Annotated in this window: 99 protein-coding genes and 3 pseudogenes (2 of these 102 cut by a window edge); 74 read left to right on the forward strand and 28 right to left on the reverse strand. The window is 40.6% G+C overall.

Going from position 1 to position 115343, the window contains the following annotated elements; translation table 11 throughout:
• Positions 1 to 683, reverse strand: the 5' portion of a protein-coding gene (locus IGJ28_RS13875; RefSeq protein WP_003125592.1) for an ROK family transcriptional regulator. It extends 484 nt beyond the left edge of the window; only the first 683 of its 1167 coding nucleotides appear in the window; the start codon lies at positions 681 to 683; its stop codon lies off the left edge, out of view.
• A gap of 250 nt (positions 684 to 933) precedes the next feature.
• Between IGJ28_RS13875 and xylB the strand changes: the two genes are divergently transcribed.
• The 8 genes from xylB to rbsK all read left to right on the forward strand — a co-directional run bounded on the left by xylB (position 934) and on the right by rbsK (position 10449).
• Positions 934 to 2430, forward strand: coding sequence for a xylulokinase (xylB, locus tag IGJ28_RS13880; RefSeq protein WP_219645140.1), 1497 nt, complete (start codon positions 934 to 936; stop codon positions 2428 to 2430).
• 96 nt (positions 2431 to 2526) lie between these two features.
• Positions 2527 to 3834: a xylose isomerase gene (xylA, locus tag IGJ28_RS13885; protein ID WP_003125594.1), complete on the forward strand. Its 1308-nt coding sequence runs from the start codon at positions 2527 to 2529 to the stop codon at positions 3832 to 3834.
• 532 nt (positions 3835 to 4366) lie between these two features.
• Positions 4367 to 5173 carry an alpha/beta hydrolase gene (locus tag IGJ28_RS13890; RefSeq protein ID WP_252711550.1) on the forward strand — a complete coding sequence of 269 codons (807 nt, stop codon included), beginning with the start codon at positions 4367 to 4369 and terminating at the stop codon, positions 5171 to 5173.
• Between the two features lie 296 nt (positions 5174 to 5469).
• On the forward strand, positions 5470 to 6495 hold the full coding sequence (locus IGJ28_RS13895) for a LacI family DNA-binding transcriptional regulator (RefSeq protein ID WP_081131946.1): 1026 nt from the start codon (positions 5470 to 5472) through the stop codon (positions 6493 to 6495).
• A gap of 233 nt (positions 6496 to 6728) precedes the next feature.
• A complete protein-coding gene (gene rihC, locus IGJ28_RS13900) occupies positions 6729 to 7646 on the forward strand; it encodes a ribonucleoside hydrolase RihC (RefSeq protein WP_081131945.1) in 918 nt (305 codons plus the stop codon).
• Positions 7647 to 7657: 11 nt separating this feature from the next.
• On the forward strand, positions 7658 to 9028 hold the full coding sequence (gene dcuC, locus IGJ28_RS13905; RefSeq protein ID WP_003125600.1) for a C4-dicarboxylate transporter DcuC: 1371 nt from the start codon (positions 7658 to 7660) through the stop codon (positions 9026 to 9028).
• Between the two features lie 4 nt (positions 9029 to 9032).
• Positions 9033 to 9533 carry a GNAT family N-acetyltransferase gene (locus tag IGJ28_RS13910; RefSeq protein ID WP_081131994.1) on the forward strand — a complete coding sequence of 167 codons (501 nt, stop codon included), beginning with the start codon at positions 9033 to 9035 and terminating at the stop codon, positions 9531 to 9533.
• A 4-nt stretch (positions 9534 to 9537) separates the two neighbouring features.
• Positions 9538 to 10449, forward strand: a complete 912-nt coding sequence (rbsK, locus tag IGJ28_RS13915; RefSeq protein WP_113849332.1) for a ribokinase — start codon at positions 9538 to 9540, stop codon at positions 10447 to 10449.
• Positions 10450 to 10597: 148 nt separating this feature from the next.
• Here rbsK and IGJ28_RS13920 read toward each other — a convergent pair whose 3' ends face one another.
• Positions 10598 to 11689, reverse strand: coding sequence for a GntR family transcriptional regulator (locus IGJ28_RS13920; RefSeq protein WP_096710731.1), 1092 nt, complete (start codon positions 11687 to 11689; stop codon positions 10598 to 10600).
• A gap of 199 nt (positions 11690 to 11888) precedes the next feature.
• Here IGJ28_RS13920 and IGJ28_RS13925 point away from each other — a divergent pair, with 199 nt between their 5' ends.
• From IGJ28_RS13925 to IGJ28_RS13950, 6 genes and pseudogenes are all read left to right on the forward strand, one after another.
• Complete coding sequence (locus tag IGJ28_RS13925; protein ID WP_103300226.1) at positions 11889 to 12776, forward strand: carbohydrate ABC transporter permease; 888 nt, start codon at positions 11889 to 11891, stop codon at positions 12774 to 12776.
• Positions 12777 to 12789: 13 nt separating this feature from the next.
• Positions 12790 to 13656: pseudogene (locus IGJ28_RS13930) on the forward strand (carbohydrate ABC transporter permease).
• Positions 13657 to 13674: 18 nt separating this feature from the next.
• Complete coding sequence (locus IGJ28_RS13935; RefSeq protein ID WP_155853066.1) at positions 13675 to 14934, forward strand: ABC transporter substrate-binding protein; 1260 nt, start codon at positions 13675 to 13677, stop codon at positions 14932 to 14934.
• Positions 14931 to 15974 (forward strand): glycoside hydrolase family 76 protein, encoded by a 1044-nt coding sequence (locus IGJ28_RS13940; protein ID WP_003125607.1) that lies wholly within the window; start codon positions 14931 to 14933, stop codon positions 15972 to 15974. Before IGJ28_RS13935 ends, IGJ28_RS13940 begins: the two co-directional genes overlap by 4 nt.
• Positions 15975 to 16181: 207 nt before the next feature.
• The gene (locus tag IGJ28_RS13945; protein ID WP_113849336.1) at positions 16182 to 17471 is read left to right on the forward strand and encodes a glycoside hydrolase family 125 protein; all 1290 of its coding nucleotides are present in this window, start codon (positions 16182 to 16184) and stop codon (positions 17469 to 17471) included.
• A gap of 12 nt (positions 17472 to 17483) precedes the next feature.
• Positions 17484 to 18353 (forward strand): ROK family protein, encoded by an 870-nt coding sequence (locus tag IGJ28_RS13950; RefSeq protein ID WP_252711785.1) that lies wholly within the window; start codon positions 17484 to 17486, stop codon positions 18351 to 18353.
• A gap of 177 nt (positions 18354 to 18530) precedes the next feature.
• Here IGJ28_RS13950 and mgrA read toward each other — a convergent pair whose 3' ends face one another.
• On the reverse strand, positions 18531 to 19529 hold the full coding sequence (mgrA, locus tag IGJ28_RS13955) for an L-glyceraldehyde 3-phosphate reductase (protein ID WP_113849338.1): 999 nt from the start codon (positions 19527 to 19529) through the stop codon (positions 18531 to 18533).
• A 176-nt stretch (positions 19530 to 19705) separates the two neighbouring features.
• Positions 19706 to 20920, reverse strand: coding sequence for an amidohydrolase family protein (locus IGJ28_RS13960; RefSeq protein WP_252711548.1), 1215 nt, complete (start codon positions 20918 to 20920; stop codon positions 19706 to 19708).
• 153 nt (positions 20921 to 21073) lie between these two features.
• Between IGJ28_RS13960 and IGJ28_RS13965 the strand changes: the two genes are divergently transcribed.
• The 4 genes from IGJ28_RS13965 to IGJ28_RS13980 all read left to right on the forward strand — a co-directional run bounded on the left by IGJ28_RS13965 (position 21074) and on the right by IGJ28_RS13980 (position 27904).
• Complete coding sequence (locus tag IGJ28_RS13965) at positions 21074 to 23212, forward strand: glycoside hydrolase family 65 protein (protein WP_438845454.1); 2139 nt, start codon at positions 21074 to 21076, stop codon at positions 23210 to 23212.
• A gap of 382 nt (positions 23213 to 23594) precedes the next feature.
• Complete coding sequence (locus tag IGJ28_RS13970) at positions 23595 to 24386, forward strand: MurR/RpiR family transcriptional regulator (protein WP_029486465.1); 792 nt, start codon at positions 23595 to 23597, stop codon at positions 24384 to 24386.
• A gap of 4 nt (positions 24387 to 24390) precedes the next feature.
• Complete coding sequence (locus IGJ28_RS13975) at positions 24391 to 25833, forward strand: glycoside hydrolase family 1 protein (RefSeq protein WP_252711546.1); 1443 nt, start codon at positions 24391 to 24393, stop codon at positions 25831 to 25833.
• A gap of 235 nt (positions 25834 to 26068) precedes the next feature.
• Positions 26069 to 27904 (forward strand): beta-glucoside-specific PTS transporter subunit IIABC, encoded by a 1836-nt coding sequence (locus IGJ28_RS13980; protein ID WP_438845455.1) that lies wholly within the window; start codon positions 26069 to 26071, stop codon positions 27902 to 27904.
• Between the two features lie 397 nt (positions 27905 to 28301).
• Here the strand turns inward: IGJ28_RS13980 and IGJ28_RS13985 are convergent, their stop codons facing one another.
• Positions 28302 to 29174 carry an AraC family transcriptional regulator gene (locus IGJ28_RS13985; protein ID WP_029486470.1) on the reverse strand — a complete coding sequence of 291 codons (873 nt, stop codon included), beginning with the start codon at positions 29172 to 29174 and terminating at the stop codon, positions 28302 to 28304.
• 316 nt (positions 29175 to 29490) lie between these two features.
• Here IGJ28_RS13985 and IGJ28_RS13990 point away from each other — a divergent pair, with 316 nt between their 5' ends.
• The 7 genes from IGJ28_RS13990 to IGJ28_RS14020 all read left to right on the forward strand — a co-directional run bounded on the left by IGJ28_RS13990 (position 29491) and on the right by IGJ28_RS14020 (position 38823).
• Positions 29491 to 30864: an ABC transporter substrate-binding protein gene (locus IGJ28_RS13990; protein ID WP_252711545.1), complete on the forward strand. Its 1374-nt coding sequence runs from the start codon at positions 29491 to 29493 to the stop codon at positions 30862 to 30864.
• A gap of 12 nt (positions 30865 to 30876) precedes the next feature.
• On the forward strand, positions 30877 to 31806 hold the full coding sequence (locus tag IGJ28_RS13995) for a carbohydrate ABC transporter permease (protein WP_252711544.1): 930 nt from the start codon (positions 30877 to 30879) through the stop codon (positions 31804 to 31806).
• Complete coding sequence (locus tag IGJ28_RS14000) at positions 31803 to 32633, forward strand: carbohydrate ABC transporter permease (protein WP_003125619.1); 831 nt, start codon at positions 31803 to 31805, stop codon at positions 32631 to 32633. The genes IGJ28_RS13995 and IGJ28_RS14000 overlap by 4 nt, the downstream gene beginning before the upstream one ends.
• A 41-nt stretch (positions 32634 to 32674) precedes the next feature.
• On the forward strand, positions 32675 to 34468 hold the full coding sequence (locus tag IGJ28_RS14005; protein ID WP_252711543.1) for a glycoside hydrolase family 2 protein: 1794 nt from the start codon (positions 32675 to 32677) through the stop codon (positions 34466 to 34468).
• A gap of 171 nt (positions 34469 to 34639) precedes the next feature.
• Positions 34640 to 35722, forward strand: a complete 1083-nt coding sequence (locus IGJ28_RS14010; protein ID WP_003125621.1) for a dipeptide epimerase — start codon at positions 34640 to 34642, stop codon at positions 35720 to 35722.
• A gap of 2 nt (positions 35723 to 35724) precedes the next feature.
• On the forward strand, positions 35725 to 37146 hold the full coding sequence (locus IGJ28_RS14015) for a transglutaminase-like domain-containing protein (RefSeq protein WP_252711784.1): 1422 nt from the start codon (positions 35725 to 35727) through the stop codon (positions 37144 to 37146).
• Positions 37147 to 37179: 33 nt separating this feature from the next.
• Complete coding sequence (locus IGJ28_RS14020) at positions 37180 to 38823, forward strand: peptide ABC transporter substrate-binding protein (protein WP_252711542.1); 1644 nt, start codon at positions 37180 to 37182, stop codon at positions 38821 to 38823.
• A 70-nt stretch (positions 38824 to 38893) separates the two neighbouring features.
• Here IGJ28_RS14020 and IGJ28_RS14025 read toward each other — a convergent pair whose 3' ends face one another.
• Positions 38894 to 39829, reverse strand: a complete 936-nt coding sequence (locus IGJ28_RS14025; protein WP_155853053.1) for a response regulator transcription factor — start codon at positions 39827 to 39829, stop codon at positions 38894 to 38896.
• 270 nt (positions 39830 to 40099) lie between these two features.
• Here IGJ28_RS14025 and ptcA point away from each other — a divergent pair, with 270 nt between their 5' ends.
• The 8 genes from ptcA (at position 40100) to IGJ28_RS14065 (ending at position 49167) form a co-directional block, all read left to right on the forward strand.
• Positions 40100 to 41128 carry a putrescine carbamoyltransferase gene (ptcA, locus tag IGJ28_RS14030; RefSeq protein WP_176332949.1) on the forward strand — a complete coding sequence of 343 codons (1029 nt, stop codon included), beginning with the start codon at positions 40100 to 40102 and terminating at the stop codon, positions 41126 to 41128.
• Positions 41129 to 41351: 223 nt separating this feature from the next.
• Positions 41352 to 42770, forward strand: coding sequence for an APC family permease (locus tag IGJ28_RS14035; protein ID WP_438845456.1), 1419 nt, complete (start codon positions 41352 to 41354; stop codon positions 42768 to 42770).
• Complete coding sequence (aguA, locus tag IGJ28_RS14040) at positions 42724 to 43821, forward strand: agmatine deiminase (protein ID WP_081132132.1); 1098 nt, start codon at positions 42724 to 42726, stop codon at positions 43819 to 43821. The genes IGJ28_RS14035 and aguA overlap by 47 nt, the downstream gene beginning before the upstream one ends.
• A gap of 10 nt (positions 43822 to 43831) precedes the next feature.
• Positions 43832 to 44761 (forward strand): carbamate kinase, encoded by a 930-nt coding sequence (arcC, locus tag IGJ28_RS14045; protein WP_252711541.1) that lies wholly within the window; start codon positions 43832 to 43834, stop codon positions 44759 to 44761.
• Between the two features lie 204 nt (positions 44762 to 44965).
• Positions 44966 to 46324 carry a guanine deaminase gene (guaD, locus tag IGJ28_RS14050; RefSeq protein ID WP_081132130.1) on the forward strand — a complete coding sequence of 453 codons (1359 nt, stop codon included), beginning with the start codon at positions 44966 to 44968 and terminating at the stop codon, positions 46322 to 46324.
• Positions 46314 to 47657: a uracil-xanthine permease family protein gene (locus IGJ28_RS14055; protein ID WP_252711540.1), complete on the forward strand. Its 1344-nt coding sequence runs from the start codon at positions 46314 to 46316 to the stop codon at positions 47655 to 47657. Before guaD ends, IGJ28_RS14055 begins: the two co-directional genes overlap by 11 nt.
• A gap of 386 nt (positions 47658 to 48043) precedes the next feature.
• Positions 48044 to 48643 (forward strand): LysM peptidoglycan-binding domain-containing protein, encoded by a 600-nt coding sequence (locus tag IGJ28_RS14060; RefSeq protein ID WP_103300243.1) that lies wholly within the window; start codon positions 48044 to 48046, stop codon positions 48641 to 48643.
• A 140-nt stretch (positions 48644 to 48783) separates the two neighbouring features.
• Complete coding sequence (locus tag IGJ28_RS14065) at positions 48784 to 49167, forward strand: MmcQ/YjbR family DNA-binding protein (protein WP_103300244.1); 384 nt, start codon at positions 48784 to 48786, stop codon at positions 49165 to 49167.
• Between the two features lie 86 nt (positions 49168 to 49253).
• On the opposite strand, the gene IGJ28_RS14070 is transcribed toward IGJ28_RS14065, so the two are convergent.
• Entirely contained in the window at positions 49254 to 49910 is a 657-nt protein-coding gene (locus IGJ28_RS14070; RefSeq protein ID WP_438845457.1) for a TetR/AcrR family transcriptional regulator C-terminal domain-containing protein, read from the reverse strand.
• A gap of 116 nt (positions 49911 to 50026) precedes the next feature.
• On the opposite strand from IGJ28_RS14070, the pseudogene IGJ28_RS14075 reads away from it, so the two are divergent.
• Positions 50027 to 51735, forward strand: a pseudogene (locus IGJ28_RS14075) (ABC transporter ATP-binding protein).
• Between the two features lie 2 nt (positions 51736 to 51737).
• The gene (locus IGJ28_RS14080; protein ID WP_003125639.1) at positions 51738 to 53507 is read left to right on the forward strand and encodes an ABC transporter ATP-binding protein; all 1770 of its coding nucleotides are present in this window, start codon (positions 51738 to 51740) and stop codon (positions 53505 to 53507) included.
• Between the two features lie 85 nt (positions 53508 to 53592).
• On the opposite strand, the gene IGJ28_RS14085 is transcribed toward IGJ28_RS14080, so the two are convergent.
• The 3 genes and pseudogenes from IGJ28_RS14085 to IGJ28_RS14095 form a co-directional block, all read right to left on the reverse strand.
• The gene (locus tag IGJ28_RS14085; protein WP_195957414.1) at positions 53593 to 53883 is read right to left on the reverse strand and encodes a rhodanese-like domain-containing protein; all 291 of its coding nucleotides are present in this window, start codon (positions 53881 to 53883) and stop codon (positions 53593 to 53595) included.
• Complete coding sequence (locus IGJ28_RS14090; RefSeq protein WP_003125642.1) at positions 53858 to 55522, reverse strand: FAD-dependent oxidoreductase; 1665 nt, start codon at positions 55520 to 55522, stop codon at positions 53858 to 53860. The genes IGJ28_RS14085 and IGJ28_RS14090 overlap by 26 nt, the downstream gene beginning before the upstream one ends.
• Position 55523: 1 nt before the next feature.
• Positions 55524 to 55834 (reverse strand): annotated as a pseudogene (locus IGJ28_RS14095) (rhodanese-like domain-containing protein).
• A gap of 152 nt (positions 55835 to 55986) precedes the next feature.
• Between IGJ28_RS14095 and IGJ28_RS14100 the strand changes: the two are divergent.
• A complete protein-coding gene (locus IGJ28_RS14100; RefSeq protein WP_156247686.1) occupies positions 55987 to 56256 on the forward strand; it encodes a metal-sensitive transcriptional regulator in 270 nt (89 codons plus the stop codon).
• A gap of 278 nt (positions 56257 to 56534) precedes the next feature.
• Here IGJ28_RS14100 and IGJ28_RS14105 read toward each other — a convergent pair whose 3' ends face one another.
• Positions 56535 to 57323: an L-threonylcarbamoyladenylate synthase gene (locus tag IGJ28_RS14105; protein ID WP_003125646.1), complete on the reverse strand. Its 789-nt coding sequence runs from the start codon at positions 57321 to 57323 to the stop codon at positions 56535 to 56537.
• Between the two features lie 396 nt (positions 57324 to 57719).
• Between IGJ28_RS14105 and IGJ28_RS14110 the strand changes: the two genes are divergently transcribed.
• From IGJ28_RS14110 to IGJ28_RS14135, 6 genes are all read left to right on the forward strand, one after another.
• On the forward strand, positions 57720 to 58556 hold the full coding sequence (locus IGJ28_RS14110) for a YitT family protein (RefSeq protein ID WP_029486479.1): 837 nt from the start codon (positions 57720 to 57722) through the stop codon (positions 58554 to 58556).
• 260 nt (positions 58557 to 58816) lie between these two features.
• Positions 58817 to 59494, forward strand: coding sequence for a L,D-transpeptidase (locus IGJ28_RS14115; RefSeq protein ID WP_252711536.1), 678 nt, complete (start codon positions 58817 to 58819; stop codon positions 59492 to 59494).
• A 47-nt stretch (positions 59495 to 59541) separates the two neighbouring features.
• Positions 59542 to 59847 carry an MGMT family protein gene (locus IGJ28_RS14120; RefSeq protein WP_003125650.1) on the forward strand — a complete coding sequence of 102 codons (306 nt, stop codon included), beginning with the start codon at positions 59542 to 59544 and terminating at the stop codon, positions 59845 to 59847.
• Between the two features lie 121 nt (positions 59848 to 59968).
• Positions 59969 to 60370, forward strand: a complete 402-nt coding sequence (locus tag IGJ28_RS14125; RefSeq protein WP_252711535.1) for a VOC family protein — start codon at positions 59969 to 59971, stop codon at positions 60368 to 60370.
• 315 nt (positions 60371 to 60685) lie between these two features.
• Positions 60686 to 61195 (forward strand): hypothetical protein, encoded by a 510-nt coding sequence (locus IGJ28_RS14130; protein ID WP_005470580.1) that lies wholly within the window; start codon positions 60686 to 60688, stop codon positions 61193 to 61195.
• A complete protein-coding gene (locus tag IGJ28_RS14135; protein WP_113849356.1) occupies positions 61192 to 62502 on the forward strand; it encodes a glycosyltransferase family 2 protein in 1311 nt (436 codons plus the stop codon). The genes IGJ28_RS14130 and IGJ28_RS14135 overlap by 4 nt, the downstream gene beginning before the upstream one ends.
• Before the next feature lie 76 nt (positions 62503 to 62578).
• On the opposite strand, the gene IGJ28_RS14140 is transcribed toward IGJ28_RS14135, so the two are convergent.
• A complete protein-coding gene (locus IGJ28_RS14140) occupies positions 62579 to 63349 on the reverse strand; it encodes an ABC transporter permease (RefSeq protein WP_003125655.1) in 771 nt (256 codons plus the stop codon).
• The gene (locus IGJ28_RS14145) at positions 63342 to 64277 is read right to left on the reverse strand and encodes an ABC transporter ATP-binding protein (RefSeq protein WP_003125657.1); all 936 of its coding nucleotides are present in this window, start codon (positions 64275 to 64277) and stop codon (positions 63342 to 63344) included. The genes IGJ28_RS14140 and IGJ28_RS14145 overlap by 8 nt, the downstream gene beginning before the upstream one ends.
• A gap of 360 nt (positions 64278 to 64637) precedes the next feature.
• On the opposite strand from IGJ28_RS14145, the gene IGJ28_RS14150 reads away from it, so the two are divergent.
• The 3 genes from IGJ28_RS14150 to IGJ28_RS14160 all read left to right on the forward strand — a co-directional run bounded on the left by IGJ28_RS14150 (position 64638) and on the right by IGJ28_RS14160 (position 69480).
• Positions 64638 to 65339, forward strand: a complete 702-nt coding sequence (locus IGJ28_RS14150; protein ID WP_252711534.1) for a YcjF family protein — start codon at positions 64638 to 64640, stop codon at positions 65337 to 65339.
• A 647-nt stretch (positions 65340 to 65986) separates the two neighbouring features.
• The gene (locus IGJ28_RS14155; RefSeq protein ID WP_438845459.1) at positions 65987 to 67510 is read left to right on the forward strand and encodes a helix-turn-helix domain-containing protein; all 1524 of its coding nucleotides are present in this window, start codon (positions 65987 to 65989) and stop codon (positions 67508 to 67510) included.
• 449 nt (positions 67511 to 67959) lie between these two features.
• Positions 67960 to 69480 (forward strand): flavocytochrome c, encoded by a 1521-nt coding sequence (locus IGJ28_RS14160; protein ID WP_252711533.1) that lies wholly within the window; start codon positions 67960 to 67962, stop codon positions 69478 to 69480.
• A gap of 91 nt (positions 69481 to 69571) precedes the next feature.
• Here IGJ28_RS14160 and IGJ28_RS14165 read toward each other — a convergent pair whose 3' ends face one another.
• Both IGJ28_RS14165 and IGJ28_RS14170 read right to left on the reverse strand, forming a co-directional pair.
• Positions 69572 to 70147, reverse strand: coding sequence for a CDP-alcohol phosphatidyltransferase family protein (locus tag IGJ28_RS14165; protein WP_103300253.1), 576 nt, complete (start codon positions 70145 to 70147; stop codon positions 69572 to 69574).
• A 130-nt stretch (positions 70148 to 70277) separates the two neighbouring features.
• A complete protein-coding gene (locus tag IGJ28_RS14170) occupies positions 70278 to 70718 on the reverse strand; it encodes a DUF1761 domain-containing protein (protein WP_252711532.1) in 441 nt (146 codons plus the stop codon).
• Positions 70719 to 70985: 267 nt separating this feature from the next.
• On the opposite strand from IGJ28_RS14170, the gene IGJ28_RS14175 reads away from it, so the two are divergent.
• Positions 70986 to 71297: a YxeA family protein gene (locus tag IGJ28_RS14175; RefSeq protein WP_369914311.1), complete on the forward strand. Its 312-nt coding sequence runs from the start codon at positions 70986 to 70988 to the stop codon at positions 71295 to 71297.
• Between the two features lie 296 nt (positions 71298 to 71593).
• Here the strand turns inward: IGJ28_RS14175 and IGJ28_RS14180 are convergent, their stop codons facing one another.
• A complete protein-coding gene (locus IGJ28_RS14180; RefSeq protein ID WP_156247683.1) occupies positions 71594 to 71914 on the reverse strand; it encodes a hypothetical protein in 321 nt (106 codons plus the stop codon).
• 190 nt (positions 71915 to 72104) lie between these two features.
• Here IGJ28_RS14180 and IGJ28_RS14185 point away from each other — a divergent pair, with 190 nt between their 5' ends.
• Together IGJ28_RS14185 and IGJ28_RS14190 are read left to right on the forward strand one after the other, a co-directional pair.
• A complete protein-coding gene (locus tag IGJ28_RS14185) occupies positions 72105 to 72563 on the forward strand; it encodes a DUF5626 family protein (protein WP_003125665.1) in 459 nt (152 codons plus the stop codon).
• A gap of 21 nt (positions 72564 to 72584) precedes the next feature.
• Positions 72585 to 73103, forward strand: coding sequence for a helix-turn-helix domain-containing protein (locus tag IGJ28_RS14190; RefSeq protein WP_438845551.1), 519 nt, complete (start codon positions 72585 to 72587; stop codon positions 73101 to 73103).
• 818 nt (positions 73104 to 73921) lie between these two features.
• Here the strand turns inward: IGJ28_RS14190 and IGJ28_RS14195 are convergent.
• A complete protein-coding gene (locus tag IGJ28_RS14195; protein WP_103300255.1) occupies positions 73922 to 74590 on the reverse strand; it encodes a DUF421 domain-containing protein in 669 nt (222 codons plus the stop codon).
• Positions 74591 to 74827: 237 nt separating this feature from the next.
• Here IGJ28_RS14195 and IGJ28_RS14200 point away from each other — a divergent pair, with 237 nt between their 5' ends.
• From IGJ28_RS14200 to IGJ28_RS14210, 3 genes are read left to right on the forward strand one after another with little or no spacing between them, the layout of a single operon-like run.
• Positions 74828 to 76141 carry an ABC transporter substrate-binding protein gene (locus tag IGJ28_RS14200; protein ID WP_005470601.1) on the forward strand — a complete coding sequence of 438 codons (1314 nt, stop codon included), beginning with the start codon at positions 74828 to 74830 and terminating at the stop codon, positions 76139 to 76141.
• Positions 76142 to 76170: 29 nt separating this feature from the next.
• Entirely contained in the window at positions 76171 to 77043 is an 873-nt protein-coding gene (locus IGJ28_RS14205; protein ID WP_252711531.1) for a carbohydrate ABC transporter permease, read from the forward strand.
• Between the two features lie 16 nt (positions 77044 to 77059).
• Positions 77060 to 77875: a carbohydrate ABC transporter permease gene (locus IGJ28_RS14210; protein WP_003125672.1), complete on the forward strand. Its 816-nt coding sequence runs from the start codon at positions 77060 to 77062 to the stop codon at positions 77873 to 77875.
• Between the two features lie 120 nt (positions 77876 to 77995).
• Here the strand turns inward: IGJ28_RS14210 and IGJ28_RS14215 are convergent, their stop codons facing one another.
• A complete protein-coding gene (locus tag IGJ28_RS14215; protein ID WP_021150289.1) occupies positions 77996 to 78133 on the reverse strand; it encodes a hypothetical protein in 138 nt (45 codons plus the stop codon).
• A gap of 425 nt (positions 78134 to 78558) precedes the next feature.
• Between IGJ28_RS14215 and IGJ28_RS14220 the strand changes: the two genes are divergently transcribed.
• From IGJ28_RS14220 to IGJ28_RS14245, 6 genes are all read left to right on the forward strand, one after another.
• On the forward strand, positions 78559 to 80178 hold the full coding sequence (locus IGJ28_RS14220) for a C40 family peptidase (protein WP_103300257.1): 1620 nt from the start codon (positions 78559 to 78561) through the stop codon (positions 80176 to 80178).
• 131 nt (positions 80179 to 80309) lie between these two features.
• Positions 80310 to 81068: a DeoR/GlpR family DNA-binding transcription regulator gene (locus IGJ28_RS14225; protein WP_103300258.1), complete on the forward strand. Its 759-nt coding sequence runs from the start codon at positions 80310 to 80312 to the stop codon at positions 81066 to 81068.
• Between the two features lie 19 nt (positions 81069 to 81087).
• Positions 81088 to 82482, forward strand: a complete 1395-nt coding sequence (locus tag IGJ28_RS14230; RefSeq protein ID WP_081132118.1) for a M24 family metallopeptidase — start codon at positions 81088 to 81090, stop codon at positions 82480 to 82482.
• A gap of 74 nt (positions 82483 to 82556) precedes the next feature.
• On the forward strand, positions 82557 to 83393 hold the full coding sequence (locus IGJ28_RS14235) for a Cof-type HAD-IIB family hydrolase (RefSeq protein WP_081132117.1): 837 nt from the start codon (positions 82557 to 82559) through the stop codon (positions 83391 to 83393).
• A 150-nt stretch (positions 83394 to 83543) separates the two neighbouring features.
• Entirely contained in the window at positions 83544 to 84494 is a 951-nt protein-coding gene (locus IGJ28_RS14240) for a hypothetical protein (RefSeq protein ID WP_003125678.1), read from the forward strand.
• A 238-nt stretch (positions 84495 to 84732) separates the two neighbouring features.
• Complete coding sequence (locus IGJ28_RS14245) at positions 84733 to 86394, forward strand: peptide ABC transporter substrate-binding protein (RefSeq protein WP_003125679.1); 1662 nt, start codon at positions 84733 to 84735, stop codon at positions 86392 to 86394.
• A 264-nt stretch (positions 86395 to 86658) separates the two neighbouring features.
• Here the strand turns inward: IGJ28_RS14245 and IGJ28_RS14250 are convergent, their stop codons facing one another.
• Positions 86659 to 87234 (reverse strand): polymer-forming cytoskeletal protein, encoded by a 576-nt coding sequence (locus IGJ28_RS14250; RefSeq protein WP_252711530.1) that lies wholly within the window; start codon positions 87232 to 87234, stop codon positions 86659 to 86661.
• 782 nt (positions 87235 to 88016) lie between these two features.
• Here IGJ28_RS14250 and IGJ28_RS14255 point away from each other — a divergent pair.
• Positions 88017 to 88217, forward strand: a complete 201-nt coding sequence (locus IGJ28_RS14255; protein WP_003125681.1) for a cold-shock protein — start codon at positions 88017 to 88019, stop codon at positions 88215 to 88217.
• 225 nt (positions 88218 to 88442) lie between these two features.
• Here IGJ28_RS14255 and IGJ28_RS14260 read toward each other — a convergent pair whose 3' ends face one another.
• Both IGJ28_RS14260 and IGJ28_RS14265 read right to left on the reverse strand, forming a co-directional pair.
• Positions 88443 to 90227 (reverse strand): ABC transporter ATP-binding protein, encoded by a 1785-nt coding sequence (locus IGJ28_RS14260; RefSeq protein WP_103300262.1) that lies wholly within the window; start codon positions 90225 to 90227, stop codon positions 88443 to 88445.
• Positions 90208 to 91950, reverse strand: coding sequence for an ABC transporter ATP-binding protein (locus IGJ28_RS14265; RefSeq protein WP_438845460.1), 1743 nt, complete (start codon positions 91948 to 91950; stop codon positions 90208 to 90210). Before IGJ28_RS14265 ends, IGJ28_RS14260 begins: the two co-directional genes overlap by 20 nt.
• Positions 91951 to 92032: 82 nt before the next feature.
• On the opposite strand from IGJ28_RS14265, the gene IGJ28_RS14270 reads away from it, so the two are divergent.
• The gene (locus IGJ28_RS14270; protein WP_113849365.1) at positions 92033 to 92872 is read left to right on the forward strand and encodes a MerR family transcriptional regulator; all 840 of its coding nucleotides are present in this window, start codon (positions 92033 to 92035) and stop codon (positions 92870 to 92872) included.
• A 282-nt stretch (positions 92873 to 93154) separates the two neighbouring features.
• Here the strand turns inward: IGJ28_RS14270 and IGJ28_RS14275 are convergent, their stop codons facing one another.
• Both IGJ28_RS14275 and IGJ28_RS14280 read right to left on the reverse strand, forming a co-directional pair.
• Positions 93155 to 94441, reverse strand: a complete 1287-nt coding sequence (locus tag IGJ28_RS14275; protein WP_252711527.1) for a metallophosphoesterase — start codon at positions 94439 to 94441, stop codon at positions 93155 to 93157.
• 123 nt (positions 94442 to 94564) lie between these two features.
• Complete coding sequence (locus tag IGJ28_RS14280; RefSeq protein WP_081132113.1) at positions 94565 to 94822, reverse strand: hypothetical protein; 258 nt, start codon at positions 94820 to 94822, stop codon at positions 94565 to 94567.
• Between the two features lie 136 nt (positions 94823 to 94958).
• Between IGJ28_RS14280 and IGJ28_RS14285 the strand changes: the two genes are divergently transcribed.
• The gene (locus IGJ28_RS14285) at positions 94959 to 96296 is read left to right on the forward strand and encodes a CHAP domain-containing protein (protein ID WP_081132112.1); all 1338 of its coding nucleotides are present in this window, start codon (positions 94959 to 94961) and stop codon (positions 96294 to 96296) included.
• 537 nt (positions 96297 to 96833) lie between these two features.
• Here IGJ28_RS14285 and IGJ28_RS14290 read toward each other — a convergent pair.
• Complete coding sequence (locus IGJ28_RS14290; protein ID WP_252711526.1) at positions 96834 to 98978, reverse strand: HelD family protein; 2145 nt, start codon at positions 98976 to 98978, stop codon at positions 96834 to 96836.
• 354 nt (positions 98979 to 99332) lie between these two features.
• Between IGJ28_RS14290 and IGJ28_RS14295 the strand changes: the two genes are divergently transcribed.
• From IGJ28_RS14295 to IGJ28_RS14345, 11 genes are all read left to right on the forward strand, one after another.
• Positions 99333 to 100370, forward strand: a complete 1038-nt coding sequence (locus IGJ28_RS14295) for an oxidoreductase (protein ID WP_138371127.1) — start codon at positions 99333 to 99335, stop codon at positions 100368 to 100370.
• A 141-nt stretch (positions 100371 to 100511) separates the two neighbouring features.
• Positions 100512 to 100829, forward strand: a complete 318-nt coding sequence (locus IGJ28_RS14300; RefSeq protein ID WP_113850285.1) for a PadR family transcriptional regulator — start codon at positions 100512 to 100514, stop codon at positions 100827 to 100829.
• Positions 100830 to 100833: 4 nt separating this feature from the next.
• Complete coding sequence (locus IGJ28_RS14305) at positions 100834 to 101673, forward strand: hypothetical protein (protein WP_252711525.1); 840 nt, start codon at positions 100834 to 100836, stop codon at positions 101671 to 101673.
• A gap of 122 nt (positions 101674 to 101795) precedes the next feature.
• The gene (locus IGJ28_RS14310) at positions 101796 to 102743 is read left to right on the forward strand and encodes a tocopherol cyclase family protein (protein WP_252711524.1); all 948 of its coding nucleotides are present in this window, start codon (positions 101796 to 101798) and stop codon (positions 102741 to 102743) included.
• A gap of 78 nt (positions 102744 to 102821) precedes the next feature.
• Entirely contained in the window at positions 102822 to 104801 is a 1980-nt protein-coding gene (locus tag IGJ28_RS14315; protein ID WP_252711523.1) for a S9 family peptidase, read from the forward strand.
• Between the two features lie 320 nt (positions 104802 to 105121).
• Positions 105122 to 105274: a 50S ribosomal protein L33 gene (rpmG, locus tag IGJ28_RS14320; protein WP_081132107.1), complete on the forward strand. Its 153-nt coding sequence runs from the start codon at positions 105122 to 105124 to the stop codon at positions 105272 to 105274.
• Between the two features lie 57 nt (positions 105275 to 105331).
• Entirely contained in the window at positions 105332 to 105451 is a 120-nt protein-coding gene (locus IGJ28_RS14325; RefSeq protein WP_021150266.1) for a putative metal homeostasis protein, read from the forward strand.
• A gap of 31 nt (positions 105452 to 105482) precedes the next feature.
• Positions 105483 to 105662 carry a 50S ribosomal protein L32 gene (rpmF, locus tag IGJ28_RS14330; protein WP_195957431.1) on the forward strand — a complete coding sequence of 60 codons (180 nt, stop codon included), beginning with the start codon at positions 105483 to 105485 and terminating at the stop codon, positions 105660 to 105662.
• 16 nt (positions 105663 to 105678) lie between these two features.
• Positions 105679 to 106077 carry a hypothetical protein gene (locus IGJ28_RS14335; protein WP_170081569.1) on the forward strand — a complete coding sequence of 133 codons (399 nt, stop codon included), beginning with the start codon at positions 105679 to 105681 and terminating at the stop codon, positions 106075 to 106077.
• Positions 106078 to 106277: 200 nt separating this feature from the next.
• Positions 106278 to 106505 carry a hypothetical protein gene (locus tag IGJ28_RS14340; RefSeq protein ID WP_003125702.1) on the forward strand — a complete coding sequence of 76 codons (228 nt, stop codon included), beginning with the start codon at positions 106278 to 106280 and terminating at the stop codon, positions 106503 to 106505.
• A gap of 226 nt (positions 106506 to 106731) precedes the next feature.
• Positions 106732 to 107133: a NusG domain II-containing protein gene (locus IGJ28_RS14345; protein ID WP_195957432.1), complete on the forward strand. Its 402-nt coding sequence runs from the start codon at positions 106732 to 106734 to the stop codon at positions 107131 to 107133.
• 77 nt (positions 107134 to 107210) lie between these two features.
• On the opposite strand, the gene IGJ28_RS14350 is transcribed toward IGJ28_RS14345, so the two are convergent.
• The 4 genes from IGJ28_RS14350 to IGJ28_RS14365 form a co-directional block, all read right to left on the reverse strand.
• On the reverse strand, positions 107211 to 107486 hold the full coding sequence (locus tag IGJ28_RS14350) for a hypothetical protein (protein ID WP_086269038.1): 276 nt from the start codon (positions 107484 to 107486) through the stop codon (positions 107211 to 107213).
• Positions 107487 to 107621: 135 nt separating this feature from the next.
• Positions 107622 to 108767, reverse strand: coding sequence for a cation:proton antiporter (locus tag IGJ28_RS14355; RefSeq protein ID WP_005470619.1), 1146 nt, complete (start codon positions 108765 to 108767; stop codon positions 107622 to 107624).
• Between the two features lie 187 nt (positions 108768 to 108954).
• The gene (locus IGJ28_RS14360; protein WP_003125709.1) at positions 108955 to 109767 is read right to left on the reverse strand and encodes an alpha/beta hydrolase fold domain-containing protein; all 813 of its coding nucleotides are present in this window, start codon (positions 109765 to 109767) and stop codon (positions 108955 to 108957) included.
• Positions 109768 to 111342, reverse strand: a complete 1575-nt coding sequence (locus IGJ28_RS14365) for a PucR family transcriptional regulator (protein WP_081131580.1) — start codon at positions 111340 to 111342, stop codon at positions 109768 to 109770.
• A 116-nt stretch (positions 111343 to 111458) separates the two neighbouring features.
• On the opposite strand from IGJ28_RS14365, the gene fdrA reads away from it, so the two are divergent.
• The 3 genes in view from fdrA to IGJ28_RS14380 are tightly spaced (at most 15 nt apart) and all read left to right on the forward strand, a layout consistent with a single transcriptional unit that may run on beyond the window.
• A complete protein-coding gene (gene fdrA, locus IGJ28_RS14370) occupies positions 111459 to 114467 on the forward strand; it encodes a DUF1116 domain-containing protein (protein WP_103301027.1) in 3009 nt (1002 codons plus the stop codon).
• On the forward strand, positions 114460 to 115266 hold the full coding sequence (locus tag IGJ28_RS14375) for a DUF2877 domain-containing protein (RefSeq protein ID WP_103301026.1): 807 nt from the start codon (positions 114460 to 114462) through the stop codon (positions 115264 to 115266). The genes fdrA and IGJ28_RS14375 overlap by 8 nt, the downstream gene beginning before the upstream one ends.
• Before the next feature lie 15 nt (positions 115267 to 115281).
• Positions 115282 to 115343: the 5' portion of an MFS transporter gene (locus IGJ28_RS14380; protein WP_060814492.1), read on the forward strand. Its footprint extends 1189 nt past the window's final position; only the first 62 of its 1251 coding nucleotides appear in the window; it begins with the start codon at positions 115282 to 115284; its stop codon lies off the right edge, out of view.

Raw genomic sequence — 115343 nt, forward strand, 5'->3', positions numbered from 1 at the left:
CCTGTCTGTAAACGTCCATTTACAATGATGCCGACACCGATGCCGCTATGAATACTGACACTGAGCAGATTAGTTGAATCAGACGAAAAGCAATACTCTCCTAATGCAGTCAAATTTGCTTCATTTTCGATATAGACTGCGGTATGGTATTTCTGACTAAGGGGAGAGACCAAATCAATGTGTTCCAGATCATAATAGGGTGTAAAAGTGATGTTCTCCTGATTAACGATACCGTGGATCGCTAAACAAATACCAACCAATCCATGGGTAGTAGGAGGCATCTTGGGGGTAAATTCTGCCATTATCGAATCAATCGTGGTGAATACGTTGTCTTTTGTAATCAAGATATCTTGTTTTTCCAAAATGGCTATTCGTTGACCATTGATATAAGATAGCATGCCATTGACATAATTATAACCAATATCAAACGTAATCGCTAAGCTGCTTTGATGATTGAACTGAAGCTGGATAGGTTTGCGTCCGCCAATCGATGTGGAATCACCAATTCCTACTTCTTTGACAAAATCGGTTTCAATCAATTTTTTCATTATTTGCGAAACAGAGGCTTTGTTAAGATTCGTTAAGTTGGAAACTTCAGCTCTAGAAATATGTTCGTTATCAATGATGGTTTTCAGGACGGCAGCTTCATTCTGCTCTCGGATGCCCATTTTGTTAATAATCATAGTATCTCCTTCTTCGTCTATAGTAATGTTAGTTTACCGTGCAAATTAATAAAGTGCAAGTTTATCTGTAAAAGGAGATATTCCTCAGTTAGGTGCTTAAAAAAGTCTCAAATAACTGTTGAAAGCGCTTGACAAAAATGGATGGGTCGTTTACTATCCAATTAGTTAGTTTTTTAAGCAAATTAACCTAAAAGCAATATTTTGTAAACCATAACAAATAAGAATTTCATCAGTAGCAAAGGAGAAGAATATGGCTTATTTACTAGGACTGGATCTAGGAACGAGTTCTTTGAAAGGATTGGTTTTTGATCACTCAGGGAATCTGATTGATACTGCTAGTGCAGACTATCCATTGTCGTCCCCCCGACCTGGATTCAGTGAGCAAGATCCTAATCATTGGCGTCAAGCGGCTCATGCAGTCATTAAAGCGTTGATCGATAAAGTGCCTGAGTTGCGCAAAGAATTGATCGGCATCAGCTTTTCAGGACAAATGCACAGTTTAGTCTTGCTAGACGAACAAAACAAGGTCATTCGACCAGCAATTTTGTGGAACGATGTTCGGACGACGAAGCAATGTCAGCGAATCATGGAAGAGATGCCAGAGATTCTTTCAATCACAAAGAACATTGCACTAGAAGGATTCACATTACCTAAAATCTGTTGGGTTCAAGAACATGAGCCTGAGAACTGGCAGAAGGTCCAGCACTTGATGCTGCCGAAAGATTTCTTAGCATTGTGGCTATCAGGTACCTATTCAATGGATTATTCGGATGCAGCTGGGACATTACTACTGGACAGTGAGAAGAGCTGTTGGTCTGCAGAAATCCTCAACAAGTTTGCTATTCCAGAAGAAATCTTACCGACACTTTTTGAATCAGCAGCTGAAGTCGGGACACTGGTCCCTGATTTACAAACAGAATTTGGCTTTGAAAAAGAAGTCAAAATCTTTGCTGGCGGCGCCGATAACGCATGTGCCGCGCTAGGATCTGGGATTATTGACGAAGGCATTGGGATGGTATCGATCGGTACTAGCGGTGTATTCTTATCTTTTGAAGCGCAGAAGGTTGATTACCAAGGGAAATTGCATGTTTTCAATCATGCAGTGGCAAAAAAACAATACTCGATGGGTGTCACACTAGCTGCCGGTAACTCACTAAGTTGGTACCGAGATACATTCGCAGAAGGAGTAGACTTCTCCGAATTGCTAGCAGATATTGGGGAGGTTTCTCCCGGAGCAGATGGCCTGCTGTTCACCCCTTATATTGTTGGTGAACGAACTCCTTATACGGACAGCACTGTCAGAGGAAGCTTCATAGGGATCGATACCCATCACCGACGTCGGCATTTCAGCCGAGCGGTCTTGGAAGGCATCACTTTTTCTCTGAAAGACTCTCAACTGATCATGGAAGAAGAAGCAAAACGGAAATTTAGCAAAATCGTTTCTGTTGGTGGGGGTGCGAAAAACAAAGAGTGGCTACAGATGCAGGCGGATATTTTTGCTGCAGAGATCACAACATTATCCACAGAGCAAGGTCCCGGCATGGGGGCCGCGATGTTAGCGGCAATCGGAAGCGGACTTTATCCTGACGAAGCGGCTTGTGTGAAGGCTTTTGTAAAGTATGGGTCAGTAATCCAGCCAATCGCAGAAAATGTAACGGAGTATCAACGGATCTATTCTGTTTATCATAAAGTGTATCAACAAACAGCACCTCTTTGTCGCGAATTGGCAGCATTGCAGTCAGAGTAATCAACGAAAGAATCGCCACTACTAAAGGTTTCATGTAACTTATTTTAGAAGTAAGTTAGTTTGTTATGTTAAAAAACTAAAAATGGAGGAACCAAAATGAATTATTTTCCAACGATTGATAAAATCAAGTATGAAGGTCCAGAAACGGCCAATATGTTTGCTTTTCGGCATTATGATGCAGAAGAAGTAGTCCTAGGCAAGAAAATGAAAGACCATTTACGGTTTGCGATTGCCTACTGGCATACTATGACACAAGATGGTTCAGATCCTTTCGGAGCACCGGTCAATCAGCGCACTTGGTTCGGTGAAACGGAAATGGAAACCGCGAAAAATCGAGTAGAAGCATTCTTTGAAATTTGCGAGAAGCTAGGCGCTGAATTCTTCTGTTTCCATGATGTTGATGTAGCACCTGCTGGTGAAACTTTAGAGGAGTTCTTCCAAAATTTAGATGTGATCACAGACCTGATCAAAGAAAAGATGGATCAAACAGGCATCAAATTGTTATGGAACACAGCCAATATGTTTTCTCACCCACGATTTAACAACGGTGCTGCTTCAACGAACAATGCAGAAGTCTATGCCTATGCAGCTGCCCAAGTCAAAAAAGGGTTAGATATCTCTAAAAAACTAGGCGGCGAAAACTACGTCTTTTGGGGTGGTCGTGAAGGGTACGAAACGTTATTGAACACAGATATGAAATTCGAACAAGACAATATTGCCCGCCTATTTAAAATGGCAATTGCTTATGGAGAAAAAATTGGTCACAAACCGCAATTTCTATTAGAACCTAAACCAAAAGAACCGTCGAAACATCAATATGACTTTGATGCCGCGACGACGATGGCCTTTATCCAACATTATGGCTTAGAAGGCGACTTCAAGTTGAATCTTGAAGCCAATCATGCAACTTTAGCTGGGCACACGTTTGAACATGAAATTGCTGTTGCTCGTAGCTATAATGCATTAGGATCTTTAGATGCTAACCAAGGAGATATGCTTCTAGGATGGGACACCGATGAATTTCCAACGAATGTTTTTGACTCAACGCTGGCATTATACGAAGTATTGGAAAATGGCGGTATCGCACCAGGCGGGATCAATTTTGACTCCAAAGTCCGTCGTTCATCTTTTGAAATGGAAGACTTGCTATTGGCACATATTGCTGGGATGGATACCTATGCACGAGCATTGAAAGCCGCAGCAAAAATCAAAGAAGATCGTTTCTTAGATGAATTGAAGGAAAAACGCTATGCCTCATTTAACGTAGGGATCGGCGCAAAGATCGTGGCAGATCAGGAGGATCTTGAAAGCTTAACGGATTACGCATTGGCACATGATCAAGTGGAGCTGGAATCTAGCCACATTGAATACGTGAAATCTCGTTTGAATGATTACTTGATTTAATGAAATAGGCTGTGACATAAGCCGAAACAGATAACTACCTAATTGCTACCAGAGAAGTCAGCAAGTTATGGCTTTTTGAGGCAAATCGACCATTTTCGTCAGGAGGCGACCCTTCTGATCGGGTAATTATTTGTTCAACTTATGCCACAGTTTTTTTTATGAAAAAAACAAAAATCTGTTATGTATGATTGAAAATATGATACGATCATATGTAATCGTTTTATTGTGATTGCTGGGAAGGATTATGAACAGGTCTTACAGCAAATGGGATTCTTTTTCCTCGGGATTTTCATGGGGCGATTGCTGCCGCGTACCAGATTGAAGGAGCCTGGAATGAAGGGGCAAAGGACTTTCGATCTGGGATACCTATTCTCAAATTGTCGGCAACCCCTTTGAAAAAACCAAGAGAAATTCGCCATCGATCCTTCCTTGACTTGACAAGTAACTACAGCTGGTCTAAAAATCTAGTATACTCATCTACAAATCAAAGAACCAGTTGTTAGCAAAATTATCATGAAATGAGGCAATTACTATGATCCATGAAGTGATCCAACCGTTTTCTAAAAGTGAAGCAACGCTTACTACCTATGCGATTGACAACTCTGAAGAGATGGAGCAGGATCGGTTGCGACCGGCAATCATTATTTGTCCTGGCGGAGGCTATGAGTTTTTATCAGACCGTGAGGCTGAACCCATAGCAATCAAGATGATGAGTTTTGGGTTTCAGGCATTTGTTCTCCACTATAGTATCAAGCCCCATGTGTACCCATTAGCATTGCAAGAGCTTGCTGCGAGCGTTCAATTGATTCGCCAAAATCATTCACAGTGGCACGTTGATCCGGAGAAAATCATTGTCGCAGGCTTTTCGGCTGGTGGGCATTTAGCAGCAAGTTTGGGCGTATTTTGGCAAGAAGACTTTTTAACAGAAACATTGTCAGGAGCCAATCACGAATGGCGCCCAAATGGGTTGTTGCTAAGTTATCCAGTTCTTTCAAGCGGTGAATTTGCTCATGAAGGGTCTTTCCGTGCTCTTTTAGGAAACCGTTATGAAAAACAAAAGGCGCAGCTTTCCCTTGAAAAGCAAGTAAGTCGCAACACACCACCAACATTTTTATGGCACACATTGGAAGATGATCTGGTACCGGCAGAAAACAGTCTCTTGTTTGCAAAACAACTGCGTAAGTTTGACATTCCTTATGAATTACACATTTTTCCTAGAGGTGGGCATGGTCTAAGTCTCGGAACCAAAGAAACGGCCAGTGGTGGCGAACACGCCATTGAAGACTCGGTGGTTCGTTGGCCCGAGCTTTTTGCCGATTGGGTTCGATTTAATATTTAGTTAGAACCAAGATCACTCACGCTAAGTATGATTAAACTAAGGAAACGTGTAAAAGAACAGGACCGGACTTCTCGAAACCCAAAAGAACGTCCGGTCATTGTTATGTTTCATGGGTGCTGTATTTTAAAAACGCAATAGGCGCTCTTTACGTAGGCGAATTCCAAATACTCATGTCAGAAAAAATAGCCAATCGTTTGACTCTGAATGTCTTACATAAACAGAGCTATGATAGAATAGAGAAAGGACGAACCTTAAGGACTGGCGTAGAATAAAACAGGAAAGCGAGGAGAAGAAGAGTGAAGATCCGCTTGAAAGATATCGCTGAAGAAGTAGGCGTCTCGATCGCTGCTGTCTCACAAGTCTTAAATGACAAACCGATTCGCATCTCGGAAAAGAAAAAACGCTTGATCAAACAATTAGCGAAGGAAAATAATTATTCGCCTAATATTGCGGCAAAAAGTTTAGTGCTAAACAAAACAAATACGATCGGATTGGTCATACCAGACATCAATAATCCTTTCTTTGCACAATTAGCAAAAGTACTGGAAGACCAGTTGCGAAAAATTGGTTACCTTTTGATTTTAGTCAATTCAGATGATCACTTTGCGGCAGAGAAAGAATTGATTCAATTATTGATCGATCGTAATGTGGATGGACTGTTACTAGCCCTTTCGAGTGAATCTTATACGTACGAAGAAGAGTTGAAAGAGTTTTTAAGCAGTATTTCTGTGCCATTGGTGCTGGTTGATCGAGGGTTGGATAATTTTCCGGTTGGACAAGTGTTTTATAATAATCGACAAGGCGGCTATCTTGCGACCATGGAATTGATCAATAATGGCCATCAAAACATTGGTATTATGATGAACCCCGATAAAAATATCAACTGTATTTATCGCTACCAAGGATATCTGGATGCTCTGAAAGAAGCGCAGCTGCCCCAGCAAGAAAGCTGGCGGGTGGTCACAAAATTTCAGTTTGAAGATGCTTATGACAAAGCAGACCAGCTTTTGAACAATCAAGCAATCACCGGTATCGTGGCGGGAAATGATTTGATTGCTTTAGGGATCATGAAAAGAGCCAAGGAGTTAGGAATCAATATTCCAGAACAAATGTCCATCGTTGGCTATGATAATTTGATTTTAAATGATTTATTAGAAGTACCACTTACTTCTGTCGAACAAGATGTGACAGTTCTGGGAGAAAAAGCAGTTACCTCTTTATTATCAGCGATGAAAGAACAAGCACCGCGTTATCTTCAATTGACGCCAAAAATCGTACGAAAAAAAAGCGTTGGCAAACGGTTGGAATCAAAGATAGAATGAAAAAGGTAATCGTTGTGTTTATATCAGGAGGTAGCTGTTTAACTGATCAACACAACGATTGTCTAGGTTAGAATTCAGCGCAAATTTATGGAAAGCTTTTTTGTATTCGTTATTGACAGCGCTTTACATAAGTGGTATTCTTTGGGAGAACAAATGATAAAACGTTTTATCAAACGTTTTTATTTTTAGCTAATTGATAAAACGTTTTATCAAAAAACGAAAGGGGTTTACTTATGAACAAAGCAGTAATTATTGATACGGATCCGGGAATTGACGATGCAGTAGCATTAGGAATTGGCTTGTTCAGTGATCAGTTAGACGTGAAATTAATCACGACAGTTGCTGGAAACGTAGGGATCAATTATGTGACGGAAAATATGTTGAAGTTGCTGACTTTTTGGAACTTGAAAATTCCTGTGGCCCAAGGCGCAGCTGGACCTTTGCTTCGTGAAGTAAAAGATGCCAGCGATGTTCATGGTGTAACAGGAATGGCAGGGTACGAGTTTCCAACACCAAATCGCAGTTGTTTATTGGAAGAGAGTGCCGTTGAAGCCATGCATCGCACATTGATGGCTTCTGCAGAAAAGATGACGATTATCGCAATCGGACCACTGACTAATATTGCACTTCTTCTTAAAACGCATCCTGAAGTCAAAGAAAGAATTGAAGAATTGGTTTTAATGGGTGGTGCGCTAGGCAGAGGAAACTTTGGTATTTTGTCAGAGTTCAATATCGCGATTGATCCGGAAGCAGCCAAAATCGTTTTTGAAAGCGGTCTTTCGCTAGCAGTCGCACCATTAGATGTCGGGTTGAAAGCACTGGTTTATCCTGAAGACAGCGAAAAAATCAAAGACATGAATCAAACTGGAGATATGATGTACCACCTTTTCAAGAAATATCGAGGTGGAAGTTTTGGTACCGGATTAAAAATGTACGACAGCTGTGCTTTAGCTTACGTTCTTTGTCCGGAAATGTTTGAGATCAAAGAAACCTTTGTCGCAGTAGAAACAAAAGGGGAGTATACTTCTGGCGCTACGATCATCGATCTGAACAATAAACTTGGCAAAGAAAAGAATTGCCGTGTCTGTGTCGATGTCGATGAGAATAAATTCAAGGAATGGTTTTTACATGCAATCAGTCAGTGTAAATAGGAGGGGAAAAAATGATTGAAGCAATTTTAGTATTAGTTGTTTTAGGTATCGTTGGTTATTTTATTATTAAGAGTTATAATCCAGCGCTTATTTTGATTATCGGTGCGATTGTCTTATTAGGTGCGTCGGTGGCATTGGGAAATCCTCTCTATCCTGAAGGAGAAGGAACTGGTCTGGCTTTCTTTGATATTTTTCTGAAACTGAAAGACACGATCATCTCACAAGTTAGCTCAGCAGGATTAGTGATCATGATTTTATTTGGCTATTCCGGCTATATGAATTTGATTGGTGCCAATCAAAAAGCGGTCAATATCTTAGTCAAGCCAATGACCAAAATCAAATCCAAAGCGTTGTTTATACCGATTGTTTTCCTGTTAGGAAATTTGATGTCTCTAGTTGTTCCAAGTGCCTCTAGTTTAGCAATTATTTTAATGGCTATTTTGTATCCGCTCTTACAAGGTATTGGAATTTCATCAATGACAGCAGCAGGGGTCATTGCAATGACCGCAACGATCATGCCAACACCATTAGGAGCAGACAATGTGATTGCTGCACAAACGTTGGATTACAACATTCTGACTTATGTGCTGTATCATGCGAAGGTCTCGATCCCAACCTTACTTATTTTAGCTGTTGTCCACTACTTCTGGCAAACGTATTGCGATAAAAAGGAAGGTTCAGAAGCGTTTGTCGAGATGAAAGAAGTTGAAAGTGCGGCGGATGAAAAAGTTGTCCCGACATTTTATGCCATTTTGCCATTATTACCTTTAGTCTTGATCATTATCGTTGGAATTATTGGTATTTTTAGAGAAAATGTGACGATGGACATTTTTGTTTTGACAATGATCTCATTCTTCGTAGCATTGATCATTGAAGGGTTCCGTAAGAAATCATTTAAGATTGCCCAAGAAAGTGCAGTCGAACTGTTCAAAGGAATGGGACAAGGTTTCAGCCAAGTCGTTATGTTAGTAGTCGGGGGTTCCTTATTCACCACAGCGATTCAAAGTCTAGGCGTGATCGATTCTTTGATGAGTGCGGTTGAAAACTCTCAATCTGCCGGTGTTCTAACCACATTGATTTTCAGTGGCGCGACAGCATTATTTGGTATTTTGAGTGGTGGTGGATTAGCCATGTTCTATGCTGTGATCGAGCTGATTCCCAATATTGCCCAAAAAGCCGGCATCGATGGTATCTTGATTGCGCTGCCAATGCAAATGATTGCTAACTTAGCGCGGACGATTTCACCAGTTGCAGCAGTTGTCATGATCGTTTCGTCATCGATTGGTGTGAGTCCGGTTCGTTTGCTGAAACGGACCAGTGTTCCTACGATCATAGGAATTATCCTAGTAGTTGTCTTGTCGCTGTTGTTACTGCCTTATTGATTTGATGGAAAAGTTAATATATGCATGCCATGAAGAACTGGATGAAATTTGGCAGTTGTTTGTTGATGCAAAAAAAAATATGGAGACACAGGGGATCTGCCAATGGACAAGCAGTTACCCTGATAAGGAGATCGTCAAAACAGATATCTGTAAAAAACAATTACTGATTCATAAAAATGAATCAGGAGAAATCGTTAGTGCAGGAACCCTTAGTCCAGAATTTTTGGCGCAAGAAGAGAGTCATGGGTATAATGAACATACAAAATGTATCCAAAGGCTCGTGACAAAAGCATCAGAAATGGGGAATGGGTTGGGCTCGGCTTGGGTGAAAACTTGTCTAAGAGACTTTTGTAAAGCAGGGGATGCCATTTATTCTCTGACCAACCATACGAATAAGCCGATGCAGCACTTATTTGAGAAAACCGGTTTTTCTTTGATAGAGACAACTTCTGTTACGGGTCGCGAAGCGTTTGGCCCGTTCTATATATACAAAAGAAATAGGTGATTTAGTGGGTAAAATAGCAGTTTTGGGCAGTGTGAATATGGATATTGTTATCACGACTGGGCGAATGCCAAAAATTGGCGAAACGATCATAGGAGATCAAATTGATTATTTTGTCGGCGGGAAAGGGGCCAACCAAGCAGTTGCAGCCGCCCGTTTTGGCGGAACAACGACATTCTTAGGAAAAATTGGTCAAGATACGTTTGGGGAAAAAGTCTATCGACACTTAAGTGAAGAGCAACTGGATGTTCAGTCAGTTGCACAAGAAAAAAATATCTTTACTGGTATCGCAAGTATTTTTAAATTACCGCAAGATAATTGCATCACTGTAATCTCCGGTGCCAATGGACTGGTAGATCGTGAATATGTAGATCAAATAGCTGATAAAATCATAGAAAGCGATGTTTTGCTGGTACAAATTGAGATTCCGGTAGATACGCTTCGGTATGCGTTACAGCTCGCAAAGGAAAATGGCGTGACAACACTACTGAATCCCGCACCTTACCATGATATCGTAGGGGAATTACTGCCTTATGTCGATATCTTAACGCCAAATGAGACGGAATTTGCCGCATTGATCGGTAAAGAATTGATCCCTGAACCTGAAATCGAAGCAACGATTCTAGCTTGGCAGCAAACGCACGCTACCAAATTGGTAGTGACACGAGGCAGTCAAGGGGTAAGTTTCGTTGATTCCGGTAAAATCGTGACCGTGGCATCAAAGAAAGTGACCGTCGTTGATACTACCGGTGCAGGAGATACCTTCAATGGTATCTTAGCGGCTGCATTAAGTGATGGGGTGCCATTTAAAGAAGCGGTCGTTTTAGCGAATCTTGGTGCAGGACTTTCTGTTCAAAAATTAGGTGCCCAAACGGGGATGCCTACAAGAAAAGAAGTCGCAGTCATCGAGAATAACTAAAAGGAGGACTGTCTAGTTTAAAGAATGACAGCTATCCCAATAAACACACCTCCGTTCTGACTCGTTCAGCGAGTCAGAACGGAGGTGTGTTTTTTTGTCTATTTGTAGTCGGATCGCTAATGTACTGCTTCGATAGAGGAACAGACGATCATCTAGAAATAACGGAATCTCCTTCAATCAACCGATAGCCGAGGTTGATCTTTTCAATCGTATCAGGATGAGCAATTTTTGTCAGTAAAAGATCAATGGCATGCTTGCCGATGGCTGTTTGGTCTTGCTCGATATGAGTGAAAATAAAAGCATTCAAGTCAAAAATGTTGACGGTAGGATGGTCAAAGCAAACAACTGAAAAGTCATGTGGGACTTGCCTTCCCAATTGTTCAATCGCACTCTTGGCAAGTAAAGCAATATTGTATTCTGTGGTAAAAAGAGCTGTGATCTCTGGGTTCTTTTGAAGAAAGGCCACGATAAGTGCCACATCATCTTCGATCTTGCGAGAAGAACTGGGGACCACAGAGTCGATCCTCGACAAAATTTGCTTTTGGCTGACAGCCCGGTTGGCATCCACATGCGCAGAGAGAAAACCATTGACTCGTTCATCAATCGTTGAAACACTGCTATCGGAAGTAATCAAGCCAATCTTGTCATGGTGTTTGGCAAAGAGATAATTTGTCAATTCTTTTGCAGCAGCAAAGCTATCCGTTTGCACACTGCAGATCGGCAAATTTGCCATCAGACGATCAATTACAACGATCGGGAAATTTTTAGAAATCAATTCTAAGATTTTTGGCGAGGTATATTCTGATGATGTCGGCAGTAGGATCAAACCCTGAATGCCCATTTCAATCAATTCTTGGATCAACTCATTTTCGCGATCAGGATCACCATAACTGATCTTGACGATGAAATTGATTTCTTCAGCATTTGTTTCTAGAACTGTTCGCAGTATTTGAGCGCCAAAAAAGTCTGTAAAGTTGGTGATGATCAATCCGAAAATGAGTTTGTTCGGAACAATGTCTGCCTTCTTATTTGTGACAACGACAGAACCTTTTCGAGGCTTTCTGACAATGTAGCCATCCTCTTTTAACAGATCCAGTGCTTTTTTGACCGTGATCGTACTAACACTATAGGTAGTTGATAATTCTTTTTCAGTAGGCAGTGTGTCATTGATTGCGACAGTGCCTGTTTCGATTTGATGTTTCAAATCTTCATAAATCGTTTGGTACAAAGGTTTACTCATGCATGCGCCTCCATTTCTCAAAAAATAAAAGAACTATTTATGTATATATTAAATATATTATATTAATAAAGCAAGCAGTTTAATCAAAAAACTTTTTATGAAACCGTTGACATATCCTTTTTAATTCTATATAATTCGCTTGTAAAGATATTTAATATATTAAATAGTTTTATATTATATTTAATAAAGGGGTTAATAAATGGAGTTAGGAAAGAAAAAGAGAGGGATCAATGAACAGCAAAACATTGCCTATGTATTTATTCTGGTTCCTGTTCTTCTACTAGTTGTTTTTGCAATTATCCCGATAGTGATGGCACTTTTCTATAGTTTTACCGATTATACGATCATTGAAAGCCCCAATTGGATCGGTTTAAAGAATTTCACGCGTATCTTTCAAGATGAATTTTTCTTTATTTCATTAAAGAACACTATCGTCTACACCTTACTGTATGTGCCATTGGGATTAGTCGTCTCTCTAGCAGCCGCCATGTTGCTGAATCGCAAAATGAAGACCACCAGTCTTTTCCGAACATTTTTTTACTTGCCAGTCTTATGTTCATCGGTGGCTACAGCAACCATTTGGTATTGGCTCTTAAATCCACAGTATGGTTTGCTCAATCAGTTGCTTGGTTTGATTGGAATCAATGGTCCAGCTTGGCTGTATAGTTCCAATTGGGCGATGACTGCAATCGTCATTATGAGTGTCTGGATGAGTTTTGGCGGAAACATGATGATTTTCTTGGCAGGTTTACAAGGGATTAATCCTGCTCTTTATGAAGCAGCAGATATTGAAGGCGCAAATGCGTGGCAAAAATTTAAGAGTATCACTTGGCCCCAATTATCCAAAACAACATTCTTAGTTAGCACACAATTGATCATCGGCGCTTTCCAAGTATTTGACCAAGCCTATATGCTGACAAAAGGCGGACCTGGAAATTCCACAATCACCCTTGTTTACTATATTTATAATAAAGGATTTGGTGGACTAGAAATGGGGTATGCTTCTGCGCTGTCATTTATCTTGTTCATGATCATTTTCATTTTTTCACTGGTGAATATGCGTTTGACCAATACAGAAACAAACTAAAGGAGAAAAAACGATGGCTAAAACAAAACATATGCAGTCATTCATCTGGTATTGCTTGGTGATTCTGATCAGTTTGACAACGGTTCTGCCGTTTATCTGGACCTTGTCGACATCCTTTAAATCCGATAGCGAGATTCTCAGCGGATCGATGCAAATCATTCCAAGCCACTTTACTTGGGATCATTATAAAGAAGTTTTTGAAACGATGCCTTTCTTAAACTATTAAAAAAATTCATTGATATTAGCACTTGGGGGTGTAGCGACAAATTTATTTTTTGGTTCATTAGCTGGTTATTCTTTTGGTCAGCTGAAATTCAAAGGGAAGAAACCAATCTTTCTCGTTTTTCTAGCTTCAATGATGGTTCCAAGTATTGTCACAATGATTCCAACCTTTATTGTGCTTCGCGGATTCCCGTTGGCTGGAGGGAATGATCTAACTGGTACTGGTGGGTTAGGATTGATCAATTCCTATTGGGCAATCCTGCTTCCCGGAGCAGCAGGAGCGTTTTCGATTTTCTTTATGAAACAATTCTTCGAACAATTACCAAAAGAACTCGGAGAAAGTGCTCGAATCGATGGTGCAAGTGAGTTCAAGATTTTCTGGAATGTTTATTTTCCGCTAGCAAAACCTGCTTTGACAACGCTAGGTATTATGACTTTTCAAGCAGGCTGGAATGCCTTTATGTGGCCGATGATTGTCTTGAATGCAGATGAGATGAAAACGGTCCAAGTTGGACTGGCAGCTTTCCAATACAACTACAATACAAATTATGGTCCATTGATGGCAGGAACGATTTTGGCAACACTACCTGTTTTAGTTCTATTCATTTTTGCACAACGAAATTATGTACAAGGCATGGCAGATGCCGGTATCAAATAAAACGAAGGAGTGAATGTGATGAAAAACATAATCAAAGGATTGCTGTTAGTAGCAGCGATGACAGTGTTAGGTGCATGTGGTGGAGGCAATGATCAGGCAAGCAATGATGGAGCTGGCGGAAAGCAGAAAATCACTTTTTGGGGTTCTTGGAGTGGTGACCAAGTCGATCAGCTCAATCAATTGATCGATCAATACAATGATAGCCAAGACAAATACGAGGTAACCTATAAAGTTCAAGACAACGTTGAAGAAAAGCTGCTGACCGGAATGGCCGGTGGCGAAATTCCAGATGTTATCTTGTGGGATCGCGTCAATACAGCGATGTATGCCAAAAAAAATGCCTTATTGGATCTAGATGATTTGATCAAAAAAGACAATGTAGATATGGGCGATTTTTATGAAGAAACTGTCAAAGAAATGCAATACGACAATAAACAATATGGAATCCCACTTTTAGTAGACAACCGCTCTCTCTTTTATAACAAAACATTACTGAAAGAAGCTGGAGTAGAACCACCAAAGACTTGGGATGAGTTGTTGGATGTTGCGAAGAAAACAACAAAATGGGATGGAAAAACGTTAGTGCAAGCTGGTTTTTCTCTTGATGACGTTGGATTGTTCAATATGTGGTTGCAGCAAGCTGGCGGAACCATGCTGAACGCTGATAATACTGCCACTGCTTTTAATTCTGAGGCAGGAATGACCGTTCTTGATTTCTGGGATCAATTAATGAATCAAGCGAAGGTCTATCAACAAGGATTTAATGATGGATCTGATGCATTTGCAGCTGGTAAAGTTGCGATGGCCTATAACGGACCTTGGGCATTAGCAGATTATGATAAAGTGGATGGCTTGGATTATGGGGTCGTCCCTCCAGTAACTGGACCAAATGGGGACAAAGGGGCGTTGACGGGTGGCTTTGGTTTAGTGATTCCCAAAACGGCCAAAAACCAAGAAGCTGCTTGGGACTTTATTAAGTGGTGGACGACCAACCCAGATATCGGTGTCGAGTTTGCAAAAATTTCCACTTGGCTACCAGCAAATATCGAAGCAGCGCAAAATACCTACTTCACTGAAAATGAGAAGTACAAAGCTTTTGTGGAAACCATGGATTTTGCTAAAATTCGACCAACTGTTATGGGGTATTCCGATGTCGAAAAACTAGCCCTTATTCCACAATTAGAAAATGTCTTTTCTGGAAAAACAACGCCGCAAAAAGCACTAGAAAATGCTCAACAACAAGGTGATAAAATATTGAAAGAAGGATCAGGAGAATGACCGATTTTAACAAGTATGCCGATCTTGCACAAACAAGTATCGATTATTTCTATCAAGCAGCTTCCAAAGAACAATTTATGAACAACGTTTATCCATTGCGGGATGAGAAAGAAAATGAAACCTTCAATTACTGGTGGATCGCGCATTTAGTGGATGTACGCATTGATGCTTATCTGCGGACCAACGATATGGCTTACTTGCAGCAAGCAGAAGAAACCTATCATTACAATAAAGCAAGAAACCATAACACATTGCTGCATGAATTTTATGATGACATGTTGTGGAACGCATTAGCTGGATTACGTTTGTATGACTTGACTAAGAAAAAAGAATACCTAGCTGACGCCCGAGAAGTATGTCTGGATATTTTTGATACTGCTTGGAATGATCATATGAATGGCGGATTTGCTTGGAAACGCACGCAGCTTGACTATAAGAATACACCTGTAAATGCACCAATTATTATTCTAGCATTACGTCTGTATCAAGTTGAAGCCAATGAACGCTATCTGACTACAAGCCAACAGACACTAGAATGGATGAAAAAATATTTGGTACAGCCGGACACACAATTCGTAGAAGATGGTATCAATCGTAACGGCGATGGCAAAATCGATGTGCAATGGAAATTTACTTACAACCAAGGGGTCTATATTGGAGCATTGATAGAATTTTATCATGTGACTGACGATATTTCTTATTTAAAAGATGCAATCACTTGTGCCAAAACATCCTTTGAAGTTATTGGTAAAGATGGGGTCTTCAATGATGAAGGAGATGGTGGTGACATTGGATTGTTCAAAGGCATTGAATACCGTTATTTGAATCTCTTAGTCAAAGAAGCAGAAAAAGTGGGCTTAGACATAGCCTCCATCAAAGGATTTGTGACATCCAGCTGTGAACGCTTGTTAGAGCATAGTCAGAAGGAAGGACATCTGTTAGCTTACCGAGACTGGTTAGTCGCAGAAATTCCAACTAGTGTTTTCTTGTCTGACCAATTATCAGGGGTCATGGCATTAGAAAGTGCTGCAATCATTTAAAGTTTGAAGAGAAATATCAGTAGACAAAGCGAAAGGACTGGCAGCAGATTTTCAAGATCAGCGAAGGTTGGTTCATTCTTAGCAAATCGGGCATAGGATGGAGGATTGAACAGTCTTGAACATCAACTACCCGAAGCTTTTCGTTGCAGAAAGACCAGCGGCTTTGTCTACTTTTGTCGGCTCTTCTTTGTAAAAGGGGAAAAGAAGATGGGATACAGCGAAATACCGAAAGTAATTAAGAGTTTTATGGAGAAAATCACGTTGCTTTGTGGCGAAGACCATGCAAATTGGGCGGAAAACTTTAATGCGGCATTTGCCAATACCGTATTAACCACTGTCAAGAAGCAAGAAGATGGCAGTACCTTTGTTTTGACAGGGGATATTCCTGCAATGTGGCTGCGAGATTCAACCGCTCAAGTCCGTCCGTACCTGTGTTTAGCAAAAGATGATCAAGAACTGTCTGATATGATTGCCGGATTAGTCAAAAAGCAATTTATGTTTATCACTATCGATCCTTACGCCAATGCCTTCAATGAAACAGAAAATTTTGCCGGACACCAAGATGATCTAACCGAAATGAACGGCTGGATCTGGGAACGGAAATATGAGATCGATTCATTGTGCTATCCGATCCAGTTAGCCTATCTACTTTATAAAAACACCGGGCGCACCGATCACTTTGATAAAAACTTTATTGAAGGGGTCAAAAAAGTCCTAACCGTCTTTCGGACAGAACAAGATCACGCGCAGTCACCATATCAATTTGAGCGCCAAACAGAACGTCAAGAAGATACGCTGAAGTTCGCCGGCAAAGGAACCCCAGTTGCTAAAACAGGGATGACTTGGTCAGGATTTCGTCCAAGCGACGACGCTTGTGTCTATGGCTATTTGATTCCGTCAAACATGTTCGCTGTTGTGATATTAGGTTATTTGGAACTGATTTTCTCCGACATTTTAGATGTGCCTGAATTAGTGGCCGAAGCAGCCGATTTAAAGCAAGAGATCCAAGCGGGGATCGAAAAATATGCGTATACGACGAATCAAGCTGGCGAAACGATCTATGCCTATGAAGTGGATGGGTTAGGCAATGCCTCTGTCATGGACGACAGCAATGTACCTAACCTGATTTCTGCACCTTATCTAGGCTATGGCTCCATGGAAGATCCAACTTATCTAGCTACGAGAAAAACACTTTTAAGTGACGAAAATCCTTATTACTATCAAGGCGAATTTGCTAGTGGGATCGGCTCATCTCATACACCGCATAATTTTGTTTGGCCGATCGCGATGGCGATGACTGGATTGACGACACCAAACAAAGAAGAAAAAGCCCAAATTTTAGATCAGTTGGTAGCGATCGATGCAGGAACGCATTTGATGCATGAGGGTATCAATGTCAATGATCCAACGGATTACACTCGTGAATGGTTTTCTTGGGCAAACATGATGTTTTGTGAGCTAGTAATGGATTATTTCGATATTCGAGTAGAAAAGTAGGGATAGGCAATGATGTATGGAGGCATAGAAGCAGGCGGAACAAAAATGAACTGTGCAGTAGCGGATCAAGAGGGGAAGATTATTGCTTCACAGCGAATCGCTACGAGAGAACCCGCAGAAACACTGGCCGAAATTTTCCGATTTTTTGATAGGTATGAGCTGGCCGCGATGGGGATCGGCAGCTTTGGTCCAATCGGATTGGACCCCAAGCAAGCCAACTATGGGCATGTTTTGGCAACACCTAAAGCCGGATGGCAAAATTTTGACTTTTTGGGGACGTTAAAACAACGCTATCCGATTCCAATGGTTTGGACAACAGATGTCAATGCAGCGGCCTATGGGGAATTAAAAAAAGGGGCTGCTCAAGACTGCGATACCTGTATTTATCTGACGGTGGGGACTGGGATCGGTGCCGGTGTAATCGTGAATAACCAGTTATTCCAAGGCAAATCTCATCCTGAAATGGGGCATATCCGGATCAAACGGCACCCAGAGGATTCATATGTCGGCACTTGCCCTTATCATCAGGATTGCTTTGAAGGGCTAGCTGCCGGTCCTTCCATCGAAGCACGAACGGGGCAAAAGGGAGAGACTCTTCTTGAAAATCATCCTGTATGGGAGCTGCAAGCCTATTATATAGCGCAAGCATTGGTCAATTATACATTGTCCTTTGTACCAGATAAGATTATTTTAGGCGGTGGTGTCATGAATCAGACCCACTTGCTGTCAAAAATCAGAGAACAATTTTTGTTGGAACTAGGGGGCTACGTTTCGATTCCAAGCGTAGAAGAGTACATTGTTCCATGGCAACTAGTGAATGAAAGTGGCATCAAAGGCTGCCTGCAATTAGCCATTGATTGGCAAAAAGAATCAATCAACTAAAATGTAGCAAAAAAGAACCAAACGACCGCGAGGGTTATTGCATCGAAGCATTAATAGCTTCTGGACAATACACACTGCGGTCGTTTGATTTCTTTGTTGTTTGAAATGAAGTTTCCGCCATTTTACTCAATGCGGGGCAGTTCCCCCATGGGAAAGGCCAGCGAGCAAATCAAACGCTTATTTCTTTAAAAGCACTAAAATTTCGTCGATCTTTTTTAGTTCTTCAGCAGAAAAAGTTAATTGGTCCAAAGCCCGGACATTTGCTTGTAGTTGACTCAAACGAGAAGCACCAATCAATACGCTAGCAACAGTCTCTTGACGCAACAGCCAAGCTAATGCCATTTCTGCCAAACTTTGTCCTCGCTCTTGAGCAATATCATTCAATTGTCTGACTACATTTAAGGTTGGAGCTACACGATCTTCTGTCAAAAAAGGACTATCTGAGCGATGCGCTCGAGAGTCTTCGGGAATACCATGCAGATAACGATCAGTCAATAATCCTTGTGCCAGAGGGCTAAAGACGATCGCACCTAATCCTTCCTCTTCTAAGACAGCTGTTAATCCATCTTCGATCCAACGATCAAACATATTGTAGCGAGGTTGATGGATGATAAAGGGGGTTCCTTGGTCCTTCAAAATCTTGGCGATTTCTTTTGTTTGTTCTGCAGAATAATTGGACACACCAACATAGAGGGCTTTTCCTTGCCGTACTAACAAGTCCAGTGCATGAGCCGTTTCTGCCAATGGTGTGTCTGGATCTGGGCGATGATGATAAAAAATATCGACATAATCTAGGCCTAGACGTTGCAGGCTTTGATCACAGCTGGCAATCAAATTCTTCTTAGAACCCCATTCACCATAGGGACCAGGCCACATATAGTAACCAGCCTTTGATGAAATAATCAATTCATCCCGATAAGCCTGTAAGTCTTCTTTTAAAATGCGGCCGAAATTCTTTTCTGCCGATCCTGCAGGGGGACCATAGTTGTTGGCCAAATCAAAATGGGTAATGCCTAGATCAAAGGCTCCTAGGATCGTTTCCCGCTGTTTCGCAATTGGATCTGTATCACCGAAGTTGTGCCATAGACCAAGGGAAATTGCAGGAAGTTTTAAACCTGATTTTCCGACACGGTTATATGTCATGCGTTCATATCGTTGCATATTTGCAGTATACATGGTAATCCCTCACTTTTTGTATTCGCTATCATAAGTAAACCGAATAATCGGATCAGCGTCAAGCGAAATCAGCAAAAGAGAGGTGACCGAATCATTTTTTGTGCAACCATTGATTCGTAAAAAACCGATTTGCTACATTTCTGTAGCAAATCGGCTTTTTTGTCAGTAATTATTGGTTATGCGTTGTAGATTGGTTGTCCTTTAAAGAAACTGCAGCTGACGTGACCTTTGCGGGCGACAAATTCAGCCGTTGAAGAAACAGGGGTCAAAAGAAAATCAGCAGAATCGCCAACTTTTGGCCATTGTTGATTTCCTTCTTGATCTAATGGCACTCTGCCATCTGTTACCAAGCCTAATGCCTGGGTCAATGCCTCTTGTGATTGAACGCCAAAAATCTCTAAATAACGAGCGAGCTTTTCTTGCAAGGAGCCGTCACCCAGTGATGACCAAGAATCATAAATATTGTCACAACCAATGTGAACAGCAACCCCATAACTTTGTAATTCTTTAAGGGGAGGAATCGTTCCCTGACTGATTGGAATACTTGAAACGATATGAATGTCCTGATCTGCTAAAGCTTGAAAAACTTCTGTGCGTTCAGCTTCTTCAAAATCATTTAAGCCAAAGGCATGGCTGATGAAGACATTGCCTGCCATAGCATATTCTTTGGTCAGCCGAATGATTTCTTTGATCGTTGCACGACCGGCTTCTTTGCGGTCATGTAGATGAATGTCTATGCCAATATTGCCTTTTTTTGCCAGCTCAAAGGTTGTTTTTAATGATTGCTGATAATCTTGATCTAATGTATAAGGATCGACCCCGCCAATGAATGCAGCTTTACCAGTAGCTAATGCTTCTTCGATTAATGCGACGGCATTTGATCGCAGCAGACCGTGTTGCGGGAACAAAACAAGTTCCGTACCAAATGGTTTGTCAGCAAGCAATTCAGTTAGTGCATCAAAATAGCGCAGTTCAGTCATTGGTTCAATATCAATATGGGAGCGAAAGGACACGACACCATGAGGCAATTCCAAATCGATCAATTGTTGTGCCCGTTCTTTAATCGAAAGAGGCAATGCATCCAATTGAGGAATCTCTGTTTCAAAACGTTCTACTAAGTTGGCTGCCGGTGTGACAGGACGCCATGGAGTTCCTAATTTGCTTTTATCCAAATGGCAGTGTTTTTCAATCAAGCCGGGTAATAATAACTGGCCTTGACCATCGATAACAGTTATTCCTGGCGTGTCTTTCCATTCATCCATGGGAAGGATCTCGGTAATTTTTTCTTCACTGATCCCAATCGCCGCCCGTTTGGTTTGGCTGCCAGAGGTCCAGCCATTTTCTTTGATGTAGCTTGTTTCCATTCGAATATTTGTTAGCCATAAATCCAAGTAATCGCCTTCTTTCAAGTTTGTTTCATGGTACCATACTCTATCAGAAGAACCAAAGTAGATGCCCCTCCCAGCTGAAGTCGGATTCTTTGCATTGGGTGTTTAGTAGTGTAGGATAGAACTGAAAGAAAAAAGCGGAGGAGACGAACAGAGATGGACAAACGATTTTTATTGCAGGCACAAGAACTCTCTCATCAGAAACCGGAATATTTAGAAACGCTGTTCGCTGTGGGGAATGGTCAAATCGGTGTCCGAGCAGGGCATCCCCTTAAAGTGAATGCGAACTATCCTGGGAATCCCGGGGCTTTTGTCAATGGTTTTTTTGACAGTGAACCGATCCAATACGGCGAATGGGCTTATGGCTATGCTAAAGAACACCAAACCATCTGCAAGTTACCCAACCTGCGGGGGCTTTCTTTAAGCATTGGACAAGAGCAGTCGTCGGACAGCGTTTGGCAGACGGAACAAATCCAGCTGACATTAGATATGGCAGAAGGCATCCTTCATGAGTCTTACCATGTAGAAACCCCATTAGGAAAAAGCTTTGATCTTGAGATGCAATCTTTTGCCTCCATGACGCGCAGTGAATTTTATGTTTGTCGTTACACAATCAAAAATGCAAATTTCACAGAGCCAATCACTGTTTCCCATCCATTGGACCAGCGCTTCACAGTCAATCAAACAGATGATCCTCGTGTTGCGAATAAAGAGCATCAGCTTCTGAAAGAAGAGCATGGCGACTATGCCATTTGGACAGCCCCTCATAGTCAAAAAAAACTGGCAATTCGGGTGATAGGCGGCGATGGGCAGATCCAATCTGGAGAATCCCTGACGACGATTTTTCAACTGCGATTACAAGAAGCAGAGGACGCACCCTTTTATCAAGAAGCGGTTGATTTTGAAACATTTGTTGCCGAACAGAGGGAAAGCTATCAGCAGTTTTGGGCAGCGAGTGATATCGAGATCACGGGTGATCAAGAACTACAAAAGGGGATCCGCTTCAATCTGTTTCACCTGAATCAGGGGGCAGGACGTGATGGCAGAACCAATTTTGCTGCCAAGGGGTTGACAGGTGAAGGGTATGAAGGTCATTATTTTTGGGATACTGAAATGTATTTGTTGCCTTTTTTTACTTACACCAATCCAGACACTGCGAAAGCATTGCTTACTTATCGAGCAACTATTTTACCGCAAGCGCAAAAACGGGCACAAGAGCTGAGCCAAGACGGTGCACTGTTTGCATGGCGCACCATTGATGGTCAAGAAACGAGTGCCTATTATCCTGCCGGAACCGCACAACTGCATATCAATGCCGATATCGTTTATGCTTTTCAACTCTATGAACGGGTCACAGGAGATGTCCGCTTTATTGAAGAAGTCGGCAGTGAAGTCGTTTTCGAAACGGCAAAATTTTGGTTGAGTTATGGTGATTTCATCGAAAAAGACGGCAAACCTTCTTTTTGTATCAATGGGGTCACCGGACCTGATGAATACAGTGCATTGGTCAACAATAACTTTTATACCAACAAAATGGCTCAAAACAATTTATATTATGCCATTGAACTGGCGAAACGATACGAAAAGCATATGGAACTGATCGATCAATGGCAGCAAGCCGCAGACCTCATGTATTTCGGTTATGATGCGTCTCGTGGACTTACCAAGCAAGATGATGAGTTTCTTGAACAATCTGTCTGGCCTTTTGAAGAGACACCAGCTGCTAACTATCCTTTATTGTTGCATTATCATCCGATGATAATTTACAAACATCAAGTCTGCAAACAAGCGGATACCGTATTAGCGCAAATGCTTTTTACGGGTGATTTTACCCTAGAACAACTAAAACAAGATTATCAGTATTATGAAAAAGTCACCACCCATGATTCTTCGCTGTCTCGTTCGATTTTCAGTGTGATGGCTAGTCGTATCGGAGAAACAGCAAAAGCATATCGCTATTTCATGGATACGGCATTGATGGATTTGACTGATCTGCAAAAAAACGTCGTCGATGGCATCCATGCGGCAAATATGGGAGGCAGCTGGCTAAGTTTGATTTATGGTTTTGCTGGTCTTTATTATGATGAAGGCATTCGCTTGTCCAATCACCTACCAAAAGAAATAACAGAACTTGTCTTTAAGCTTTTTTATCAAGGGGAAGAATTGCGAATTACTTTAAAGGAAGGTAAAGTTGAGTGTCAGCTAGCTCCTGAAACTGAATTATTTATTGAACAAACGGGTAAAGACATCTGGGTGAGAAAAACTAGCAAAGAACATCTGAAAGAAGGTCTGTAAATAGAGCATGACAACATTCTATAATGAGCAGATGTCAGCAACCGCTCCGAGGTTGTAAGCCGTGAGCAACTGTTTGCTGGATCATTCGCAAGAATCAATTGGTAAAAAACCAATTGATTCTTTTTTTTTCGTAAAAAGGCCCCCATTTTATTCAAACTCTATGCCCCAGCAATACGAACTGTCTAAAAGCTATCTTCAGGTGACATGCAATGAATCTTCTAATCAAGGAGTCGTGATTGATTGATAAACTGGAAGGGAAGGGCAACAAACTTAGTTGATTTCCTAGGATATTCCTTGTGGGTGCAAGATATGCACCCCATTTTTGTAAACGGATACGCTATACTATGGATACAATCAAACTTGGCCAAGGGAGATTAAAAAAATGGATAATAATCGATTAAATTTTATTTATAAGCTGAATCATATTGTGAACGAAAATGAAGTAGGAACAGTGGAATTTGAGTTGGCAAAATTTTTCTTGGATAACTTTAAGAGTGTGGCACGATGGAACATTTATCAAATTGCGGAAGAAAAGCATGTCTCGCGAGCTTCAATTAGAAGGTTTGCCAAACAATTAGGGTACGAAAATTTTTTGGAAATGAAAAGAAACGCAGAAACATTTGATGATGGCATCAGTGAATTTCAGAAATTTTATGGGTATGAGGATTTCTTGTCGAAGCTTCAAAGCAACATTGTTTCTTTAATGGAAGAACTCAGCTTACGCTTTAACACACAAGAAGTCGATCGCTTGGTTCGACTGATCAATAGCAATCAGGAGGTAATGATTTTATGCTCCAGCAATATCGCAGGGAGCGTCAAAACTTTTCAGCAACGGATGGTTATTTTTGGCAAACGAATCACATTGCTAACCTCAAAAGATGATCTAACTGTCGCATTAACCACTTATAAAGAGCCACTGATCATTGTTTTTTCACTTTCGGGTCTATTTGTTTCTTCCATGCTAGATGTATTTAAAGAGATTCCAGCAACAGCGATCTTGTTTACCAACAACCGCAACCCAATTTACAATCGTTACTTTGACAAATTATATCATTTAAGTTCACAAACACATGAGAAAGAAATCAATGAGTTGCTTTACTATACCTATGGCATTGATTTTGTCCTTGATTTATTATTCAACGGTTATTTACTTAAATATAAGAGAGAAGGCTAAGGTCATGCATTTTAAAGATCAACCAACATTTCCAGATAATTTTTTGTGGGGAGCATCAAGCGCTGCTTGGCAAGTAGAAGGCGCAGTGGCAGAGGATGGTCGTTCTACAGCGATCATTGACTTGAATAGTAAGAAAAAAAAGCCCTATACCGATAATTCGATTGCAGCTGATCATTATCATAAATACAAAGAAGACGTTCAATTGATGGCTGACGCAGGATTTACCTCTTATCGTTTCTCTATTGCTTGGCCTAGAATTTATCCAGATAATTCTGGTGTTCCGAATCAATTAGGCATTGATTTCTATAATCAGTTGATTGATGAACTCGTTGCTCATGGGATTACACCAATCGTTACCTTGTATCACTATGACATGCCGGTATGGGTAGATGAAGAGTTTAATGGTTGGTATGATCGTGGGATCATCGATGCCTTCGATCAGTATGTCAGAACTTGCTTCAATGCGTTTGGAGACCGTGTAAAATACTGGCTAGCAATCAATGAACAAAATATGCAGATCGTCTATGGTGATTGGTTAGGTGTCTGTAAGTATCCAGAGACGTGGTTCGAAGACAAATGGAGAGTCAACCATATTATGAATCTCTGTCATGCTAAAGCAGTTATTGCTTGTCATGAGTTAGTTGAGGATGGGAAAATTGGACCCGTTCCTGGGATGGTTCCGTTTTATCCTGAATCTGCTAAACCAGAAGATCAGATTGCAGCAATGAATGCCGAAGAATTAACCGAAAAAATTTGGAATGATTTCAATGCCAATCGTGAATACAATGGATTTATCAAACGTTACTGGAAAGAACACAATATTGATCCAGATATTCGCTCTGGAGACATGGAACTCGTTGCCCAAGCAAAAATTGACTTCTTTGGCATTAATTGTTATCGCAGCAATGTTGCAAAAGAATCACCGGCTGATTCACAACGTCAAGAAATTGGGTTGAATAAGTCTGGGAAAAAAGGAGAATTCGTTTATCCAAATTATCCAGGTATTTTTGCTCAAACAGTGAATCCATTTGTAGAGACCACGGATTGGGACTGGGAGATCGATCCCGTTGCCATGCGTTACTTATTACGCTATATGGAGGATCATTATCATTTGCCGATGATTATAACGGAAAATGGTTACGGTGCCCATGAAACGTTAGGAGAAGACGGCAAAGTCCATGATCAAGAACGAATTGCATTCTTGAATGACCAAATCTACCAAGTTGGTCTAGCCATTGAAGATGGGGCAAAAGTATTTGGTTACAATCCATGGTCCTTTACGGATTTATTGAGCACGGGAAATGGCATGGCAAAACGTTACGGGCTTGTCTATATCAATACGACAGATGACGAATTGCTTGATTTGCGAAGAATTCCTAAAGATTCTTATTATTGGTACAAAGAAGTGATTCATTCAAATGGGCAGTCCCTGAAACGTCCAGAGTGAGAAGGAAACGGGGTACAACTATAAATTTGTAACATAAAACAGTAGACACTATACTATCCGAACGAAAGTCATTGAACGGTGCGAGTAATCGTATTTTTATGACACTGATCTTGCGGTTCCTAGGAGCAAAATCAGTATCGTTCGGATAGGCAGTTTGCTAAGAAACAGATGATCCAGTTTTGATTATCAAATGAAATGAAAGCGATTTATAAAATGAAATGAGGATGAATCGGCTATGACAAATTATAGTGAACTAGTTGAGTATATCATCGATCACATCGGCGGAATCGAAAACGTGCAAACAGCGAACCATTGTGCTACTAGATTACGACTCCAATTGAATGATCCATCCGCCTTCGATGATGATCAGCTGAAGAAAAATAAACTGATTTTAGGTACAGTAAAAAGAGATCACGATGTTCAATTAATCATTGGACCAGATGTCCCTAAGGTATATGCAATGTTTATGGAGAAATTAGAGCATAAAAGTGAAAACACATCCACTGATCGAAAAAAAAGAAGGTTAAAAGATTATGGGGCATTAGTCGTTGACTTTATCAGTGGTACCTTTGTTCCAGTATTGCCTATCCTTGTAGCAGCCGGATTGGTATCTGCCGTTTTAACTATTGGTGTGACCTTTTTCGGATTATCTGCAGAAAGTGGAACTTATACGATTTTAAATGCAGTGAATGATGCTGGATTCTATTTTTTGCCTATTTATATTGGATTTAGTGCTGCTCGCAAATTAGGTATCAATGGCATGATGGGGATGTTCCTAGGGGCAATTCTTGTTCATTCACTGATCAATGGTGTAGAAGGACTTACCTTCTTAGGCCTTTCTGTACCGACAATGAGTTATAATACCACAACGATTCCAGTGATATTCGGGGTATTATTTATGGCAGTGATTGATCGAATCGCGGATAAATTGATTTCCCAGTCTATCAAATACTTTGTTAAACCATTGCTTGTCATTTTGATCACAGTACCGGTAACCTTGATTCTATTAGGTCCTATCGGAAATGAAGTGGGAGGCTATATTGCTAATGGCTTGAGCTTTTTGTATGATAAATTAGGCTGGTTTTCCGTTGGTTTGTTGGGGGCAACGACACCTTTACTTGTGATGACAGGAACAAACCAAGCATTGTTTCCACTCGTTTTTGCAATGCTAGGAGATTATGGCTATGACTCATTTGTCATGCCAGCAATGTTAGCAGCGAATGTCGCCGTTGGTGCTTCAGCGTTAGCGATTGCGTATAGTGAAAAGAATACCGAGAAAAGGGCCCTAGCACTCTCTTCTGGATTAACTGGCGTGATGGGAATCACTGAACCTGCTATCTTTGGTGTCTTGATCAATTACCGCAGTGCCTTTATCGGGGCAATCACAGGTGGAGCAGTTGGCGGTATTTTAGCTGGATTTGTTCAACTGAAGCAGTACGCAGTCGTATCACCAGGATTAATTGCCATTCCGACATTCATCCCAACAGATGGCTCTGGCTTTAACGCAAACTTCTGGTTTTCGATCATTGTTATTCTGCTTGCGATTTGTGTCTCATTTACTCTCACTGTTTTCATGGAAAAGAAGCGTATTAGAGAAAATAAACTCAATCAGGCGAATGAAGCTGTAAAAATAAATAGCCCTGTAAAAGGAACGGTTGTCTCTTTGGAATCAGTGAATGACCCGATGTTTTCAGAGAAAATGATGGGAGACGGCATTGCGATTCTCCCTGAGGATGACGTCGTTTATGCTCCATTCGATGGCTACATCATCATGACTACCCCAACAAAACATGCTATCGGATTAAGAGGAGAGAATGGCGTGGAACTTTTGATCCACATTGGGATCGATACGGTACGTCTGGAGGGGGATGGCTTTACTCTTCATGTGGAAGAAAATCAATATGTGAAAGCAGGTGAACCGCTGATTTCTTTTGACAGACAACAAATCAAAGAAGCGGGATATGATGTAACGATACCTGTCATTGTCACAAATACTCCCGAACATGGTAGTTTTGCTAAAACGATTCAAGAGCAAGTAAAAACGGGGGACTATTTATTCTCTACCAATTAATTGAGTGCTGTTTATTCTATTTGATCCGTACAAGGAAGTTCTGTGTAGATGAAGCATTTGGGTAGCAAGTCATTCTTCTTTAGAGCGTGGAACAAAAGTTTTTTCCTTTTGTTCCACGCTCTAAACACGCCTACACAGAGGGAGCAGAAGCAGCATCTTCGAAAATAAGTCAAAATACCCCAAAAATTGAAAAGCAAATTTCGTGGAGTCTTCTGTTATCTCGGCAGTTAACCCTCCTGTCTCCCCCGCTTTTTTATTACTCCTTCGAGAGAACAAAAAAGAGATCTGGAAGTCTCCGATCTCTTTTTCTCTGATGAACTATTGCCTATTCTAGATAAAAATGATAAATGCGGTTTCAACGATTTGGAATCTATTTCGGTTTTGTTTGCGTAGTTATTTAGTGAAAGCCGAAAATATTTTTTTGAAATTTCATAGGAGAAGTGCCAACCATTGATTTAAAGACGTGATGAAAGGTTTTGACGCTAGAAAAACCTGAGCGGGCAGCTACTTCTGCCATGGGAACCAGCTCTGTTCCTAAAATATACTTTGCCCGATGGATGCGGTATTCTGCCAGATAACTGGTAAAAGACATCCCGATATTTTTTTTGAAGAAGCGTGAGAAATAACTAGGACTAAACCCCACATGATCAGCAACATCCTGAATCGTGATCGCATGTAAATAATTGGACTCAATATAGTCGAGGATGGTGTCGATCTGGAACAATGTCTCGCGATTTTTTAATGTACTATCTAAAGCGGCTTTTTCTGTTTTTTTGTTCTTCAATGGCAGTTGGTACAAGAGATTCGCTAATTTATACAAACTGCTCAAAATACTGTATTGATACCCTTCACGCTGTTTCTGGTTTTCATGATAAATAGAAAGCAAGATAGTCTGGATCTCTTTTTGGATCGGGGTAGGCCAATCTTTACTGTAATTGACGACGGTCTCAAATACTTTGGCCAATGGACGATCATTTGGCGAGATATTGTCATGCCCTTGAAAGAGTTTGATATCAAATTGATAAACGATTCGTTCACTATTTGGCGAAGACAAGAAGAAGTGCGGTTCACCACTAGAAAAAAAATAGATCTCGTCTTCATGCATTTGAATGATCTCGTCATCCACCCCTAATCTGACAGTTCCTTCCAAACAATAAATAAATTCAATTTCTTTGTGCCAGTGAGGATAAGTGATCGACCACCCTTCATTTGTAAAGGTTTTGAAAGGGAACAGCGGATTGATTTCAGGAATTTCCAAGTATAAGCTCATGTATTCTACTCCTTTGTTCTATAGATAGTGATGCGGTGTTGCTCTCTTTATTTTACTGTGTGATGTGCCTGATAGAATAAATGTAATCGATTTCTAATTTAGAAAATAGAGCCAAACAAAAATCGGGAATAAGGAACACATAACTCGGGAAGAAATATGTATTTTCGTTTTGTATAGTATAAATTGTAAAGAAAAACAGACAGCATTATTTTGGCAACATGAAGCAATCATTTTGTAAAAAATAATCCGTCTGATTTTCTTTTTGAACTATTGTATGCGCATACAAATGGAATATAAAAAGGCAGGAGCAAAGAAGATGAAAAAAATTGGTCTACTCATTTCCACATTGGTTATAGGCGGAAGTTTTTTATTATCGGGATGTGGGAGCAATGATGATGCTGGTGATCAAGCGAGTAAAGTTACCCTCAATTTTTCTTTTTGGGGCGATACATTGGAGAAAGCTTCGATCGATAAATTAATCAAAAACTTTAATGAATCACAAGACGAGATCCAAGTAAAAGCGCAGCAGATCCCTTATGACAATTATATGGAGAAGCTAAACACACAAGCTAGTACCAAAACACTTCCAGATGTCGGCTATATGGTTGAAACAAGCACGGCAGAGTGGGGGAAGAGCGGCAACTTAAGGGATCTGACAGAGCTGTATGAATCAGGAGGACCATTTGAGAACAAAATCGCAGAGACACGCTCGGAGTACAACGGGAAAGTCTTTGGATCGCCTGCAGGGCCAGGAATGCTTACACTGTTCTACAGTACGAAATATTTTGAAGAAAAGGGGGTTGAAGTTCCACCTCATGACGTCAATCAAGCGTGGGATTGGGATAAATTTGTATCCATTCTGAAAGAACTGACAGTCGACCGAAATGGCAATCATCCAGGCGATGCTGGTTTTGACGAAAAAAATATCAAAACCTATGGGATCTCCAATTTTACTGGTCTAGGCTATGAATCTTTCTTAATCAGCAATGGCGGTGGGGTGCTTAGTCAGGACGGCAAACAAATCCTGATTGGAACAGATGCTTCGATTGAAGCGTTAGAGAAAATTCAGGATTTGATGTACAAAGATTATGTGATGCCGAAACCCTCACAGGCAAGTACGATTCCTTCAACTGATACCGCAATGCTGACAGATAGGGTAGCGATGACGATCACAGGATCTTGGGACTTACGTTCTCTGGGGGACGCTATCGAACAAAAAGGGTTAGCGTTAGGTATGGGTGTCTTACCAAAAATGGGAAAAGTCGTTCAAATGAATTTTGGTCCGCCAATCGTGGTTTTTGATAATGAAAACACACAAGAACATTGGGAAGAAACCAAAACATTTTTAGAGTATCTTTTAGACCCTGAGAATAGTTTAGATGTCATCGATTCAGGATTATGGCTGCCTAACCAAGACAATTGGTTCTCAGATGAAACGCACCTTCAAAAATGGGCCGTAAGCGATCGTTCACCAGAATATAAAAAAGAAGCACTGGTTGAAGCAAAAGAGCAAGCGTTGACAAAAAACAAGGCCTTCTACAGCGAAGATGCTGCTTCGATCGAGCAAATCGTGAACCCCGCGTTAGAACAGGTCTGGACTGGCAAGAAAGCTCCAAGAGAAGTAGTTGAGGAAGACATTTTGCCAAAACTAGAGAAACAGTTCGGGGACAAATACGAGTATGTGAAGTAGGTGAACGAAGGAATGATCACACTTAAAACAGATGGACAATCTAAAAAGAAACAATATGATTTACACAAAGAAGAGAATCGTGCAGGGTATGCTTTTGCAGCCCCTGCAATTCTCGGATTATTGATTTTTACCATCATCCCCATGATCGTTAGTCTGATTCTTAGTTTTACAGATTATAATGTCATCGGTGATTTCAAATTTACCGGCATCGATAACTACCGTACGATTTTTATGGATGATCTGTTTTTCAAAAAATCGGTGGTTGTGACATTCACCTTTGCTTTTGGCAGTACGTTAAGTAGTTTGATCGCTGCACTAGTGATCGCATTGTTGATGAATGTCAAAGTTCGAGGACAGGCATTTTTTCGAACATTGTTCTACTTGCCGGTGGTAGTTCCAGCGGTGGCTTCAAACATTTTATGGATGTGGTTATTCAACCCGGATTTTGGCTTGCTGAATTCTGTTTTGCAATTTTTCCATTTGCCGCCGTCTAACTGGATTTTTGATGAACAAACAGCGATCCCATCTTTGATTTTAATGGCCGTATGGGGATGTGGTGGTACCGCTCTGGTTTTCTTAGCTGGGCTGCAGGATGTTCCCCAAGTCCTAATGGAGGCTGTGGAAGTAGATGGCGGCAATTGGCGCCATAAATTTTTGTATGTGACATTGCCAGCCATCTCGCCCATCATTTTCTTTAACTTGGTGATGGGGTTGATTGGGTCTTTCCAGACATTCTCGCAAGCATACATTATGACTGGAGGCGGCCCCAATAATGCGACCTTGTTTTACGCATTGTTGATCTACCGCAAAGCATTCCAAGAAAATCAGTTTGGTTATGCATCCGCATTAGCATGGATCCTATTTGTGATTATTGGTTTGTTTACGATGCTGGTTTTTGGTACGGCAAAAAATTGGGTGTATTATGGAGGGCAAGAAAAATGACCATGAGAAAAGCAAAATACATGATGTATGTTCCATTAGTGGTGATTGGACTGATCTCATTGGTTCCATTTTTATGGCTAGTACGCAGCTCGTTTATGGATTCCTATGAAATTTTTGAGTTCCCCCCTAAGTGGCTGCCTGATCAATTATTATTTTCTAACTACGCAGATGTCTTTCAAGTTTTGGATCTAAAGACCTATCTCGTTAACACGTTTTTGATTATTATTCCCTGCATTATCGGGAATGTCTTTACTTCTTGCTTATGCGGTTACGCATTTGGCCGCTTGAACTTTAAATACAAGAATATGTGGTTTGCGATGGTCATTGCGACAATGATGCTTCCAGGTGCAGTGACGTTGATTCCGACATTTATGATGTGGAATAAATTAGGATTTGTAAATTCCTTTGTACCTTTGATCGCCCCAGCCTTTTTTGGCGGTGGTGGGTTCAATGTCTTTTTGATGCGACAATTTTTTGCTGGTATCCCAAAAGAATTAGATGAAGCGGCGATCCTGGATGGTGCAACCCACTGGCAGATTTTTTATAAGATCATGCTTCCGTTAGTTAAACCTGCCATGATGGTTGTAGGATTTTTTACGTTTATGAATACTTGGAATGATTTTTTTGGCCCCTTGATTTACTTGAATGATCCTAGCAAACAAACATTAGCTCTCGGATTATTGCAACTAAAAGGGCAATTTTCTTCTCAATGGAATATCATGATGGCGGCTTCTACATTAATGACGATTCCTGCGTTAGTCTTGTTTTTCTTCGGTCAAAAGTATTTCATTCAAGGAATCAGTCTTACTTCTGGAAGCAAAGGCTAGTTTGCCTCGTAATAAAAAAATTTGAAAAGGAAAGGACGACTATGAACAGACCAGAATATCCGCGCCCACAATTTGAACGAAGGAAATGGCTGAATTTAAACGGTAAGTGGCAATTTGATTTTACCGACAACTTAGAGGAACAACAGCCACAAGCATTGACACAGATGATCGAAGTTCCTTATGTCTTTCAGTCCAAGCAAAGTGGAATTGAAATCAAAAGCTTTCATGACGGTGTTTGGTATCAGCGAGAGTTGATGGTGCCAGATACTTGGCAAGACAAACGTTTATTGTTACATTTCGGCGCTGTCGATTACCAATGCTGGGTCTACATCAACCATCAGTTAGTAGGGGAACACATTGGCGGACACACCTCATTTTCTTTTGATGTGACTCACTATTTGACCTTTGACAAAGATCTGCTCACACTAAAGGTCTTTGATCCATCAACAGATGAAGAAATACCAAGAGGCAAGCAATATTGGCAGGAACATTCTGCTGCTATCTGGTATACCCGAACAACGGGTATCTGGCAGACGGTGTGGTTGGAGGCAGTTGACAAAAACGGCTATTTAGAAAAGGTCTTTTATACCAGTGAGTTTGATCGGGGATCCGTAGAGATCGCCTATCATTATGCTGGTGATTTGACGGATAAAGAATTGTGTACCAGAATTTATTACGGCGAAGAGCTGATCGTTTCTGATCGCCAGCAGTTGACCGAGCACCAGTTCACACGCTCTTACAGTCTATTCAATCAAAAGATCGACCGCAGTGACTTTCACGGTCGCGGATGGACTTGGACTCCAGAGACCCCGAATCTCTTTGATGTCGTCTTTGATGTTTGGTCACAAGGAAAGTGTATCGATACCGTTAAAAGCTATTTTGGCATGCGAAAAATTCATATTCAAGATGGCATGGTCCACTTAAATAACCGCCCGTATTATCAGAAACTAGTGTTGGATCAGGGCTACTGGCCCACAAGTCTCATGACAGCTCCTACAGATGAAGATTACAAGAAAGATATTGAATTAGCCAAAACAATGGGCTTCAACGGCTGTCGCAAACATCAAAAAGTAGAGGACCCCCGTTTTTTGTTTTGGGCAGATCAGTTAGGATTCATTGTTTGGGGAGAATGTGCCTCACCGAGTGTTTATACACGAGCTAGCGGGGGGAAAGTGATGGCTGAATGGCAAGAGATCATCGACCGTGACTACAATCATCCTTGTATCACAACTTGGGTACCGATCAATGAAAGCTGGGGGGTACCGAACATTAGTGTCGATCGTCAGCAACAGCATTTTTCGCAGGCGATTTATCACTTGATCCATTCTTTAGATCCTACTCGATTGGTTATCTCAAATGATGGCTGGGAGATGACAGAAAGTGATATTTGTGGGATTCACAGCTATGTTCATGGAACGAAAGAAGAACTGGAGAAATACGACCATTTTGTGGCGAGTTTGCGAACAAAAGATACGATTTTAGCTTCTGAACCCAATCGCAGAAAAATTTATTGTCCAGGATTTCAACATCAAGATGTTCCTATCTTGTTAACAGAATTTGGCGGGATCGGCTATGATACAGGGGCTCAAGGCTGGGGATATACCAATGCAGCTAATGAAGCAGAGTTTATTCAGGACTATCAGCGGGTGATTGGTGCTGTCTATCAGTCAGAAATTCTTCACGGCTTTTGTTATACGCAGTTGACGGATGTGGAGCAGGAAAAAAACGGTTTGTTAACAGCTGATCGACAACCAAAGTGTCCGCTTGATACAATCAAACAAATCAATGATCGTTGGCATCCGACGATTATTAATAAAATACAATTATCTGATTAAAAGAGCAAATTTTTGCTCTTTTTTTGTTATTAAATTTACTGCTCAAAGGAGATAAGTTGGTAGAGTTATGCATAATCTGTATAAAAATAAAATTCAGAAAATTCAGAAAAAGTGTTGAAAAGAAAAAAACGGAATGATATAGTCAGTTTTAAGTTAGAGGGGGGAATGAAGATGAAAATTGAACGTGTGGAAATTGCTGCAAATAAAATGATGCTGCGCAAGCCATTTAAAATTGCATTAGGCGTTATTACTGAGGTCAGCAATTTGACCATTAAAGTGATCACTGACACAGGGGACTTTGGGATCGGTGAGGCAACACCTGAACCCTTAGTGACAGGGGAGACACTTGAAGGCTGTGAAGCTGCTCTAAAGTTATTGGCTGATGCATTAACTGGAGAAGATCCACGGCAATTAAGCCGGATCCATAGCATCATGAACCAGTGCATGAAAGGCAATGGGTCTGCCAAAGCAGCTCTCGATATGGCTTGCTATGATCTATTGGGAAAAAGTACAGGACTTCCTTTGTATCAGCTTTTAGGCGGTCAGGATAACCAAGTAGAGACAGATATGACGATTTCCATCGATACTCCAGAAGTGATGGCAGAGAATGCTCAATTGTTTGTGGAACAAGGATTTACTGCACTGAAGATCAAAGTCGGATTGGATGAGAAAGACGATATTGAACGAGTAAAACAAATTCGGGCAGCTGTCGGTCCAGCCATCGAATTGAGAATTGATGCCAACCAAGGTTGGCGGGCAAAGCAGGCAATAAAAATGATTGAACAGTTGCAGAAATATGATATCGCTTTTTTTGAGCAACCAACACCTGCTAGTGACATTGATGGATTAGCCTTTATCAGAACTCAAGTCAACCAACAGATCATGGCAGATGAAGCGGCATTTGTACCTCAAGATGCGTTATCATTGATCAAAAAAGATGCAGTAGATGCTGTCAATATCAAATTGATGAAATGTGGCGGCATCTATCCAGCGTTACAGATCAATAGTATTTGCGAAGCTGCGAATATCCCTTGTATGGTAGGTTGTATGGCAGGGGAGACCAATATTAGTATCGCAGCGGCAGCTCACTTTGTTGCTGCACAAAAAAATGTTCGTTTCGCTGACCTCGACGCGACGTTTGATTTAGCAGTTCTTGCGTATGAAGGGGTTGTTGGTACAGAAAAAACACCGGTGATTCAACTTAATGAAGCGGCTGGATTAGGCGTTAAACAAAAAGAGGAGGTGGCGCAGTGAGTATGGATCCTAATGATCTATCCAATCTAGTGGTTCCTTTGCCAGAAGACATTCAACGAGCCAAAGATTTTGGTGATTTTTCTTTAACACGTAGACTCATTCATCAGAAGCTGAACAATGCCCGTATCAGTGAAGTCTTAAAAGATCGTTTGCAAACGGAATTAAAGGTTTTGACTGTTTTTGAAGCAAAGCAATATCCCTATGAAGAAACGAAAGCTCTGGAGATGATGCAACAGTCCTTTGTCGATTTTCAGCGAGAAGAACTGGATCGCTTAGTGGAAGCAGGAGAGGTTGAATGGATCTACTTGAACGGCAAAAAAGTTTTCCATGAACGCTTTATTGCTAATCTCGTTAAGACGCGCTCAGACTATTATACGCGCTATTTATTTGAGGAAGAAAACGGAATTGACAGTGCCCGACAAGTAGAACTGGATGAGAATGTAGAAAAAATGAAACAACTCGGACAAAGGACTACTCGAATCGTTTTGAAACAATCACTTAGACCACTAACAACGCTTAATAAAGAAGACGGTCCTTTCTTGACGCACATTCCTTTGCCTCGAGACACTGGAAAGGTAGCAAATGCCAAGATTCTTCAGACAAAAGGAGAGGTCAAGCAGATTGATCCCTTCGCTGCACCACAGCGAACGATCGCATTTGAAACCAACGACCCTTCCTCAATTGAAGCGACTGTGGAACACAGCTATGAATTGACGGCTGTTTATACGGATTTATTCCAGTTGTTGGATGAGCAAACCATGATTCGTGAGTTGACTGAGTCGGAAAAAAACGCATTTGCATCAGCGCTCAATGAATTCGCTCCCCATATTCAATTTACGCCTTTTCTACAGCAATTATTGCAGGAAATTTTGCCGGAAGCAAAAAATCCCTTGGAACGTGCGTATGCGATTTATCATTTTGTGACCACCAAAGTGACCTATTCATTTATGCGAGAATATTATGCGATTCCGAATATCAGTGAGTACTGCGCAGTCAATCAGAAAGGAGACTGCGGGGTTCAAGCACTTTTATTTATCACTTTGTGTCGTATGGCGAATATCCCAGCTGAATGGGAGTCGGGTTTATATGTTTCAGAATTTTTTGTGGGCCCTCATGACTGGGCGCGCTTCTATCTACCAGAGTACGGTTGGCTTTATGTAGATGTTTCGTTTGGGGGCAGCGCATTTCGAGGGGGAAATGAAGAGCGCTGGCGTTATTATTTTGGAAACCTAGATATTTTTCGCTTACCTGCTAATAACTGTATTCAAGGGGGATTTACCGTAGCGAAGCAATTCTTACGAGCAGACCCCATCGACAATCAGCGGGGAGAATTTGAGTCTGCCAAGAAAGGCTACCGATATGATGAGCTGGATTGGCAAGCTGAATTGATTGAGATGACGATTTTAGAAAAAGCGCTTCGATAAGCGGTTGGGACGCATGTAAAAAGGAGGACGTAAATGAGGAATAAAGGAAAAAAAAGAATGATGTTTTTGTTGGTTGTTGCTAGCGTCATTGGTTTTTCAGGTTGTAGTTATCAGAAAGAATCTAAAGCGACTGCCCAAGCGAGCAGTGTGGTCAATTTGATGGAACAAAGCGAAATCGGATCGATGGATACACTCTCTACACAAGATACGGCAAGTATCAATGCTCAAGTCAATGTCTTTGATGGATTGTATCAAATCGATGACACCAATAAGGTCGCACCGGCTATCGCCAAAGATTTCCCCAACATATCCGACGATGGTCTGACTTACACGATCACGTTGAGAGAAGATGCTACTTGGAGTAATGGGGAGTCAGTGACGGCTAAAGATTTTATTTATGCTTGGCAACGGCTAGCCACGCCAGCCAATCAAGCAAACTACATGTTTTTATTGGACGGTACATTTAAAAATGGCACCGAAATCATCAATGGGGAAAAAGACCCTTCTGAACTAGGTGCGAAAGCTACGGATGAGTACACGATCGAGATCCAATTGGAACAGCCAGTTCCTTATTTGACTTCGATATTGGCCTTTACTCCATTTTTTCCACAAAATGAAGCTTTTGTCACCGAAAAAGGGGATGCTTATGGCACATCAAGTGAAAATATTTTAACTAATGGCCCCTTTTTGATGAAAAATTGGGATCAAGCTTCCTCTACATGGGATTTGGAAAAAAATGAAGACTACTACAATCGTGATGCCATCAAACTGGAGAATATCCATTATGAAGTGATCAAAGAAGCTGTTACAGGATATAATCTTTTCAACGAAGGACAGTTGGATATGGCGGATATTTATGGGGAATACGTGAAGCAAAATGCCGCTAACGAAGAACTACAGACGGTGCTGACCTCTTATATCCACTATTTCAAGATGAATCAGAAAAGAGATGGTAAAGATACGATCTTTGCCAATGAAAATGTCCGAAAAGCCGTTTATTATGCGATTGATAAAGAAGCTTTAGTCAAAGATGTCTTATCGGATGGATCAGAAGCAATCAATGGGTTTATTCCGAATAACTTTGTCTTCAATCCGGAAACTGGCAAAGATTTTCGAGAAGATGCGCCTCTCGAAGGACCGGATAAAGCCACTGCACTCGCTTACTGGCAAAAAGCCACTGCTGATATTGGGGATAAGATCTCCATCGAGATGTTAACCAAAGACACTGATGCAGATAAAAAAGTGGCTGAATTCATCCAGGATCAGTTACAGACAGTCTTACCGGGCTTGACCGTTGAAATCAAGTCTGTCCCATTGAATAATTCGATTGAATTGACACGAAAAAGCGATTACGAGTTAGCTATCGGAACATGGGGACCAGATTATCAAGACCCGATGACGTACCTTTACAATCTCGTTTCACCGAATAACACGAATTATGAAAATAAAGACTATGACCAGTTGATTGCTGATAGCAATACGACCTATGCCAATGATTTAGCGACACGTTGGGATACGATGATCAAAGCAGAAAAACTATTAGTAGAAGAAACCGCCGGGATTGTCCCAATCTACCAAAGAGCTCGTAGTATTATGGTCAATCCTTCCCTGAAAGGTGTGTACTATCCAACTTTCGGACCGTCAACGATCATCAAGTATGCATATATGGAAGAATAAGCCGTTCAGAGCAATGAATGACTGGTTTTTAAACTTTAAAAGGCCTGGAAGCGATCCTTCCAGGTCTTTTTTAGGCAGCTGCCTCATGGGTCTCTTTGTACTTTTCAAAAAGAATCATAATTTGCGTGCGTTTTTTTATCTCAAGTTTGATAAAAATGTTATGAACATGGGTTTTGACCGTTCCCAATGAAAGAAAGAGCTGATCGGCGATTTCCTGATTGGTTTGATGGGACAACAGCAACGCAAAGATTTCCGTTTCTCGTTGGGTAAACTGATGAATACGGCAAAAGTTTTGAATCAAGAGAGAGGCGTCTTGCTCTTGCGGTTTTTCTTCCTGTGGTTGGCGTTCTTTGATAAAGAAGTGCAGTAATAATATACAAACAACAATCGAAAAGATATCCTCTGAAATACTGCGATTATAAATCTTTGTCGCTAACGAGCTGTACTGGTCGACATTGAAAATCACGAAGCTATCTTCAATTATGATCAAAATACTAAAGAAGAGATTGATGATCATCAACTGTTTTAAATAGTGTTTGTTCAGTAGAGGGAGCTTCTTTTTGGTCCCTTGCCAACAATAAATTCCTAGATAAAAAAGGAAGAGTTGATTACCCAGATAATAGAGCCAAACTTTAAATGCTGAGTTTTCCATCAGTGGGGTCGTAATCATCCAAATGGCCAAAACGATCAATAGCGTATAATGAAGGGGAGAGAGTTTTTCTTTGCGTAGTTCGGCAAGAATAGAAATGGAGAAAAAGGCATTTCCCATAAATATAATAGTTTTAACTGCTGGTGCACTCATAAATGCCTGATCATAACTTTGGGCAAAGGAATTGAGAAATTCCGTCATATAAATAATTGTATTGTCAAAAATAAAGAATGCCAGATACAAACTAATCCAAAGAAATAATTTGTTTTTTTCTTTTAAGTAAGAATAAATAGCAAAAGTCATCGTGATTGAATATAGAATGATCAATAAAATATTGTATATAAAAATAGCTATCATATTGAATCCCCTTTCAATTTTTCTTACACCAATTTTCTTATCCTAATTATAACACCATTTGTTTTTTCTTTACTTTTAATTCCGCTAAACTTTCCTCTAAACTTTTGTAAACCCTTGGAAAATAACTGGTTTATATCCAAAAATAAACTTGTCCTCAGCAAGTATAGAATAAGTGTGATAACGTTTACAGCTAATAGCTTATCGTAAACTCCGCCTTTTTTACCTAAAGTGAAGATGCAAAAGCAAACAAATCACTTAGGAGGTTTCATTATGGGAAAAAGAGATTTTATTACAACGGAAAATTACACGAAGGAGGAGATCCAACAAATCGTTGACCTGTCATTGAAAATCAAAGCGGCCATCAAAAATGGTTATTACCCCCCTTTACTAAAGAACAAAGTATTAGGGATGATTTTCCAACAATCATCTACCAGAACGCGGGTTTCTTTTGAAACAGCAATGACACAATTAGGAGGGCATGCAGAATATCTCGCACCAGGACAAATTCAATTGGGTGGTCATGAAACGATAGAAGACACAAGCCGTGTTCTTTCTCGTTTAGTTGACATTTTGATGGCTCGCGTGGAACGGCATCATAGTGTGTATGACTTAGCAACGAATGCCACGATCCCAGTTATTAATGGTATGTCTGACTTCAACCATCCAACGCAGGAACTTGGCGATCTTTGCACCATGATCGAACATCTTCCAGCAGGCAAAAAAATCGAAGACTGCAAGATTTCCTTTATTGGTGATGCCACACAAGTCTGTTTCTCTTTAGGATTGATTGCAACAAAAATGGGGATGGAATTCGTTCAATTTGGTCCAGAAGGGTTCCAGTTAAACGAAGACCATCGCGCACGATTAGACGCGATTTGTAAAGATTCTGGCGGTTCCTATACGATATCGGATCAAATCGATGTGATCGAAGGTTCGGATTTTGTTTATACAGATGTTTGGTATGGACTGTATGAAGCAGAATTATCAGAAGAGGAACGCATGCGTATTTTTTACCCTAAATACCAAGTGAACGCTGACTTGATGAAACGCGCTGGTGAACAAGCGAAATTTATGCACTGCTTACCTGCCACTCGTGGAGAAGAAGTCACAGATGAGGTCATGGATGGACCAAACTCGATCTGTTTTGATGAAGCAGAAAACCGGTTAACGTCGATTCGCGGTCTCTTAGTGTACTTGATGCGGGATTATGCGGATAAAAATCCAATCGACGAGACCAAAAAAGCAGCGGCTGAAAAAGACTTGGAAGTTTTGTTAGATGAAACTAGACGCAAGAGATGAGGAAAGGAAATAGTCTGCGTATCAAGGGGATGCGTGAAGACTGTTTTGGTTCTTGAGGAGGGGCCAACGAACTGTGAATCGATTCTTTTGAGCGGAAGCTCGTTCTAATAATCTCGCAGCTTATGTGCTGAACTGGGATTCACGAGAGAGAAATCCGCTAGTTGCAAGAATCCTTCAATCGTTGGTCAACCCTTATTCCCTTGTACCGGAAAGGAAGAAAACAATGGGAGAAAAGAAAAAATTTAGTTTGATGAGTGCTATCTTATCGGTTATTTGTGTTGTATTTGTGGCAGAAGCGGCTGCACCGGTAGCAGCAATCGGAAATTCACAGTTTTTTTGGTGGATCTTTCTATTGGTTGCGTTCCTTTTGCCCTATGGGTTAATCTCATCAGAATTAGGAACAACGTATATTGGTGATGGCGGTATTTATGATTGGGTGACACAAGCTTTCGGTCATCGCTGGGGTTCTCGGGTTTCTTGGTACTACTGGATCAATTATCCATTATGGTTAGCCTCTCTAGCCGTAGTCTGTCCTGACTTGTTGACGACTATCACAGGTCGTGAATTTTCCACGGTGGCTGCTATCGTAATCGAACTGATTTTTATATGGGTCATCGTTTGGATCAGTTTTTATCCGGTCAGTGACAGTGTGTGGATTTTGAATGGGGCAGCAGTGATCAAGATGCTGTTAGCAATCTTGATTGGTGGCTTAGGTCTCTATACGGCCCTTACCAAAGGTGTTGCGAATGAGTTCACTCTTTCTTCGATGCTGCCAAGCTTCAATTTGAATAGTTTGTCTTTTATCTCGGTAATCATTTTTAACTTATTAGGATTCGAAGTGATTTGTACATTTGCAAGTGACATGGAAAACCCTAAGAAGCAAATTCCTCAATCGATCATTGCCGGTGGACTGGTGATTGCCGCCATTTACATTTTTTCTGCTTTCGGGATCGGTGTAGCGATTCCTACGGATCAAATCAGTACCGGCAGTGGATTGATGGATAGTTTTAAATTATTGACAGGATCAACAGGCGGCTGGTTCATTATTTCGATGGCCTTTTTGTTCTTGCTGACATTGTTTGGCAACATGATTTCTTGGTCGTTAGGGGTCAATAATACTACTTGCTATGCGGCCGAAAATGGCGATATGCCGAAAGTATTTGCCAAACGCAGCAAAAAAAATGGCATGCCCACTGGTGCGGCAATTATGAATGGTATCGTTGCTTCTATCGTCGTCGTCATCGCCCCAATTTTACCAAATCAAGATTTATTCTGGGCATTTTTCTCACTGAACCTAGTAATGTTCCTACTATCGTATGTCCCTGTGTTTCCTGCGTTTTATAAATTACGTAAAATTGATCCAGACACACCTCGACCTTTCAAGGTGAGCGGCAGCGATTTGTTCTTGAAGGTATTAGTCGCACTACCGATGATCATGATCGTGATCTCATTGATTTTCACAGCGCTTCCTTTGCAATTTGACGCTGAATCACTGAGTCAGCAATTACCAATCACGATTGGAGCAATTGTATTTGCCCTCGTTGGTGAAGCCATTATCTGGATCAAAAAAATCAAAAAAGAAGGAGTGCTGTATCATGGCGAAACGAATCGAAAAGACCACACCGAAACAAGACGGGTTTAGAATGCCCGGAGAGTTTGAACCACAAGAGAAAGTATGGATGATTTGGCCAGAGCGCCCGGATAACTGGCGTGATGGGGGCAAACCAGCTCAAGAAGCATTTGCTGAAGTTGCAAAAGCGATCAGCAAATTCACGCCAATGAATGTGGTCGTGTCGCAACAACAATATCAAAACTGCCGTCGTCAATTGCCTGCAGACATCACTGTCTATGAAATGTCTAATAACGATGCATGGATTCGTGACTGTGGTCCTAGCTTTGTCATCAACGACAAAGGCGAATTACGAGGCAATGACTGGGGATTTAATGCTTGGGGCGGATTAGTCGATGGCTTGTATTTTCCTTGGGATCAAGATGATTTAGTTGCTCAAAAGATCTGTGAGATCGAGCATGTGGATTCTTATCGGACGGAAGGGTTTATTTTAGAAGGGGGATCCTTCCATGTCGATGGGGAAGGCACTGTGTTAACGACGGAGATGTGTTTGTTGAGTGATGGCCGGAACCCCCATATGACAAAAGCAGAAATCGAACAAAAATTATGCGACTACTTGAACTGTGAGAAGGTCCTTTGGTTAGCTGACGGGATCGATCCGGAAGAAACCAATGGACATGTGGATGACGTGGCATGTTTTGTACGTCCTGGAGAAGTGGCTTGTATCTATACTGAAGATAAAAACAGCCCATTTTATGAAGCGGCTCAAGCTGCATACAAGCGTTTGAATGAAATGACCGATGCCAAAGGCCGCAAATTAAAAGTTCATAAGCTTTGCTGCCCAGTAGAAAATGTCACGATCAATGGGGATTTCAAGATTGATTACGTAGAAGGAACCATGCCGCGAGAAGATGGCGACATTTGTATTGCTTCTTATATGAACTTTCTAATTACAAACAATGGTGTGATCGTTCCTCAATACGGAGACGAAAATGATGCGCGGGCACTTGAAGAAATAGCAGAGATTTTCCCAGATAAAGAAGTTGTGGGCGTAAATACAGTTGAGATCGTATACGGTGGCGGGAATATTCACTGTATCACGCAACAACAACCGCAAAGATAGGAGGAGACGTATGTCAAAAATTGTCATCGCTTTAGGCGGAAATGCTTTAGGCGACTCTGCGCACGAACAATTGACCAAAGCCCAAGTGGCAGCAAAATCGATTACTGATCTAATCAGTGACGGCCATCACGTGGTGATTGCTCACGGGAATGGTCCTCAAGTTGGCAAAATTCGCTTAGCATTTGAGGAAACCAGCAAAACGCAAGAAGACGTCATGCCATTTCCTGAATGCACAGCTATGAGTCAAGGGTACATCGGTTACCATTTGCAACAAGCGATTGATGAAGAGCTTGTTTCTCGCGGGTTGGAAAATATTCCGGGCGTCTCCATGCTGACGCAAGTGGTGGTCGATCCAGCTGATCCAGCTTTTACGAATCCAACGAAACCAATCGGTGGCTACTATAGTGAAGCTAAGGCTCAGCAATTAATGACTGAAAGCGGCGACACTTATATAGAAGATGCAGGCCGAGGTTGGCGTCGGGTCGTTCCTTCTCCTAAACCAGTGGACATTTATGAAAAAATCAGTCTAAAAACATTAGTAGATGCAGGTCAAGTGGTGATTGCATGTGGCGGAGGCGGCATACCAGTGGTTTATGAAGGCACTCGCTATAAAGGAGTTGACGCGGTGATTGACAAAGACTTTGCTGCAGCCAAGATGGCGGCACTGATCGATGCGGATATCTTTATTATCTTAACCGCTGTTGACCAAGTCTTTGTCAACTATGGTCAACCAGATCAACGAGGATTGACAACAGCCACTGTCGCTGAAATGCAAACGTACATTGACCAAAATCAATTTGCACCTGGTAGTATGTTGCCAAAAGTGGAAGCAGCGATCGCATTTGCTGCTTCCAAGGATGGGCGTCAAGCAGTGATCGCTTCATTGGAAAAAGCGGCGGAAACTTTAGCTGGCAATAGTGGTACGACAATTCAGCTTTAAGTGAAGGAAAGACATTTGGTGAACACACCAAATGTCTTTTTTTGCCTTAAAAACGAACGTTAGATTCTTTTTGTCAGGATTAATGTACGGTTTTTATTGAAAAAAATCCGAATGAATGTAAAATAAAACCATTGATGCTTATTTTAATGAAAACTGCTAATGTCAAAACAGCAGTCTAATGCAGTTTGTTAAAGGAGAAAACTTATGTCAATAACAAAATATTTTAAAGGTTCTGTATTTCATACACCCACAGATGGCGTGCTGGAATACTTAGAGGATGTCCTCATTTGCGTGGATGCTGAAGGGATGATCGAAAGGGTGGTCACAACAGAACAATCAGACTATCCAGAAATGCTGGCAGCTGCCAAACAAGGAATGCTAGTTGAATTGCAGAAGGGACAGTATTTTTTACCGGGATTCGTCGACTTGCACGTTCATGCACCCCAATGGCCGCAAGCAGGAGTTGCATTGGATGAGCCGTTGAATGTATGGCTAGATGAGTGTACCTTCCCGTTGGAAGCAAAATACGCGGACTCAAGTTTTGCTTCAGAAGTGTACCAAGATTTAGTTGCGCAACTACTGGCTCGAGGAACAACGACGGTTCTTTATTTTGCGACCGTTCATTTGGAAGCAAGTTTACAATTAGCCAAGATTTGTGCTGAGAAGGGTCAACGAGGGCTAGTGGGGAAAGTAGTCATGGATGATCCCGACGCGAACCCAGATTTTTATCGAGATGCCTCAACTGCTACGGCACTAGCAGAGACCGAAACCTTCATTAAAGAAGTCCAAAAGTTGGCAAAAACGACACGTCAAGGAGTCTATCCAGTAGTGACACCACGATTCGTCCCAAGCTGCACGGATGAAGGTCTGGCTGGGTTAGGACAACTCGCACAAAAATACGATGTCCATGTACAATCCCATTGCAGTGAAGGCCAATGGGAACACGATCACGTCTTGGAACGATTTGGTAAAACCGACACAGAAGTCTTGCGGGATTTTGGCTTACTGGGAGAAAAAGCTGTGATGGCTCATTGTAATTTTATCGATGAAAAAGATGGTGAGATCTTTGTGGAAACAGGGACTGCTGTTGCTCACTGCCCGATTTCCAATGCGTACTTTGCCAATGGTGTGATCCCTATCAATCGGCTTAAAGAACAAGGCGTAACGATTGGACTAGGCACAGATATCTCCGGCGGCTTTTCTCCAAGTTTGTATGACAATATCAAGCAAGCTGTTATGTCTTCCCGCATGTTAGAAGACGGTGTGGATGTTACATTGCCCCAAACGAATCGAGGTGTTGCGAATGCGCGTATCTCAGTCATCGACGCTTTTTCATTGGCGACAAAAGGAGGGGGCGAAGCGCTACGACTACCGATTGGTCTTATCAAGGAAGGCTACGCTTGCGACCTTCAAGTGATCGATACTTGTTATTCTGGTAATCCATTGCCAGCTTTTGGTGTACTGAACCAACCGAAAGAACAATTACAAAAGATTTTGTATCTAGCAACGGCTGAAAACATTCGTCAGGTCTGGGTGCAAGGAAAAAAAGTACATGAAAAATGAGGAGATTGATACTGTGGAAATCAGAAGTAATCGTTTAACGATCGGAATGAATGAAGATATACCTTTAGGACAAGCCATTGTTCTTGGCTTACAACACGTGTTGGCAATGGATGTGTATGTCCCACCCTTTATTATTGCAACTGCTGTTGCCATGAGCTCGTCGGATGCAGCCGGGCTGATCCAATCCACCTTTTTAGGTGCTGGGATTGCTTCGCTGATCCAAGTTCTCTTTTTCTTGAAATTGCCCGTCTGTCAAGGGCCGTCCTTTGTACCAGTAGGCGCAATCATTGGTATCTATTTTGGAGCGCAAGGTATGGATACTGTCTTAGGAGCTAGTATTGTCGGGGCATTGGCTGTTATTCTTTTAGGGATGACAGGGATCTATAAGTATATTGTCCGCAACTTTATTCCCACGATCGTCAGTGGCACGATTATCATGATCGTTGGACTGACATTGTTACCTACAGCTTTTACCAGCAACATTTATCCAGCTACTGAGACATTATCGGCTAATCAGAACATGTTTTTGGCTGCAGTGACAGCAGCAATTTTGATTTTATTCTCAATGTTAGGTGATTACTTCCCTCGTTTAGGTAAATATTTCCGGATTAGCTCGGTGATTATTGCCTTAATGATCGGGACGCTGATTGCTTGGTTCATGGGCGGCGTAGACTTCCAGTCTGTTGCGGATGCTTCATTTTTCAGTTTGCCAAAACTTATTTTCGTCAATTATGGTCTTCATTTTGATGTTTCAGCTATTTTGACGATGCTGGTGATTTATATGGTATTACTAGCAGAAACAACAGGAACTTGGTATGCCGTCAGCTCTGTCACTGAGGAAGCTGTGACAGATGAACAAATCAATAAAGGTGTCATTGGTGAAGGAATCGGTTGCCTGGTGGCTGCTTTAGTAGGAACGACACCAGTGACGGGGTATTCAACAAATGCCGGTATCATTTCCATTACTGGGGTTGCCAGTAAAAAAGTCTTTGTGATGGCTTCCTGCTGGTTCATCCTCTTGTCATTTGTCGGCAAGTTATCAGCATTGATCCATGCCGTACCTTCAGCGGTAATCGGTGGTGTCTTCGCAGTTGTCTGTGTGATCATTTTGCTTAGCGGCTTTCGAGTGATCAAGAATGAAGAGTTTTCTGAACGTGAACTCTATATTATTGGTGTTCCGCTAATCTTAGCGATCGGTCTTTTGTTCATGCCGGCTGAGATCAAACAAGAAACTCCGCAATTTCTACAATACTTATTGGATTCACCGATTGCGTTAAGTGCGATTGCTGCTATTGTGATGAATAAGTTGATTCCAGTGAAAAAAACGGTTTGATAAAGTGTCAGCGAAAGATGCTGCAGCAAGTGAACGCCTGCTTCCAATCGATGCAACAAGCATTCATGGAAACGCGCTGTTCAGCTGCAGCTTTTTTTGTTACGACTGTGTGTAAATTCATCCAATTTGTAACAATTCACAAATAAAAAAGAGGGGATTCACTTTTATTGAAATAAAATAACTAATTTATATTTTTATGTTGATAATCGTTGTTGATTCAAAAGGAATTACGCGACGCTTACGAAACGTAAGGAACTCGACGCATTCGTAATCATCTGTAACGAGATTTTCACCTATGAAATATTCTCTGGTGTTAGACTAGTCTATGCGTTGGAGATTTCTCCTGCGACAGACTATAAACGCTACAAGATGAGGAGAATTATTTTATGAAGTCATTGAAAACTGTTTTGCTTAGTACAGCTGTCCTTGCAGGTCTGGGTGTGTTTCTAGGTGGACAAGATGCGTTTGCTGATGAAGAATACACGGTGCAATCTGGGGATACACTATCTACGATTGCCTATAACTATTTTGGCACCTCAGAAGCCGTTGATAAAATTGTTGAAGCAAACGGCATTACGAACAAAAATTTGATCTATGTTGGTGAAACACTGGTCTTACCAACAGACGATGCCAGCTATACAAATGAACGTTCTTCAGCAGCTGCAGAATCATCAGTCACTTATGAAGAACCAGCTTCACAACCTGCCAGCAGCCAACAAACAAGCCCGAGCTCATCTGCATCAAGCAGTTCTGCAGCAACAAGCTCAGAAGCTTCAGCTAAAGAATGGATCGCGAACAAAGAATCTGGCGGTTCTTATACAGCAACAAATGGCCAATACTATGGACGTTATCAGTTGACTAACTCTTACTTGAATGGGGACTATTCAGCGGCCAATCAAGAAAAAGTAGCCGATAATTATGTTGCTTCACGTTATGGTTCATGGTCTGCAGCAAAAGCATTCTGGGAAGCTAACGGTTGGTATTAATCAAGCCAAACATTCATACGTATCACAGACTCGCTTAGCGGGTCTGTTTTTTTATCTAAATCAACAGTTTGCTTATGAAAGAAACCCTCTAAGATATGGTACACTAAAGAAAAAATCAGTTTCAAACCGGAGGGATGGCAATGAATAATCAGATCCAACAACGAATCGATCGCCTGAAAAGTTACGGTCAGTCATTGGCAGGTGCTAATGTGGCCTATCGTGAGGATTGGGGGACGATTTATTTTGGTCTAATCGGCAAACAGTTTGGTATGATGAGTCCTGAAGCGAATGATGATGCGATCATTACGTTGAAAAATAAACCGGAAGTCAATGAAGAATTACGTGAACAATACCCTAAGGCGATTATTCCCGGATACTATGCCAATAAAACCCACTGGAATTCTATTCGTCTAGCAGCGGATGAGGTAACAGACGAACAAATTGAACAGTTGATTTTGACCTCTTATGAACTGGTTTATCAGAAATTGACGAAAAAACAAAAAGAAGAACTAACAACGCTTTAAAAAACGCAACAAAAACACCAACGAGCCTCGTGCCTTGAAATCGGAAAGCGATTTAAGGAAACTTAGTGAGATTTGTTGGCGTTTTTTTATTTTAGAGAGGTATTTCGCTTGTGTAAGCCAGCCAGATAAATCGCGATACTCTCCAGAAAAACTTGACGTTCGTCGATTTGTTTGCGTTGTTGGATGCCTTCTGCCATCCCATTTAAATGATTCTCAACAACATAGCTGCGCATAGCAGAGACATGTGCCCGCAATTTTTCATCGCCAGTTACAATTTTTGCTCGTAATTGTTCTTCTTTTTGACGATCGAGTAAGTGTCCCAATAAGAGATGATGCAATGCCTGAACGGTTTGACGGCTTTGGGCAGGAGTGAAGCCGGCTTCGATCAATATAGTGATCATTTGCTCTAAATGCAGCAGTCGGCTAGGATAGGAAGGAATCGTATGAATCTCTAGTTCTGCACCACAGGGATATTGGAGATAGAGATCGTAGTAATTGGCCATAAAGGTTTGCAACTGTTCTTGCCAGCTACCCGCAGGGACATCCGGCAGATCATTTTCCATCGTTTCAGCCATCGCTTGCAACAGCTCTTGTTTATTCGTGAAATACCAATACAATGCCGGTGCTTGAACAGAAAGTACTTTTGCCAATTTGCGCATGGTTAACTGAGAAAGGTCAGATGTTTCCTTTAGGTAGGCAAAAGCCGCATGAATAATTGATTCTTTTGATAACTTCTGTTCCATAAAAAAATCATCCTTTGTTCGCTTGCAACATTTTTCTAAAAATGGTAAATTATTGTCCGGCTTTATTTTACAGTGTTAAATAATGCCTGTCAAACTGTAAAGGAGTGTGTTTTAAGATGGATCTTGTTTTACGGCATGTAAAGAAATACAAAGGCGCTGTCTTCATTGCGCTGGTTTCTGTAGCTGTCATGGTACTGGCTACGTTATGGCAGCCGAAGCTGCTGCAACAAGTATTGGAAGCAATCATTAAAGAAGACGATAATGAAATGAAATCGATTGGGGTCCAATTGATCGGTCTAGCCGTGTTTGGGCTGGTGGCTGGGGTCATCAATACTATTTTCTCTGCCAAAGTAGCGCAAGGAGTCAGTGCGGATATTCGTGAAGAAGCCTTTCGTAAAATCCAAACTTTCTCGTTTGGTAATATCGAGAAATTCTCAGCAGGAAATCTGGTGGTTCGACTGACCAATGACATCACCCAAATCCAAAATTTAGTGATGATCTCCTTGCAGTCGTTGTTTCGGATTCCTTTCTTATTTATTGGTGCCTTTATCTTAGCCATGACCACGATGCCTCAACTTTGGTGGGTAATCGTCGCATTGATCGTTGCAGTAGTGATCATTACTGGTCTTTCTTTTACACAGATGGGCAAACATTTCATGATCATTCAAAATTTGATCGACAAAATCAATAGTGCAGCAAAAGAAAATCTTTTAGGGATTCGTGTGGTGAAATCATTTGTTCAAGAAAAAATCAATTGAACAGTTTCACGAAAGTCAGCGACGAACTAACAAAACACAACATCATCGTTGGTACGCTTTTCTCTGTGATGATTCCGTCCTTTATGCTGGCAGCCAACTTAGCGGTCGTAGGCGCGATCTTCTTTGTCAGCGACCTTGCAAAAGACGATCCGACATTGATCGGGGGAATCGCTTCTTTCATGAATTATTTGATGCAGATCATGATGGCGATCATCATCGGCGGTATGATGATGATGATGACTTCTCGGGCAGCGGTCTCTCTCAAACGATTGAAAGAAATTCTGGTTACCGAACCAGAATTGTCCTACAAAGATGTTCCACAGCAAGAATTAGCAGGCAGTGTGGCATTCGAGCACGTTTCTTTCCGTTATCCTGGGGATGAGAAAAATGCTTTGACAGACATCAGTTTTTCAATCGCTCCTGGAGAAATGATTGGGATCGTCGGGGCAACTGGTGCAGGGAAATCGACATTAGCTCAATTGATCCCGCGCTTGTTTGATCCAACGGAAGGAACCGTGCGAGTTGGAGGCGTCGATTTACGAGAAGTAAATGAGCAAAGCTTACGTCAAACCGTTTCCTTTGTTCTACAAAAAGCGATTCTTTTCTCCGGAACCATTGCCCAAAATCTGCGCCACGGCAAAAAGAACGCCACTGTCTCTGAAATGACCCATGCAACAGAAATCGCGCAGGCAAGTGAATTCATTCAAAAATTGACGAACCGTTTTGAAGCACCCGTAGCGGAACGAAGCAGTAATTTTTCTGGTGGTCAAAAGCAACGGCTGTCTATTTCACGAGGTGTCATCGGAGAACCAAAAATCTTGATTCTAGATGATAGTACGAGTGCATTGGATGCTCGTTCGGAAAAACTGGTTCGTGAAGCCTTTGAAAAAGAACTGCAAGCTACCACCACGATCATCATTGCACAGAAAATTGCTTCTGTTGTGAATGCGGACCGTATCCTGGTGTTGGATAAAGGTCGTCTGGTTGGAGTCGGTACCCATAAAGAGTTAGCTGCCAACAATCCAATTTATCAGGAAATTTTTGAGACTCAGAAAGGAGCTGAATAACCATGACGGATTTGATCAAAGCAAGCAAGTTTTTTTATCACTATTTAAAACGATACAAACTCTCTTTCTTTTTCATTTTCATTACCGTGATTGCAGCCACTTATCTGCAAGTCCAAGCACCGGTCTATGTGGGGCAAGCCTTTCAGGAATTAGCGAATTATGTTGGTGGATTGATGCAAGGCGTAGATGACAAGTCAAAATTCGTATCTGTCATCTGGAAGTTACTGCTGTTTTACGTATTGGCAAGTGGAGCAAACTTTATTTATAGTATCTTGTTCACGCAAGTGGTGGGGAAATCCACCAATCGGATGCGAATCGGGTTATTCAATAAATTGGAAAAATTGACGATCAAATTTTTTGATTCCCATCAAGATGGTGAAATTTTGAGTCGTTTTACCAGCGATTTGGATAACATTCAAAACAGCTTGAATCAAGCATTGCTGCAAGTATTGACCAATGTGGTATTGATGATCGGGATTTTGATCATGATGTTCCGACAAAATGTCACATTAGCTTGGGCGACGATTGCGTCTACACCAATTGCCATCCTGATTGCAGTCATTGTGATCCAAAAAGCTCGCAAATATGTCGATCTGCAGCAAGATGAAGTAGGAAAACTAAACGGGTACATTGATGAAAAAATCAGCGGCCAACGGATCATCATCACCAACGGTCTTCAAGAAGAAACGATTGATGGATTTTTGCAGCACAACCAAAGTGTTCGGGAAGCCACTTACAAAGGACAAGTTTACTCAGGATTGCTTTTCCCAATGATGCAAGGAATGTCGCTGGTCAACACGGCGATCGTGATTTTCTTTGGCGGTTGGTTAGCATTGAATGGGGATTTGGAACGTTCTGTTGCTCTAGGCCTTGTGGTGACTTTCGTTCAATATTCTCAACAATACTATCAACCGTTGATGCAGATTTCTTCTGGTTACAGCATGATTCAATTGGCAATCACTGGCGCCCGTCGTTTGAATGAGATGTTTGATGAACCGGATGAAGAAAAACCGGCAAATGGTGAAAAAATCACTGGTATCAAGCAAGAAGTGGCATTGAATCATGTTGATTTCGGTTATGATAGTGATCGTTTAATCCTTAAAGATGTCACCATCCATGTCAAAAAGGGTGAAATGGTGGCATTGGTAGGACCAACTGGTTCTGGAAAGACAACCATCATGAATCTTTTGAATCGCTTCTATGATGTGACGAATGGCTCAGTAACATTTGATGGTCAGGACATTCGACAGTTAGATTTAGATGCATTGCGGGAGCATGTGGGGATCGTGTTGCAAGATTCGGTACTGTTTTCTGGGACGATTCGGGAAAATATTGCTTTTGGTAAGCCGGATGCCAGTGAGGAAGCGATTATTGCAGCAGCAAAACAGGCCAACATCCATGAATTTATCATGACGTTAGAACAAGGGTATGATACACCAATCACGGAAGAAAACAATCTATTCAGTACCGGGCAAAAGCAGTTGATGAGTATCGCTCGCACGATTTTGACCAATCCATCCTTATTGATTTTGGATGAAGCTACCAGTAATGTTGATACGGTGACGGAAGCGAAGATTCAGCAAGCAATGGATGAAGCCATCAAAGGGCGGACCAGTTTTGTCATCGCCCATCGTCTAAAGACGATTTTGAATGCCGATCGAATCGTTGTCTTGCGGGAGGGGCAAGTCATCGAAGAAGGTAGCCATCAAGAATTATTGGCAGAAAACGGGTTTTATGCCGAACTTTACCACAATCAATTTGTTTTTGAATAGTTAACTGACGAGTTTAAACCAAAACCCAATGACTGCTACTTGGATCAAAGTAGCGGTCATTGGGTTTTATTTGGTGTAACGTGTTTTAAGCGAGTTCACCTGGCCAAGCAGAAGTGCCGCCTAATACATTGATCGCCTTGAACCCTTGCTGGTCCATATAGTGACAGGCTTGCTCTGACCGAGCACCTGAGTGACAAATCACGTAGTAGTCAAGGTCTTTCTCCAAATTGGCAGTAGTGAAGTGAGATAACGGATTATTTTGCGCATTTGGTACATGGCCGCTGATAAATTCATCGACTTCTCTGACATCAATCAGGTGGAACTTCTGTTGTTTGCTTGCTTGATAAAATTCAGGCATTGTGATCGAGCGATACATGAATGATTTCCTCCGGTCTGACGGTTTGATAAAGCGCAAAAGCCCCGTCTAGATTTTTTGCCTCGTAGCCAGATTGTTTGAGAATCCGTTCGGCTAAATAGCTTCGCAGTCCGCTATGACAGCTGACGATATAAGAAGCAGTCGGATCAAGTTCAGTCAGTCGGTCTCGTAATTCATTCAGCGGAATATGCAGGGCGTTTTTGAAGCGGCCAGTCATTTCCGCTGTATTGCGGACATCTAGTAATTGTTTGCCGGCAGCTAATTCTGCAGAAAGTTCATGCCACTGGATTGACTCACTGATCCCTTCGATTAGATTCAATGCCGCATAGCCGATCAGGTTCACTGGATCTTTGGCGGAACCAAAAGGCGGTGCATAACTCAGTTCCAGTTCTGTTAAATCTGCCACCGTCAATCCACTTTTGATGGCTGTGGCTAATACATCCATTCGTTTATCGACGCCACTCTGTCCAACGGCCTGAGCACCATAGAGAGTACCTGTCTCTTTATTAAAAATCAATTTCAATAGCAGATCTTTAGCACCAGGGTAATAGCCAGCATGATCTTTTCCGCTGACATGAATCACAGCTGGCTGCAAGCCCGCAGATACTGCTGCTTTCTCGCTTAATCCGGTCATGGCTGCTGTAAGCCCAAAGACTCGCAGGATAGCAGTTCCAATATTGCCACGGTTTTTCCTTGGCAGACCAGCGATCACGTCTGCGACTTGCCGGCCTTGACGGTTAGCTGGTGAGGCTAAAGAAATCAACGCATCTTCTCCAGTTAATTGTTGTTTCGTGACGATAGCATCTCCGACAGCGTAAATGTCTTTTTGCGACGTTTGGTAGTTTTCGTCTACAAGGATTCCTCCTCGAATACCAGTAGTGATCCCAGCTTCCGCTGCTAATCTTGATTCTGGTTGGACCCCGATAGACAATAATGTCAGGTCTGAGTCCAGTACAGTGTCATCTTCTAACCGAATTTTTTTCCCTTCTTCTTCAAAAGAAACTGCGGATTGGCCCGTAATGACCTTGATTCCCTTCGCTATCAATTCATTTTTGACATAGGCAGCCATTTCTTCATCCATCGAAGGTAAAACCTGCGATGCTTTCTCAACGACGGTGACCTCTAAGCCACGGTTTTTCAGACTTTCTGCCATTTCCAATCCAATAAAGCCGGCACCGACTACGACGGCTTGGCGGGTATGTTGATCGATTTTCTGCAAAATAGCATCCATATCCGGCACGTTTCGTAACTGACGGCAGTTTGTGGCACGGTCTAATCCTGGGATTTTTGGTATGATTGCTTTTGCTCCCGGAGCAAGAATCAACTTGTCATATGATTCTTCATAAGTCTCAGAATCTCGATGGATAGTCACAGTCTTTTGTTCTGGGTGAATAGCCAGTACTTCTTGATTTGGACGAACATCCAAACCAAAACGTGCCTTTAAGGACTCTGGTGTTTGCAGTAGTAATTGATCGCGAGTAGTAATTTCACCTGCGATAAAGTAAGGAAGGCCGCAGTTCGCAAAGGACACATAAGGACCTTTCTCTAGAACAATGATTTCAGCATCTTCCATTAAGCGGCGTAATCGAGTTGCAGCAGACATGCCTCCGGCGACCCCACCGACAATCAGTACTTTCATTTTATTTTCCTCCTTGAATTGGTCCTTGCCATTGATTCATGCCACCGCGAATCGTTGTGGCATCATAGCCCATTTTAATCAATAATTTGGCAGCTTGTTTGCTGCGGACGCCTGATTGACAGATCACATATAACGGTTCTTTTTTCCTGAATAGTGGGCGATTTTATTTAATGGGACATTGGCGGCATTTCGAATATGCCCACCCCGGTATTCAGAGGGCGTCCGGACATCAATAACTTTCGTTTTTGCAGTTAGTGCTGCGGAAAAATCACGAATAGAGATGGAAGGGACAGAACGAAACAATGAAAACATAGACATTCTCCTTTATATACGGTATGGGGTATATTAAACACCGTTTTTCTATATTTGTCAATGATTGGATTTGATTAACATTGCGGATACGAAAAGAATGTTTGACCGTTATACCATTGTAGGGTATATTCTAATGGGGAAGGAGTGAGACGATGAATAAGACAAGAAGTGATCAAAAAAATGTGCTGAATCGTTTAAAACGTGCCGAAGGGCAGATTCGTGGGGTTCAAAAAATGATCGAAGAAGAGAAGGAATGTATCGATATCATCACTCAGTTAAGTGCGGTACGTTCAAGTATCGATCGTGTGATGGGCATGATTGTTGCAGAGAACTTGAAAGATTGTTTTGAGAATCCAGAAAAAGATCCTCAAGAACAAGCACAGAAGCTGGAACAAGCGATTCAGATGATCATTAAGAAATAGTAGCTCTATTCTTTAGGAAGAGGCTGTTTTCATAGGGGACTGACTGATGTAACCAGTAAGCTGAATCATTAAATCTGGAACGCTATCATGACGATCAAAGAAATGATTTGATCTGTGAAGAGTAGTATTGAAAGGAAAATGCTGTTGTATGCAAGAATTACCCTCAAAAAATTAGGACATCAGCTGTAAGCAGTTCGATCTAAAGTCTCAGCTACGGTCGAAGAGTCGTAGCTAAGGTTAGTTGAATGCTTGGACTGATGTCCTAATCTATGAATTGCTTAGTAGTATTCGCCGTGGCGATAGTCCCAGGAATTGAAGTGATCGGACAAAAACAGTTGGATTTTATCTACAGCTAAACCCTTCCGAATCAATACAGGCGCCGGGGTGATCGATCGCTGAGAGCCTTGATGAGGAATCAATTTGCCAGCAGAATCTACGAAAGAAACCATGACTCCTTGTTCGTAGCGGGTCTCTATCGTTTTATCTGGTTGGATCGAAGCGACATAGTCATTGCTTTCAATGATGAGGTCTGCTTCGTTAGCGATTTGTTCACCAATTCCTTCCACCAGACCACGATTGCCTTTACCAGAAGGATTTGCTGAGCTGGCAAACAATAGTTGTTGCTTTTCCTCCCAAAGAGCTTTAGCGATTTGTTCTCCAGGAACGCCGAATTTGATGACGAAACAACTCGTTTCCCTGGTATCCATCATCAATTCTTGCGATCCGTCAGGAATATATGCTTTTCCAGACTCTTTCCATGGTAAGATCGCGCCAAAAAGAACATCGTTGTCCCAACATTTTTGGTAAACTGCCGCAATTTCATCGTTCCATTCCGCTAATTCTTGTAATTGTTCCAATGAGCTGCATAATACAACTCCTGGCTTATTACGTTTGCGATTTTTGGCAGAAAACTTGCGTTCTAGTCCTTTCTTGTCAGAGACGGCAATAATATAGCCTACTTTAGTGGGGCAAACGATGACTTTGCCTTCTTGCTGGAGCAGTTGGATTGCTGCTTCGTTGGGTTCGCCAGACCAAGTGGTTTGTTTGTTTGTCTTCAAATGGTTCATCCTTCCTCATTTTGTTTATTTTGCCTAAAAATTCAGAAAATTCTGATTTAAAATCGTTAACCTTGATAATAAGGGAATCTCTAAAGAGAGTCAAGTGCAAAAAGATGGAAATGCAGCAGCATTCTGGATGATCATTTTCAGAGAAGGCTGAAAAAAATGCTTCTCTTTTCCAACGATTCTGTGAGAAAATGAACGTCAGAACGCAAGTCAAAAGGTTCCTAAACAACCAAGTTTTGAGCAAATTTTTCTTACCTGTACTTGATCCTATAAGAAAAAAAGTTTCAGTCTTCTGAACAGAAATTTTGTCTCAACTCAGAGATGAGGGTATAGTAAAAGCACAAGTTCTCGGAAAAAATGACAGCTTCTATTCGGATGATCAAAGAAAAGAGGAAGACAATGAAGCAATTGATAACTTATAGTAAAATACTCTCTGCACTGGTGATTCTAGCGGTGAGCATCAACATGTTTTTAGGTCCTCATCATATTGCAGCTGGAGGGGTCAGTGGCATTGGAATCTTGATGGAATCTGCTTTGGGCTGGGACCGTGCGCTTGTGATCATGGTTCTGAACAGTGTGATGTTGGTTCTGGCCTATGTTTTTTTGGGGAAAGCGCCTTTCTTCAAGGTGCTGTTCGGCAGCATAGTTTTTCCGTTAGCAATTGCCGTAGTGCCTGAATATATGTTGGCCAGTGATCGTCTGCTGTCTGTTATTTTTGGGAGTGCGATTTTTGCTGCTGGGGTTGCTATTTTATATAAAAATAATTCTTCTAGTGGCGGAACTACGATTCCGCCGCTGATCTTCCAGAAATATTTCCATATTAATCCTTCCATCGGGCTTTTAGCCACAGATGCGGTTGTGGTAACAATGAGTTTACTGGTTTTTGGGTTTGAAGAATTTTTGTTTGCGATTCTTTCGATTGTGATTACTTCGATCGTGATGAATTATATCGAAACTGGGATGGACCGCAAGAAGTCTGTGATGATCATGAGTGAGGAGCATCTTGACGAGATTCAAGCGGCCATTGCAACGGCAATTTCTAGAGGAGCAACCTTGTTAGAAGCACAAGGTGTTCATCGAAGAAGTGAGAAACAAGTTTTATTGATCGTTGTCAACGATCAAGAATTTGCTGATATCAAACAATTGATTGAAAGCATTGATCCGCAGGCATTTGTAATTGCCAGCAATGTAGCTGAAGTTTTAGGACGAGGGTTTAGTTACCACCCGATTGAATGAGGCCTGTCCGCATCCGTTTGAAGCGCTGCACGATGTTGTAGGCTGGTTCTACTCTTTCATTTTTAACTGGCTTTTTAGTTACAAAGGCGTTAAACTGCTAATGGATCATTTTATCAAGAGTTTTTTAAGAGACGCTGGAAATCTGCTGTTAACTTGTTTTGTCACTGCTGATTAAAATCACGTTTTAGAAGCAGCTTTGGTAAAATGAACTGGAAATTGTGCCTGAGAGATTTTTCGACGGCTTAGTAAGGATAGAAATAATGAAAGAAAGATACCCTAAAAGAACCATTGGTATGTTTGTGAGTGCTGTGCTGTTATTCATCGTTAGTGCCAGCCTATCACATAACGTAGCCGCTGGTCAGAAGAACCAGTCTACAGAACAGACCAAACAGACCATTCCTAAAAAAGCAACGATCCCTACGAAAAAAAATGCAATTACTAAAAAGGAGAGATCAGGAACGTCTAAATCCTCAGAGGATTCTTCTTCGACAGAAGTAGCCGTCGCAGATTGGCGTCATCCATCTGAGAAGAAAGCCTATCCTGTTTTACAAGAAGGAGATTGGGTCGATGTCTCATTGGCAAACCAGCGGGTGAAGATCATGCGGAAGAATCGAGTGCTTTATACGATGGTTTGCTCTACCGGATCAGGAGGAGACCGAAGAACGCCTACAGGAACTTATTCCATTCAAGCTGAAAGAGGAGAAACTTTTTTTAATGAATCTTCTGGCGAGGGAGCGAACTATTGGGTATCTTGGAAAGATCATGGCGTCTACTTGTTTCATTCGGTGCCGATTGACGCTTCGGGAGATTACATTGAAGAAGAAGCAGAAGAACTAGGACAAAAAGCCAATTCTCATGGGTGTATCCGTTTGACTGTTGCAGATGCAAAATGGTTTTATGAACATGCCCTTTATGACATGCAAGTTATCGTGCATTGAGCGAACAAGCAAATTCGCTAACGATTGAAAGGAGCTGCTTGATAGGTATGAATCCATTTTATGAAGAGGTGTATCGTTTCGTAAAGAAGATTCCGTATGGCAAAGTGGCTTCTTACAGCCAAATAGCTTGGGCTTTAGGTCGCTTGAATGGTGCACGAGCTGTAGGACGCGCCATGAAATATTGCCCAGAGTCATTACCAGCCCATCGGGTAGTACGAGCAGACGGCGAGATCGTGGGTTTTACCGCCGTAGAACGAAAGCAGCGGCTGCTAGCAGAAGGGATCGTTTTTAAAACAAACGGAAAAATCGATATGAAACAATGCAGCTGGCACGGAGAAAAGGAGTCATCCTGAAAAATGCCGCTGCATTTTTTGTGAAAATAGCTTCAAATTGATTGTTTTGTATATCTGGATCGGCCCTTTATAATAAAGGAGCAATGACATGTCGCTCGGGTTTATCAAAGGAGGAAACAGCATGGGAAAGATGGTTTTTATCAATTTGCCTGTTCAAGATATCAAGCGAGCTACTAGTTTTTATGAAGCGTTGGGCTTTAGCAAGAGTGAAGAATTTTCGAATGAAACATCAAGTGGAATGATGTGGAATGAGACGATTTGGGTGATGCTGTCAGAATATGCGTTTTATGAACAGTTTTTAAATGGTAGAAAGATTGCGGATACGCAAAAGACGAATGCTGCCTTGATCGCATTTAGCTTTGATACACCTGAAGGAGCTCGAGACTTTGCTAAAGCGGCTGAAGCCAATGGGGGACAGTCGTTTCAAGTAGAGATGGGGATTCCAGAGGAAGAAATGCTTGGTTTTGAAGTGCTTGATCCGGACGGAAATCAATTAGAATCTGTCTGGATGAAAGGGTACTAAAAAGCAAGATTCGTGGGTGTTCAAAAAAATGGACTTGCCTGATAACTTTTGAAATTGTTGTTAGCGGTTTTCTTTTTAGGAAGTCGAATTAAAAGAATAGGATCACAAGGAAACTGGCGCAAGCTAGTTTCTTTTTCTTTCGAATTGATTCAACTAAAATGTAGGTATACTCGCTTAGACCTAGTCCTACAAGAGGTCAAATATAGCTTTTATTGATTAAGTGTTTTTGTGACCGCTACCAGGGTTGATGCTTCTTTTTAGTAATAAGCGATGTATAGATGGAGAAGAGAGTTACAGCCAAAAGGAGGATGTGGGATGAAAAAAAGAATCACCAGAGAAGAAGTCAGTCAACAGCTGGTTTCAGATTTGTTTTTTGAAAAAGGACATTTAAAGTTAACGTTGTGGCAATCATTTTTGACACTGCTTGCGTGGATTGCTGTGATCGTACCATTCGTTTGGGTCGCTTTCCCGGTTTTCTTTCCGCAAACAGCCGCTCAAATACGATTTAGGACCTATGTGGAGGAAGCCACTATTTTTAGATTGTTAGCATTGTTTTTAGGAATTTCCTTCGTTCTTTTAGTTATTCTTTTTGTTCTGTTGACCGTGAGGAACAATCGGCGTTTTCGCCATACATTGCGGAAAGAAGTCTTGCATGATGAAAGAAAACTTGAACAGCGCAAAGAAGTGTTGGAAGAATTTTTTGATGACCGTTTTGGTCCTGAAGAGATGCGGCATTCTGTTTGTTATTATGAAGTGAAACCGGAACAAAATCTAACGGAAACAGAAATAGTAAAGTTGTATAAAGATAAGGGGGTCTCTCTATGATTGAACAAATCGATACGGGATACCCGATAGTGGATTTCTTCCTTTTTCTATTAGTGGCCATTTTATTTACTTATCCAATCTTAGGCGGCTTTGCTTGGTTCATTGGCGTCCTTTGTCATACGTATTTGTTTAAGCATCAACAGATTGAATGGATCCCCATTCCCGAAGAAGTAGAGCCAATGATCACGATCATGGTCCCTGCCCATAATGAAGAAGTGGTCATTGAAGATACCATTCATTACTTAATGAATAAACTGAATTATACCCGTTACGAAGTGTTAGTCACAGATGATGGCTCAACGGATCAAACACCAGAAATCCTTAAGCGTTTGCAACAAACCTACCCTAATCTACGAGTGGTACGCATCCAAAAAAACCAAGGAAAAGCCCATGCCTTTAATATCGGGATCGGTTTTGCTAATGGAGAACTGATTTTGAGTAACGATGCAGATACTGTACCGGAACCCGATGCACTCTGGAAATATGTCAATTACTTTATTCGCCAAGATGCGGTAAATATTTCAGCGATCACTGCAAACATGGACGTTCAGAATCGGACGACGATTGTCAGTAAGTCACAAACTGTTGAATTTTCAAGTATCGTAGGTATTATCAAGCGGACGCAACAAGGCGTGCTAGGTGTTATCTATGCATACAGCGGTGCCAACACGATGTATCGAAAAAATGCTTTGATCGATGTGGGACTCTTCCGCCAAAATCGTGCCACCGAGGATATCAGTATTGCCTGGGATCACCAATTCCAAGGCTGGTTGTCCTTGTTTGCTCCGCGGATCATGTTTTTCATGGAAGTTCCTGAGACCATGAAGATGCTTTATCGCCAACGGAAACGTTGGGCAAAAGGCGGTACAGAAGTCTGGCTGACAAATTTCAAAAAAGTATTCACTCATCCATTTCAAAATATTGGTCGGTCCGTCATGTTTGTGGATCAAACATTGAGTATTATTTGGTCGATCTTCTTTTGGATCTCTTCAGCACTGTTCATCTTTTCTTTTCTTCGTTTTGCATTTGAAGGAAACATTGAACGAATGTATCATATGGTGACAATGGCCTTCCTATTCGTTTGTTTTGAAATGGTTGCTGGGATCATGCAGTTGTTGACTAGTTTATTGGTGGACGATGCTGGCAGAAAAATCAAGTATTTCATTTTTGCACCATTTTATATGCTGATTTATTGGATGGTCAATGCTTTAACGATCGTAACGACCTTCATACCAGCGGTCAAAACAATTTTGGGACACGGCAGCGGTGTTTGGGTCAGTCCCGAAAGACAAGGCAAAAAGAATTAGAAAAAGGCTGTGCCAAGAACTAAGAGAGTTCTTGGCACAGCCTTCCTGTTTTTATTGAAAGATAGCCGTCAGTTTCTTAGCTGCGTAGACCGCGGCCTTTTTCAATTAATTTCCAACAGATACCGTACAAAACAATTATGAATAAAACTAGAATCAGAACAGAGACTAAAATCGGCACATCAGTTGTGCCCAAAAAGCCATAACGGAATCCAGAGATCATATAGACGATTGGATTCACTTTAGAAATAGCTTGCCAAATTGGTGGCAGCATCGAAATGGAATAGAAGACGCCTCCTAAATAAGTCAGTGGCTGTAGGACAAACGTTGGCACGATCGATACATCGTCAAATGATTGGGCAAAGATACCATTTAGCAAACCAGCTAGTGAGAAAAGAATTGCGGTCATCACTAATGTCAGAATAACCATTACCCAAGAAAAAACATGCAAAGGAACAAAAAAGAGAGAAATCACTGTGACCAGCATACCAACTAAAATACTTCTGCCCAAACCACCGAAAACAAATCCCCAAATAATCACATGAGTAGGTACGGGTGCAACTAAAAGTTCCTCAATATTCTTTTGAAACTTCTGAGAAAAGAAAGAAGACGAAACGTTCGCGTAAGAACTGGTGATCGTTGACATCATGATCAGCCCGGGAACGATAAATTCCATGTAGGAGAAGCCGCCCATTTCGCCAATACGGCCGCCAATCATTTTCCCAAAAATAATAAAGTACAACGAAGTCGTTATCACTGGTGGTACGAGTGTTTGGACCCAAATCCGTAAATAGCGGTTGGTTTCTTTGACCGCTAGACTTTTTAATGCTGTAAAATAAAGACTAAACATTTTTTTCCCCCGCTTCATGCTTTTCTTCGGTTAATTTCAAAAAGAGTTCCTCTAAACGATTCGATTTGTTGCGCATGGAAAGAACTTTGATTCCTTGCTTAGTAAATTGCTCAAACAAATCATTAACGCCTTGATTGCGCTCAATCTCGACTGCTAACGTTTGATCATCTTCAAAAGCACTTTTATAGCCGGAGATCACAGGTGGTTTCACATAGGTATCTAAGTCAAAGAGGAATGTCTCAAACTGTAATTTGGACAAAAGGGTCTTCATGCTGGTATCTTCGATCAATTCACCGGATTGAATGATTCCGATGTTGCGGCAGAGCATTTCTGCTTCCTCTAAATAGTGAGTGGTTAGAATAATCGTCGTACCATTTTTATTTAATTTTTGCAAGAAGGCCCACATTTCTCGGCGCAGTTCGATATCTACGCCAGCTGTTGGTTCATCGAGGATTAAGAGTCGCGGCTCGTGCATCAGAGCCCGTGCAATCATCAAACGGCGCTTCATTCCTCCCGAAAGCATTCTGGCCCGAACATCGCGTTTCTCCCATAAATTGGATTGCTTTAGGTATTTTTCGCTACGAGCGATCGCTTCTTTGCGAGGAACGCCGTAGTAGCCCGCTTGATTGACGACGATTTGCTGTACTGTTTCGAAAGGATTGAAATTGAATTCTTGTGGAACTAAGCCGATTTGTTGCTTGACTTGAACCAATTCTTTGTCCAAATCATAACCGAAAACTTTGACACTGCCAGAAGATTTGTTTACTAGTGAAGTAATGATCCCGATGGTTGTTGATTTGCCAGCACCGTTCGGCCCTAAAAGCGCATAGAAGTCACCTTCTTCAACTGTCAAGTTGATACCGCGTAATGCTTCGACGCCGGTCGCATAGACTTTTTTTAGATCTTTTATTTCAAGTGCATAGGTCATTGATTTGTTTTCTCCTTATCAATTGATGATTTGTTGTGGGGATTGGCAGCAGCTGCTGCCTATATGAATAAAACACGCTCGATTAGACATGCTTCTCTGAAAAGAGGTTATGACACTTTCATAATACCCAAGAAACAAGTAGTCATTATACCACGGGAGAGACTCTCGTTTAAAGAGGGTATCGTTGGATCGGTCATGTGAGCTTTTCTGTTAGAAAGAAGTTGATTTCTTGTGCTTCCGTTAAGAATTATAACACCTGAAGCGCGGCTTTAGGTGATTTTTGTTTGTTAGTGTATGATGAAAATAAGAGGTTGAGAAAGCAACTAAATCTATGACAACTAATCATTAAAGGTGGTTTTTATGAAATTAAAGAGAAGCATTCCCAAAAATAAAAAATCTCAAAAAGAGATTTTGCTGCAACAAGTGGATGAACCAGTGAAAGAATCGGCAGAACAAGAAGAGTTTCAGTCATTCTTTGCAGAAGTTTTAACCAAACTACCAAACAAAACGGCAGGGATCATTCGTCGATCTTTTGAGAAGTCAAAACATACGGCAGAAAAGATCCAAGCAAAAAGCCGTACCCAATTTGATGCCGTCTTCTCTGAATTTTTAATGGGTGTGGATGATGCTACGAAGAAGAAGGCGCATCGAATCATCCATGCCGCTTCTCTGACGGCGGCCATCATTGGCTGTTCACCTATTCCGTTTTCAGATGCGATACTCCTTGTACCTGTTCAAATGACGATGATGGCTAGACTACACAAGTTGTTTGGTCAATCGTGGGTCGAGGGAATCGCAAAAAGCATTTCTAAAGAATTAGTTGTTGTTAGTATAGGTAGAAGCGCTGTGGGGAATATTATCAAGTTCGTACCGGGGGTCGGTACGATTGCCGGCGCGTCCATTAACGCGGGGGTAGCCAGTGCTATTACTGAATCTTTAGGTTGGGTTACTGTTAAGATGCTGAATGACGGTGAAGATATTTTTGAACAAGCCATGTCCTTTAAAGGCCAATATCACACCTTATTTAAAGCATTAAAAAAAACACGAAGCAAATCATCTTAAAACATATACCGCTCGCTAGAACGTTCGTATAGGATGAGTCCAGAAACATCAACAATAATTTTTTCAAGAGACCTTTGGCTATTCTCGAAGGTCTCTTTTGCTTGTGTAAGATAAAATAGGGGGATTTGTTTTTCCTGAAAAAGTATAAAAGCATTACATGGATAATTATCGTCAGTAAATGGCTAACCGAAAGCAGCGATAAAAAGGTCTTTATTAACAATAATTTTCCTGCATTTATAGGAGTTCCTGCCAAAACATTTCTAGTGACAATGTAAAAAAAAGTGAGTTCATTTTCCCGAATTGGGTTTCTCAAGATACAGATTAACTTTATAATTTTTAGTTAGTGGAGTTAAATTCTCATTAAAAATTGATGGCTGAAAGGAAGCACTTAAGTAGTAGGGAGGATCAATTACAGAATTAAGGTTATAGAAGGCAGTCAGATGCCTTTTTTTATAACAGTAAAAAGTTGAGCGTTCTTCCTTTGTTGAGGCGCACTACATAGAACAGATGAAGAATGAGCGACTTATTCGACAAATGTTTAAAATTAGCTTAAAAATTAATATATATATTTAATCGTTTTATCAGTTTATATGAGTATGAAAGAAAGCAACTTATGAACGAACTTCTATTTAATGCAGGAGGAAGACATGATTATTCAGGATCTTTTTGAAAAGCGAACCCAATTAATGGTCAATTGCTTGCGTTATATTTATCAGTCAAATAGTTTTGTAACAATCGTTAATTTATCAGAAAGACTGAATGTGAATCGAAAAACAACGGATAGTATTCTTAATGAATTGCAAAAAATCAATCCGCAAGCAATCAAAATCAAAAAAGCATTAGGGTGCTCTTTTAGTGGCAATAAAAACATTTATTTTGATATACAACATGAAATTTATAATCAGTCAGTCATATATCAAGTGATCGAGAACTGTCTATTGTCAAAAAGAATTAAGATTGAAGAGTTTTGTGAATTGAATTACATAAGCCTTTCAAACCTAAGAAAAAAATTTCATTGCATCAACCGTAGTCTGCAACGCTTTGAATTAAAGATAGGCACCAAAAATAGACGGATCGTGATTGAAGGGTCCGAAAGCCAAATTCGTTACTTTGGTCATTCCTTTTTTTGGACGATTTGTAAAGGCGGTCAGTGGCCCTACCCCGAATTGAATTATGCTCATATCAGAGAATTATTCGTTCAACGTATCTTACCTAATTTTGATTTTCAACTGAAGCAATCGATCGTGGATAAATGGTGCTACTTGATTGCGATCAACATCCTCAGAGATAAAAAAGGCAACCGCTTGAAAATGGAGGAAATGCCTCAATGGTCGATCAATATGACTCAAGATCTATTTGAAAAAGAGTTTCAAAATATCAAAGATTCTTTCTTTCAGTATAGCTTTTTTAGAGATGAAAGCATTTATTTTCTATTTTTGATGATGCAAACTTCCACGCAGTTTTACGCTAAAAAGGCGACCTATAAGCAAATCATCGATTTTTGGGAAAGAGAAAAAGCAGAGGTGTATTTAGAAGCAGTCAGTCTCTCAGAAAAATTGACATTGCCGTTAAATGGCGGAAATGAGAAAAATGTCTTCGGCATTTTATTGGCGGCGCATTCTTTTTATGACGCTTTTGAAGGATTCCTGGAAGTAGGTTCCGATTCAGATATCATCCACTATTACAGACACTACTACCCAGTGCTTGTGAATAAAATACGTACCATTTGTTTTGGCAACACAACAGGGCAACTTACAGAAAAACAGGAGTTTCTGCTCTTACGATATGTTCTTGCCTACACGTCTCTGATCACACCTACTTTATTTGAGAAAAAGATTGTTGTTTCGGTAGAAACAGATTTTCCTTTCTCATTTGAACAGTTCTTCATTATGCAGCTGAAAAAGATCTTCTCCGCTCTTTATAATATTGATTTTATTGCTGCGGAATCACTAGTTGAAGAGCCAGACATCATTATCTCAAACACCTACCAGAATCGTTCGGCAATCTACATGAGTGGAGCGATCGACAGTTTAGAGATCGAACGTCTGACAAAGAAAATCGAATCCATCAGAAGAGAACACATCTTGCAGGAGAATGTGATTGTTTTTTCGCAACAAGTAGTCAGTGCCGTTTTCGAAAATCATGAAAGCGCTAAGGATATTTCTGTGTAATAAAGATGTAGAAAATTATCGTTCCAAAAAAGCAACTAGCAGTTGGCAAGTAAAGAATAGAAGCAATCAAATAAATTTTGACCAGAAGCAATCAAAGAAAAATTCCTAAGGTTTTGCCTGCGGTGTGTATATATTTCTATGTATGCACCGCTGATCAATGGGGACATATACACAGTAAATGAAATTTCGATTAGAACAACTAATGAAAAATTACACAAAATATAAGCGTGATTTTATTATTTTCTATTTTTATTATGTTTATATAAATATGTTAGGTTTGTTTTTTAGATGATAACGCTGATTTTAAAGCAATTGAAATTGTTAATAGTCAAAATATTTTTTTATTCTTGTTTGTTAATAAAGTAACAATCAATAGTGCTAGAGCGCTGCTTTTTCAGTGGAAGAATCAAAGAACAATCAAACAAAAGAAAGAAAGTTGGGGGAAAAAAGTGAAAACAAGTGGATTAAAGAAATTGGTCATTGGCGCTGCAAGTTTATTATTGCTCAGTGCTTGTGGTAGTAACGGGGCGACAAAAGATAGTGAAACAGCAAAAAGTTCAGTATCATCAAGCGAAACAGAAGTGGCTTCAGGTGCATCTGAACAAGAATATACCGATCCTTCTGAACTAAAAGATCAATATGACATTGTCATTGTTGGTGCTGGTGGTGCCGGAATGGCAGCTGCTTTATCTGCCAAAGAAGCTGGGATGAATCCAGTCATCTTGGAAAAAATGCCGATCGCAGGCGGAAACACATTGAAATCTTCTGGTGGGATAAATGCTTCTGAAACAAAATTCCAAAAAGAACAAGGAATCGAAGACAGCAACCAACAGTTCTTTGATGACACACTAAAAGGTGGTAAAGGTACGAATGACCAAGAACTTTTACACTACTTAGTCGATAACTCAGCTTCAGCCATTGACTGGTTAGACGGCATGGGAATCACATTAGACAACATCAGCTACAGTGGTGGTGCAAGTGTCAAACGTATCCACCGTCCACATGACGGCTCTGCTGTCGGAACCTACTTGGTAGATGGACTATTGAGAAATATCCATGAAAAGGAAATTCCTTTGTTTGTGAATGCTGATGTGAAGAAAATCAACGAAAAAGACGGAAAAGTCACTGGCGTTTCTGTAAAAATCGGTGATGAAGAAAAAACGATCAATGGGAATGCAGTTGTCGTTACCACTGGTGGCTTTGGCTCAAACAAAGAAATGATTGAAAAATATCGTCCGGATTTAAAAGGCTATGTCAGCACAACATCTGAAGGCAGTACAGGTGACGGCATCAAGATGATTGAATCTCTTGGCGGTGCAACAGTCGATATGGATCAAATTCAAGTTCACCCAACAGTTGTTCAAGATACTGGGATGTTAGTCAGTGAAACAGTCCGTGGAGAAGGTGCGATTTTAGTCAACCAACAAGGTGAACGTTTCTACAACGAATTGGAAACCCGCGACAATGTTTCTGCAGCGATTACCGCTCTTCCAGAAAGCTATGCTTACTTGATCTTTGACGATGCATTAGCAGGTCGAGCAAAACAAGTTGATTTCTACAAAGAACAAGGTGTAGTCGTTGAAGCAGATACGATCGAAGCCTTAGCGAAGAAAATCGACATGGACGCTGATACATTGGCAAAAACACTAGATACATGGAATCAATCTGTTAAAGATAAAAAAGACGAAGCATTTGGTCGAGAAACAGCAATGGATTATGACTTAACAACTGGTCCTTACTATGCGATCAAAATCGCACCAGGAATCCACCACACAATGGGTGGTGTAAAAATCAATACCAATACACAAGTCTTGAAAAAAGACGGTTCTGTTATTGATGGTTTATACGCTGCGGGAGAAGTAACTGGTGGTATTCACGGACAAAACCGTATCGGCGGAAATGCAGTTGCTGATATCATGGTCTTTGGTCGTCAAGCAGGGGTCCAAGCTTCAGACTACGCTAAAAAATAAATAAACATCACTATTCATAATAGATAGTACGCAAAAAACGTCCAGCTGTAATAAGAGCTGGACGTTTTTTTGATACTCCTGTTGCTAAAATTTAGCTGGATTGATGAGAAACAGTGAAAAAGCCTTTTGGATTCGGTTCGTAATAAGTGCTGCGCCAGACAATCAGTGTTTCCTCTATAGATGAAAACAAAGCGAGCAGGAATGTCACGACCCAAATATATCCTGATACGTCACCAAAAGTAAATGCCACGAAACACAGGAGAAACAAGGCAAGACCTGTTATCTTGTTGCTCAATGTGTGCAGCATCCCCCACTGAGCAAACTTAACTTTAGTCAAAATCAAATTAAGAAATCGAATGCTAGCGACTAAGACAATGCCATAAATGATCCAATCTGGATAGATCTTAGTTTTAATGTAAAGAAATAGGACAATGGACCAAAAAACAAAATCACCTAAACTATCTAGTTTTGAGCCCAAGGTCGTTTGCAATCGATAGGTTCGTGCAATAAATCCGTCTAAAACATCCGTCAATCCGCAAATGATGTAGCAGACTGAAAACAAAGGCTGCTGATTGATCAATAGAAGACCAGCTAACGCGATCCGTGCAATGGACAAGAGATTGGGCAGGTAGTTGATGGTGATCCCTTCTTTCTTTTTTTGGCCCAAGAATAATCAAAAAACGACAAGCTAGCCCACTCATACCTTACGACAGGTTTTCACTGATTGGTTTACATTACCTGTTTTTTTCTGCCCCGATAGCTTGAGAAACACTTGCTTATGATTGCGTATCAGCTTGTTAACCTACCACTGGAAACAAGCCAATGATGATTCCCATAATGACTAACTCGATTGCACCATTCAATAAATGCAGACCAATCAGTTTTTTGCTTTGTCCAGCATAGGCTGCATTTACGAAAGTTGCCACAGCAAATACGCCCAGCCATAGCAAAAAGGCCACTTGCAAGCTCGTCATCATCCAACCGTCATGGTCAAACTTATTGAACCAATAGGTGACTTGTCCTAGTGTAAATGCCAATAATAGTCCGCCAACAGCTGTCCCGCCAACAGTAAAAACGACATCGCCGGCAGACATATGATGCCTTTCTTTATTTAGCATGCCAGATTCTTTTGCCCAAAAGCGCCCCCAAGCATGGATTGGATTATAAAGTAAGCTCCCGCTGATCATAAAAGCAAGTGTTGCCAAAAGAATAGCAATAAGATTGAAATGTGTAAGCATATAGGTACTCCTTTTTTTAATTATTGTAATCTTTTTTGCCTTTGTTGCCTAGCTGGATAAGCAGTATTAAGTAAATATCAATAAGTTGTAGAAGTTTTCTTACGGCAACCTTTCAATTTTGTTATTTTGGATTGGGACCTAAGGCCGATTTCCCCTGTTTTTATTTTGCTAAGATAGAAAGAGAGACGAAAGGAGAATATGATGAAAAAAATCGTACGAGCAATCTTATCCATTGGTTTGTTTTTCTTACTTCTGTGCGGGGGAATCATGTTGTACACTAACCGAGCATCGGGAGAGGTGGCAGGAATTTTAGATCAATTGAATCCACTTGTTCCAAAAAGCGAAATGTATGTAAAAACGCAAGCGCCTGAATCGGTCAACGGCTATGGCACTGCTCATTACAAACAAGTAGCTGCCACGGCAGATGGCCAGACTCGAATGATAGAATTTGAAGGCTTACAAGTGTTGAAGACAGAGCGCTTTTTGAAATTGACGAATAAAGGGGCACATGTTGAGACGTATGAAGAAATTGCCAAAGAAGACGTGCCGTCAGCAGCACTGAAAGAGATCGATGGATAGCACGAGAATGACGAATAACAGAAATAAGTTTAGCAGCAAGGCAAAAAATTTTTTGCGAAGGTCTGCTGGAAAATGAGGATGAGTTAAGATACCAGCCCAACATTTATCTGTGAAAAGGATACTTGTTGGGCCGTTTTATTCGTAAAGCAGCGTGTCAAAGACCGAGTTATGCACATATTAACAGTTTTATCCACAATATATAGGGGGAACTTGTTTTCGCCTACGACATCTTGAGGTTGTATTGTCTTTGTGGATTGAGAAAGGGTTTATCCTCTTAACGAAAACATTCCTTTTATTTATAATAGTCCGCTTTGCACATGCTTATGCAGCCGTTGTGAGAGTTGCTCGAACAAAAATCGGGAAACGAGATAAGTCAGCAGCACTGCAAGAAAGTAGCCAAGTAAATCAACTTGCAAGTGAGCGATCTTTTCAAAGGAAAAGAGTGCCCAATGACTTTCAAGAGGTTCATTGATACTCCTATACCAGATGAATCTTAGCGGGAAGCCAAAAGCATATTCGTACAAGGGACCAAATTGTTGGCTAGATACTGGACCGAAAAAAACACTAAAAAGCGGCAGACTAAAACTGAATAATAGGATTTTATTTTGCCTTTTCATTCTGACACCTCCCCACAGATCGTACTTTTCCATTATTACAGTAATTGTTATAGAAAAGAAGCAACCTTTTGTTTACAATGAAAGGGAAATGAAGGATGTAAACCAATGGTTTCCCCCTGTAAACCTATAGTTTCTCCTTATATTTCAAGAAAAGCGATAAAGTGAAGACAAATAAGAGAGGAGTGTTTTTATGAAGAAATTAGTTATTTTAGTAGCCTGTTTTTTAGGTTTTTTGGGGGTGTCTGTCACAGCTGCAGCGGATGAAAAGAATACAGATGAGCTTGTTTATGAGATGACCGCTGGCGTCGGTTCTCAAGAGATATCTTATATTGATGAAGCGGGTGATGAAGTCGTACTATCTGTTGAATATATTCAACCCTTTGCACGAATTGCTCAAGGAACTTATAAAGTGTCTAAGACAGTCAAAGGAAGTTGGACTGCTTCTTATAATGTAAAGATCAACTCAAAAGAACAGATCACAGCGGCGACAAATTTGAGCATCAAAGCATTGAAAGGAAGTATTCTTTCGAGTTCATTAACCCATACGACTACTAAGGCTACTTGCAGCTTTAAACAAAAAGCTGGAACGATTACAACAAATGCAAGCGTGACCGCAACCATTTCTAATGGTAAACTAGTTGTAAAGTAATAGGTGTAGGAGATGAAATTAGTGGCCTTAGCGGAACAACTAAAATTATATCGTGAGAAAAGCGGATTGTCGCAAGCTTCCGTAGCAGAAGAATTAAAGATTTCTCGTCAGTCGATCTCTAAGTGGGAGAATGGGCGTGGCTATCCAGATATTGATAATTTAGTTTTACTAAGCAAACTTTATCAAGTATCGATTGATGAATTGCTGCAGGAAAATGAACAATTGAAAGAACAAATTCAAAAGAATAATATGGAAATTGAAGATAAAAAGAAGAAGTTGAGTTTTATCACCCAACAAATGTCTTCTGATAAAGATGAAGGATTGATTTTGCTGCTTTTAGCCGGCGTATCCTCATTCATCTTTCCTTTAGGCATCCTCCTAAGCGGTTTTGCCATTTGGCGTAACAAGAAGACAAATTCTTTTTATCGACTTGTTTATATTGTCTGTGCAATCGCTTTGCTGTTAAATCTTTATGATGGGTATGTCCATGTTGCAAATGTCATGAACTGGGGGACAACGACTATCGAACAAGTGGACTAGTTGCCTGCAATTATAGCAATAGCTAAGGCCCTAGTGAAAAAATTGAGTTCTGCTTTGTATGAGAAGATTCAAGCGAAAAAAGATATCCCGCCTGAGAGTAGCTAGCCAATACTCGCGATAAAATCGTGAAGACGGGCTAACTATTTCTCAGTGTTGGGATATCTTTTATTTGAGTGAGTATTCGTTCACTTATTTAATCTTAGTAAAAATAAAAAACATCTGATTGATCGTTGAATCATCGCTCTTTTGTTACAAGATTCGACTGGAGTACAACGGGACATCGTCACCGATGGGATATCCGTTTGTCGAAGATCTTATGGCATAGACTCTATTTCTTTTTGCTTTGAAAAAGCAAATAAAGGATGATAGCAATCGTTGAAAGAGCTAGTCCTAAAAGATTGTACATCAAATCAGACGTGGGTTCATAATGATGATGATCAAAAACATTTAGTAAAAAAAACAAAAATGGTATCAAAAGAAAGAGTAGTACAACGACATTCTTTCGCCATGTAATAAATATCGATCCGATAATAAGAAACAATAAAACAGGAATCCAAAAAATCAATCCACCAATTACCTCTATATCCCTTCACCTCCATCTAATTCAGTAGAATACTTCTTTCATCTGAAAAAATTCCAAGAAAACAAAGAAATCTCTATGAAGAGGCAGTGAGGAAAAAATAACGTTTTTAAAGTAAGCCTTTTTTGCTCATGCTGATTGCTAAGTGATTACTCGTCGAAAATAGTTGTTGATGGATGGTATCTTCCTGATGGCATCTTCCTAAAGAGGAAAAGTATCTTAAAATCGAATGATTGTTTTAGCCATCGATTCGGTAGCGAGCCTGAATCGTCTCTGCCTTGGTGATGATATAAAACCCATTGTCTTGGGACCACTCTACATAAATAAGATTTTTGAAAGAAGAATAGCCTTGTTTCTGTAATTCTTCTCGTAGCCAAGTTTCGCTCAAATGATGGGATTGCAGTACAGGATATTGAATATTTCCTTGGTCAACCAGCATGATTGCCAATGTTTGCTCATCCTCTGAATGTGTTAAAACACTGATTTGCCCCGCGTTTTCCAGTACAACATACTTGGCATTTGCAAGGGAGAAACATTGTTGTTGCCGTAACATGGTTCGCAACTGCTCCATTTCGATATGATTGCGGGTAATCTCTTGTATATTGAGCTGACCATTGTGAATCAAGACTGCCGGTTCGCCTTTCAACCAGCGATTGATTGTCTCATTTTTTTGAACAAATTCTTCAATAAAGTAAATCAACAGTGCCCACAAAGCGATAGCGAAAAGGACATGGAAGACCGAAACGTTGTCATCGTAGATCGACTCTTCTAAGATTCCGCCTAAAACGAGAGTATAAATCAAGTCGAAAGGTGTGATTTCCGACAGTGTCTTTTTCCCTAACAGTCTTGCCACCAACAATAAGCCAAATAACCCAAAGAATAATTTTAGAATAATCGTAAAAACCATCTGCTCACCTCCTGTATGTTAGCACTACTATATCATTTTCTCATTTTAATCTCATTGTTCTGCACTTCTTTCATATTTTGTTTCCATTCATCATGGCTCAAATTTATTCATTTTTATCAACAGAAATTCAATTATTTGGTTTTTTTTCATCTGATATCTATAATAAAAGCAAGGTGCAATCGCTTTCTATTGCACCTTTGCTGGGATTTTAGGAAAAGCAAATAGGAGGAGAGAAAAATGAAAAAAAGGTTGATTTTTCTATATAGTATATTGAGCTTTGCGTTGCTTGTTGGTTGTTCCAGTAATAATGAGAGTAGTGAATCAGGAGATTTTGCTAGTTCAGATGAGCAGACATTGACTGTCTGGGCTTGGGATACGAATTTCAATATTCCAATTATGGAAAAAGCAGGGGAGTACTACCGTAAGGATGGGCATGATGAGATTAAAGTGAATGTCATCGAAATGTCGAATGAGGACACAAAGCAAAAAATGGTTTCTGGATTCACGTCGGGGGTATCAGAAGGATTGCCTGATATCGTTTTGATGGATGATTATGATGTACAAAGTTATCTTACGAATTATGAAGGGAAATTTGCGGAGTTATCTGATACCATCGACTTTGCTGATTTTGCCGAATACAAAGTAGAGAATGCTACCTATAAGGAGGGAATCTATGCAGTCCCATTTGATTCTGGTTCTGCCGGATTATATTATCGCACCGATTATTTAAGTGAGGCAGGCTACAGTGAAGAAGATATGAAAGATTTGACTTGGTCCCAATTTGTCACTATCGGTGAAGATGTGAAAGAAAAGACCGGTAAATGGTTTGTCGCATTCATTCCCAACCGTGGGACCCATTATCTGCAGATGGCGATGCAGTCTGCCGGACTGTGGTATTTCGATGAAGAGGGCAAAATTTTCTTGAAAGACAATCCAGCGATCCGCGAAATGATGCCGATCCTAAAAGAGATTGACCAGAAAGAGTTAGCAAAACCGGTAGATTATTTTGCTCCTGAGGGAATCGGAGCAGTTACGAGTGGTGAAGTCGCGGCGGTTAATTCTGCCATTTGGTTTTCAGCAACGATTCGTTCCGCGGAGGATCAAAAAGGCAAGTGGGCTTATACACATCTGCCACAATTAGAAACAGTTGATGGGGCGACCCCCTATTCAAACCTAGGCGGATCAAGCTGGTTAGTTTTGAACGATTCGCCAAATAAAGAACTGGCAATGGATTTCTTGAAGACAGAATTTGCAGGTAATGATGAATTTTATCAAGAGATATTGGTCGAGAATGGGGCAGTGGGAACGTATTTGCCATCTCAAAAAGGGGATGCGTATCAATACAAAGACCCATTTTTCAATGATGCGCCAATCTATAAAGATTTTTCGAGTTGGATGGCTGAAATCCCTGGTGTCGACTATGGCAACAATACGCAAGCAGCGGTTGATGCTCTTCGAGGAGTTATGCAGAGTTATTTTGATGATGCATTGAGTTTGGACGAAATGCTAGAAGAAGCCGAAAATAATTATACAATGCAAGTCGGCGAGTAGCCGATTTGCATTAGCAGGGAGTGGATAAGATGGATCCTTCGAGAAAAAGGCGAGAAGTATGGAAATTTATTAGTTTTGCAATGATCTTAAGCAGTATTTTCATGATCTATCCAATTCTTTATTCAATTTATTTATCTCTTCATACGATGCAAGGATTGCAATCCGTTTTTGTTGGTTTAGACAATTACGTTCGGATGTTTCAAGATACCATTTTCCACAAAGCATTATTCAACAATTTTGTTTTCTTGATTTTTCAAGTGCCAATCATGGTGTTTTTAGGACTTTTACTAGCTTTTGTGTTGAATACACCAAAACTAGTTGGACGAACTTTTTTTAAGCTTGCCTTATTTCTGCCAAGTGTCACCTCTCTGGTTTCTTATGCGGTTTTGTTTAAGATGATGTTCCAGATCGGTGGGATCATTAATCGGGGCTTGCTGGCAATTGGAATTATCCAACAACCGTTAGACTGGTTAAATAGCCCTTTTTGGGCGAAAGTGACGGTGATCATTGCCTTATGCTGGCGCTGGACAGGGTATAACATGATTTTTTATTTAGCAGGATTACAAAATATTTCAGATGATACGTTGGAGGCTGCGGATATAGATGGCGCAAACAGCTTTCAGAAGTTCTTTAGGATCATTATTCCTCAATTGAAGCCAGTGATTGTTTTTACCACAATCACATCGACGATCGGAACGATTCAGCTCTTTGATGAAGTGGTGAATTTAACAGGCGGTGGCCCTTCAAATGCGACATTGACTGCAGCACAACTGATCTACAATCATTCATTTGTCTATACCTCAAATTTTGGTTATTCAGCAACATTGTCGTGGGCGTTGGTAGTGCTCATTGCGGTCTTATCCTATGCGCAGTTCAAATTAGCAAAAGACGACCGACAATAAGCAGAAAGGAGCAGCGATGAAGCGAAATGTGAATACACTGATAAAATATCTTTTTTTGATCGTAGCGGCATTCGTCTCTATCTTTCCTTTCTATTGGATGATCGCGGGAGCGACGAATACATCGAATCAGATTGCTGCTGGAAAACTCACACTAGGAAATCAGCTGATCACGAACCTTCAGCAACTATTTTCTAACTATAATGTTTCCTTGATCATGTGGAATTCGATCAAGATTTCTGTAATTACTGTTCTATTTAGTTTACTGATCACATCATTGGCGGCATTTGGTTTTGAGAAATTTCGAACCCGCAGCAGTGAAATGATTTACTCGCTTTTTTTACTGTGCATGATGATTCCACTGGCTGCATTAGTCATCCCATTGTTTAAGATGATGTCAGGCCTGCATCTTGTAAATCAGCATATCGCCGTTATTTTGCCGCTAGTCAATAATCTCTTCTTGATTTTTTTCTTTCGTCAAAATTTCAAGTCCTTTCCCGATGGCATTTTAGATGCCAGCAGGATCGAAGGAGCAAGTGAGTATACGATTTTCTTTCGGATCGTTTTTCCAATGATGCGCTCAACTTATGCAGCAGCGGCTATCTATGCTTTTATGAACTCATGGAATAGCTATTTGCTCCCGCTGATCTTTTTGCAGACAGAAGATCGTCAAACGATGACGTTGCTGATATCGAACTTATCATCGGCTTCTTATGTTGCGAACTATGGCGTGCAGATGACAGCAATTGTCATTGCAACGATCCCTACATTAGTCCTTTTTCTCTTTATGCAACGAGGGTTTGTCAAAGGAATGACGGGATCTTTAAAGCTTTAACGACACAAAAAATACCTGATTATTTAGCCGAACCGAGAGTCTACTCGGATCGGTTGAATAGTCAGGCATGTTTTTCAAGCTACAAAGCAGCCTAAAGTAAATGTCGCAGGCAGATAAGGGTCATCGTTTGTCTTTAGCGGCGGATTTTTTGTCTTTTTTTGGTACAGAAGCAAGGGCTTTTTTGAAAATTTCCTCTTTTTCTTGCTTATAACTATGCTGACGCTCGGCATAAACTTTTTCTTTCGATTTCGTTTTCATTTTAAGTCACCTCTTCCTTTTTTTTACTATAGCATAATTTCACAAAGAATTAAAACGGTTTCTCTTTTGTTTTTAAAGCTTTAACGCTTTTTAAAATAGTATTTGTGAAGAAAAAAGGACTAGATTGCAAATAAATGTCGAGTAGATGGCAGGATTATTGAAGAAAATTGGCCTACCTTGTTTATTTGATAGGAGCTACTCTAGTTTCCAAAAAAACAGTCGGGTTCATTCGTTTTGATAGCGTTCTATATTTTTTTCATTTAAAATAGAATTGTATTTGTATCGTTTGTATAGGTAAAACGTGGGTTTAGAAAGAAAATTTTTCGGAGCCAAGGAATAAACCTACATTAAATAAATGTTACAGACAGAAAAAAGATGTTAAAAATCAATCGATTTTGATAGAATGAAAAGGAGGGGGTGTTTCATTGGAATCTCGAAAAGCAATCCGTAAGCGTTTAGTGAAACAAAAACGATCACTTTTTATTCAAAAAAGTATAGGGGTTACAACGGTGTTAGCTTCTACATCAGGTGTATTCACAACTTTGGTCAACGCACCAGAGGCCAACGCTACAGGAGTAAATGAAACAGAAGTAGCAAAGTCAACTAAATCAACTGCAACGACAACTCTTGCTCGATCGTCAGAAACAACGATCAATCGACAATTTAAAACGACCGCTTCACTGAATGTGCGTTCAGACGCTTCAACCAGTGCGAGAATTATCAACGGTGTGGGGAACAATACCACGATCAAAGCTGTTGCTCAAAAATCAGGAACTTCCGTCAATGGGAACACGACGTGGTACAAGTTGTCATCTGGGGGCTGGATCTCTGGCGCTTATGTAACAACCGCCAGCAACAGCAACTCTTCCAACAACAGTACTAGCGGAGAAACAGCTGTCAATAAGACCGTCAAAACAACAGCAGCACTGAATGTACGGTCTAGTGCATCAACCAGTGCGAGTGTCGTTCGGGGATTGAGCAGCAATGCCACGGTCACTGTGGTTGCTCAAAAATCAGGAACTTCCGTGAATGGTACAACAACATGGTACAAATTGTCTAATGGTGGCTGGATTACCGCAGCTTATGTTCAGGCTGTGTCTAGCGGTTCAACGACAAGCAACCCTGGAAACACATCAACTACAGAACAAGCAATCAGCAAAAATGTCAAGACCACCGCTTCATTGAATGTACGTTCCAGTGCATCAACAAGTGGTAGTGTTGTGGGAAGTCTGAGCAATAGCACGACCGTTAAAGTTGTCGCTCAAAAATCAGGTTCATCCGTCAACGGCAATAAGACATGGTACAAATTATCTACAGGTGGTTGGATCACGGCAGCTTATGTCAAAGATGCGAGCAATACGAGCAGTCCATCAACCGGTGGATCAAGCAGCAATAATTCTAATTCATCCAATAATTCTGCCGAACAAGCAATCAGTAAAAATCTACAGACTACGACTGGGATGAATGTTCGTTCGAACGCTTCAACTACTGCCAGTATTGTCAGCAGTTTGAGCAGCAACGCTGTAGTGAAAGCAGTGGCGCAGAAAAAAGGGACTTCTGTCAATGGTAATACGACGTGGTATAAGTTATCTAGCGGTGGCTGGATCACGGCAGCTTACGTAAAAGAAGTCAGTGGAAATACCACAACAAATCCTGGCAATTCTGGCAACAATACTATCGGTACGAATATTAACGGTGCTGCTATTGTAGCTGAAGCCCGTAAATATATCGGGACACCCTACCAATGGGGAGGGAAAGGGCCAGATGTCTTTGACTGTTCCGGTTTCACTCGTTATGTCTTTTTACAAGTAACAGGGAAAAATATTGGCGATTGGACCGTTCCGCAAGAAAGTGCCGGTACGATCATCCCTGTATCTCAAGCCCAAGCAGGAGATCTTCTATTCTGGGGTGAAAAAGGCAATACGTATCATGTTGCAATTGCAACTGGTAACGGCAGCTTCATTCATGCACCAAGCACTGGGTACACGGTTACCGAAGCAAGTTCAGGTTTTTCAACAGCCAGCTTTGCGCTTCGTGTAAAATAAGAAGAACAATGACGACAAAACTACCTGCAACATGTTTGTTGGAGGTAGTTTTTTTAAGATCGTTTGCATCTTTTTGCATTGTTTAGCAATTTTTTGCATTGTATTTTTTAGTGGAAAGGAATGACAGAGAGATGTTTGTGGAACAGCGCCTAGCTAAAATCCAAGAAGTGCTAGCAGTTGAGCAAAGTGCTTCGATTGAACGATTGTCCAAGTTGTTATCCGTATCAAAAGATACGATTCGTCGTGATCTGATTCAATTAGAAAAACGGCAAGTACTTAAACGAACCCACGGAGGGGCGGTTTCGACGAACCCTACAGCCGTGATTTATGATTATCAAACTCGCGCCGGGCAATTCTATGACATAAAAGCAAAAATTGCTAAAGCAGCTATTCATTGGATCAAACAGCCAGCTGCGATTATTTTTGATGCATCGACAACTGTAGAAGCGGTGATCAATGAACTGTCAGATTATCCTCTTCAAGCGATCACTAATTCATTGACTCATGCCCAACGATTGGCAGCGCTAAAACAGAGTACGATTACGGTTTTGCCTGGAAGATTAGACAAAGAACAATTATTTTTATATGGTGCGGATACTGTTGCCAAACTTGCCCAATTTCAGGCAGATTACACACTGTTAGGAGTATTTGCCCTTTCTACAGAAGGCGTATTTATCCATACGGAAGAAGAAGGCATGGTCAAGCGTCAGATGGTGAAACAAGGAGAGTATGTCATTGCAGTAGCTGACCATACAAAGTTAGCAACGACTGGTTTTTTTAAAGTCTGTGATCTGCCGGAGATCGATCTTTTAATCACCGATCAACAACCAGACATCGAGTTACAAGCAGCACTTGCCGCAGCGAATGTGACCATTTATGTAACAGAGTAAATCAGAAGGAGTCTTAATCATGAAAAAAGCGATTGAATTAGCCATTTTACCAGAACCACCTATTTTTGAAGAGGTCGCTCCAGTTTTTTTAAGTGATGCGACCATGAGTCAGCGCAAACAAAGTGTCTTAGAGCGAATGGCTGCTGAAGAGTTTGACACGTTGGTGATCTATGCAGACAAAGAACATGGCAGCAACTTTGAATATCTGACAGGATTCCTGCCAAGATTCGAGGAAGGACTATTGGTTCTAGATAAAACTGGCGCCGCAACACTCATTTTGGGAAATGAAAATTTAAAGCTGCAGGCTCATTCCCGCATAGCGGCAGAGCTAGTCCATTACCCGCAGTTTTCGCTGCCGAATCAGCCTATGACAGGAGAAAAATCACTATCCTCTGTTTTTTCTTCTTTAAGGTTTAAAGAGAAGAAAAAAATTGGCATCATTGGGTGGAAGATGTTCACGACGCATCACGAAGATCCAGCCACACTCTTTGATGTTCCTTATTTTATCGTAGATGCAGTCAAACGGGCAGTCACAAGGACATGTCATGTGGTAAATGCTGCTTATTTGCTGATTGGTGAAAAAGGAAGCCGTAGTCACAACAATGCCAATGAGATCGCTCATTATGAATATGGGGCTAACCTTTCTTCTCGTTGTATTTTGAGTGCGATGAATGCGATTGAAGTTGGCAAAAAAGAAGCCGAAATTGGGGCATATTTGTTGGCAGAGGGACAAATGCCTTCTGTGGTGCCAATCGCTGCTAGCGGTAAACGATTTGAATTTGCCAATCTTTATCCAACGCACAAACGAATTGCTTTGGGTGATCCTTTCTCAATGACGATTGGTTATAAAGGGGGACTCTCCAGCCGCACGGGATTTGTCGTCTCAGAAGCAAGTCAATTGCCGGCTGAACAACAAGATTACCTTGAACGTGTCGTGAAACCGTATTACCAGGCGATCACCACTTGGTTGGAAGCAATTCGAATCAACCAAACAGGTGGCGAGATGTATCGATTGATTGAAGAAGTTCTGCCAAAAAAGAGTTATCACTGGCATTTGAATCCTGGACATCTGGTTTCGGATGATGAGTGGATGTCTTCACCAATCTACGCGGACTCTCTTACACCTTTAGAAAGCGGCATGATGTTCCAAGTAGATATCATTCCATCTGTTCCTGAGTATACTGGTGTCAGTGCGGAAGAATGTATTGCATTAGCTGATCAAGAACTGCGACAAGAATTAAAAGCCGATTATCCAGAATTGTGGGAACGTATCACGAAACGCAAAGAATATCTCGAAAACTGCTTGAACATCCAACTATCTCCCGATGTTCTACTTTTATCAAACACAGTCGCTTATTTGCGTCCATTTTATTTAGCGAAGAATCAAGCATTACGAATCAAAAAATCACGCTAATTGGATTCATCCTTAGGCGAATTTGAGGATGAAGATAGTCGAATGAAAGTCATAGCTAAAGTTAGGAGGCACAAATGAATACGAGAGAAATCAAATTAATCGTAAGCGACATTGATGGAACGATTTTAGATGATACCCATCAGATTGACCCAAACTTACAACAGGTGCTGCAACGATTAAAAGAAAGTAAAATTCCTTTTGTCTTAGCGTCTGCACGATCACCAAAAGGGATGCAGCACTTAGCTGAAGCGTTAGGAATCAGCGAGTATCCTTTGGCTTGTTACAATGGCGCGTTAGTTCTGGCAAACGGAAATCTTTCTGCTCCGCCTATCTCAAGTCATGAAGTTGCAATCAAAGAAGTTGTGCGAATCATCAGCGAGACAAGAACACACTTCTCACAAGTTTCTATCAATCTTTATTCAGATACAGTTTGGTATGTGGATCGTCTTGATGAATGGGTAAAAAAAGAAGCCGCAATCACGCAGGAGGTACCGCAGGAGGCAGATTTATTGGCCTTAGTACAGTCCTTGCAAATACCCGTTCATAAATTACTTTTGATTGGTACGTCTGCTGAGATCCAAAAAGTAAAAGGATACTGGGAAAAGCAATCTTTGAAGACGAGCGCTCTTTACCTTTCAAAAGATAATTACTTAGAAGTCACGCATCGAGAAGTTTCAAAAGAAAAAGCATTGATGGAACTGGCTTCTTATTACAACGTGCCTCTAGCGCAAACGTTGGCAATAGGAGATAACTTCAATGATTTACCTATGATACTAAAAGCTGGAGTAGGGGTCGCAATGGCCAATGCACCACGAAGAGTCAGGGAACAGGCGGATGCCGTTACACTTTCAAATAAAGACAGTGGAGTTGCAGCTGCTCTTCAGAAATTTGTCTTATCGATCACTTCCTGAAGGCCAGCAGATGGTAATATCGGGAATCGCTTAAAGAAAACAAATCGTGTTACAAAATACACAAACGTATCTTTTGACACGATTTTAGCTTCTATTTTACACTCAAAGTTATAACGTTTGTTATAATCTATCGTTTATTAAGGAGGACAAATGAATAAGAAGCTCGTAAAAACATTATCTAGTTTTGCGGAGACGTTGGGGTTGTCGGTAGATCCAAAAATGGGTGTGATTTACGGTACGTATCGTTCGTATAAAGTTATATTGACACAATTGAATAATAATAGTTATTCTTTCGCAGCAACTTTTTCGATCAGCAAAAATCAAGAACTACCTAGCTCAGAGCAAGTGAGACAAGTAGTGACTGATTCCAAAGACATATTGGACTGCTCTGTACAAGGTTACCAAGTCACTTATACATTCCGAGGGGCAATGACTGTTGCCAAAACCAAAGAAAAATTGGTTGCTGGTCTAGATACAGTCACTGATTTTCTTAAAGAAAATCACTATCAAACTGTCTGTCAGTTTTGCGGAACATCGGAAGCGCCGATAGATACCTACAGCATAGGTGGGCTGCCAGTGATCGCTTGCAGTGCTTGTTTCAAAAAGCAAAATGAAGCGATGCTTGCTAGCCTGCATGAGCAGAATCAGAAGAAAGAAAACTGGCTGGCTGGGATAGTTGGTGCATTTATAGGTTCACTGATTGGGGTCGGTGTCATTATTTTACTTGGCCAATTAGGTTATGTAGCGGCATTATCAGGTATTGCAATGGCTGTCTGTGCTTTAAAAGGGTATGAACTTCTTGGCGGAAAGCTGAGCAACAAAGGCATCATCGGTAGTGTTTTGATTATGGTCATCATGGTTTATCTAGGCAATCGGATTGATTGGTCTATCAGTGTAGCCAATTATTATACCGATGTTGATTATTTCTATGCATTTCGGATATTGCCTGACTTGCTAAGAGAAGGTTATTTGGAAGCTAGTCAATACTATGGGAACCTAGCTCTTGTCTATCTGTTTACTGCAATTGGTGCGATCCCTACGATTCTTAGTGTGATAAGAGATCGTAAGAATAGTAGAGAAAGCTACAAAATGGAAGCTTGATAATTGTTTGACTGTGATACGTAAGGAGCTGATAGGATGCTCTTGCGTATCACAGTTTTTTCTTGTTTGAAAGAGAACATAAAGGTTGTAGATTAATTATTTATGAAAAAAAGAAATTTTTTTTAATCTTTTTTGAAAAAAACGAGGGAAAAACTCTTGCAATTATCATAATTATTGATTAAAATCAAATTCAACTTCAGAAAATTCTGAAAATTATGAACTTAAGGGGAAGAGGAAAATGAAAAAGTGGGCCTTTGGATTGGTAGCAGTGTGTGGTGTCTTATTAGCCGGATGTACGACAGGAGGCACGAGTAACACAGGAGAAAGTACTTCCTCGAATGGAACAGCAGCAGCGGAACAGATCTTCAATGTTGTCGTCCAGCAAGAAATGCCTAGTGCAGATCTTTCTCTTGCAACTGATACGATCAGCTTCAGTGCATTGAATAATGTCTATGAAGGATTGTATCGTTTGGATGCTGACAGTAAGCCGCAACCTGCTGGAGCTGCTGAACTCGCAGAAGTGAGTGAAGATGGATTGATCTACCGATTGAAATTGCGAGAAGATGCTAAGTGGTCGAATGGTGATCCTGTAACAGCTGCGGATTATGTTTACGGCTGGCAACGGACAGTAAAAGCCGAAACAGGCTCAGAATACGCTTATTTGTTTGCCCCAGTCAAGAATGCTGAATCGATCACTGCAGGAAAAACAGATCCTAGCGAGTTAGGGATCAAAGCAGTCAGTGAGTACGAATTAGAGATTACTTTAGAAAAAGCAACCCCCTATTTTGATTATTTACTCGCTTTCCCATCTTTCTTCCCGCAAAATCAAGGAATTGTGGAAGAAAAAGGCGATCAATATGCAACGACCAGTGATAATTCTGTGTACAATGGCCCATTTGTTTTGACAGGATTTGATGGACCGGGTACAGATACGGAATGGTCCTACGAAAAGAATGATCAGTATTGGGACCAAGAAAATGTTAAATTACAAACCATCAATGTCAGTGTTGTCAAAGAATCTGCGACATCGTTGAATCTATTCCAAGATGGTCAAGCAGACGATGTGATCTTAACAGGAGAATTGGCGCAGCAAATGGCAAATGATGAAGCTTTTGTTTCAGAGCCTTTGGCCCGGACCTCTTATATCGAATTGAATCAGCGAGAAGAAAATTCTCCATTCCGTAATGAAGATTTGCGAAAAGCAATTTCTTATGCAATCGATCGTGATGCACTTGTATCCTCCATTCTGGGGGACGGATCTCTAGCTTCGACAGGATTGATTCCAGAAGGTATGACTTTCAGCCCGACGGATAACAAAGATTTTGTTGAAGATGCTGGCAGTGTGATCGAATACAATGAAGACAAAGCGAAAGAACACTGGGAAAAAGCCAAAGCAGCTTTAGGAATCGATTCATTAGATTTTGAAATCTTGGCTTCTGATACCGATTCGACTAAAAAAGCGATCGAGTATGTCCAAAGTGCAATCGAAAGTACATTGGATGGTGTGAAAGTCAGTTTGAGTCCGGTACCTTTTTCTGTTCGGCTAGATCGTTCCAACAACGGAGACTTTGATGTTGTAATGGGCGGATGGGGGGCCGACTATGCAGATGCCAGCAGCTTTACAGATCTGTTTGTTACTGGAAATTCCTATAACCGTGGTCGTTGGAGTAATCCAGATTATGATGCAGCAGTGAATGCCGCTGCTTCAACCCATGCGGGAGATCCTGAAGCTCGTTGGCAAGATCTGCTAGAAGCAGAAAAAATCATTATGGCAGAACAAGGTGTCATTCCTGTTTACCAAAACGTGGAAGCCCATTTGCGGGCGCCAAAAGTCAAAGGAGTCGTTTCTCATGGTGCAGGTGCGCAATATGATTACAAATGGGCTTCTATTGAAGAGTGAGTAGCATTGAATTAAGCAGTTAATCGGCAAGAAGTAAAAAATCCTCTTATCGTCAAACATTCTTGGCGAGTGTGCTTCAGAGTGAAAAACGATGGGAGGAATTTTTTAGATTATCAGAAAATCTTTGTAGCTACTTACACAAAGTTAGTGGAAACAACGATAAAACAGAGAATAAAAAAACACAGAAAAAACCTTGGAGATGAATAAAATCAAATCCAAGGTTCCTTTTTCGAAAGTGTTTTTCACAAAGAAAACAGTAAAAAATTATTCGCTGACTTTCACGTCACCTGTAACAGATGCGCCTTCTTTATCAAGTGTTGCTGAATCTTGAATTTCTTTAGAAGCGAACGTGATGTTTCCTTCAACTTTAGTGCCGTTCAATACGAAGCCTTTTGCATTTACTTCGATGTCGCCTTTCACTACACCGTTAACGATGTTGAAGTTTTCTGAGTTAACAACTAATTTAGGAACAGTTACAGTGTATTCAGCAGTTACTGTACGGTTTTCATCTTGAGAGTACAATGCAAATTTACGGTAGATATCATTTGCATCGTCCCCTTTGTCATGGAATTCGCCGTCAACTGTCAAATCTTTGTCGAAAGTCATGTTGTCTGTAACAGCAACGATCCAGTTACCGTCTGCGCTCAATGCTTTTTCAATGACTGAAGTTTGGTCACTTACTGAAGCTGTTGAAACAACATCATCTGTTGATGCAGTTGTTGCAGTTGAAGCAGCAGTTGATGAACTTGCAGTTGTATTGTTATCAGAACTACATGCAGCTAGAAGAGTTCCTCCCATTAGCAATGAAGCAGCGATTAAAGTGATTTTTGTTTTTTTCATGTTACCTTCTCCTTTGTATGCCCATAGTTTTCTTAAAAACAAAATGATTATACCATAGAGGGGTTTAGTTTGTGAAACAAAAAACATAAATGAGGAGAAATTTAATAAATATCAAGCAATTCTTACTGAAAATATCATAATCCAGTTTCAAGAAAGAAAAATTTATGAGAAAGGCAGCTTTAATGGAAATTATCTTTACAGGGATGAGAAGGACATCTATGAATCAATTTACGTTTCAGCGAGTCATTGGGGATTTTCTCTACTAACTTTTAAATAATTTTACTTTTAAATAGAACTAGAATAAAAAGAAGGCTAAAAATTTCCTTAAAGTTTCCAGAGACAAGTTTGATAAAATAAAAGAATTGTTCGGTGCATGTTTCTGCAAGAGGCAAGTATCGATTGGCGTTGAATCTTGTACTTGAAACCATAGCCTAGATAGCACTGTCTTAGAATTCGCTATTTTACATGTTCTTATGTACGCAAAAGCGTCGCGTGTTCTACAAATATTCTACAAAGCGCAAAGGATATGTGAAAGGAATAAGGTGGTAAAAGAGCTATAGACAGGATTAGAAAAGCTGTTGCCAAGGAAAACTTAAGGTTTTACGAGTATCGAAAAAGAAAAGCGGCATTATCATTGCTATTTTTCTTCTGGCATGGTATTCTATAAAAGTAAAGTTCTGATATGTTAATACTTGTTTATCTTTTGATACGCACTTCAATTACACATCATTTTCTATTACAAAAATAAACACACACGATGTGTAATATGGAGGTATACGTTTATGAATAACGGTACAGTAAAATGGTTTAATGCAGATAAAGGTTTTGGATTTATTACAGGTGAAGATGGCAATGATGTATTTGCACACTTTTCAGCTATCCAAGGCGACGGCTTCAAAACTTTAGATGAAGGTCAAGCAGTGACTTTCGACGTTGAAGAAGGCCAACGTGGCTTACAAGCAACAAACATCGTTAAAGCATAATAACAACTTTTAAAAGAAGACCGGCAATGGTCTTCTTTTTTTGCTTTAAAGTAAAAAAATCATTTCCGGAAATTATTTTCTTGACCTGGTGATCTCCAAGGAAAAATGAAGGAATGAGTCAATGAATCTCAAAAAAAGACTGCGTCTGTATACTAGACGCAGTCTTTTTTGTTGGCGATGGCCTTCGCTTTTTGATCTCTAGATGAAACGTGACAAAAATTCTAATCAATTTCTGGCAAACTGACTATTGTAGAGTTGGGCGTATAATGAAGGTTTTGCTAACAGTTCCTCATGTTTGCCTTGCTCAATGATTTGTCCTGCTTCCATCACAAGGATCAAATCAGCATTCTTGATCGTGGAGAGGCGATGGGCAATGACAAAGCTTGTTCGATTTTTCGTCAATGTGTCCATTGCTGTTTGGATCATTTGTTCGGTTCGGGTATCAACACTGGAAGTCGCTTCGTCCAGAATCAAAATAGCTGGATCTGCCAAAATTGCACGAGCAATCGTCAAAAGTTGTTGCTGTCCTTGTGATAGTTCGGTTTCGGATCCTATGATCGTCTCGTAGCCCTTCGGCAGTGTCCGAATAAAATGATCGCATTGTGCTGCTTTTGCGGCGGCAATGATTGCCTCTTTCGTTGCATCTTTTTTGCCGTAAGCAATATTCTCTGCAATCGTTCCTTCAAACAACCATGTGTCTTGTAAAACCATCCCAAATTTTTTGCGAATGTCTGTGGCTGAGAAATCCGTCATATCGTAGCGATCGATCCGGATCTTGCCTCCATTCAGTGGATAGAAGCGCATCAGCAAGTTGATCAAAGTTGTCTTGCCGGCCCCAGTAGGCCCCACGATGGCTACAGTCTGTCTAGGTGCAACTTGTAGGTTCACATGTTGCATCAATAATTTATCTGGAGAATAACCGAAAGAAACATCTTCAAAATCGATTCTCCCCGACAATTCTTCTGGGACTGCAAGAGGGTGTTGGGTTTCTTTTTCTTCTGGATAATCCAAAATCTCAAAGATCCGTTCCAATGACGCTAATGCACTTTGTAACGTATTAATAATATAAGAAGCTTGTGTGATCGGTTCGGAAACTTGATTGGTATATTGCAAGTAGGCTTGGATCAACCCGATGGATAACTGTCCATTGATTACCATCATTCCACCAATCACAGCACTTACGACAAACCCGATTTGGTTGATAAAGCGAATGAACGGATTGATCGCATAGCTAGCAAATTGTGCTTTACGAAAAGCATGAAATTGCTTTTCACTTAATTCGTGCATTTCTGAAGCGACAGCAGATTGCTGATTGTAGGATTTGATCAATAAATGGGCAGTATAAAACTCTTCTGCCCGGCTACCGACTGCTCCCAATGTTGTCTGATTTTCTGAAAAGTAAACCAAATTTCGCTGAGCCAGTCGATGGGTAGCGAAAGCACTTATCAGTAGGATAATGATAATCCCTACAGTTAATAATGGACTGAGCCAAAACATCACACCAAGACCAAATAAGATACTGAGAGTGGCTGTAATGAGTTGCATCAATCCGACTTGAAGGACTTCAGAGACTTTATCCAGGTCTAGAATTGCTCGGCTTAAAATATCGCCTGTCTGATGCGTATCGTAAAATCGTACCGGCAACCGATTAAACTTGTGCGTCAATTCTTTTCTGAGGGTTAAGGTCAATGTTTCGCTGACACTTGCCATTGTGTATTCTTGTAAAAATGAAAATAGACTGATCATCAGCCAGGAGATGCCTAGAAGGAGCAGTGGCCATTTGATGACTTGCAAGAATTCACTTGGTTGCCAGCCTCCTTGCTGAAGCAAAGTGATGAGATTATCCAATCCTTGACCCAACAGTAATGGTGCGATTGTCATAAGTGTCGCGTAGCAGAGAGCAGAAATCAAAATCAGTCCGAAGCGGCTTTTTTGCTGGAATAATAATTGTAAGAGCCGCATGCTCGTATGTTTTAAATTTTTTGGTGCATCAGTTATTTTTTTGCTCATTTTTTTCTCCTCCTATTCCTTGCGAAGCCGCAAATTCTTGATAGGTGCTGCAGGTTTCCATCAGTTCTGAATGGGTCCCTTTTCCGACGATTTTTCCTTCATCAAGAACGATGATTTGATCAGCATCCATGACAGTTGCAACACGCTGTGCCACGATCACTACGGCTGAATCACGGACATAAGATTTTAATGCTCGCCGTAAATTTGCATCTGTTTGATAGTCAAGGGCCGAAAAACTGTCATCAAAAAAGTAAATGTGAGCGGGCTTTACTAATGCACGCGCTATACTCAAGCGTTGTTTTTGGCCGCCAGAAAAATTGCTGCCCTTTTGAGCAACGTGACTGTCGATCCCATCGGGTAGACTTTCGATAAACGACTCTGCTTGCGCGATTTTGACGGCCTGTGCTACTTGTTGCGGATCGGGATTGACAATCCCGAAAGTCAATGTGTCCCAGATCGATCCACTGATCAACAATGCTTTTTGAGGAACATAGCTGATAAATGATCGTAGTGCGACCTGTGAGACTTCTCGAATATCACGATCATATAATGTGATTGAGCCGTTAGAAACGTCTTTTAACCGCAAAAGTGCTTTGGCGATCGTACTTTTTCCTGATCCGGTGCCGCCAACAATCGCAGTGGTCTGTCCGCGATGGATCTCAAAATCAATATCTTCCAGTACGGGTTCCTCTGCCCCAGCATAGGTGAAGGAGACATGATGAAAGGCAGCTACTAATGAGCTTTCTTTTGGCAAGATTGGCTGTGGACCGTCTGTCATCGTTTCTTCTTCAGACAAAACTTCTTCAATCCGCTGCAAGGATGTCAATCCTTTTGGGATCATGACGATCACCATTGCTGCCATGGTCAAAAACCAAAGGCTCAAAACGGTATATTCGATGATCGCAGTGATACTGCCGATGGGCAGGTTTCCTGAGAGACTTTGGAAACCGCCGAATCCCAAAATACTTAGAATGGACAGCCCCATGAAAAAGTGTACGGCTGGATTCAAAACAGCGAATAAACGATTGACTTGGATCATCACTTTTGCGTACCCTTCAAAGGTTTGGTCTGTCCGCTTTTTTTCGAAACTAGCTTTGTCAAAGGCGCGAATCACCCGTACGCCTGTATAGGTTTCACGCAAAATCCGCATCATAGTATCTACTTTTTTCTGCGTTTTCTTTGCCAAAGGGATTGCTTGATAAATGACGAAAAGTGCGACGATCGAGAAACAAGCAATTGCTGCAATAGGGATCCACACCATTCGCCAAGATACACTACCTGTTAAAATAATCGAAGCCAAAATGATCAGTGGAGCGGGAAGAATCATTTGTAAAGCCATCATCAAGATTTGTTGAATGTTATTGATGTCATTCGTTGTTCTTGCAAGCAAGGTTGGTGTACCATATTTTTCAAAACTAGAGATCGCAAGCTCCTGTATTTTGTTGAATAGTTTGATCCGAAGATGATGTCCGAACTTCCCTGCTAGATGGGCAGAAAAATAACTAGCACTGACAGCAATCACACCAGTTCCTAGTGCAACAGCCAGCATCCAGCCCCCATAGCGGATGATAGCTGATTGATCTTGTTTTAAAATGCCTTCATCAATGATCTTGGCTACAAAATAGGGAAGAAAAAGTGTCCCGAAAGAATGGCTCAGCATAAATAAAAAAGTACCTAGAAATAGGCGTTTTTCGGTGAAAAAAAATTGTTTTAATTGTTTCATAAAAATTCCCTCCAATTACGTCGTTCTGTGCTAGAATAAACTGTAACGTAACGTAACAGTCAATAGGAGGGAGGCATTTTTTTTGAAAAAATTTTTGACCATCAGTGAACTTGCGGCTTATGGCGGTGTTAGTCGTCGTACACTGCTTTATTATGATCAAATCGGGCTGTTCAAACCTAAACAGATCGGTGAAAACGGGTATCGTTATTACGGATTTGAACAGTGTGCGGAATTAGATGTGATTTTGGTCTTGCGAGCATTGGATATGTCCTTAGAGGAAATCCAAACATTTCTAAGAAACCGCAATCCTGAGACGATGCAAAAAGAGTTAATCATCCGTCGTAAAGAAGTAGATCAGAAAATAACGGAACTAGAGGAACATAAAGCCGTTTTGGATCGGTTCATTTCGCGATTTGAAAAAGTACAGACAGCCGATTTTACCAATATGACTTATAGTTATCGGTCAGAAGAATATTTTGCTGTTTCTGAAGAAATCAATGAGTATGATGAGACTTCGGTCTTTCAGGCTTTTTCACGTTTTTATCCTTATTTAGATTACAAGGATTTATTTAGTGGCTACCCCATCGGTTATTTAGTAGAAGGATCTGCATTCGATCAAGAGTCGATCCATGAAGCTCCTTACCGTGCATTAGTGATGATTCCCAAAGAACGACTGCCTCTGTACTCGGATCAGGCAATTATTTGTAGACCAGCAGGAAATTATGTGTCGGGATTCGTTAGAGGGGAGATCCATCATTTAAAAGATTTTACAAAACGATTCAAAGCCTATCTGGAATCAGCTAATTTACAGATAGATGGAGATATCTGGGAACTGATGTGGCAAGATGATGTATCCACGGATCAAAAAGAACAGCAGATTTTTGAAGTGATGTTGCCTGTTAAGGAAAGAATACCAAGCTAAATCTACACAAGAATGGAGAGAGGAAGTCTGTTGACGACATTTTTGCCAAAATGTGTTATACTGATTGAATACGAGAAATATTTTTGTACCAACGTTATCTTGTTTTTAGGAAATTTATTCAAAACTGGCGTAACTTCAGAGTTACAAGGATGCAGTAGAGGTTAGGGATTGCATCGTTTAAATGAGAAATAAATAATAGTAGTAATAGTCTGCTTCAACTTTCAAAGAATAAATATTGCATCGTTAGATAGCCTTCCCGTCTTATGACAGGAAGGCTATCGTTCATTTTATGGGAAGTGTCAGCGCATTATCTGGACTCTTATCTTCCAATAGCGAGTCAACATATTGTTTTAGAAAATAAGAATATGTTGCCAGCAGCTGGTATTCTTCAGAATGTCGAATCGTTTCTTTTTCTTCTTGCGAATAAACGTCGTCACCAGTAAATAACGCTGCATTCATCTTTGCAATAAATGTACATAATGTGTTGATTTGTTCTTCTGTCAATTCAGTAACAGATGCGAGCTGTTGGCGCACCATTTTAGTTGTATCTTGTTGAAAGATGGTTGCTTGATAGTTGCTATACTGCAAAAGTTGAGGATCTTTCCGCTTATTCTTAGCAGCCCATTGGTCCAAATCAATCACCTTTTTTTCGTAGTTGATCGTTTTATCAGTAAGTGTTACGACCCCATAGCCAAGTTCTTGTGTGGAATAAGAGCCGGTGACAATTTCCTGAATACCAGAGGGTCCTTCTGTAATATCTTGGATATGGATGTGCCCAGAAAAAATCGCTGGTACCTGATAAGCAGTGAGTAATTGCTGCAATTGCGCCGAGTTATCTAAAATATAACCTTCTTTCAACAATGAATTATGTTCCAGAAGATTATGGTGCATGAAGAGAAGTGGTGTCTGCTGCTGTTGTTTAGCTGCTTCTAGTTGATCCTTCAGCCATTCTAAGGTGCTTTCTTTCAAGCGGCCATTCGTAGTTGGCTGGTTCCAATTCACTTGTTCTTCATAAATACATGAATCAAGTAATACTAAGCGATACTGGTCATTGAGATTGATGCTATAGCTTAATGAGGTCCGATCAACACTGTCAGCTTTCTCGTAGCCTTCGGAAAAAATATCTTTGAAATCTTGCGGGCTGATTTGATCGGCATAAAATTCCTTATCCCCATCAAAAATTCTGGCCCAACCATTGTAAATCTCATGATTGCCGGGCAAACTCAGTACCATGATCGAAGCTTCTTGTAATGGTGCCAATAACTCGGCAAGAGATTCTGCACTTGCTTTCTCTCCATTCAATGTCATGTCCCCTGTCAAGATCACTCCTGTTGGCCGTTTTTCTAGGGCTTCAGCAACAAAAGCTTCCAAACTTTCTGCCTGATAGCGCATTTCTTTACCAGCGGCACCTTCAGCAAACTGGTTGAAGGCTATACCATTATCGTGAAGTGCTGACGACAGGAAATGAACATCGCTTAGCAGCCAAAATTCGCTTTCTGAATCTTGCTGCAACACACTGTTCGCTTTTTTGGTCGTCCAAAGAGCAAGCAAAAGTAAGCCGCAAACCAAAATGCTACTGATCCAGATAATTATTTTTCTTTTGGAAATGATGCTTCCTCCTTTCGAGCGGTATTCTTCCTATTATAGGAAGAGAAAACTTGCTTGTCACTTAGAAAGGATCAAGTATTTTGCTTACACGGTATCTTCTTTAATGAAAAAAGAAACGGATAAAGAGAGGGCCAAAAGAGAGAAAAAAGGGGATTCACACTGTAAAAAAGCAAATTTTTTGGTTTTTTCAGGAGTTTTTGGACTACCTGAAAAATAAAAAAGCGCTTTTTTATCGATTTCTTTTTTTGAAAAACATTTTAAAAATGCTGTTTTATCAAGCTTTATAGCTAGCATAGAAGAATATTTCTGATAAGAATTGTCTTTGAAACATTTTTGTAACATTCCTTTTATCTGTATGTCATATGCTTATGTTAGAATTCATTTGTCGTTAAATCGAACTTTAAATTTTCTTATATTAAGTAAATTTTTTATTAAGACAACTAATTTACACAAAAAGCGCTAGTCGGAGGAAAAACGAGTGAAGAAAAGTTTGTTATCAGCATTAATGGTGTGTTCTCTAACATTAACAGCAGTTGCAGGACCAGGATTAGTATCAGCAGATTCCATTGATGATCAAATCGAACAACAAAATCAAAAAATCGATTCCCTAAAAGGACAACAAGCAGATGCTCAATCACAAATCGATTCTCTAGAAGCAGAAATTGATTCAGTGAGTGCAAAAGTCAGTGACTTAGAAGCTAAACAAGTTGCACTAGGTAAAGAAGCAGAAAAATTGCAAGATAAAATTGCCACTTTAAAATTACGTATCGCAAAACGTGAAGAAGCTATCAAAAAACAAGCACGTGATGTGCAAGTAAATGGTCAAAGCACAAACTTTATCGATGCAGTTCTAGAAGCAGATTCTTTGACGGATGTTATTGGTCGAGTACAAGCCATGACAACAATCGTAAATGCCAACAATGATCTAGTTGAGCAGCAAAAACGCGACAAAGAAGATGTTGAACAAAAAGTAAAAGAAAATGAAAGCAAAATTCAAGAAGTAGCAGCAACTCAAGCTGAGCTGCAAAATCAAAAAGATGCATTGGCTACAAAACAAGCAGACCTGAATGTGTTGAAAGCTAATTTAGCTGCTGAACAAGCAACAGCTGAAAAAGACAAAGATGCGTTGAACAAGAAAAAACAAGAAGCGGAAGCTGAAAAAGCACGTGTCTTGAAAGCTCAACAAGAAGCAGCGGCTGCTAAAAAAGCAGAAGAAGCAAAACAGGCAGCAGCATTGAAAGAAGCGCAAGAAAAAGCAGCTGTTACAGAAGATGTTCAAACAAGTACAACGAAGACAGAAAGTTCTTCAGATACTTCTGTTGTTGAAACAGCAACTGCTGGATCATCAAGCAGCTCAAGTTCATCAAGTAATAGTTCAAATTCATCAAACAGTTCTTCATCAAATACAAATAACAGCAATAATTCTACAGTCAATACCGGTGGTAGTGGTAAAGACCACTCATCATCAGGTAACATGTATGCAGTAGGACAATGTACATGGTATGTTAAAAATCGCGCACCATGGGTTGGTACTTACTGGGGAAATGGTGCCCAATGGGGTGCATCAGCAGCAGCTGATGGATACACAGTGAATGGAACACCAGCCGCTGGAGCAGTTGTTGTCTTTGCCGCAGGCCAATCCGTTGGCGGAGAGTGGACAGCAGATGGTACGTATGGACACGTAGCCTATGTGGAATCTTATGATCCTGCAAGCAACACCATTACGATCTCTCAAGGTGGAATGGGCTTCCCTTCACCTACAGGACCAAACACAGCAACAATGAATGCATCCGGTTATACTTACATTCATCGTTAATCAATAGATTTAACCACTAATGATTCGTCATTAGTGGTTTTTTTGTATCTGCAAATAGCGGACGCTGCTCCAACTATTCCAACTGACAGTTGGGCTTCAATGCTCTACTGTTGTTAAAATTTATGTAAAAAAGCCTTCCGCGCTTGAATAAAACAATTGAATTGGAACAACTGACACGAACTTCCAGGGTTGACGATCGCTGCAATTTCAATTATTGGACAAATGTTGTGACGAAATTATTCCGTCTAGTTCTAATCCCATGGGAAATCTTTGCATCTACGTTTTTAAGATCATAGAAGAAGACAAGTAAGATTATCACAAAGGGATGCGGATCAACGAAGAAGAGTCGGAGGTTGAAGGGACAAGTCAAAAAGGCTTAGGGTAAATAAAGTGAAACTTCATTTATCCTAAGCCTGGACAGATGCATTTGCTCAAATAGACAAAAAGGTATTTTTTTCTAAAAAAACTTAGTTGTTAAGTGCTGGATCTGGCAGTAGTTTGATTCTGGGCTTTATTCAAGAATCAATGGTTTTCGGATTAGAAAAAGGCACTAAGTTCTTTTTTATAAGTAACCAGCATACTTTCCATGCCACGGGACAGCAGTGTATACAATATTCGCTTGTCTTGTGTTGTATAGAATTGTTCGTTTGAAACGTCATAAAGAATGACATGATCAAATTCTCTTCCTTTAGCGATGTCAATCGAATAAACAGGAAAGGGGAGTTGATTTGTCTGTCCTTTGAGATATTCTTCCAAAAAAGCAGCCTCCTTATGGCTCTTTGTCAGTATCGTATATTGCCTTCCCTTTTTTATGAAAGGCGTGATAGTTGCCAGCCATTCCAACTCATTTTCAAAACGAATAAATCGGGGAGGCTCTCCGACCGGGCGAACAGGCATGATCGACATAGTTGTATGGTTGGCAAGCTTTGCAAACAATTTAGTAATTTCACCACTGGAACGGTAGCTAGTTCGTAAGTCATAGCGTGTGACTGATCGATTGTTAGCCTCAAAGATTTCTTGAATCTCTCTAAAATCAATCGCAGAATTAAAAATTGCTTGATTTTCATCCCCAACCATGGTGAAGGCTGCTCGGGGAAATAGTGTCAATAACAGCGTACACTGAGCGGGTGTATAATCTTGGATTTCATCGATCAGCAAAAAAGCCAGCGAGGGTACAGGAAGTTTCTCGATAAATAGGTGTCGGTTGAATAAACGAATTACTGCTTCATCTAACGTGATAGTAGAATGTTTCAGATAAGGCTGTTGGGTGAACGCCGTATAATAGTGTTCTAAAAATTGATCCTCATCGATCCAGCTATTCTGTTTCAATTGTTCATCAACGACTTGATACCTCATTCGCAATAATTGTTCAGTATACTTTTGAATACTGGAGGGAGAGTCGTCTTCAATCAAATGACCAAAGTATCGTTGCTGCTGCTGTTCAGAAAGTGCTAATACTTGATCTTGCAAGTGGTTCTTTTTGGCATTTCTGATCAATTGTGACTCCCACTCACTTATTAATCGTTTCTTGGTTGCTTGCAATCGCTCGATCATAGGGAGTTGTGGTGTAGATTGATAGATTGACTGAATCTTTTCTTTGGCTATAACGACTTTACCCTTTCGAAGGATTGAGTGAAACGAAGGTTCGATCAGGGCTGTCTTGCTGGCTGATTCTTGCAGAAAGGCCACAAACTCATTGCTGCGGAGCGTTTCTGTTTGAAAAGAAGTAGGTTCTTGTAAACGGGAAAAATAGGCTTCCTCATTTTCTAAAGGAACTGTATTTGCTTCTTGCAGCAAATACGAGCAAAATTGACGAATCGTCTGATTTAAAGGATTTTTTTCACCTAATGAAGGCAAGACATCTGAGATATAGTGGATAAAATCTTGATTGGGTGAAAGGATCAGTACATTGTCAGATGTGATCTGACTACGGTATTGATACAATAAATAAGCGACCCGTTGCATAATAACTGAGGTTTTTCCACTACCGGCTACTCCATTGACCAATAAGGTTTGACTTGATTGGTCACGAATGACTGCATTCTGCTCTCTTTGGATGGATGCTGTGATGTCGCGCATTTTTTTGCCGTCGTTCTTTTCTAGTGCGGTCAATAAGACATCATCTTGGATCGCGACAGAAGTATCGAAAAAGCGGATCAGTTTATCATGAGCGACAATTAATTGCCGTCTATTTTTAATAGATACAGCAATTTCATGTTCATTGACTTGGTAAGAAGAATCTCCTAACGTATTGTTATAAAAAAGCTCAGCGATTGGAGAGCGCCAATCATAGACTAAGTTATGACTATCTTCATCTGCAAAGCCGTTGATGCCAATATAAAAGGATTCAGCGGATTCACCATCAAGAAAGTCAACGACTATTTTCCCGAAATAGGGTGACTGGAGCAAACGTTCTACGGCTGCCAGTTCTTTTTCGGCTGTTTGCAAACTCAGATTCATTTGGTCAATTTCACGATTTTTGCTCTCAATGGCAGCATAAGTTTCCAGACTGTCTGACAAGTTATCAAAATTGAGTCGAATATCCGTGCCAATTGTTTGGAGGTCTTGCAAATGGCTTGCGTAGCCTTTATCCAGAAAAGAGCGTAGGGCTTTTTTTCGAGTGATCATTTTTTGATAAACAAAAGATAAATGACGTTTCTCTAATATGCGTTGCTTTTCCATCTGTTTTCACATCCATTTCCCAGAGTATGTTTCATTATACGAGGTGGCGGCAAAAATACTAGTCTGTTTTTTACTCGTTTTTTCCTGTATAATAACTATAGGGAAAAGAATTGCTGATAGAATTATTAATCAGCAATTCTTTTTTGTTTTTAAAAATAATAAAGGCTAACTCCATACCTAGCTAACGGGAGACTGTAGTTTTCAGCAAAGTAAATTGACTTTTGGTCTATTCGCCTACTGTTCTTTGATTCATGTTCAAAAAAACTAACTCTTTCTGCTTGTATTTCTATGTGTAACAACTATACTGATAACAAGCAGAAAATGCAATTTAATGAGTAGCGGAGGAATGTCAGTATGTCATTATTATTATCGCCAGTTGAACTGGCGGGGTTATCGTTAGAGAATCGTGTTGTCCTTTCACCAATGTGCATGTATGAAGTGAAAAAAGAGGATGGGATTGCCACGCCATTTCACTTTGTTCACTATGGTGCTCGTGCATTAAGTAAAGTTGGCTTGCTGATCATTGAGTCAACTGCTGTGGAAGCAGATGGACGAATCACCAAGAATGATCTTGGTTTATGGAATGAAGCGCAACAAGTTGAGTTATCAAAACTCGTTGCATTGCTTCATGGTTTCGGTAGCAAAGTGGGGCTTCAGTTGAACCATGCTGGGCGCAAAGCAGCGGATGCAGGTTACCCAATAGCACCTAGCGCCGTTCGCTTTAACGAAAGCTATGCTGTTCCTCACGAAATGACGCTTACTGAAATCAATCGTGTCCAAGAATCCTTTGTGGCAGCAGCCAAACGTGCGCAAGCTGCTGGCGTAGACATGATTGAATTGCACGGAGCTCACGGATATTTGATTGATCAATTTCTCTCACCAATCGTGAATCAGCGGACAGATGAATATGGCGGATCATTAGCAAGCCGCTATCGTTTCGTCAAAGAAATTGTTCAAGCGGTTCGAGCTGTCTTTGATGGGTCACTTTGGATGCGGTTGTCGTTAACCGATTATGAAACAGAGGATAAACAAAATTCAATCACAGAATGGCAACAAATTGGACAGTGGCTTGAAGCAGATGGGATTGATTGTTTAGATATCTCTACGGGCGGTTTGTTAGATAGAAAGCCAACGATCCCGGTTTATGAAGGGTATCAAACACCTTTTGCAACAGCTATGAAAGCAGCTGTTAAGATCCCAGTGGCTACCGTTGGGATGCTGGATAACCCTAATTTATGTGAACACATTCTGCAAACCAAGCAAGCGGATTTAATTTTACAAGGACGAGCGTTGATTAGAAATATTCACTGGTTGGCAGATGCCGCTACCCAGCTCCACGATCGCTCATTTCAACCTTATAATGATTCCTATGGGCGAGGAATCAAAAGATAACCGAAAACACAGTATGTTTACACGTACTGTGTTTTTATTTTTTTAACTAGTATGCTTTACATACTAGATGCTTTTTGATATACTCAAATCAACTAATAGGTAAAACATACTAGTAGAAGATGATTCATGGAGGTGAAAGTCGTGAAAGAAACGCAGTTGTTAAAGGGCGTCTTAGATGGTTGCGTCTTGCAGATTATTTCAAAAAAAGAAATTTATGGCTACGAACTTGTACAAGAATTGAGAGGATATGGTTTTGAAACGATCGTTGGCGGTACGATTTACCCCTTACTTCAGAAACTGGAGAAACAACGTTTGATCAAAGCTGAACTGAAAAAATCACCAGATGGACCAGACAGGAAATATTTTTCATTGACAGAAGCTGGAGAAGAGTACCTAAACAGCTTTAAACAACAGTGGGAAAACCTAGTGAGTAAAGTAGAACGAATTATTGAGGAGTGAGAACATGAATAAGAAAAAACAACTAGCTTATTACCGAGACAAAACAAATGAGATTTCAAAACAACTGTCAGCAAGCAATCAGAAATATTTTGAAGATTTGAGAGAGTATTTACTTTTTTCTAGCCTGTTTCAAGATGAATATGCTGTGGTTGCTCAAGTCTATGAGATAGCCAATGATTTACTTGAAGCCCAAAATCATGGTGAAACAGCAGAAGAATATTTTGGGAAAAATCCTAAAGAAATGGCAGATGAGCTGTTGCGTAACACACCCAAAAGCCGTTTGATCGATCAGTTGAATTTGATTTATATTATGGTCGGCGCCTCATGGCTGGTCAAACTGTTTAATGACTTTTCTTCTGATAGTGTCTTGCAGTTAAATCTTTATTCTTATGTGACAACTGCTGTTTTTTCAGTCGTTTTGGTCATCCTCTTTTTCTTTGGGGTGCAAAAAACGATTTATTTAAAGCAAGGTTTTTTTCAGAGTAAGTTAAAGAAATTTCTGGTTTTGTGGGTGATAGCGATGGTCTGGATTGGTGGTTTGGTTTTACTGAATCTATATACCCCTAACCTTTTTGTGGTGACGTTATCTTATCCAATGGATATGGTGCTAATGTTGGTGCTATTAGTCGCTGCCTGCGCCTTGATTTTCTTGCGCAAGGAAAAAGACTTTTATCCCGTCGCCTTTATGCTAACGATTTTCGTTATACTTGGAATCCTTCAACGATGGGCCTCCAAAGAGAATTTGACAAATGATAATCGGTTTAAAGGGCTGTTGATTGCATTGCTTGTGGCAGCTTTTGCTGTTTATATCCTTTGGACCAGACGTTCTGTAAAAGATAAGTAAGCCGTGATCGAGAATACGAACAGAAAAATCGTAGATCTTACAATCCTGGATTGGTGAAAACGTCATAAGCCATCTTTTATGCCATTCATGCTACACTAGTTATAGCTGAATGGAGGGAACGTATGGCGATTACAACAGATCATTTTTTTCATGGCAATACGAAGAAAGCTGCATTTTTTGAAGGATGGTATTTCAAACATCAAATTGGGGATGAGGTGTATGCATTTATTCCGGGGCTATCGATTGAATCGGATGGAAGAAAACAGCCATTTATTCAAGTGATCAGCCATGAAGGCTCCCATTATTTTCCTTTTAGTGAAGCGGAATTTTCAGCTGCTGAAGATCAGTTATTAATTAAGATCGGGGAGAATCACTTTAGCGAACAGGGAATTTCGTTATCATTAGAGAGTGCGGAATTATCAGTTAAAGGCACATTGACCTACGGTGCCTTTCATCCAATATCTCGGAGTCGCTATGCCCCAAGTATTATGGGGCCATTTTCCTACCTTTCATTTATGGAATGCTACCATGGTATTTTAAGTATGGCTCATAGCCTCTCGGGAACTTTGCTATGGAATGAGCAGTCACTTGATTTCTCTGAAGGAATCGGGTATCTCGAAAAAGACTGGGGAACCTCGTTTCCAGCTGCCTATCTATGGGTACAATGCAATCAATTTGAAGCGTCTGATGTCCGATTCTTTTTCTCAGCAGCAGACATTCCTTTTTTAGGAACGGCTTTTTTAGGGATTATTTCAGTCTTACAAATAGGGGATAAAGAATATCGCTTGGCAACGTATTATGGTGCCCGCTTAGATTCTGTGACTCGCAAACAAGGTCGATTAGTGATTATTGTTAGGCAAAAAGGGCTTGAACTAACGATTGAAGTTGCAGAAAAAGAGGGCCATTCCTTGATGGCACCAACGGATGGTGTCATGAATCGAATTATTCGGGAAAGTGCCAGTACGGAGATTTTGCTGACGTTGATAGAAAATGGTCAGACGATTTTCCGACAAACGGGTTTCTCTGCCGGTTTTGAAGAATCCGGCATCGTTCGTGGATATACCTATTAAGAATAAAGAGTGAATCCGCTGACATCATGTCAGCGGATTTTGCTATAATGGAATTATCCTAATTTTGGAGGCGGGTAAATGAAAATAAAAAAAGAGTCGTTGTTTGAGTTGAAGAGTGTGGCACAGCCAGTAGCTGCTGGTGAGCGCATATTCTATCTTGAGAATACAATCAATGAGGAAAAGAATTGCTATGAATCGGAGATATTCAGTGTTGATCGAGAGACAAAAGAAAGGCAGGTATGGGGCAACCAATTAAAAAATAGTACCGAGCTAAAAGTTTCTCCCGATGAAAAATGGCTGAGCTTTCTGTCGACAGAGAAAGAAACAGAAAAAAATCAACTAATGATTATGCCGTTAAACGGTGGACGAGCTTCTGTCTTAGTAGCAGAGCAGGGAATCAGCAATTATTTTTGGACAGACGATGCTACAGCGGTCTATTATCAAGTCTCAGCAGATAAATCAAAAGAACGAGTGGATGACTCTGAGAAAAAATACGATACGTCAAAAGAAAAAGCTGCTGAAAACGATTTTCCTAAAATAAAAATGACGACCAAATTAGGCTATCAAGCAGATGGTGCGGGCTTTTTATCTGAGAAAATCACGCGAGTAAAGAAAGTCTTATTAACGACGAAAGAATCAGCAACTATTTTTGAAACAGATCTGGAAATCCATCTTGAAGCAATCATGGAAAAAGAGCAAGGTCTACTCTATACCGCAGAGACGAAACCCGAACGAGAATGGCATTATGGAAGTATGCTGTATGCGTATGATCTGACAACGAATCAGCATCACTCATTTGAATCTGATCTGCCTGAAGGGACTTATTCTTTTGCTGCTTTATCTGGCAACCAATTGCTGCTTTTGGGGAATGACCTAACCTATGGATTTGTTACCCAGGAAGATCTTTATCTCATGGACCTTGAAACAAAGGAAGTAGTCAACCTCTCAAATGAACAAGACCTTGCCATCGGCAATACGATCATCGGTGATTTTCAACAAAAAAATCGTGGTGTTTCAGTAACCTGGATCAACAAACAACAGTTTATTGTACCAGTGACTACTCATGGAAAATTGCAATTGTACCGTGTCGATACGAAAGGACAATGGACATTACTATTTGACCAATTAATGGATATCACTGATGCAGCAAAGATTGATGAAACCCACTTAGCAATCACTTATTCGACACCAACGATCCCAAGTCGACTAGCGGTGCTTGACTTAACTAGTGGCGAGCTAGAACTAGTAGCTGATCCGAATGAAGCTCTGATGAATGACCTGTCGATCAGTGAACCGCAGCGCTTTTGGTATGAGGGAGCAGATGGTTGGCAAATCCAAGGATGGTATCTACCACCGATCGAGACCAGTCAAGAGCACCCTGCGATTTTATATATTCACGGTGGACCGCAAGTTTGCTATGGGGAGACGTTCTTTCACGAAATGCAAGTTCATGCAGCCAATGGTTACGGAGTGATTTTGCTGAATCCTCGCGGTGGGCAAGGCTATGGTCAGGAGTTTGTTCGCTCGATCCTAGGAGATTATGGCAATAAAGATTACCAAGACTTGCTCTTAGGTGTGGATGACGTGCTTAATCATCATCCAGAGATCGATCCCCAAAAAATTCATGTCGTTGGCGGTAGTTATGGGGGCTTTATGACCAATTGGATCGTAGGGCACACGGATCGTTTCTGCTCTGCCGTCACACAGCGGTCGATCTCCAATTGGATCAGTTTCTATGGAACCAGCGACATTGGACCATTTTTTGTAAAATATCAGTTGTTGCATGATTTAGATGAGTCTAAGAAACTCTGGGAAATGTCGCCATTAGCTTATGCAGACCGTGTGACTACCCCTACATTGGTTTTACATGGTGAAAATGATCTACGCTGTCCACAGGAACAAGGACAACAATTTTATACGGCATTAAAACGGAATGACATTGACACGAAATTGATCCTCTTTCCGCATTCTAGTCATGGCCTTTCTCGCAGCGGGTTGCCCAATTTACGCCTTGAACGGTTGTCGGCTATCACGGAATGGATGAAGACACACGAATAATAAAAAACAAGATACCAGTAAAGTATTGGATAATTACTAGAACAATTTTTAAGAAGTTGTTCTAAAATACCAGCTTGCGGGTATCTTATTTTTTTTGTTAAATCAAAGTTTTTAAAGAGAGAAACAGCTATTTTTATTTCTGGTATTTTATTAAATAGAATTTTTTTCAGAAACGATCAACGACTCATATGAAACATCTTTCATTTATAAAATAACAAAAATATAAAAAACTTCTTGAATCTTCTACTTTTCTATGATAAGGTTTAAAACGTAATCGTTACGTTTTGTTTTTTGAAGAGATTTTTGGAAGGAGTTTGAGGATGAGAAATAATATTATATTGGAATGTGTAGAAACCGGAGAACGACTCTATCTGACTAGCAAAAATCAGCGCAACACACCCTATCGATTGGAATTAAAAAAATATTCACCAAAACTACGGCGAAAAGCAATTTTTCGCGAAATAAAGAAGTGAGTAAAGAATACAGATGAATCTTAAAGAGAGAAGTAGGACGATAAAGGAGGAAAATGATTGGAAAAAACAGATCTGGCAAGTGCTTATCGCCGCTTGAAAAGTCCAAATATCAAGACTCGCAAGCGTGCGCTAAAAATTATCCATGAATACAAGCGGAACAAGAAAAAAATTAGCTAACGAAACTATTTTTCCAAGAAAGGATTAAAAAATGGCAGTACCAGCTAGAAAAACTTCAAAGGTAAAGAAAAACCGGCGGCGGAGAAATCAACAATTGAAGAAGCCAGCCATCCATTTTGACAGTACCAGTGGGAATTATACACGAAGTCACCATGTGTCATTAAAGGAATATCTTTTGAAGAAACCGATCATAACGAAAGCAAATGACTGAAAGGAAGTAGAGAATAATGATGATCCAATATCCATCATTGGTTGAAGAGGCTTATTGCTACCAAAAGAAAGTTGATCCGACAGTCACTAAAGCAGAAATTTTTCAGCTGTTATATCACAAAGGATTGATTGGGCCAAAGGGTGAACCAACCAAAGAAGCATTAGATTCAGGTTACGTAAAGGATTATACAGAGTCCATGGACCTGACATACACCGACTTCTTGATTCTTTATCCAGTATTTGCCAGGTTTTCGGCTGACCATTTCAAAAAGATCGACCATTTCTGGGAAATGGATCGAACACTGCAAGAAAGGATTTTAGGTGAAGTAGAAATGAATCAGTTTACAGAGGATGAATTGATTGATTTATCGGCTTATTTTGAAGACCGTAGATTATCAGAACCAACTATCGAATAGAAAGATCAATTGAAAAAAGCTTTTTTTCAATAGAAGATATGCAAATACTTTAACAAAAAAACGGTGTTGTTTTCCATCCGAAAAATAGCCCTTCCTACTTTCGTTTTTCTTTTGGAGATATTAAAACTGGGAAAAACAAAGCAAATCAATTTGGTTTTTAAATAGAAGTTGCTACAATAAGATTCAGGAGGGGAAGTACAATGAAAAAAATTGAAGATGTGAAAGAAACTGAGGTGCTTGCCAAAGCCTATATCGCTGTAAAAGGGTATCAAGACCAAATCAATGTTTCAGGGGATGAAGTAAGTTTTTCCGGAGAAGTCGACAGTGGTAAGCATGATGGGGTACCAAGCAAATTACCCGATACAGAAGATGAAATCAAACAAGCAATCGATCAAATGATTGAAACCATTAAAAAAGAAACGATTTAAGTAGCCACAGCTGACAATGATGCAAAAACAGGAAGCATCCATTGAAACGCATGATGAGCACAACCAATCATTTATGATTTTAATTGTATTCAATAAAAAGGCATTGGCAAAATCAGGTGATTTTTGCCAATGCCTTTTTATTCAATTATTGAAATCAGCAAAGGACATAACTAGACGACTAGCTGTTTTAAAGAAAAAACAGTAAAAAAAGAAAGAGGTGATACGAATGAGGCTGCTAGATTCTTTTATTCGTTTATTAAAACCCTTTGATTACCTCCTCTTTGCTGCATTGATTGTAGGATCTTTTCTGCCATTCTTTTTCTCTGCACAAGCTACGGAGAATACAGGTGATCGTTACGCGATCGTTCGAATCAACGGGCAAGAGGTTGACCGATTCAATCTCGAACAAATTGAATCATTGACAAAAACGTATGCTCCGTCTAGAAAACAATATAATATTATCGAAATAAATAACGGGAAAATTCGCGTGAAAGAAGACAATAGTCCAGATCAGATTGCTGTTAAAACTGGCTGGATCTCTCAAAATGGACAAACCAGTATTTGTTTACCTCATAAATTAGTGATCGAGATCTATCAGGCAGGAAGCGATGACTATTATATTTACTGATTGAGACCGTCTGGATTGAATAGTATTTATCGTAGAAGCAGTTGAAAAGTGCTCTTGCCAGTCATTCTAAACAAGAGTTAGTTCTGCCTTTTTGAATGATCAGCAACTCGTCTTTGTTCTTCTAAAAAATAGTTGAATGTTTCGTCATTGTTTCCGGTAATATCGATGGTGCCTCTATTGATTTTAACGAGTGCACCATTCGCACCGCCGGATCCGGTATCGACCATGGGGTGCCACCCTTTATGAGGATCTTTTCCTCTTTCACGTAATTCAAAGTTCTTTTTTCTTAAAATCAGTTTTTTTTGCTCTTTTTTCTTTTGGTGATTTTCAATGGAGTTCTTGATGATTTTCATGAGAATACGCCCTTTCACGATGTGTTGTCGGCCTTTTGATCCTATATAGCTTTATTGTAATGTTTTTTTGCTTTAAATACAATAAAACACCTTCTCAATTCAGTTGAGAAGGTGTTTTGCCTTTTACGAATTGCATCAATAGATTTTTTTTGTAAAATATTTCAAAATCAGTGGGGAGATCAGTGTGCTCAATAAAACCACAATTACTAAGGGTGAATAAAGAGCAGGTGTGATCAAGTTATTTTGTTGTCCGATTTGTAAAATGATCAGAGCCATTTCGCCGCGAGATATCATCCCTGCACCAACCATCCAAGCACTATTGTTGGAGAACTGAGCGATTTTTCCGCCAGCAAAGCCTCCGACAAGTTTAGTCAAAATAGCTACTACCGTAAAGGCTAAGATAAAGAGTAATTGCTCATTCAACAAAGAAAAGTCTACTTCTAAGCCGACACTAACAAAGAATACTGGAATAAACACGGCATACCCCAATGCTTCTACACTGTGTTCCACTTCTTCTTTGACTTTTGTTTGGCTAACAGCGATCCCGGCAAAGAAAGCACCAATCACAGAGCTCAAACCGACTAAGTCAGCAAGATAAGCCATACCTAAACAGATGATCAGAGACATGATGATGACTGAGGCATTGGCAAAGAGCTTTTCTGCTAAAGAAAGTAAGAACGGCGCAATCCATTTAACAAGTAAGAAGATCAAAACAAAATAAATAAGTTCTACAAATAGTGTGACAGGCAAAGGGGTGCTTTGCGTACCAGAACCTCCCAAAAAGGAAAGGCTGAGGCTCAATACCAAAACGACCAAAATATCGTCGACAACTGAGGCGCCTAGAATCGTCGAACCCTCTTTGGTATTAACAACATTTAGTTCTTTGAGTACCTCGACAGAGATACTGACAGAAGTTGCTGCTAGAACAATACCAAAAAAGAAGGCTTCCGTTCCGCTGCTTTGAAATCCGATACCTGTGAGATAGCCGAATAACATCGGGAAGAGGATCCCCAAGATCGCTACAAACATTCCAGGGCGAAAATAGCGTTTCAGTAAAGAAATATCACTTTCTAAACCAGCTAAAAACATTAGCAAAATAACACCGATCTCAGAAAAATCGTGTACTAAAATGTCTGGATGTACCCAATTAAGTCCTGCACCTCCTAATAAAACACCAGCCAACAATTGCCCAATTACAGCAGGGACGCCAATCCGTCTTGCTATATGAGAGAAAAGAGTTGTTGTGAGGAGGATTAGGCATAAGATACCCACAAATTCCATTAAATTCATCCTTCTTTCTTTCAAATAATCATTTTTAGTATAGCATGTAACCAGCAATCTTGGTGTAAGTAAGCATTGTTTGCTGATTTTCAAGTTGAAAGAGAAGAAAAATTGATCAAAGGCAGCAGAGGGTTCTTTTTATAACACTCTGCTGCCTGTCAAAAATGATTTTGTTTTAGTTTTTTTGTCAGTGGTCATTTAACCAGGTATTTAAACGGGAAAAAACCATTTGGACTTGGTCATCATCTGTTTCTTTCAGGAAGTCATGCGGCAGGTCATAAACAGCTATAAATTTACTATCTGGAATTTTCTTTAATGCCTTACTATAGCGAAATGGGACTTCTTCATCGGTACTGCTGGCTGTACTAAAAACAGGAGGAAAGAGTTGTAGCTCTTCCGCTGGGAGCGCATAATCCGTCAACTGATTGGAGGAAATGCCATATACCTCAGTCAATTTTTGTTGCTGAAGTGCATAAATATAAAAGAGATAACGCTGAAACTGGGGATCATCCCATACTTTCTCTGTTAACTCGATTTTTGGCAGAAGGGACTCAGACAATGGTGGTTGAGTCGTCTGACGAGAAGTTTCAATGAAAGCTAAGTCTGTATAGCCATAAAAGTTAATTAGGCTTTCGGGCATTGGCAGTTTTTCAGCAAAAATTTTTTTCGTCAGTGCCATCATCAAATACCCTCCCGCTGAACGACCGCAGATTCGATAAGGGTGCTCCTTGATTACTTTCGCTTTTAATTCCAAGAAATTCTCCCAGGTAGCGGCAATAATTTCAGAAAGTGAACTGTTTGGTGCCAACAAATAGTCCATAGATAGGATCGTATAGTTGTGTTCATGAAACAATTCGATCAATGGTTTGGGAATATCCTGCCGACTGCCGTAAACGAATCCGCCACCATGCAAGTAAATCAGATAGCTCTCTTGCTCAATGGAATCAGCAGGGTAAAGACTAACTGAGGCACCGGTAGATAATAAAAAGTCTGTTTTCATTTATAAACGACTCCTTTTCTTCAATTCTAATAAATACGTACCGATTTCATAATTAACCAATTGGATAGGATTTGTCAAATCAATCTCCAGCAACTGCTCGATTTTGTTGAGACGATAGCGAATCGTTTTCGAATGCAGAAAAAGAGCCTCGGCAGTTTTCTTGTAATTGCGGTTGCTGATAAAAAAAGTATAGAAAGTAGTGAATAATTCCTCGTCTTCTTCTGACATTTGGTACAACTTTGGGGGAATGCTTTGCTGCAGTCGTTCCAACTGATTTTCTTTGATAAAGGAGCTAAAGATTCCTAAATCACTGTAAGTTAAGATCGGTCCTAGATAGAACTGGCGGTTGAAGCGAATGGCATCGAGACATTGGGGCAAGATTTCCTTGATATGTTCTTTAGTGAAGACTTCGCTGACTGCTAAGCAAGCAGATTCTTCTGATAAGAGAGAGACTTCAAATTGTTTTTCCAAGTTCTTTTTACTGATTTCTTGGGCTAGCTGCTGAAAATTATACAGGACGACTAAATAATTATGATGCTCAAAAAACACATGGGCAGTTTTCAATGCCCGTAATTTGTGCAGGACAGCTATTTTTCTTTGCTTATCTTTAAAGGTATTGGAGGCAAAAGCAATTCCTTGGTAGTAATCATAACGATCTAATTGTGCCTCTTGCAGCAATGCAGCTAATTCTTCGGAATTATTCGGTGTACTTTGCAAAATGGCTTCGGCCAGATTGTTCATCCGATTATAGCGCTCTTTTTTTAGAAGATATTCCATTTGCAGCCGTTCGTAAATAACGTCTACGACATTCTCGATAATCATGACCTTTGCTTCGGGGATCTGAGAATCTTTTTGATAAACGATCAATGTACATAAGTCATTGAATGGGTTGATGATATCCACTTTGATTGCAGTGACATACTGATTGTTCTCATGAGAAAAAAGCTCTAGATATTCATAATGATTTTTTGTGAATTCGATGGTTTTCATTGGTTCACTCTTTGTGACTACATAATTCTTAAAGGATTGACCGATCGCAACTTGAACATCCAAATGGGGGATCCGTAATGAACAAGGTTTTTCGATCAACTGATAAAACTCTTGCATGATCTGCTCAAAGGACGAATGGTTGCGTTCAACCTTCATGAAACGCTGACGGACCTCATAGTAGGTTCGCAAGAGATGTGTTTGGTGATTCAAAAGCGGTTCATAAACCGCCAACATGATTGCTTCGTAACTAACATCTTGCTGTACTTTGATCAATGGGATCTGATAATCAAAACTAAGACCAATGATCCATTCAGGAATCATTGGAATCAGGCGATCGACTTTGACGACTAACCCACTGACCCCAATCTGCTGCATCTTTTCAAAAAAAACACGCAACTGATCCATAGAAAGATCCGTGAAGGCATAGAATGAAGTCAAGATCAACTGATCTTTCTTACTCCATTTTTCAATATCGATGGCTTCAAGCACCATGACAGAGGCCACTGGATTTGTTAAACCAATCGTGCCAGTCAGTGTCTTGCTATCTTTGAAAAGCGGCAGCTCAATCAATTCTTTTAATTGCATAAGATTCTCCTTTTTCCCCTTTTGGATAAAAAGTATAGCATTTTTTTAGACTTTTATCCAATGAAAACGCAAACAAGTCGCGTTAGAATAAAAATATAAGAAAAGGAGGAGAACAAATGTTAAACACAGTGATCTTAAAGAACAACTATCAAGATTCGATCAATCTCATGTTGTTGACGAATACGATCAATGATCTTGATGGCGTGACAATGAGTCAGATCATGATGGGGACAGATGCAAACAAAGATATTTTAAATAACACTGGCTTGCTGACGCCTGAAGCAGAAGCTGCTTCCCCGAATGACATGATGATCGTTGTCGACAGTGAAGACGAGCAAATCATGGAGGAAGTTTTACCGGCGATCGATACCTTTCTAGCTGATCTTTCCGCTAAAGGTGACGACAAAGAGAAACCTGCTGCAGCTTCTTGGCAAGAAGCACTGACTGCTTTGCCGGATGCCAATGTGGCGTTGTTCAGTATTCCGGGAGAATATGGCGCAGCCGAGATGGAAAAGGCTTTGAAGAATGGTCTGCATGTTTTTTCTTTTACGGACAATGTAGCTATTGAAGATGAAGTTCGCTTAAAGAAATTAGCACATGAAAAAGGACTATTAATGATGGGACCAGATTGCGGAACAGGGATCATCTCTAGTATCCCGATTGCCTTCACCAATGTGGTTTCACCTGGAAATATTGGTGTAGTTGGTGCATCAGGGACAGGGATCCAAGAAGTCACAACGATCATCGATCGTCTAGGTGGCGGGGTAGTACATGCAATCGGAACTGGTGGACGTGATCTCAGTGATAAGGTGGGAGCCATCACTGTGAAAGATGCGATCGTCGCTCTGGAAAATCATGAACCAACCGATGTGATTTGTGTCATCTCGAAGCCACCTGCAAAAGAAGTGCGGGATGAAGTCGTTCAATTGCTGCAAAGCATCAGCAAGCCAGTCGTTGCTATTTTCTTAGGTGAAAAACCTGAAGCCCATGAAGGAAAAGTTTACTTGGCACACACATTGGAAGAAACTGCACAAATCGCTGTTGATTTAGCAAATGAAGAAGCTGTCAAACGGAATTATTTTACAAAATTGGACAAACCAAACGTATCCACTTTAGACAAAGACAAAGTTGTTAAAGGCCTTTATTCTGGCGGCACACTAGCTGCTGAAGCGGGCATGTTGATTTCGGAAGCGTTGAACTTAGAAGGTTTAGTCAAGCAAGAAGGATATATTTTGCATTCTCACGGCTACGATGTGATCGATTTAGGCGATGATATTTATACGCAAGGAAAACCTCATCCAATGATCGATCCAGAGGTACGGATTCAAAAAATCGAAGAGTATGCAGAGGATGAACAAACAGGAATTATTTTGTTCGACGTGGTTTTAGGTTACGGTGCACATGAAGATATGGTCGGAGCATTGCTACCTGCCATCGAAGCAGCACAAACAACAGCTAAAACAGCTGGGCGTGATCTTTACTTCGTGGCTACAGTCTGCGGAACCACGAAAGATCCGCAAAATTATCAAGATGCAGTCGATCGCTTGAAAGCAGCGGGGGTTTATGTAGCAGAAAGCAACGCGAAAGCTGTTCAATTAGCACTCTTGTTAAAAGGTGTTGAAATGTCAGAAGCAGATAAAGCGGTGGAAGACTACACGGGGACAACGATTGATGTACCAACGGTTAGTGAGCAAGTGATGGAATTATTGACAACAAAACCGCGAATCATCAATGTCGGCTTACAAAGTTTTAATGAATCGATCTTGCAATATGGTGGACAAACGGAGCAATTTAACTGGCGTCCTAGAGCGAGCGGCAATAAAAAAATGATTCGCATTCTGGATGCACTGGAAGATTTTGAGGATCAAATTGCAGCGGACAACCAAGAAGTGACAGACAAAATCAAGAATGCGCAACCTTTCTTGATCGATGTGGTACCTGCTAAAACAGTCATTGCTGAACTAAATGAGCAGCAAAAAACGTTATTACATGCTGGACCTCCAATCGAGTGGTCAGAAATGACTGGACCGATGCAAGGTTCTTGTATTGGCGCGGCGTTATTTGAACGGTGGGCAACGAATGAAGAAGAAGCACGCCGGTTGTTGGAAAGCGGAGAAGTTCGTTTCATGCCTTGTCATCATGTACAAGCTGTTGGCCCGATGGGTGGAATCACTTCTGCAAACATGCCTGTCTTTGTGGTTGAAAATCGTCTGACAGGAAATCGTGCTTACTGTATTTTGAACGAGGGTATCGGCAAAGTGTTACGTTTTGGTGCTTATTCCCAAGAAGTCATTGATCGCTTGGATTGGATCAAAGATGTTTTAGGACCGACGATCGCTAAAGCATTGCAGTTGACAGAAGAAGGCATCAATTTGAATGTCTTGATCGCGCGTTCGATCACGATGGGGGATGAATTCCACCAACGAAACATTGCGGCCTCATTGAACTTCTTGAAAGAAATTTCGCCACTAATCATTCAAACAGATATTCCGGAAGATCAAAAGTACGAAGTTATCAAGTTCTTAGCAGATACTGATCAATTCTTCTTGAACATCATGATGGCTACCGGTAAGGCCATCGTTGACGGTGCTCGTTCAGAAACAAAAGGGACAGTAGTGACAACGATGACCCGTAACGGTGTCAATTTTGGGATTCGTATCGCAGAAACAGAGGACGAATGGCACATTGCCCCGGTCAATACGCCAAAAGGTCTGTACTTTACCGGCTTTACTGAAGCAGACGGTAATCCTGATATCGGAGACAGCGCCATTACGGAAACCGTCGGTGTTGGGGCAATGGCAATGGTTGCTGCACCAGGCGTGACGCGTTTTGTCGGTGCCGGCGGTTTTGAAGATGCCTTGGAAACATCGAATGAAATGGCAAAAATTTGTCTGGGACACAATTCGACATTTTCGATCCCAACATGGGACTTCCAAGGAACATGTTTAGGAATCGACATTCGAAAAGTAGTCGAAACAGGGATCACACCAGTGATCAATACTGGAATCGCCCACAAAGAAGCTGGAGTAGGACAAGTTGGTGCGGGAACGGTTAGAGCACCTCTAGGCTGTTTTGAAAATGCTCTAACAGCTTATGCGAAGAAACTAGGGATCGACGTTGACTGAAAAAATCATTGCGAGTGATTACCTGTCTCCGATCCAGCAATTTGGAGGAATGGGGAAAATCCATAGTGTATTTGATCGTTCATTTAATATTCAAGTCAATGAACAGTTGATCAACATCAATAATTACCGCAGCTATCTGGCAGGATTTGGGATGTATTTACCTGAAGAACAGTTTCGGGCAATCATGCCTTATGTGGAGCCGGGAAATTTAGTCAAGATACGTAGTCATAGTTTGACATTTTATAGTACCAAAGGAACGATTGTTTTGCCTTTGACAGATGTTGCTTTTGTTTCGCTGCAAGTGAAGGACCTTACCTTCACTGCAGCGGAGCGAAACAGCTTAAAAGAAATACTGACCCAGCAAAATTTAGTAGAAAAAATTGGACTTCCTTTAGAAAAACGAGCCTTAGAAATTTTTGAAGCGTTGCGGCATCCCGAGCCAGATTGGCAGCAAGTGACTGCTTATCTAATTGGCCGAGGGAAGGGATTGACACCTAGCGGAGATGATCTATTGGTTGCTTACCAAGCAATGCTTTATGCCTTTGATCAACCAGCGGAGAAGTTAGCAACTGCTCTAGCGGTTCCTTTGTCTACTACTGATGTCAGTAAAGCCTATATTTCCGCCTCTATCAAAGGTTATGTCAATTCATTGATCTATCGATTATTGACTGATTTGAAAAGCCAAGATCAGCAGCTGATCGAAAAAGATGTAAAGGATGTCATGAAAATCGGCCATTCATCGGGCATTGATCTGTGTTTTGGCATGCTGCTAGCATTGGAATCAATCACTTTAGAATAGAAAAGAGGAGAAATCATGGAATCTATCAACCAGCGACCAGCTGAAAAAGTAAGTAACAATTATTGGAAAAAAGTTGT

Origin of the sequence: Enterococcus sp. AZ091 (genome assembly GCF_051714805.1) — a bacterium.
GTDB classification, from domain to species: domain Bacteria; phylum Bacillota; class Bacilli; order Lactobacillales; family Enterococcaceae; genus Enterococcus_D; species Enterococcus_D gallinarum.

Coding starts and splice junctions, on each gene's coding strand:
- IGJ28_RS14260 (WP_103300262.1), bottom strand. CDS start 90,227: ATGAGCAAAAAAATAACTGATGCACCAAAAAATTTAAAACATACGAGC.
- IGJ28_RS13985 (WP_029486470.1), bottom strand. CDS start 29,174: ATGAGCTTATACTTGGAAATTCCTGAAATCAATCCGCTGTTCCCTTTC.
- IGJ28_RS14110 (WP_029486479.1), top strand. CDS start 57,720: ATGAAGCAATTGATAACTTATAGTAAAATACTCTCTGCACTGGTGATT.
- IGJ28_RS13890 (WP_252711550.1), top strand. CDS start 4,367: ATGATCCATGAAGTGATCCAACCGTTTTCTAAAAGTGAAGCAACGCTT.
- IGJ28_RS13975 (WP_252711546.1), top strand. CDS start 24,391: ATGCATTTTAAAGATCAACCAACATTTCCAGATAATTTTTTGTGGGGA.
- IGJ28_RS14085 (WP_195957414.1), bottom strand. CDS start 53,883: ATGTATCGCTCGATCACAATGCCTGAATTTTATCAAGCAAGCAAACAA.
- IGJ28_RS14135 (WP_113849356.1), top strand. CDS start 61,192: ATGATTGAACAAATCGATACGGGATACCCGATAGTGGATTTCTTCCTT.
- IGJ28_RS14335 (WP_170081569.1), top strand. CDS start 105,679: ATGATGATCCAATATCCATCATTGGTTGAAGAGGCTTATTGCTACCAA.
- IGJ28_RS14065 (WP_103300244.1), top strand. CDS start 48,784: ATGAATAATCAGATCCAACAACGAATCGATCGCCTGAAAAGTTACGGT.
- IGJ28_RS14345 (WP_195957432.1), top strand. CDS start 106,732: ATGAGGCTGCTAGATTCTTTTATTCGTTTATTAAAACCCTTTGATTAC.
- rpmF (WP_195957431.1), top strand. CDS start 105,483: ATGGCAGTACCAGCTAGAAAAACTTCAAAGGTAAAGAAAAACCGGCGG.
- IGJ28_RS14280 (WP_081132113.1), bottom strand. CDS start 94,822: ATGTTACAAAAATGTTTCAAAGACAATTCTTATCAGAAATATTCTTCT.
- IGJ28_RS14170 (WP_252711532.1), bottom strand. CDS start 70,718: ATGCTTACACATTTCAATCTTATTGCTATTCTTTTGGCAACACTTGCT.
- IGJ28_RS14055 (WP_252711540.1), top strand. CDS start 46,314: ATGAAAAATGAGGAGATTGATACTGTGGAAATCAGAAGTAATCGTTTA.
- IGJ28_RS14295 (WP_138371127.1), top strand. CDS start 99,333: ATGTCATTATTATTATCGCCAGTTGAACTGGCGGGGTTATCGTTAGAG.
- IGJ28_RS14125 (WP_252711535.1), top strand. CDS start 59,969: ATGGGAAAGATGGTTTTTATCAATTTGCCTGTTCAAGATATCAAGCGA.
- IGJ28_RS14150 (WP_252711534.1), top strand. CDS start 64,638: ATGAAATTAAAGAGAAGCATTCCCAAAAATAAAAAATCTCAAAAAGAG.
- IGJ28_RS14310 (WP_252711524.1), top strand. CDS start 101,796: ATGGCGATTACAACAGATCATTTTTTTCATGGCAATACGAAGAAAGCT.
- IGJ28_RS14355 (WP_005470619.1), bottom strand. CDS start 108,767: ATGGAATTTGTGGGTATCTTATGCCTAATCCTCCTCACAACAACTCTT.
- IGJ28_RS14180 (WP_156247683.1), bottom strand. CDS start 71,914: ATGAAAAGGCAAAATAAAATCCTATTATTCAGTTTTAGTCTGCCGCTT.
- IGJ28_RS14115 (WP_252711536.1), top strand. CDS start 58,817: ATGAAAGAAAGATACCCTAAAAGAACCATTGGTATGTTTGTGAGTGCT.
- IGJ28_RS13925 (WP_103300226.1), top strand. CDS start 11,889: ATGGAGTTAGGAAAGAAAAAGAGAGGGATCAATGAACAGCAAAACATT.
- IGJ28_RS13940 (WP_003125607.1), top strand. CDS start 14,931: ATGACCGATTTTAACAAGTATGCCGATCTTGCACAAACAAGTATCGAT.
- IGJ28_RS14105 (WP_003125646.1), bottom strand. CDS start 57,323: ATGAACCATTTGAAGACAAACAAACAAACCACTTGGTCTGGCGAACCC.
- xylA (WP_003125594.1), top strand. CDS start 2,527: ATGAATTATTTTCCAACGATTGATAAAATCAAGTATGAAGGTCCAGAA.
- IGJ28_RS14100 (WP_156247686.1), top strand. CDS start 55,987: ATGAATAAGACAAGAAGTGATCAAAAAAATGTGCTGAATCGTTTAAAA.
- IGJ28_RS14185 (WP_003125665.1), top strand. CDS start 72,105: ATGAAGAAATTAGTTATTTTAGTAGCCTGTTTTTTAGGTTTTTTGGGG.
- IGJ28_RS14140 (WP_003125655.1), bottom strand. CDS start 63,349: ATGTTTAGTCTTTATTTTACAGCATTAAAAAGTCTAGCGGTCAAAGAA.
- IGJ28_RS14235 (WP_081132117.1), top strand. CDS start 82,557: ATGAATACGAGAGAAATCAAATTAATCGTAAGCGACATTGATGGAACG.
- IGJ28_RS14015 (WP_252711784.1), top strand. CDS start 35,725: ATGGATCCTAATGATCTATCCAATCTAGTGGTTCCTTTGCCAGAAGAC.
- IGJ28_RS14130 (WP_005470580.1), top strand. CDS start 60,686: ATGAAAAAAAGAATCACCAGAGAAGAAGTCAGTCAACAGCTGGTTTCA.
- arcC (WP_252711541.1), top strand. CDS start 43,832: ATGTCAAAAATTGTCATCGCTTTAGGCGGAAATGCTTTAGGCGACTCT.
- IGJ28_RS13950 (WP_252711785.1), top strand. CDS start 17,484: ATGTATGGAGGCATAGAAGCAGGCGGAACAAAAATGAACTGTGCAGTA.
- IGJ28_RS14350 (WP_086269038.1), bottom strand. CDS start 107,486: ATGAAAATCATCAAGAACTCCATTGAAAATCACCAAAAGAAAAAAGAG.
- IGJ28_RS14210 (WP_003125672.1), top strand. CDS start 77,060: ATGAAGCGAAATGTGAATACACTGATAAAATATCTTTTTTTGATCGTA.
- rpmG (WP_081132107.1), top strand. CDS start 105,122: ATGAGAAATAATATTATATTGGAATGTGTAGAAACCGGAGAACGACTC.
- IGJ28_RS13990 (WP_252711545.1), top strand. CDS start 29,491: ATGAAAAAAATTGGTCTACTCATTTCCACATTGGTTATAGGCGGAAGT.
- IGJ28_RS14195 (WP_103300255.1), bottom strand. CDS start 74,590: ATGGTTTTTACGATTATTCTAAAATTATTCTTTGGGTTATTTGGCTTA.
- IGJ28_RS14265 (WP_438845460.1), bottom strand. CDS start 91,950: ATGAAACAATTAAAACAATTTTTTTTCACCGAAAAACGCCTATTTCTA.
- IGJ28_RS14305 (WP_252711525.1), top strand. CDS start 100,834: ATGAATAAGAAAAAACAACTAGCTTATTACCGAGACAAAACAAATGAG.
- IGJ28_RS14155 (WP_438845459.1), top strand. CDS start 65,987: ATGATTATTCAGGATCTTTTTGAAAAGCGAACCCAATTAATGGTCAAT.
- IGJ28_RS14245 (WP_003125679.1), top strand. CDS start 84,733: ATGAAAAAGTGGGCCTTTGGATTGGTAGCAGTGTGTGGTGTCTTATTA.
- IGJ28_RS14250 (WP_252711530.1), bottom strand. CDS start 87,234: ATGAAAAAAACAAAAATCACTTTAATCGCTGCTTCATTGCTAATGGGA.
- IGJ28_RS14010 (WP_003125621.1), top strand. CDS start 34,640: ATGAAAATTGAACGTGTGGAAATTGCTGCAAATAAAATGATGCTGCGC.
- IGJ28_RS14360 (WP_003125709.1), bottom strand. CDS start 109,767: ATGAAAACAGACTTTTTATTATCTACCGGTGCCTCAGTTAGTCTTTAC.
- IGJ28_RS14005 (WP_252711543.1), top strand. CDS start 32,675: ATGAACAGACCAGAATATCCGCGCCCACAATTTGAACGAAGGAAATGG.
- IGJ28_RS14000 (WP_003125619.1), top strand. CDS start 31,803: ATGACCATGAGAAAAGCAAAATACATGATGTATGTTCCATTAGTGGTG.
- IGJ28_RS14340 (WP_003125702.1), top strand. CDS start 106,278: ATGAAAAAAATTGAAGATGTGAAAGAAACTGAGGTGCTTGCCAAAGCC.
- IGJ28_RS14290 (WP_252711526.1), bottom strand. CDS start 98,978: ATGGAAAAGCAACGCATATTAGAGAAACGTCATTTATCTTTTGTTTAT.
- IGJ28_RS13995 (WP_252711544.1), top strand. CDS start 30,877: ATGATCACACTTAAAACAGATGGACAATCTAAAAAGAAACAATATGAT.
- IGJ28_RS14225 (WP_103300258.1), top strand. CDS start 80,310: ATGTTTGTGGAACAGCGCCTAGCTAAAATCCAAGAAGTGCTAGCAGTT.
- IGJ28_RS14020 (WP_252711542.1), top strand. CDS start 37,180: ATGAGGAATAAAGGAAAAAAAAGAATGATGTTTTTGTTGGTTGTTGCT.
- IGJ28_RS14365 (WP_081131580.1), bottom strand. CDS start 111,342: ATGCAATTAAAAGAATTGATTGAGCTGCCGCTTTTCAAAGATAGCAAG.
- IGJ28_RS14215 (WP_021150289.1), bottom strand. CDS start 78,133: ATGAAAACGAAATCGAAAGAAAAAGTTTATGCCGAGCGTCAGCATAGT.
- guaD (WP_081132130.1), top strand. CDS start 44,966: ATGTCAATAACAAAATATTTTAAAGGTTCTGTATTTCATACACCCACA.
- aguA (WP_081132132.1), top strand. CDS start 42,724: ATGGCGAAACGAATCGAAAAGACCACACCGAAACAAGACGGGTTTAGA.
- IGJ28_RS14120 (WP_003125650.1), top strand. CDS start 59,542: ATGAATCCATTTTATGAAGAGGTGTATCGTTTCGTAAAGAAGATTCCG.
- IGJ28_RS14090 (WP_003125642.1), bottom strand. CDS start 55,522: ATGAAAGTACTGATTGTCGGTGGGGTCGCCGGAGGCATGTCTGCTGCA.
- IGJ28_RS13945 (WP_113849336.1), top strand. CDS start 16,182: ATGGGATACAGCGAAATACCGAAAGTAATTAAGAGTTTTATGGAGAAA.
- IGJ28_RS13910 (WP_081131994.1), top strand. CDS start 9,033: ATGGAAAAGTTAATATATGCATGCCATGAAGAACTGGATGAAATTTGG.
- IGJ28_RS13980 (WP_438845455.1), top strand. CDS start 26,069: ATGACAAATTATAGTGAACTAGTTGAGTATATCATCGATCACATCGGC.
- dcuC (WP_003125600.1), top strand. CDS start 7,658: ATGATTGAAGCAATTTTAGTATTAGTTGTTTTAGGTATCGTTGGTTAT.
- IGJ28_RS13935 (WP_155853066.1), top strand. CDS start 13,675: ATGAAAAACATAATCAAAGGATTGCTGTTAGTAGCAGCGATGACAGTG.
- IGJ28_RS14200 (WP_005470601.1), top strand. CDS start 74,828: ATGAAAAAAAGGTTGATTTTTCTATATAGTATATTGAGCTTTGCGTTG.
- IGJ28_RS14025 (WP_155853053.1), bottom strand. CDS start 39,829: ATGATAGCTATTTTTATATACAATATTTTATTGATCATTCTATATTCA.
- fdrA (WP_103301027.1), top strand. CDS start 111,459: ATGTTAAACACAGTGATCTTAAAGAACAACTATCAAGATTCGATCAAT.
- IGJ28_RS13970 (WP_029486465.1), top strand. CDS start 23,595: ATGGATAATAATCGATTAAATTTTATTTATAAGCTGAATCATATTGTG.
- IGJ28_RS14035 (WP_438845456.1), top strand. CDS start 41,352: ATGGGAGAAAAGAAAAAATTTAGTTTGATGAGTGCTATCTTATCGGTT.
- IGJ28_RS13920 (WP_096710731.1), bottom strand. CDS start 11,689: ATGAGTAAACCTTTGTACCAAACGATTTATGAAGATTTGAAACATCAA.
- IGJ28_RS13965 (WP_438845454.1), top strand. CDS start 21,074: ATGGACAAACGATTTTTATTGCAGGCACAAGAACTCTCTCATCAGAAA.
- mgrA (WP_113849338.1), bottom strand. CDS start 19,529: ATGTATACTGCAAATATGCAACGATATGAACGCATGACATATAACCGT.
- IGJ28_RS14240 (WP_003125678.1), top strand. CDS start 83,544: ATGAATAAGAAGCTCGTAAAAACATTATCTAGTTTTGCGGAGACGTTG.
- IGJ28_RS14230 (WP_081132118.1), top strand. CDS start 81,088: ATGAAAAAAGCGATTGAATTAGCCATTTTACCAGAACCACCTATTTTT.
- IGJ28_RS14315 (WP_252711523.1), top strand. CDS start 102,822: ATGAAAATAAAAAAAGAGTCGTTGTTTGAGTTGAAGAGTGTGGCACAG.
- IGJ28_RS14060 (WP_103300243.1), top strand. CDS start 48,044: ATGAAGTCATTGAAAACTGTTTTGCTTAGTACAGCTGTCCTTGCAGGT.
- xylB (WP_219645140.1), top strand. CDS start 934: ATGGCTTATTTACTAGGACTGGATCTAGGAACGAGTTCTTTGAAAGGA.
- IGJ28_RS14205 (WP_252711531.1), top strand. CDS start 76,171: ATGGATCCTTCGAGAAAAAGGCGAGAAGTATGGAAATTTATTAGTTTT.
- ptcA (WP_176332949.1), top strand. CDS start 40,100: ATGGGAAAAAGAGATTTTATTACAACGGAAAATTACACGAAGGAGGAG.
- IGJ28_RS14145 (WP_003125657.1), bottom strand. CDS start 64,277: ATGACCTATGCACTTGAAATAAAAGATCTAAAAAAAGTCTATGCGACC.
- IGJ28_RS14175 (WP_369914311.1), top strand. CDS start 70,986: ATGTTGTACACTAACCGAGCATCGGGAGAGGTGGCAGGAATTTTAGAT.
- rihC (WP_081131945.1), top strand. CDS start 6,729: ATGAACAAAGCAGTAATTATTGATACGGATCCGGGAATTGACGATGCA.
- IGJ28_RS14080 (WP_003125639.1), top strand. CDS start 51,738: ATGACGGATTTGATCAAAGCAAGCAAGTTTTTTTATCACTATTTAAAA.
- IGJ28_RS14070 (WP_438845457.1), bottom strand. CDS start 49,910: ATGGAACAGAAGTTATCAAAAGAATCAATTATTCATGCGGCTTTTGCC.
- IGJ28_RS14255 (WP_003125681.1), top strand. CDS start 88,017: ATGAATAACGGTACAGTAAAATGGTTTAATGCAGATAAAGGTTTTGGA.